The sequence below is a fragment of the Nostoc sp. genome, assembly GCF_036919595.1.
GTDB lineage: Bacteria > Cyanobacteriota > Cyanobacteriia > Cyanobacteriales > Nostocaceae > Nostoc.
In genome coordinates, this window is sequence record NZ_JBALCO010000005.1 from 1 (window position 1) to 115,343 (window position 115,343).

The 115,343-nt window shown below is 41.8% G+C and carries 91 protein-coding genes and 3 pseudogenes (1 of these 94 running past the window's edge); 51 read left to right on the plus strand and 43 right to left on the minus strand.

Annotated features, from left to right (window positions below; translation table 11 throughout):
* Positions 1 to 379 precede the first annotated feature (379 nt).
* A complete protein-coding gene (locus V7K21_RS00135; RefSeq protein WP_335170824.1) occupies positions 380 to 1,975 on the minus strand; it encodes a S8 family serine peptidase in 1,596 nt (531 codons plus the stop codon).
* Positions 1,976 to 2,172: 197 nt separating this feature from the next.
* Between V7K21_RS00135 and rpe the strand changes: the two genes are divergently transcribed.
* Entirely contained in the window at positions 2,173 to 2,880 is a 708-nt protein-coding gene (gene rpe, locus V7K21_RS00140; protein ID WP_273766505.1) for a ribulose-phosphate 3-epimerase, read from the plus strand.
* A gap of 268 nt (positions 2,881 to 3,148) precedes the next feature.
* Here the strand turns inward: rpe and V7K21_RS00145 are convergent, their stop codons facing one another.
* The 4 genes from V7K21_RS00145 to V7K21_RS00160 all read right to left on the minus strand — a co-directional run bounded on the left by V7K21_RS00145 (position 3,149) and on the right by V7K21_RS00160 (position 8,611).
* A complete protein-coding gene (locus V7K21_RS00145) occupies positions 3,149 to 3,334 on the minus strand; it encodes a hypothetical protein (protein WP_335170825.1) in 186 nt (61 codons plus the stop codon).
* Positions 3,335 to 3,738: 404 nt separating this feature from the next.
* Positions 3,739 to 4,128 carry a HetP family heterocyst commitment protein gene (locus V7K21_RS00150; protein WP_335170826.1) on the minus strand — a complete coding sequence of 130 codons (390 nt, stop codon included), beginning with the start codon at positions 4,126 to 4,128 and terminating at the stop codon, positions 3,739 to 3,741.
* Between the two features lie 1,040 nt (positions 4,129 to 5,168).
* A complete protein-coding gene (locus tag V7K21_RS00155) occupies positions 5,169 to 5,939 on the minus strand; it encodes a cysteine peptidase family C39 domain-containing protein (RefSeq protein WP_335170827.1) in 771 nt (256 codons plus the stop codon).
* Between the two features lie 266 nt (positions 5,940 to 6,205).
* Positions 6,206 to 8,611 carry a GH116 family glycosyl hydrolase gene (locus V7K21_RS00160; RefSeq protein WP_335170828.1) on the minus strand — a complete coding sequence of 802 codons (2,406 nt, stop codon included), beginning with the start codon at positions 8,609 to 8,611 and terminating at the stop codon, positions 6,206 to 6,208.
* Between the two features lie 160 nt (positions 8,612 to 8,771).
* Here V7K21_RS00160 and V7K21_RS00165 point away from each other — a divergent pair, with 160 nt between their 5' ends.
* The 3 genes from V7K21_RS00165 (at position 8,772) to V7K21_RS00175 (ending at position 9,953) form a co-directional block, all read left to right on the plus strand.
* Entirely contained in the window at positions 8,772 to 9,062 is a 291-nt protein-coding gene (locus tag V7K21_RS00165; RefSeq protein ID WP_335170829.1) for a type II toxin-antitoxin system Phd/YefM family antitoxin, read from the plus strand.
* Complete coding sequence (locus tag V7K21_RS00170) at positions 9,046 to 9,234, plus strand: type II toxin-antitoxin system RelE/ParE family toxin (RefSeq protein ID WP_335170830.1); 189 nt, start codon at positions 9,046 to 9,048, stop codon at positions 9,232 to 9,234. Before V7K21_RS00165 ends, V7K21_RS00170 begins: the two co-directional genes overlap by 17 nt.
* Before the next feature lie 245 nt (positions 9,235 to 9,479).
* Entirely contained in the window at positions 9,480 to 9,953 is a 474-nt protein-coding gene (locus V7K21_RS00175) for a hypothetical protein (RefSeq protein ID WP_298910981.1), read from the plus strand.
* Between the two features lie 674 nt (positions 9,954 to 10,627).
* On the opposite strand, the gene V7K21_RS00180 is transcribed toward V7K21_RS00175, so the two are convergent.
* Positions 10,628 to 10,963, minus strand: a complete 336-nt coding sequence (locus V7K21_RS00180) for a CU044_2847 family protein (protein ID WP_334726421.1) — start codon at positions 10,961 to 10,963, stop codon at positions 10,628 to 10,630.
* Positions 10,964 to 11,032: 69 nt separating this feature from the next.
* Between V7K21_RS00180 and V7K21_RS00185 the strand changes: the two genes are divergently transcribed.
* Positions 11,033 to 15,241 carry an nSTAND1 domain-containing NTPase gene (locus tag V7K21_RS00185; protein ID WP_335170831.1) on the plus strand — a complete coding sequence of 1,403 codons (4,209 nt, stop codon included), beginning with the start codon at positions 11,033 to 11,035 and terminating at the stop codon, positions 15,239 to 15,241.
* Positions 15,242 to 15,640: 399 nt separating this feature from the next.
* Here the strand turns inward: V7K21_RS00185 and V7K21_RS00190 are convergent, their stop codons facing one another.
* From V7K21_RS00190 to V7K21_RS00200, 3 genes are all read right to left on the minus strand, one after another.
* The gene (locus tag V7K21_RS00190) at positions 15,641 to 15,793 is read right to left on the minus strand and encodes a hypothetical protein (protein ID WP_335170832.1); all 153 of its coding nucleotides are present in this window, start codon (positions 15,791 to 15,793) and stop codon (positions 15,641 to 15,643) included.
* A gap of 19 nt (positions 15,794 to 15,812) precedes the next feature.
* Positions 15,813 to 16,562, minus strand: coding sequence for a Uma2 family endonuclease (locus V7K21_RS00195; protein ID WP_335170833.1), 750 nt, complete (start codon positions 16,560 to 16,562; stop codon positions 15,813 to 15,815).
* An 81-nt stretch (positions 16,563 to 16,643) separates the two neighbouring features.
* Positions 16,644 to 17,372, minus strand: a complete 729-nt coding sequence (locus tag V7K21_RS00200) for a Uma2 family endonuclease (RefSeq protein WP_335170834.1) — start codon at positions 17,370 to 17,372, stop codon at positions 16,644 to 16,646.
* 181 nt (positions 17,373 to 17,553) lie between these two features.
* On the opposite strand from V7K21_RS00200, the gene uvrA reads away from it, so the two are divergent.
* The gene (gene uvrA / locus V7K21_RS00205) at positions 17,554 to 20,442 is read left to right on the plus strand and encodes an excinuclease ABC subunit UvrA (protein ID WP_335170835.1); all 2,889 of its coding nucleotides are present in this window, start codon (positions 17,554 to 17,556) and stop codon (positions 20,440 to 20,442) included.
* A gap of 102 nt (positions 20,443 to 20,544) precedes the next feature.
* Here the strand turns inward: uvrA and V7K21_RS00210 are convergent, their stop codons facing one another.
* The 5 genes from V7K21_RS00210 to V7K21_RS30515 form a co-directional block, all read right to left on the minus strand.
* Positions 20,545 to 21,306, minus strand: a complete 762-nt coding sequence (locus V7K21_RS00210) for an HNH endonuclease (protein ID WP_335170836.1) — start codon at positions 21,304 to 21,306, stop codon at positions 20,545 to 20,547.
* A gap of 57 nt (positions 21,307 to 21,363) precedes the next feature.
* A complete protein-coding gene (locus tag V7K21_RS00215) occupies positions 21,364 to 22,113 on the minus strand; it encodes a DUF262 domain-containing protein (protein ID WP_335170837.1) in 750 nt (249 codons plus the stop codon).
* 188 nt (positions 22,114 to 22,301) lie between these two features.
* Entirely contained in the window at positions 22,302 to 22,733 is a 432-nt protein-coding gene (locus tag V7K21_RS00220; protein WP_335170838.1) for a DUF2358 domain-containing protein, read from the minus strand.
* Between the two features lie 12 nt (positions 22,734 to 22,745).
* Positions 22,746 to 23,891: a glycoside hydrolase family 10 protein gene (locus tag V7K21_RS00225; protein ID WP_335170839.1), complete on the minus strand. Its 1,146-nt coding sequence runs from the start codon at positions 23,889 to 23,891 to the stop codon at positions 22,746 to 22,748.
* A gap of 33 nt (positions 23,892 to 23,924) precedes the next feature.
* Positions 23,925 to 24,035 carry a DUF1206 domain-containing protein gene (locus tag V7K21_RS30515; RefSeq protein ID WP_442948833.1) on the minus strand — a complete coding sequence of 37 codons (111 nt, stop codon included), beginning with the start codon at positions 24,033 to 24,035 and terminating at the stop codon, positions 23,925 to 23,927.
* Positions 24,036 to 24,172: 137 nt separating this feature from the next.
* Between V7K21_RS30515 and uvsE the strand changes: the two genes are divergently transcribed.
* From uvsE to V7K21_RS00240, 3 genes are all read left to right on the plus strand, one after another.
* Entirely contained in the window at positions 24,173 to 25,129 is a 957-nt protein-coding gene (gene uvsE / locus V7K21_RS00230; protein WP_335170840.1) for a UV DNA damage repair endonuclease UvsE, read from the plus strand.
* A gap of 211 nt (positions 25,130 to 25,340) precedes the next feature.
* Positions 25,341 to 26,204, plus strand: coding sequence for an alpha/beta fold hydrolase (locus tag V7K21_RS00235; protein ID WP_335170841.1), 864 nt, complete (start codon positions 25,341 to 25,343; stop codon positions 26,202 to 26,204).
* Between the two features lie 290 nt (positions 26,205 to 26,494).
* Positions 26,495 to 26,950 carry a pentapeptide repeat-containing protein gene (locus tag V7K21_RS00240; protein WP_273766479.1) on the plus strand — a complete coding sequence of 152 codons (456 nt, stop codon included), beginning with the start codon at positions 26,495 to 26,497 and terminating at the stop codon, positions 26,948 to 26,950.
* 380 nt (positions 26,951 to 27,330) lie between these two features.
* Here the strand turns inward: V7K21_RS00240 and V7K21_RS00245 are convergent, their stop codons facing one another.
* Positions 27,331 to 29,442 carry a M3 family metallopeptidase gene (locus V7K21_RS00245; protein WP_335170842.1) on the minus strand — a complete coding sequence of 704 codons (2,112 nt, stop codon included), beginning with the start codon at positions 29,440 to 29,442 and terminating at the stop codon, positions 27,331 to 27,333.
* A 263-nt stretch (positions 29,443 to 29,705) separates the two neighbouring features.
* On the opposite strand from V7K21_RS00245, the gene V7K21_RS00250 reads away from it, so the two are divergent.
* Positions 29,706 to 30,380, plus strand: coding sequence for a Uma2 family endonuclease (locus V7K21_RS00250; protein ID WP_335170843.1), 675 nt, complete (start codon positions 29,706 to 29,708; stop codon positions 30,378 to 30,380).
* Positions 30,381 to 30,763: 383 nt separating this feature from the next.
* Positions 30,764 to 31,669, plus strand: coding sequence for a hypothetical protein (locus V7K21_RS00255; protein ID WP_335170844.1), 906 nt, complete (start codon positions 30,764 to 30,766; stop codon positions 31,667 to 31,669).
* A 616-nt stretch (positions 31,670 to 32,285) separates the two neighbouring features.
* Here V7K21_RS00255 and V7K21_RS00260 read toward each other — a convergent pair.
* Together V7K21_RS00260 and V7K21_RS00265 are read right to left on the minus strand one after the other, a co-directional pair.
* Positions 32,286 to 34,106, minus strand: a complete 1,821-nt coding sequence (locus V7K21_RS00260) for an ABC transporter ATP-binding protein (protein WP_335170845.1) — start codon at positions 34,104 to 34,106, stop codon at positions 32,286 to 32,288.
* Between the two features lie 69 nt (positions 34,107 to 34,175).
* Entirely contained in the window at positions 34,176 to 34,997 is an 822-nt protein-coding gene (locus tag V7K21_RS00265; RefSeq protein ID WP_335170846.1) for a DUF6816 family protein, read from the minus strand.
* Between the two features lie 299 nt (positions 34,998 to 35,296).
* Between V7K21_RS00265 and V7K21_RS00270 the strand changes: the two genes are divergently transcribed.
* Positions 35,297 to 35,635, plus strand: coding sequence for a carbon dioxide-concentrating mechanism protein CcmK (locus V7K21_RS00270; RefSeq protein WP_335020333.1), 339 nt, complete (start codon positions 35,297 to 35,299; stop codon positions 35,633 to 35,635).
* Between the two features lie 5 nt (positions 35,636 to 35,640).
* On the opposite strand, the gene V7K21_RS00275 is transcribed toward V7K21_RS00270, so the two are convergent.
* The 5 genes from V7K21_RS00275 to ffh all read right to left on the minus strand — a co-directional run bounded on the left by V7K21_RS00275 (position 35,641) and on the right by ffh (position 39,745).
* Positions 35,641 to 36,045, minus strand: coding sequence for a ChuX/HutX family heme-like substrate-binding protein (locus V7K21_RS00275; RefSeq protein ID WP_335170847.1), 405 nt, complete (start codon positions 36,043 to 36,045; stop codon positions 35,641 to 35,643).
* A gap of 37 nt (positions 36,046 to 36,082) precedes the next feature.
* On the minus strand, positions 36,083 to 37,036 hold the full coding sequence (locus V7K21_RS00280; protein WP_335170848.1) for a PhoH family protein: 954 nt from the start codon (positions 37,034 to 37,036) through the stop codon (positions 36,083 to 36,085).
* Positions 37,037 to 37,310: 274 nt separating this feature from the next.
* On the minus strand, positions 37,311 to 37,745 hold the full coding sequence (locus V7K21_RS00285; protein ID WP_335170849.1) for a KH domain-containing protein: 435 nt from the start codon (positions 37,743 to 37,745) through the stop codon (positions 37,311 to 37,313).
* Complete coding sequence (gene rpsP / locus V7K21_RS00290; RefSeq protein WP_012409382.1) at positions 37,708 to 37,968, minus strand: 30S ribosomal protein S16; 261 nt, start codon at positions 37,966 to 37,968, stop codon at positions 37,708 to 37,710. The genes V7K21_RS00285 and rpsP overlap by 38 nt, the downstream gene beginning before the upstream one ends.
* 310 nt (positions 37,969 to 38,278) lie before the next feature.
* The gene (ffh, locus tag V7K21_RS00295; protein ID WP_335170850.1) at positions 38,279 to 39,745 is read right to left on the minus strand and encodes a signal recognition particle protein; all 1,467 of its coding nucleotides are present in this window, start codon (positions 39,743 to 39,745) and stop codon (positions 38,279 to 38,281) included.
* 388 nt (positions 39,746 to 40,133) lie between these two features.
* Between ffh and V7K21_RS00300 the strand changes: the two genes are divergently transcribed.
* Entirely contained in the window at positions 40,134 to 40,430 is a 297-nt protein-coding gene (locus tag V7K21_RS00300) for a hypothetical protein (RefSeq protein ID WP_335170851.1), read from the plus strand.
* 551 nt (positions 40,431 to 40,981) lie between these two features.
* Positions 40,982 to 42,040, plus strand: a complete 1,059-nt coding sequence (gene argC / locus V7K21_RS00305; protein WP_335170852.1) for an N-acetyl-gamma-glutamyl-phosphate reductase — start codon at positions 40,982 to 40,984, stop codon at positions 42,038 to 42,040.
* Between the two features lie 74 nt (positions 42,041 to 42,114).
* Here argC and eno read toward each other — a convergent pair whose 3' ends face one another.
* The gene (eno, locus tag V7K21_RS00310; protein WP_335170853.1) at positions 42,115 to 43,404 is read right to left on the minus strand and encodes a phosphopyruvate hydratase; all 1,290 of its coding nucleotides are present in this window, start codon (positions 43,402 to 43,404) and stop codon (positions 42,115 to 42,117) included.
* Between the two features lie 266 nt (positions 43,405 to 43,670).
* Between eno and gloA the strand changes: the two genes are divergently transcribed.
* From gloA to rpmB, 4 genes are all read left to right on the plus strand, one after another.
* Positions 43,671 to 44,105, plus strand: a complete 435-nt coding sequence (gene gloA, locus V7K21_RS00315; RefSeq protein WP_335170854.1) for a lactoylglutathione lyase — start codon at positions 43,671 to 43,673, stop codon at positions 44,103 to 44,105.
* A gap of 585 nt (positions 44,106 to 44,690) precedes the next feature.
* A complete protein-coding gene (gene clpB / locus V7K21_RS00320) occupies positions 44,691 to 47,333 on the plus strand; it encodes an ATP-dependent chaperone ClpB (RefSeq protein WP_335170855.1) in 2,643 nt (880 codons plus the stop codon).
* 571 nt (positions 47,334 to 47,904) lie between these two features.
* Positions 47,905 to 49,896 (plus strand): molecular chaperone HtpG, encoded by a 1,992-nt coding sequence (gene htpG / locus V7K21_RS00325; RefSeq protein WP_335170856.1) that lies wholly within the window; start codon positions 47,905 to 47,907, stop codon positions 49,894 to 49,896.
* A gap of 160 nt (positions 49,897 to 50,056) precedes the next feature.
* Positions 50,057 to 50,293, plus strand: coding sequence for a 50S ribosomal protein L28 (gene rpmB / locus V7K21_RS00330; protein ID WP_335134374.1), 237 nt, complete (start codon positions 50,057 to 50,059; stop codon positions 50,291 to 50,293).
* 147 nt (positions 50,294 to 50,440) lie between these two features.
* Here the strand turns inward: rpmB and V7K21_RS00335 are convergent, their stop codons facing one another.
* The 3 genes from V7K21_RS00335 to V7K21_RS00345 form a co-directional block, all read right to left on the minus strand.
* A complete protein-coding gene (locus V7K21_RS00335) occupies positions 50,441 to 51,088 on the minus strand; it encodes a Uma2 family endonuclease (RefSeq protein ID WP_335170931.1) in 648 nt (215 codons plus the stop codon).
* 579 nt (positions 51,089 to 51,667) lie between these two features.
* Entirely contained in the window at positions 51,668 to 53,185 is a 1,518-nt protein-coding gene (locus tag V7K21_RS00340) for a M16 family metallopeptidase (protein ID WP_335170857.1), read from the minus strand.
* A gap of 35 nt (positions 53,186 to 53,220) precedes the next feature.
* Positions 53,221 to 54,969 carry a M16 family metallopeptidase gene (locus V7K21_RS00345; RefSeq protein WP_335170858.1) on the minus strand — a complete coding sequence of 583 codons (1,749 nt, stop codon included), beginning with the start codon at positions 54,967 to 54,969 and terminating at the stop codon, positions 53,221 to 53,223.
* Positions 54,970 to 55,119: 150 nt separating this feature from the next.
* On the opposite strand from V7K21_RS00345, the gene V7K21_RS00350 reads away from it, so the two are divergent.
* Positions 55,120 to 55,734 carry a TetR/AcrR family transcriptional regulator gene (locus tag V7K21_RS00350; RefSeq protein WP_334794678.1) on the plus strand — a complete coding sequence of 205 codons (615 nt, stop codon included), beginning with the start codon at positions 55,120 to 55,122 and terminating at the stop codon, positions 55,732 to 55,734.
* Positions 55,735 to 55,774: 40 nt separating this feature from the next.
* Here the strand turns inward: V7K21_RS00350 and V7K21_RS00355 are convergent.
* Both V7K21_RS00355 and V7K21_RS00360 read right to left on the minus strand, forming a co-directional pair.
* Positions 55,775 to 56,214, minus strand: a pseudogene (locus V7K21_RS00355) (DUF4332 domain-containing protein).
* Between the two features lie 200 nt (positions 56,215 to 56,414).
* Entirely contained in the window at positions 56,415 to 56,549 is a 135-nt protein-coding gene (locus V7K21_RS00360; protein WP_335170859.1) for a hypothetical protein, read from the minus strand.
* Between the two features lie 89 nt (positions 56,550 to 56,638).
* Between V7K21_RS00360 and V7K21_RS00365 the strand changes: the two genes are divergently transcribed.
* Positions 56,639 to 56,788 carry a hypothetical protein gene (locus tag V7K21_RS00365; protein ID WP_335170860.1) on the plus strand — a complete coding sequence of 50 codons (150 nt, stop codon included), beginning with the start codon at positions 56,639 to 56,641 and terminating at the stop codon, positions 56,786 to 56,788.
* An 8-nt stretch (positions 56,789 to 56,796) separates the two neighbouring features.
* Here the strand turns inward: V7K21_RS00365 and V7K21_RS00370 are convergent, their stop codons facing one another.
* Complete coding sequence (locus tag V7K21_RS00370; RefSeq protein WP_335170861.1) at positions 56,797 to 57,597, minus strand: PhzF family phenazine biosynthesis protein; 801 nt, start codon at positions 57,595 to 57,597, stop codon at positions 56,797 to 56,799.
* 221 nt (positions 57,598 to 57,818) lie between these two features.
* On the opposite strand from V7K21_RS00370, the gene V7K21_RS00375 reads away from it, so the two are divergent.
* The 4 genes from V7K21_RS00375 (at position 57,819) to ribBA (ending at position 62,494) form a co-directional block, all read left to right on the plus strand.
* On the plus strand, positions 57,819 to 58,058 hold the full coding sequence (locus V7K21_RS00375) for a hypothetical protein (RefSeq protein WP_335170862.1): 240 nt from the start codon (positions 57,819 to 57,821) through the stop codon (positions 58,056 to 58,058).
* A 34-nt stretch (positions 58,059 to 58,092) separates the two neighbouring features.
* Complete coding sequence (locus V7K21_RS00380; RefSeq protein ID WP_335170863.1) at positions 58,093 to 59,475, plus strand: aminopeptidase P family protein; 1,383 nt, start codon at positions 58,093 to 58,095, stop codon at positions 59,473 to 59,475.
* Positions 59,476 to 59,824: 349 nt separating this feature from the next.
* Positions 59,825 to 60,310 carry a hypothetical protein gene (locus V7K21_RS00385; RefSeq protein WP_335170864.1) on the plus strand — a complete coding sequence of 162 codons (486 nt, stop codon included), beginning with the start codon at positions 59,825 to 59,827 and terminating at the stop codon, positions 60,308 to 60,310.
* 510 nt (positions 60,311 to 60,820) lie between these two features.
* Positions 60,821 to 62,494 (plus strand): bifunctional 3,4-dihydroxy-2-butanone-4-phosphate synthase/GTP cyclohydrolase II, encoded by a 1,674-nt coding sequence (ribBA, locus tag V7K21_RS00390; RefSeq protein ID WP_335170865.1) that lies wholly within the window; start codon positions 60,821 to 60,823, stop codon positions 62,492 to 62,494.
* A 61-nt stretch (positions 62,495 to 62,555) separates the two neighbouring features.
* On the opposite strand, the gene V7K21_RS00395 is transcribed toward ribBA, so the two are convergent.
* The 3 genes from V7K21_RS00395 to V7K21_RS00405 form a co-directional block, all read right to left on the minus strand.
* Positions 62,556 to 63,437: a peptidoglycan recognition protein family protein gene (locus tag V7K21_RS00395; RefSeq protein WP_335170866.1), complete on the minus strand. Its 882-nt coding sequence runs from the start codon at positions 63,435 to 63,437 to the stop codon at positions 62,556 to 62,558.
* Positions 63,438 to 64,097: 660 nt separating this feature from the next.
* Entirely contained in the window at positions 64,098 to 65,138 is a 1,041-nt protein-coding gene (locus V7K21_RS00400; RefSeq protein ID WP_335170867.1) for a fatty acid desaturase family protein, read from the minus strand.
* A gap of 173 nt (positions 65,139 to 65,311) precedes the next feature.
* Positions 65,312 to 66,550, minus strand: a complete 1,239-nt coding sequence (locus V7K21_RS00405; RefSeq protein ID WP_335170868.1) for a diaminopimelate decarboxylase family protein — start codon at positions 66,548 to 66,550, stop codon at positions 65,312 to 65,314.
* 93 nt (positions 66,551 to 66,643) lie between these two features.
* Between V7K21_RS00405 and V7K21_RS00410 the strand changes: the two are divergent.
* Positions 66,644 to 66,898, plus strand: a pseudogene (locus V7K21_RS00410) (DDE-type integrase/transposase/recombinase); the annotation flags it as partial.
* A 652-nt stretch (positions 66,899 to 67,550) separates the two neighbouring features.
* Here the strand turns inward: V7K21_RS00410 and V7K21_RS00415 are convergent.
* The 3 genes from V7K21_RS00415 to V7K21_RS00425 all read right to left on the minus strand — a co-directional run bounded on the left by V7K21_RS00415 (position 67,551) and on the right by V7K21_RS00425 (position 69,727).
* Positions 67,551 to 68,180, minus strand: a complete 630-nt coding sequence (locus tag V7K21_RS00415; RefSeq protein ID WP_335170869.1) for a DUF4126 domain-containing protein — start codon at positions 68,178 to 68,180, stop codon at positions 67,551 to 67,553.
* Between the two features lie 312 nt (positions 68,181 to 68,492).
* Positions 68,493 to 68,915, minus strand: coding sequence for a DUF488 domain-containing protein (locus tag V7K21_RS00420; protein ID WP_335170870.1), 423 nt, complete (start codon positions 68,913 to 68,915; stop codon positions 68,493 to 68,495).
* Between the two features lie 32 nt (positions 68,916 to 68,947).
* Entirely contained in the window at positions 68,948 to 69,727 is a 780-nt protein-coding gene (locus V7K21_RS00425; protein WP_335170871.1) for a hypothetical protein, read from the minus strand.
* 179 nt (positions 69,728 to 69,906) lie between these two features.
* Between V7K21_RS00425 and metH the strand changes: the two genes are divergently transcribed.
* From metH to V7K21_RS00505, 16 genes and pseudogenes are all read left to right on the plus strand, one after another.
* Positions 69,907 to 73,437: a methionine synthase gene (gene metH / locus V7K21_RS00430; RefSeq protein WP_335170872.1), complete on the plus strand. Its 3,531-nt coding sequence runs from the start codon at positions 69,907 to 69,909 to the stop codon at positions 73,435 to 73,437.
* Between the two features lie 482 nt (positions 73,438 to 73,919).
* Positions 73,920 to 78,527: a hormogonium polysaccharide biosynthesis protein HpsA gene (gene hpsA / locus V7K21_RS00435; protein ID WP_335170873.1), complete on the plus strand. Its 4,608-nt coding sequence runs from the start codon at positions 73,920 to 73,922 to the stop codon at positions 78,525 to 78,527.
* 30 nt (positions 78,528 to 78,557) lie between these two features.
* On the plus strand, positions 78,558 to 79,295 hold the full coding sequence (hpsB, locus tag V7K21_RS00440) for a hormogonium polysaccharide secretion pseudopilin HpsB (protein ID WP_335170874.1): 738 nt from the start codon (positions 78,558 to 78,560) through the stop codon (positions 79,293 to 79,295).
* Between the two features lie 286 nt (positions 79,296 to 79,581).
* Positions 79,582 to 80,592 (plus strand): hormogonium polysaccharide secretion pseudopilin HpsC, encoded by a 1,011-nt coding sequence (gene hpsC, locus V7K21_RS00445; protein WP_335170875.1) that lies wholly within the window; start codon positions 79,582 to 79,584, stop codon positions 80,590 to 80,592.
* A 37-nt stretch (positions 80,593 to 80,629) separates the two neighbouring features.
* Entirely contained in the window at positions 80,630 to 81,313 is a 684-nt protein-coding gene (locus V7K21_RS00450) for a type II secretion system protein (protein ID WP_335170876.1), read from the plus strand.
* A 194-nt stretch (positions 81,314 to 81,507) separates the two neighbouring features.
* Positions 81,508 to 82,482 carry a hormogonium polysaccharide biosynthesis glycosyltransferase HpsE gene (gene hpsE / locus V7K21_RS00455; RefSeq protein WP_335170877.1) on the plus strand — a complete coding sequence of 325 codons (975 nt, stop codon included), beginning with the start codon at positions 81,508 to 81,510 and terminating at the stop codon, positions 82,480 to 82,482.
* A 22-nt stretch (positions 82,483 to 82,504) separates the two neighbouring features.
* Positions 82,505 to 83,491, plus strand: a complete 987-nt coding sequence (gene hpsE, locus V7K21_RS00460) for a hormogonium polysaccharide biosynthesis glycosyltransferase HpsE (protein ID WP_335170878.1) — start codon at positions 82,505 to 82,507, stop codon at positions 83,489 to 83,491.
* Positions 83,484 to 84,560 (plus strand): glycosyltransferase, encoded by a 1,077-nt coding sequence (locus V7K21_RS00465; protein ID WP_335134328.1) that lies wholly within the window; start codon positions 83,484 to 83,486, stop codon positions 84,558 to 84,560. Before hpsE (V7K21_RS00460) ends, V7K21_RS00465 begins: the two co-directional genes overlap by 8 nt.
* Positions 84,538 to 85,095, plus strand: a complete 558-nt coding sequence (locus V7K21_RS00470) for a pilus assembly FimT family protein (protein WP_335134326.1) — start codon at positions 84,538 to 84,540, stop codon at positions 85,093 to 85,095. The genes V7K21_RS00465 and V7K21_RS00470 overlap by 23 nt, the downstream gene beginning before the upstream one ends.
* Before the next feature lie 31 nt (positions 85,096 to 85,126).
* A pseudogene (locus V7K21_RS00475) lies at positions 85,127 to 85,739 on the plus strand (TIGR04282 family arsenosugar biosynthesis glycosyltransferase).
* Positions 85,740 to 86,125: 386 nt separating this feature from the next.
* Positions 86,126 to 86,968 (plus strand): hormogonium polysaccharide biosynthesis protein HpsJ, encoded by an 843-nt coding sequence (gene hpsJ-B, locus V7K21_RS00480; RefSeq protein ID WP_335170879.1) that lies wholly within the window; start codon positions 86,126 to 86,128, stop codon positions 86,966 to 86,968.
* A 126-nt stretch (positions 86,969 to 87,094) separates the two neighbouring features.
* A complete protein-coding gene (locus V7K21_RS00485) occupies positions 87,095 to 88,003 on the plus strand; it encodes a glycosyltransferase family 2 protein (RefSeq protein ID WP_335170880.1) in 909 nt (302 codons plus the stop codon).
* 625 nt (positions 88,004 to 88,628) lie between these two features.
* The gene (locus V7K21_RS00490; protein ID WP_335170881.1) at positions 88,629 to 89,393 is read left to right on the plus strand and encodes a DUF502 domain-containing protein; all 765 of its coding nucleotides are present in this window, start codon (positions 88,629 to 88,631) and stop codon (positions 89,391 to 89,393) included.
* A gap of 119 nt (positions 89,394 to 89,512) precedes the next feature.
* Positions 89,513 to 90,154, plus strand: a complete 642-nt coding sequence (gene nusB / locus V7K21_RS00495; RefSeq protein ID WP_335170882.1) for a transcription antitermination factor NusB — start codon at positions 89,513 to 89,515, stop codon at positions 90,152 to 90,154.
* A 325-nt stretch (positions 90,155 to 90,479) separates the two neighbouring features.
* On the plus strand, positions 90,480 to 92,132 hold the full coding sequence (gene ftsY, locus V7K21_RS00500) for a signal recognition particle-docking protein FtsY (protein WP_335170883.1): 1,653 nt from the start codon (positions 90,480 to 90,482) through the stop codon (positions 92,130 to 92,132).
* Positions 92,133 to 93,587: 1,455 nt separating this feature from the next.
* Positions 93,588 to 94,979, plus strand: coding sequence for a PP2C family protein-serine/threonine phosphatase (locus V7K21_RS00505; protein WP_335170884.1), 1,392 nt, complete (start codon positions 93,588 to 93,590; stop codon positions 94,977 to 94,979).
* A 793-nt stretch (positions 94,980 to 95,772) separates the two neighbouring features.
* Here the strand turns inward: V7K21_RS00505 and V7K21_RS00510 are convergent.
* On the minus strand, positions 95,773 to 97,056 hold the full coding sequence (locus V7K21_RS00510; RefSeq protein WP_335170885.1) for an ankyrin repeat domain-containing protein: 1,284 nt from the start codon (positions 97,054 to 97,056) through the stop codon (positions 95,773 to 95,775).
* Between the two features lie 211 nt (positions 97,057 to 97,267).
* On the opposite strand from V7K21_RS00510, the gene V7K21_RS00515 reads away from it, so the two are divergent.
* Complete coding sequence (locus V7K21_RS00515) at positions 97,268 to 97,738, plus strand: DUF4079 domain-containing protein (protein WP_273766424.1); 471 nt, start codon at positions 97,268 to 97,270, stop codon at positions 97,736 to 97,738.
* Positions 97,739 to 97,800: 62 nt separating this feature from the next.
* Here V7K21_RS00515 and V7K21_RS00520 read toward each other — a convergent pair whose 3' ends face one another.
* Complete coding sequence (locus V7K21_RS00520) at positions 97,801 to 98,475, minus strand: DUF1997 domain-containing protein (protein WP_335170886.1); 675 nt, start codon at positions 98,473 to 98,475, stop codon at positions 97,801 to 97,803.
* A 178-nt stretch (positions 98,476 to 98,653) separates the two neighbouring features.
* Here V7K21_RS00520 and V7K21_RS00525 point away from each other — a divergent pair, with 178 nt between their 5' ends.
* The gene (locus V7K21_RS00525) at positions 98,654 to 99,310 is read left to right on the plus strand and encodes an NAD(P)H-binding protein (RefSeq protein WP_335170887.1); all 657 of its coding nucleotides are present in this window, start codon (positions 98,654 to 98,656) and stop codon (positions 99,308 to 99,310) included.
* Positions 99,311 to 100,920: 1,610 nt separating this feature from the next.
* On the plus strand, positions 100,921 to 101,589 hold the full coding sequence (locus V7K21_RS00530) for a glycoside hydrolase family 24 protein (protein WP_335170888.1): 669 nt from the start codon (positions 100,921 to 100,923) through the stop codon (positions 101,587 to 101,589).
* Here the strand turns inward: V7K21_RS00530 and menH are convergent.
* The 5 genes from menH to metG all read right to left on the minus strand — a co-directional run bounded on the left by menH (position 101,586) and on the right by metG (position 106,745).
* A complete protein-coding gene (gene menH, locus V7K21_RS00535) occupies positions 101,586 to 102,404 on the minus strand; it encodes a 2-succinyl-6-hydroxy-2,4-cyclohexadiene-1-carboxylate synthase (RefSeq protein ID WP_335170889.1) in 819 nt (272 codons plus the stop codon). The genes V7K21_RS00530 and menH overlap by 4 nt on opposite strands.
* A gap of 236 nt (positions 102,405 to 102,640) precedes the next feature.
* A complete protein-coding gene (locus V7K21_RS00540) occupies positions 102,641 to 103,042 on the minus strand; it encodes a metal-sensitive transcriptional regulator (RefSeq protein ID WP_335170890.1) in 402 nt (133 codons plus the stop codon).
* A 99-nt stretch (positions 103,043 to 103,141) separates the two neighbouring features.
* Complete coding sequence (gene lptC, locus V7K21_RS00545) at positions 103,142 to 104,347, minus strand: LPS export ABC transporter periplasmic protein LptC (protein WP_335170891.1); 1,206 nt, start codon at positions 104,345 to 104,347, stop codon at positions 103,142 to 103,144.
* Complete coding sequence (locus V7K21_RS00550) at positions 104,347 to 104,976, minus strand: LabA-like NYN domain-containing protein (protein WP_335113829.1); 630 nt, start codon at positions 104,974 to 104,976, stop codon at positions 104,347 to 104,349. Before V7K21_RS00550 ends, lptC begins: the two co-directional genes overlap by 1 nt.
* Before the next feature lie 164 nt (positions 104,977 to 105,140).
* Positions 105,141 to 106,745, minus strand: coding sequence for a methionine--tRNA ligase (gene metG, locus V7K21_RS00555; protein WP_335170892.1), 1,605 nt, complete (start codon positions 106,743 to 106,745; stop codon positions 105,141 to 105,143).
* A 377-nt stretch (positions 106,746 to 107,122) separates the two neighbouring features.
* Between metG and V7K21_RS00560 the strand changes: the two genes are divergently transcribed.
* From V7K21_RS00560 to V7K21_RS00570, 3 genes are all read left to right on the plus strand, one after another.
* Complete coding sequence (locus tag V7K21_RS00560; protein WP_335170893.1) at positions 107,123 to 107,848, plus strand: lysophospholipid acyltransferase family protein; 726 nt, start codon at positions 107,123 to 107,125, stop codon at positions 107,846 to 107,848.
* 58 nt (positions 107,849 to 107,906) lie between these two features.
* Entirely contained in the window at positions 107,907 to 108,722 is an 816-nt protein-coding gene (locus V7K21_RS00565) for an alpha/beta fold hydrolase (protein WP_335170894.1), read from the plus strand.
* A 447-nt stretch (positions 108,723 to 109,169) separates the two neighbouring features.
* Positions 109,170 to 110,336, plus strand: coding sequence for an EcsC family protein (locus tag V7K21_RS00570; protein WP_335170895.1), 1,167 nt, complete (start codon positions 109,170 to 109,172; stop codon positions 110,334 to 110,336).
* Between the two features lie 39 nt (positions 110,337 to 110,375).
* Here V7K21_RS00570 and V7K21_RS00575 read toward each other — a convergent pair whose 3' ends face one another.
* Positions 110,376 to 110,561 (minus strand): hypothetical protein, encoded by a 186-nt coding sequence (locus V7K21_RS00575; protein WP_335170896.1) that lies wholly within the window; start codon positions 110,559 to 110,561, stop codon positions 110,376 to 110,378.
* 192 nt (positions 110,562 to 110,753) lie between these two features.
* On the opposite strand from V7K21_RS00575, the gene V7K21_RS00580 reads away from it, so the two are divergent.
* From V7K21_RS00580 to fabD, 4 genes are all read left to right on the plus strand, one after another.
* Complete coding sequence (locus V7K21_RS00580; protein WP_335170897.1) at positions 110,754 to 112,235, plus strand: leucyl aminopeptidase; 1,482 nt, start codon at positions 110,754 to 110,756, stop codon at positions 112,233 to 112,235.
* 230 nt (positions 112,236 to 112,465) lie between these two features.
* On the plus strand, positions 112,466 to 113,488 hold the full coding sequence (gene plsX / locus V7K21_RS00585) for a phosphate acyltransferase PlsX (RefSeq protein ID WP_335170898.1): 1,023 nt from the start codon (positions 112,466 to 112,468) through the stop codon (positions 113,486 to 113,488).
* A 116-nt stretch (positions 113,489 to 113,604) separates the two neighbouring features.
* Complete coding sequence (locus tag V7K21_RS00590) at positions 113,605 to 114,597, plus strand: beta-ketoacyl-ACP synthase 3 (protein WP_335170899.1); 993 nt, start codon at positions 113,605 to 113,607, stop codon at positions 114,595 to 114,597.
* A 156-nt stretch (positions 114,598 to 114,753) separates the two neighbouring features.
* A protein-coding gene (gene fabD / locus V7K21_RS00595; RefSeq protein WP_335170900.1) for an ACP S-malonyltransferase crosses the window boundary here: on the plus strand, positions 114,754 to 115,343 show its 5' portion. 292 nt of this gene lie beyond the right edge of the window; 590 of the gene's 882 nt are visible here — the first part of the coding sequence; its start codon is at positions 114,754 to 114,756; the stop codon falls past the right edge of the window.

Sequence of the window (115,343 nt, forward strand, 5' to 3'; positions counted from 1 at the left end):
CGCAGCAATTTACAACTACGAGTTAAGTTTAGCTGTCTCAAAATTCCAAACCCCCACCATAACATAAAACTTATTTTGCAAGAGGTCTATTAAACACAACGTATTAAAGCTGCTAATTCCTAATTTAGGCGGCTATGCAGACGATTTAGAAAAAATCTCGATTTTTAGAAATTTTTATATTTATCAATAAAAGTATTGTAGATTACCTAATCACAAAATAACCACCTTTTTTTGTTTTTAAAGATAAAATCACCTTTCTCAGTTCACGAAATACCAATTTTTTTAGGGACGCACAACTATGCGCCCCAATAGGGGAGTGTTGTTCAAATAGATGAAAAAGACTATAAGTTGACACAAATAAAAGTTGTGCGCCCCTATTTCAATTGATAGGTACACTCCACCAAGCTAAACTATAGGGTTGAGTCGCTTCATTGAGCTTTTGCCGAAACTGGACGCGGATTTTGTAATTGCCAGTAGCAGCAACCGGGCAGAAAATATGTTCTACACTATCGATTTGGCTGATTGAGGAGCAAACAGCACCAGCATCTGAATTTTGAGTATCAGCTTTTACTAAGTATAGGTCGAGATTATTCAAACCGCGATCGCGAAAATTTTCGCCCACGTCATATTGCTGGTTTTTATTTTTATCGTTGAGTTCTACCAATCGATCCCAACTTAGGGTAATAGCAACAAAACTTGCCTGCTTTAATGGTTTTGCTAACAGATAGTCAACAGAGGCTCCAGCATCGACTGTATGATAATCCCAACCAATAGCTGGCACCGCAGCTGATGGCTGCCATTGACCAGCACTAAATTGCTGATAAGCGCGAAATGCGTTCAAATGACCCGCTCCCATTTGGGCATCTAAGGGAATCTTAGGATCTTTATAAGCATCAGAATCTAGCCAGTTTTGATTTTGTTTATCAATTAGCGTCCGGCTCATTCCCAACCGCAAGCCATCACCGCTATCTTGGATTTTGTCTGCTGAATTCAGCAATACAGCTTTCATCACTTGATGATGCCGAGAATCGATGCTCCAGTGGGGTTGTTTTGTCCGCATCTGTCGGTCAGCAAATTCCTGCAACAGAGCTACAGTAGCTGTAACTTGAGGCGCTGCAAAACTTGTCCCCGTGACCTTATTCAATTTGCCATCTGGATTGAGTAAGGGAATGTTATTACCAGGAGCAACTAAACTGATAGCGCGACGCCCATTAAGATCAAATTCTCTTCCAGCTAGCTTTCCACTCACTCCTTGGTTAGCACCCGCCAGATTAGCCACGTCTACTTTGTTAAAAACTCCCCCTCTACGGGATGAAAAAGCCACGTTCACTCCGTTAAAATTATCTGTAGGAATGGGAATACCGCCCTTGCCTTGATTACCTGCGATCGCATACAAAACATCATGAACGCGACTAGACCAGTCAACACATAAAGTTAGTAAAGCATTGCCGTCTAAAGTCGCCTCTGGTCTAGGATCGCGGCTTAGAGGTTCACCAAAGCTAAAGTTAATCGCACGGACATCGCCACTATTTTGTAGCGCTATGTGCTGGGCCGATAAGCACTCTTCTGGCTGACCCATGTTTTTAGTGGAACCCACCGCAGATGAATACAGTCGCGCTCCCGGAGCAACTCCCGGCAAAGCTTTGTCATGACTCACCATCACACCAGCGACATTGTAAGCGTGGGGGTCAACACCAGTATTGGATTTAGCTGGGCCATCGCGTAAAAATACTGCCGCTAAAGATATGGCACGATTTTTAGACACCGCCTTATCCCAACCAAACATTCCAGGTCGGCCAATTTCCACTTGACCAATAGCAATCTTACGACCAATTAAATTATAAGGAGATTGGTGTAGCTTCAGAGCATCAATACCGTTAGTTCCCAGAGTAGATTCTAAAGCTGAAGCAATTACCGGCGCACTCAGACAAGAAGCACTTAATCCCCAAATTATCCAGGTTAGTTTTTTAGTCATTTGTCAGTTGTTAAAAGTTATAAGTTAAGAGCGCAGCCGGAGGCTTCCGAAGTTCCGGTTAGGAGATAGGAGTTGAGTTAGGAATTTTATTCTCCCCTATTCCCCATCTCCCCAAAAAAGCCGGGATCAAAGTTATGAGTCTTGCTCAATGTTTTGTTACAATGCGTACAGACGAGGACGCTTAAAACCCACTAGCCATGACCCAAAACCGATCTCAAAAGCCCATTGTAATTGCTCCATCTATCCTATCAGCCGATTTTAGTCGTCTGGGTGACGAAATTCGCGCCATAGACGCGGCTGGAGCAGATTGGATTCATGTTGATGTAATGGACGGTCGTTTTGTACCCAATATTACGATAGGTCCTCTGATTGTGGAGGCTATTCGTCCGATTACGACCAAGCCACTAGACGTCCACTTGATGATTGTGGAGCCAGAAAAGTATGTAGAGGATTTTGCCAAGGCCGGTGCCGATCATATCACCGTACACTGCGAGCATAATGCTTCCCCACACCTGCACCGCACGTTAGGGCAAATTAAAGAACTTGGTAAGAAAGCTGGAGTTGTACTTAATCCTGGTAGCCCTCTAGAACTGATTGAATACGTTTTAGATTTGTGCGATTTAGTACTGATTATGAGCGTCAATCCTGGTTTTGGTGGTCAAAGCTTTATCCCTGGTGTATTACCCAAAATCCGCAAGCTGCGTCAAATGTGTGATGAACGTGGTCTTGACCCTTGGATTGAAGTGGATGGAGGACTGAAGGCAAATAATACTTGGCAAGTTTTAGAAGCGGGAGCTAATGCAGTTGTCGCCGGTTCAGCTGTATTTAACGCTAAGGATTATGCTGAGGCTATTACATCAATTCGCAACAGCAAGCGTCCTACGCCAGAATTAGCCAAGGTTTAATTCATTTTTAGATTAACTGTACTTCAGAAAAAATAAGGTGGGTAAATTGCCCACCTTATTTTTATTTACACATAAAAAAACTGGAAGCTATTCAAGTTTTGAACTTCCAGTAGTTGCTATATAAATTGAAAGTTTAGAAAGCAGAGATAATCCAGGTTGGGAGGACTAGGATTACAATAGTCGAAAGAGAAGCGTATGAGCTACTAGTTCTACCAGCCATGACAACGATTTCACCGAAACTTTTCTATTTCCGTTTCTGGTATTGGTGTTAAGCGTTTGCTTTATTAACTAAAGCAACACCAACCACAGTATAGAAAGCTTTATAAGCATTACTTCCACCGTCTGCAGTCAGTGAAAGCTCTGTGAAGTTTGGATTGGGAGAAGCTACCGCTCCAAATTCTCTTTGCTCAGATTTCCTCGAAAATAAAACCACCAGTAGCAACGGTTGCATCATCAGTCTTGGTGTAGGAGTTATTTACTCCATCAAATGCTGACTACTTTTGTAATCAGTTTGATTTCTTTCATAGTTAGAACTAATCATTGATTTTATTTTTTAAAATTAACTTGCTTGCCAATCACCTCTATTTTTGTTGAAGTTGTAGTTTTTATTAGTTTACCGATCTTATCAGTATATATTTGCCATTTTGGCAGATTTTTGAACAAAAATATTAAATTAATCACTGCTATAGAAAACCTGCTATGCTAAAAATTTTAAATTAGCATAGCAGGCTCTCAATCAACTTTAGAGGAGAATCTCTTGATTCCAAATAGTTTTTAATTAGATCCACAACGTTTCAAGGAAATATCTTGAGTGATTTCTGATTTTAATTGCGATTTCATTGATTGATAATCGTTAATTTACTGTGCTAACCTGTGATCTAAACTACCACCACGAATTTCTGTTTGTTGCTTTCCAACTACTTCTAGATAAGCTCGGTCTTTGATTTTGCTTAAGCAGCTTGATGAGCCATTACTATCAGAAATTGAATCATTAGCATGTTTCAGCATTTTGATATTTTCACTTTGCTGTTGATTTGTCCTACTGGCTTTAGAGTTTTCTTTTAGCAATCGATTATAGGTACGATATGGAATGTAATGGAGAGGATTATAGCCAGCAAATCGCAGCATTAAAACACATGCCCAGGAATATTTTCCAGCAAGAATTGCTTCAACTACTTTGTCAAATTGTTGAGCTTTCACCGTCTTATCTATGTTACTACTAATGCTCGCAATGTCTTGGTTCATCATAGTTTTTAGGTATCTGGGATGAAGTAAAGAGGAAACTATAGCTTTTGCTTGTCAGTGAGTGAAAGGTAAATAATTTACCTTTGGTCTTGTTATATAACTGGTAGGACAAAATTCTCGTGTGGCTCTTGTTAAATACAATTTTGTCCTTTTAAACTTTTTTAACTCCTAATTCAAGAAATTTTATCTGTTTACCTGCTTGTATTTCTTACTACTGTTTAATTAAGCATTTTCCGGGAATTTTACATATTTTTTTGGGCTAGTAGAGAAAATTTATCTTTGGGCATTAACAACACTATTTGTATATATACTATTTTTTGCTGTTAATGTCATTTCCAAGATTAACAGATTTATAGGTTAAATTTACTGAATATATTTCGATATCTATTTGTGGATTGTGCAACTTTTAATTTTGTCCTTCTTTGCTAATTAATGAGGGGTCTGACCCCCCACACAATATCAATTTAAAACCTTTATTATTGTCGAGTCACTAAAAAATATTACCATTAACCAGAAAATAAAACAAATTATAAAAATAGTAATATATAGAGGCTGGAAAAATTTGAGTAGTTAGAAACATTGAAAGGGTTTTAAAATTTTTTAATGGAATTACAATTTAATTTATTACCTTTGGATGTATTGATTTATAAAAATTACAGCTTTAGCTTGTATAAATGAAATCGCTAAATCATGCTCATGAAATATTCATGAGCATAATCTAATAGTCATAAATAGCCTAGTTTTGAAAAATAATTAGCATCTAATTATCAGAAAATAAGTTAGAAAAACACTCGTAATGGACTGTTTTCAACAATTTAGCCTGCTAAATCTGTATAACTTTAAATATTTTTTTAATAGAGTGAAAGTTAATTAAAAGTGAATAGTGCTAAGTTTATTCAGTAAGAATTTGTATGTGTATTAACATCTAACAGATTTATATAAATGAGATTAAAGATGTAGTTGCAGTTGGGCTAAGTGGTAATAAAAACCACCAATTGCCATAAGTCATGGATGAGTGCCTTGCTTAACGAGGATACCTCGGTCTAGAACAAGGATATAGTTGACATGATGAAGGTGATACAAGCTTGATTAATCTGGGTTAAGTTCTGTTGAAATTGACGTTCCGACTCGATATCGAGGGCGCTAGTTGCTTCATCCCGTATGAAGCCGATCGCAAAGATGTTCAGGGTAAAGAAGCTTTTTACATTCATTACTTGGTCGATAATGACCTGAGTAGATGGGAGAGTCGCCAATCTAAAAACTTTTACTAATAATGAAGTAAGAATAATTTCTCTGAGTAATTTTTGGTAATGCCACAATGTTTGCCAATAGCAACCTAAGAAGAGTTTCTCACCTTTGGGGGCATTAAAGTTTTCCGTAGGGTATAAAAGTAGGACATATCCTGTCCAGCTAGCTTCATCTGGACGCAAAAGCCAGTCCTTGCCTATGGCTGGATCACTAATCAATATGTGATCGCCTTTAACTCGCCAGACAACTATATAATCAATTCCTTGCCAATGAGTTACCCACGGGTTATAATACGAGTCCAGCTTGCTAAGACTCGCCCTCACTAATAGCACTTCATATCCCGAAGTTTGGGCTGTTTCTGCTAAACCCTGGAGAGATCCACCTCTACAATCTCCCCGTGCTAAGTTACGCAAATTGTAGCGGTTTAAGCGTATGTCCCAGTATTGGCTAATCATTGCCAAATACGCAGCGCCACAATCCGATGAACTTTGCTGTTGTAGTATAAAAGGATAGGCACGCCATAGCCTAGTTTTTGATTGTGAACGTAGTCTGGGAAATATTAGCAAGATTTATGACTAAAGCTAGTAATATTTGCATTTTTTGAAACAGTAGTCTTGAATTCTCAATCCTTCAACTATTACGATTACTGAAATTTTCCTTGACTTCCGGAAATACTCGGAAAATAAAATCACAAATCTAGACTCTGCTTTCTCAGATGAAGATGGGCTAAATTTGGCAACCCACACACCATACGTGGAATATGACCGTTAGTAGGGGTAGCTGTGCACCCCTACGTGTGTTGCATCAAAACGAGAAGCGCTTTGATAGCCAATCAACTAATAACTAAGTAAATTCCCCAAATCGCCATTGCCCGTAAGTAAGTGCTAGCGCGGAAAGTACCAGCTGCGGTGATAGCTTCAGGCGTGCGAAATTGCAGACCATTGTCATAAATTTGCTGCACCACAGCTTGCGTCAACCGAAACGCTTCATCTTTCATTCCCATTTGCACAAGAAAAGCTGCCAGCCCAAAGTTTATCCCCGTCCAGACTTCCAGGGGATGAGTAGCTTTGGGGTTTTCTGGTGAACCGTCAGGACGAACACCATTAGCAGCACCAAATTCACCATTGCAGAATTTCAAAAAGCACGCATCATAAACAGTTTTTAGGGCAGAGAGGGCGCGATCGCTCGGTACAATATCAGGTAAGTCCAGTAGTCGCGCGTAGAATTGTCCGCATAATTGATCTGCCATGACCACATCGGAACCACTTTCACTATCGAGTTTGTAATATTGCCCATTCCAAAGTTTTTCTTGGTAAATAGGAAGAGATTGTTCCAACCAAGCTTCATAGATGGATTTTTGCACCTCTGTGTTCTCTGTGCCTCTGCGGTTCGTTAACAAAACATCACTGATTGCGATCGCAGCCTCTAGCGCCGCCAACCACAACCCACCACAATAGGCGCTGACACCCTGCAACCGCCAATCATCAAAAGTTTGATCAGGCGCACCAGAATTTTCCGGAATCCCATCGCCATCAATGTCAAAAGTTTTCAAGTAGTCGAGGGTTTGAACGATCGCATTCCAGCAATCTGCTAAAAATTCTACATCGTCAGCACCCGTGAGCAAAAAATCGCGGTATACTTGCAAGACAAAATCGCTACCCAAATCTTTCCATAAATTGCAGTCTTGATAGCTGGTGTAATTGGTTTTCTCCCAAACATGTTCATTCGGTGCGCCTAAATCGTGGGGTGTTGCACCTAGAACTTTACGAACGGCGATCGGACTTTCTGCCTTAATTGTCATGTAATAGCCGATTATTCGGGGTGTGTCATCACCTTCAGGAATCGCCCGTGCAAATGCCCGAATCACCGACTTTTCTATTTCTGGAAACAGCATCAGCAGGGCAAAAGAACCATACAGCCGCACATCTAGACTTTCATACCAACGGTAATCTAAGCACTCTAGCACTGCAAACTGACCGATGGGGTCAAGTTCCGATGCTGCACTCCAGAGAGTACCGCCACTGGTAAGGTCGTAAAGCTCATTAAATAGAGCCATCTTAAACCAATTGGGTAAATCTTCCCGGTCGAGAATGGGTTTTTGCCAAATTTGAATTTGCGATCGCCAGGTTTGGTATTCTTGTAGCGCAGTGGATGCGATCGCCCAAGCATTATTTCCACTTTTATCAAAAAAGTCTGTGTATCTGCGATAATAGTTGACTCCAGCGGCAAATTCTGTAATGGGCAAATCCCAAGCGAGGACAAAGGGGATTTCCAGAGTTTCCCCTGGTTGGAGAGTGAAACGGAGTGTGATCGCAGCCCCTAATTGTTCACCTTCTGCTACTGGATTTACATCTATATTATTGGGCAAAGAACCATCTTTAGCAAAGCTTTGCCACACCTGATCACCCGTACCATCAGGATTCCAATGGGTGTGGTGAAATACTTCCACCTGGGGATGCTTCAGCGTTGCAATACACCAGCTTCCATCTCCTTCCTTCAAAGGTTGATCACTACCAACCCGACCTAAAAGACAGCCAAACTGTTGTGTATTTTCAACTATTTGGTTATAGTTTCCTTGACTTTCGCTCCAGCGCGGTTGGTATTCGTAAACCGGACTCCCATCATCGCGCACTCGCACTTGGGGAGATTTAAGGGCATTTGTAAACCAGCCCACCATATTTTGCCAAGTGAGCATGATGCTGAGAGTAATCGGTGCATCTGTAGGGTTGTGAGCATTCCAGAGGAATATTGCCACAGGGTAACTAGTTTCTTGGTAATTACCTGCCCAGATTGGGGAAAATTGCTCACATGTCAACTGTGCTTGAAAGATATTTTCATACACAAACCAGCTACGTGGGTAGAGCGCGTGATAATTGCCCGTCCCTTTTGTAGCGGTAAGTGTCGGATACCATTGCCAAGCCTTGAGAGTGCCATCTTCGGGCGCTTGCGTAGATAAAGCGTAGGCTTGGGAAGATGTGCTATTGGATTCAAACACACTGAATTGACAAGCGGGAACATTTTTGAAGGTATGCTCACCACCGTCGATGTGCCACAGGTTAAAGTTTCCTCGTGAAGAACGACCGATGCAACCTGCACCAAAGCCACCTAAAGGCATACCATGCCAAGGGCCATCATCGATATTACTTGCGTAGCGGACGGTATAAGGTTTATCCCAGCCTAAACCGATGGGACGGCTCCAAGTGCAAGAGGGAATTTCTGGAGAGAGTTGATTTGTCATCGCCTAATGTTACAGCGTGCAGTTACGTCAATGAAGACTAGCGCGATGTGCGATTTTTCTCAAGTAAAACGCGGTGACAGCATAATAATTAACTTTGTACTGGACGGAACCTTTTGAGATAGGGTTAAATGAAGTGCAAGTTTAATGCATAATCAACTATATGCTAAACATTAGTCGAGGCATCCATTCGCTCTCTAGCTTTAAACGCAATACGTTGGAATTCCTACAGCAAATGAAGCAGACAGGAAAACCTGTAGTGCTGACGGTTAATGGCAAAGCCGAACTTGTGGTTCAGGATGCAGAGTCTTACCAAAAACTGCTGGATGCATTGGAAAGATTGGAAGCGATTGCCTCAATTAAGCAGGGACTTGAAGATGTAGAGGCTGGTAGAACCATTACCCTTAGCGAATTTGAGCAAGAAATGCAGCAAAAGTATGGCATTTCAAGTTAGGGTGACTCAGACTGCAAAAGCTGAAATTGATAATGCTTACTCTTGGTTGAGACAGCGTAACCCAGTTTATGCAGATAAATGGTTTCGGGAGTTGATGGATACTATTGCTACTCTGCAAGAAAAGCCTCTACGTTGCGCTCTAGCTCCAGAAAATGATGCACTTTCTGAATAAATCCGTCAACTTATTTACGGTAAGTCAAGAAATAAGCACCGAATTTTGTTCGTTATTCGAGAATATACTGTTTTTGTGCTTCATGTACGTCATAGTTCGCAAGCTCCACTGATAGGCGAGGAAGTTGACGAGGAAGAAGAATTTTGATTGTTGAAAGCGTGGCGATCGCTCACCCTTTGAAGTTGGTACTTTTGTTGTATATGTGGGCACTCTAAAATTAAGCAACCTACTGGAGACTAATTTCTATGTCCACAGCCCCAATTAGTGCAGCACTAGCACAATCAGAGAGAGATGCTGTGTTACAAGCGATCGCCACAATTAAAGAAAAGTTACCATTTTTGATTGATTTAAGTAACGAGGAGCGGAAAGCTTTACCCAAAATGGGAGATAAAAGCCGCGCCTTTGTAAGCAAAGCATTGGAGGTGGCGACACAGAATCCAGAGTTTTTACCGCGATCGTTTGACCTTAATGAGATGCGGAAAGACGTTCAATTATTTGAAGCTTTGTATCCAGTATTGCTGTCTTTGTCACAATTACAAGAGTTGCTAGATGATACTTCGCTAGCAGTGGGTAGTGAAGCTTATGCAGCCGCCTTGCAGGTGTATAATTATGCCAAAGCTAGTGGACAAGGCGCTGGTTTAGATGGAGTAGTTGAGGAAATGGGGCAAAGGTTCGCCCGTAAATCTCGGAAATCCAAGCCTCAAGCAGCAGCGTTGTAGAAAATAGCTTGGTGATTGCACTTCTAAGGTGCAATGTTGAGGCTCAGAACTCGGATGTTGAAGTAAATTGCTCGGCGTTCCGAGTTCTGAACTCGAAGCTTCACTCTCAGAACATGAAATTTCGAGATTAGAACTCGGAACTTTAGGCTCAGAACAGCAACGTCCGAGATCCAAGGGGGAATGATCGTGAGTAAAAGGCGTAGGCGTAGCCCGTCGTTCGCGTAGCGTCTCGTAGAGAAGACATCGCTCACCCTTTGAACTCGGAAGTTCGTGTTCTATGAGTGAATGATGATGAATCAAAAGCGATCGCTTCTGTAATAATTAGGCTAGCCGACACTATAAAGATGTCCCAAATCATCAGCTTTGTTGTCATCCCGCAGGGGAATTAAATTCCTCTGCTAATAGCTAAAGTCCTCTTCAGAAGACTAAGGAGAGATTTCAGTCCACTTGAGTGGACTTGCGCTATGAGCCCGGAAATAAATTTCCAGGCGGGATATGGGTAAGCACGATAATCCAACTATTGCGCTTCTGGGTTGAGTCCAATACAGACCTAACCCCCAGCCCCTTCCCTACAAGGGAAGGGGAGTAAATTCAAAGCCTCTCTCCTAAAAGGAGAGAGGCTTGGAGAGAGGTCAAAGTGTATTGCATACAAACGAAAAGCCCTATATCGCTATTTATTGCTTCTTCTCAGGAAACTTATACTTAACCTCAATTTCAAAATTACTTTCCGCCGACCCTTCAGTTAAAAACGGAATGCCAGTTTTTCCACCCAGCTTGATGCCAAACTTAACTGTTACCTCCTCAGCATCAGGTAAATTCTTGAATGCACCAACAGCTAACTTGGCATAGTTACGAATTCTGCCCTGAAATTCTTGAATGTTTAGCGTGGGTAAACCATCACGGTATCCCGGTTCCTCTTCCTCTGGAACTTCAGAAGCGGTATTTGATTCTACGTAGATTTCGTACTCTTGATCGTCTTCTTTAATAATTAAACGTTGCACTTCTGACATAATAGCCTCAGTTACTCTTGAAGTTATTCTTAGTAAGATTAGGCTAAAACGGATGCCAGGTTAGATTATATGGCTAGATATGCACTGGTGTTGGGAATTGCTAAATATGACAATTTCACCAACCTACCAAAAGCTGTCAATGATGCTGAACAAATCGCCCAACTGCTGCGCGAACAAGGTAGATTTGATGTTCAGCCTTTACCTGGCAAGTTAATCGAGAGTGAGAATCGCTGGGAAATCACACCTGATAAAAAGTTAACTGGTAAAGAACTCGGACTAGCACTGAGAATATTTTTGTTAGAAAAAGCCAAAGGTGCGGAGGCATTAATTTATTTTGCCGGACATGGATTTGAAGCACCCAGCCTGACAGGTATAAAGAAGGGATATTTGGCTACTTCAGATTGCAATAAAGAGGGGCAAAATGCGATCACCTTTGATGAACTCAACACGTTAATCAGTGAATCTCAACTCAGCAGTTTGGTAGTACTGCTGGATTGCTGCTATGCTGGCTCTTTATTAGAGAGAAGTTTTATCAGGTCTGGTTTCTCCGTTTTCAATAGCAAACAAGACTACTGCTTAATTACAGCCTCCCGCGCTTTTGAAAGAGCGCGGGAAGATGCAGAAGGTGGGATTTTCACCAAAGCCGTCATCAAAGGACTTGCTGAGGATAAAGCTGATGAGACTACAGGAGAAATCAATGCCAACGACTTGATGAGCTTCGTATCGCGGGAACTCAAGGGAAGTGGACAAGAAGCAATTTACATGGGTGGCGGTAGGTCAATTTCTTTGGTTTGGTATCCACCGAAGAATCCGGTAGCGCTTAGTGTGGTGAGTGAAGAATCTCCCTATCGGGGATTACAAGCTTTTGACAAAGAACACGCCAAATTCTTTTTTGGTCGGCAAAAAGTAGTTAGCTTAATTCAACAAAAACTCACTCAAGCTAACTTTCTTCCCATCATTGGCGCTTCGGGGAGTGGTAAATCTTCCGTAGTACGGGCAGGTTTGATTCCAGTGTTAGAAAAAAATGGTTGGCGAATCTTAGAACCAATTTTGCCTGGAGTTCAACCTTTAGCAGAGTTAAAACGAGCCTTTACGCAGTTATTTGAACGTACGGAAATTAGGGAAATCTCGGCTTTCATTGACACAGAAGGTTTATCTACCGTAATTTATAGGCTGACTGGTTCTGAGCGTTGCTTATTGGTGGTAGATCAATTTGAAGAAATTTTTACCCTTGGTTCTCAGGAAGAAGAAAGACAGCGATTTATTGAGTTGTTAACCCAAGTTTCTCAAGGGCAGTTAGCAATTGTCACCACGATGCGAGCTGATTTTCTAGAATACTGCTTAAACTATAAATCGCTGACGCAACTAATTCAGGAACAAGCTGTGTATATGCCGCCATTAGTAGGGGCAGAATTAGAAGAAGCGATCGCATCCCCAGCCAACTTACAAGGTTATCAGTTAGAAAGAGGTTTACTCGGAACCATCCAGCAAGAAGTGGTGGGACAAGAGAAAGGCTGCTTACCATTATTACAGTTTGCGCTGACTGAACTTTGGGAACAGCGCGATCGGCAAGCACATCAGTTGACAGTGGCTAAGTTTAAGGAACTTGGTGGAGTCATTGGGGCATTGGAGCGTCATGCAGAAAAGCTGTATGTAAGTTTCACAGAGCAGCCGCAAGCGTGGGTAAAGCGAATTTTCTTAAAATTGGTGCGTACTGGTGCAGAAGGTAAGGATACCCGACAGCGACAACCAAAACAGGAATTGTTAAGTCTTGCTCGTGAAAAACCAGATGAGGAGCAAGTCATAAAACAAGTTATAGAAAAGCTAATCCAAGGACGCTTAATAGTAACTTACACAGAAGCCAAAGAAGAAGTTTGGATTGATTTAGCCCATGAAGCCTTAATTGATGGTTGGCGGAGGTTACGAGAATGGCGACAACAAGACCGAGACTTGCGGCAGTTGAGTGATAGATTAGCAGATGCTTTGCAAGAATGGTTGCACAAGGAAGAAGATGAAAAATACCTCATGCCAAGAGGATTGTTAGCAGAGGTGCAAAAAAATTGGGAAAAGTTAAAGCCTGATTTATCATCTCCAGCCCAGAAATTTTATCAGCGCAGTGTTGCTTATGAACAGCACCAGATTGCCACATTAGAAAAGGCACTGACTGAATCACGATTGCGAGAGAAAGCCGCAAGAGTACTAAATTTACTAACAGTAAAACCGCTAGATAGTCTATTGCTAGCTATTCAATCAATGGGTGAAAATCGAGAACAAATGCCTGACAAGGTTCTCAACACAGTTCTGACTTGCTTGCATAGAGTAATTGAAATAGTCAGAGTACCAATTCCTCTCGAAGGACATAAAAAATCTGTAACTTCAGTAGCTTTTAGCCCAGATGGCAAGATGATTGCTAGTGGCAGTTTAGACAACAAAGTACGGCTATGGAATATACAGGGTAACTCTATAAGTAACCCTTTTTGCGGACACAAGAATTCTGTATGGTCAGTAGCTTTTAGCCCAGATGGCAAGATGATCGCTAGTGGTAGCTATGATGAGACAGTACGTTTGTGGAACTTGCAAGGCAAGCCCATTGGACAACCCTTCATAGGACATAAGAATGCTGTGTGGTCAGTAGCTTTCAGCCTAGATGGACAGATGATTGTTAGTGCCAGTAGCGACAGAACAGTAAGGTTGTGGAACTTGCACGGTGAACCGATTGGTCAACCCCTCCAGGGACATGAGGATAATGTTTGTGCAGTAGCCTTTAGTCCAGATGGCAAGATGATTGTCAGTGGTAGTAACGACAAAACAGTAAGGTTGTGGAACTTGCATGGTGAACCGATTGGTCAACCCTTTCAGGGGCATGAGGATAATGTTTGTGCAGTAGCCTTTAGTCCAGATGGCAAGATGATTGTCAGTGGTAGTAACGACAAAACATTGCGGTTGTGGAATTTAGAGAACATCTTGTCGTGGGAAATCCAGGGACACCCCACTGGTCAACCATTTTGGGGTCACGAGGATACTGTCTACTCGGTAGCTTTTAGCCCAGATGGGCAGCAGATTGTTAGTAGCAGTAATGACAACACGATCCGATTGTGGAACCTCCAAGGACAGCTGAACAGCGAAGCTTTGAGCGGGCAAAATAATTCAATTTTCAAAGAAAATAGTTTTTGGTCGGTAGCCTTTAGCCCAGATGGGCAGCAGATTGTCAGTAGCGGTGATCACAACAAAGTACTGTTGTGGGACATCAAAAGCTACTCTGTTGGTCAACCCTTCCGGGGACATCAGAATTATGTAACCTCTGTTGCCGTTAGTCCTAACGGGCAAATGATAGTTACTGCTAGTGACGACAGCACAGTAAGATTATGGGACATCCAAGGAAACCCTATTGGTGATTCATTCTTTGGACATGAACATTATGTTTTGACAGTTGCCTTTAGTCCTAACGGACAGATTATTGCCAGTAGTGGTTGCGATGGCACAGTACGGTTATGGAATCTCCAAGGTAACTTAATTGCTCCACCTTTCCAGGGAGATGTAAACTCTGTTGGTGCAGTTGCCTTTAGCCTAGATGGAAAAATGATTGTCACTGGCAATAATAATGGAACAATAAGGTTATGGGACTTAGAAGGCAATCCCATTGCTCAACCTTTCCGAGGTCATGAATGTCTAGTTAATTCAGTAGCTTTTAGCCCAGATGGACAAATGATTGTCAGTGGTAGTTGGGACGATACAGTACGATTGTGGGACTTGCAAGGCAACCTTATCGGTCAACCTTTACAAGGTCATGAGAATTATGTTAATTCAGTAGCTTTTAGCCCAGACGGCCAAATGATTGTCAGTGGTAGTTGGGACAAGACAGTACGATTGTGGGACTTGCAAGGCAACCCTATCTGTCAACCTTTCCAAGGTCATGAGGATTATGTTAATTCAGTAGCTTTTAGCCCAGATGGACAGATGATTGTTAGTGGTAGCAGAGACAATACAGTACGCTTATGGGATATTGAGGGTCGCCTCATTGGCCAACCTTTGCGAGGACATACAAATTGTGTTCGTGCAGTCACCTTTAGCCCAGATGGACAGACAATTATTAGTGGTAGCCATGACAAAACAGTACGATTATGGCGAGTTGGTTGGCGTATCTGTCTGGAAGTTTGCTGTAACCGCCTCCGCTATCATCCCATCTTCACCAATCCGCAAACAGAGGAAGCAAAAGCCGCCTGTGAAGTCTGCCGCAAATATGTTTGGAGTGAAGAAGAAGTTAAAAGCGGGGATTAATGAGAAGAAAACAGGAAAAATAAACCCCTAATCTTCAATGTTGAGGCTTAGAACTCCACTTTTCACTTTCAGAACTCGGAACTCCGATTTCTGAACTCGGAACTCCGACCTTTGAACTCGGAACTCCGACCTTTGAACTTGAAACTTCAACCTCTGAACTTGAAACTTCAACCTTTGAACTTGAAACTTCGACCTTTGAACTTGAAACTCCGACCTCTGAACTGCAACAACCGAGATCCAAGGGTAAATGATGGTGATTAAAAGGCAAATACTTACCTTACTATCCCATTTTCACAAACCTGCAAACTAAAGCTACCACAAATATCTTGCGTAGGGACACGATAATATCCATTGGTGTCAACTTAATAAGATTTTGCCCAAATTTGTTGGGTGTAAGCGTCAATCTAAAGGGTGATGCTGACGCCTGGTTTTGACTAATCCAAACAGCTTTTGCCGTTCCAGCGATGTAATGTTGTACCGCATTTGAATAGGAACCGCTATATTACTACTTTTTTTAGTTGCAAATGCGTAGGCGTAGCCCGTCGTAGACATTGCTTTGGCTAAGAATATCTTAAACTTCCGGTTCGACTCCCAAGGCTCTTAACTGGGCTGCTAATTGCTCTGCACGCTGGCGTTCTTGTTCTACACGCTCTTGAGCAGCATTTTTCTCTTGCTGTTCTTTTACTACTAACTCCGAACCCCACAACAATAACTCTCCATTTTCATCCCACCAACGCAACCAATAACCTGTACGATTTTCTCGCCCTCCCTCCCAGATGCCTAAAAACAGGTTCATTTCAGCAATCCAGTAACGGTTATTTACGTCTGCGGATTTTAGTTGATAATGTCCTGAATCATCCAACCGATAAACTTCTAAAACTCCGCCCTCTAGTTCAAAAATGGCATAGTTTGGTACTTGTAAAATCTGCTCATAATAAAACCATTTTCCAGGAGGATAGGTTGGTTTAATAGAATACTCACTACCTTCAGTGTCTGAGAGAAATTCCATCACAATTACAGGAATATCACCCTGGAGTTTAGGAGTATAACTGCGATTAATTTCCTTTCTTGACACCCGAATTGAGGGCACATATCCCCAATCTGGTGCTTTGACCACAAATTGGCGATTCAAGGTGGCACAAATACCATAGTTAGTCATGGTTAAGGCGTTGACTGGCAATCTTCCAGCTAGTTCTAAGCTTTCTGTTAAAGCTGCGGCCAAGGCTGGCTGATTAATGTTATCCACTGGCTCGTCGTCTAAAACAAAATCACCAGGTAACTTTTCCCAAGTAACTTCATAGGTGGCTGCATTGGCTAGCATAATCAGAATATCTCAATTACAACTTCAATTTTTAATAGCCCGATCAAAAAATTGCACAGGGCGTTACTCCTGAGCAAGCGATCACACTTCTTCCACTGACAATCCCAAAGCTTGGGCAATCTGTTCGATGCTCAAATTCATTTGTAATAATCGGGGTATAGCATCTCTTCTGGCTTGTTCTGCAAGTTCCGCCCGTTGTCGTTCTTGCTCGGCGTTGCGGGAAATTTCTGTATAAGTTAAAAACCGTTCTCCGTCAGGGCGATATAGCTGCAAACCCTCTGATGATGGAGCAAAGCGAATTTTTAACCAAGGACTCACCCAATCTTCCATTAGGGGGATGACATCTAAACCGTCTTCACCACGCAACCATCCACGCAAATTATTCCGATCAGGATCGTAAATGTAGTATTCTTCTACCCCATAGCGATCGTAGAAAAGTAATTTTTTGTCCATTTCAGTTTGGGTGTTGCTGGGAGAAAGAATTTCAAACACTACTTGTGGTGCAACTCCCTCCTCCTTCCATTGTTGGTAGCACAAGCGATGTCTACGACGGGCTACGCCTACGCCTTTTGGTCTACCCAATACCACCATCACATCTGGGACGTTAACAATTTTGTTGCGTCCCTCTACCGGATACCAAAACAAATCCCCAGCGACAAATAAATTTGGATCGTTAGCAAATAAGCACTCTATGTTCTGCTTAATTTCTACAATCCAGCCAAACTGTATGGTATTATTGGCCACTGGTTGTCCGTCACTATCGGGGTAGATGACCTCTAGCTGGGTCGGCGGTTGGATTTGCAATACCATAGCTTCGCCCTCAGAAGGATTTAAATCGGGATGCTTCCAAATTAGCAGACTCTTAAGGATGTCTGCGGGATGAATCTGGAGGAAGAACTAACTAAAACAGTACGATTGTTCTACTATAAACTGATTAAAGATAGTATTATTAAGGACTGTTTCATAGGAAACTCCCTCTTCGCCGCCCAATATGTCAGACAAACAGCTAGCAGCATCCTTGAATGGACATCTTGCCTACCCCAGCCACAACAGCCAGAATACCATTCGGATTCGGGGTGCTAGGCAGCATAATCTGAAAAATATTGACTTGGAATTGCCACGCGATCGCCTGATTGTCTTCACTGGCGTTTCAGGTTCTGGTAAGTCTTCCCTGGCGTTTGATACCATTTTCGCTGAAGGGCAACGTCGCTACGTGGAATCCCTCAGCGCCTACGCACGGCAATTTTTAGGACAACTGGATAAGCCGGATGTGGAAGCGATTGAAGGCTTAAGTCCAGCAATTTCCATTGACCAAAAGTCAACCTCTCATAACCCCCGTTCCACTGTCGGTACAGTGACGGAGATTTACGACTATTTGCGGCTATTGTTTGGTCGGGCTGGTGAACCCCATTGTCCGATATGCGATCGCTGTATTGCACCCCAGACAATCGATGAGATGTGCGATCGGATTATGGAATTACCAGATCGTACCCGCTTCCAAATTCTTGCACCCGTTGTCCGAGGAAAAAAAGGCACACACCGTAAGCTTTTGTCAAGTCTGGCTTCTCAAGGTTTTGTCCGCGTGCGGATCAATGGCGAGATCCGTGAACTGTCAGATTCCATTGAATTGGATAAAAATTTTACCCACACCATCGAAGTAGTAATTGACCGCTTGGTGAAAAAGGCTGATATTCAGGAGCGTTTGGTTGATTCCCTGTCTACGTGTCTCAAGCAATCGGGTGGTATTGCGGCGATTCTGGTGAGTTTACTTGGTGACGATGGACAAGAAAAAGAAGAAGAATTAGTATTTTCGGAAAACTTTGCTTGTCCAGAACATGGGGCGGTAATGGAGGAACTATCGCCGCGATTATTCTCCTTTAACTCACCTTATGGTGCTTGTCCGCACTGTCATGGAATCGGGACTTTAAGAAGATTTGCGCCAGATTTGATTATACCTGACCCAGAAGCGCCAGTTTATGCTGCGATCGCGCCTTGGTCAGAAAAAGATAATTCTTATTACTTGGAATTACTCTATAGCGTGGGACAGATTTATGGGTTTGAGTTACAGACAAATTGGAGCAAGCTGACAGGAGAACAACAGCAAATTGTTCTGTATGGAGAGAAAGATGAACGAACCGCAGAGGCACAGAGGAAACAGAGTTTTAAAGGCGCTATTCCAATTTTGCAACGGCAGTATGAGGGTGGTTCTGAATTAATTAAGCAAAAATTAGAGCAGTTTTTAATTGATCAGCCGTGTGAAGTTTGTCAGGGAAAACGGTTAAAACCGGAAGCCTTAGCGGTGAAGTTGGGACAATATGGAATTTTAGAATTAACTGGGGTATCAATTCGGGATTGTCGAGAGAGAATTGAGCAATTCAAGTTGAGCGATCGCCAGTTACAAATTGCTGATTTAGTCCTGAGAGAAATCAAAGCTAGATTGCAGTTTTTGTTAGATGTAGGTTTAGATTACCTCACCCTTGACCGTCCAGCCATGACCCTTTCTGGTGGCGAAGCCCAACGAATTCGTCTAGCAACGCAAATTGGTTCTGGTTTAACAGGAGTTCTCTACGTTTTAGATGAACCGAGTATTGGTTTGCATCAACGAGATAATGGCAGGTTGCTTAAAACCTTAACAAAATTGCGCGATTTGGGTAATACATTAATTGTCGTTGAACACGATGAAGAAACAATTCGCGCAGCTAATTATATAGTTGATATTGGCCCTGGTGCAGGAATTCACGGTGGAAATATCATTGCCCAAGGTGATTTTCAGGCATTATTAGCAGCAGAAGATTCCTTGACGGGTGCATATTTATCAGGAAGACGGGTAATTACCACACCAGCAGAACGCCGAGAAGGAAATGGGCGCAGTTTGGGAATTAAAAATGCCCATCGCAACAATTTACAAAATATAGATGTAGAAATTCCATTAGGTAAACTTGTCTCTATTACTGGTGTGTCTGGTTCTGGCAAATCTACCCTGATTAACGAATTACTGTATCCATCTCTGCAACATCATTTAACTAAGAAAGTTCCTTTACCGAGACATTTGGATAAGATTCAGGGATTGAACGCGATTGATAAAGCGATCGTTATCGATCAATCCCCAATTGGACGCACACCACGTTCTAACCCTGCAACTTACACAGGAATTTTTGATGCCATTCGTGATGTATTTTCCCAAACAGTAGAAGCTAAAGCTAGGGGCTACAAACCTGGACAATTTTCCTTCAATGTTAAAGGTGGACGTTGCGAAGCTTGTAGTGGACAGGGTGTGAATGTTATTGAAATGAACTTTCTCCCAGATGTTTACGTGCAATGCGAAATTTGTAAAGGTGCAAGATACAACCGTGAAACTTTGCAAGTTAAGTACAAAGATAAGTCTATTTCTGATGTTCTGAGAATGACAGTTGAGGAAAGTTTAGACTTTTTCCAAAATATTCCGAAAGCGATCGCCCGCTTGCAAACATTATTTGATGTCGGGTTGGGTTATGTCCAACTAGGACAACCTGCGACTACCTTATCTGGTGGTGAAGCGCAACGGGTGAAATTGGCAACAGAACTATCTCGACGCGCCACAGGAAAGACACTTTATTTAATAGATGAACCCACAACAGGGTTATCTTTTTACGATGTCCATAAATTATTAGATGTACTGCAAAGGTTGGTAGATAAAGGTAATTCAATATTAGTAATTGAACACAACTTAGATGTAATTCGTTGTTCTGACTGGGTGATAGACTTGGGGCCAGAAGGTGGCGACAAAGGGGGAGAATTGATTGCTGTGGGTACACCGGAGGAAGTTGCAAAAAATCCCAGGTCTTATACTGGGCAATATTTGCAGCAGGTTTTGAAACAGTATCCGGCGGTGAAGAAGTAGCACGGTGCTTAAGTGAAAGGTAAAGCATCTGACAAAGCTTGTTGAGAATGCCAAGTTTAGGCTTTGCGGTAAAGCGCCATCAATCTAGACTTTATGTCTGGTTTAAAAATATTTAATTTTGACTGTTGTATTGCAATATGGATGAGTCAACTGTGCATTATCTAAAGAACCTAAGCCACCATCTGCTTTTCTTGTTTTGTGGTCAATAGATATAGAATGATTGTGGAGATAGCCACCACAAATTTTACATCGTTGAACTTTAGGTAAAGTATCTCTGATAAAAGCTGCCGCTTTTGTCTCCCGTGAAAAATTTTTACCTTGGATTTCACTGATATTAGCTCTAGTTTTCATCTTTAATGATCCAAAAGATTTTTCGGCTACTATCTCTTTTATGATATTTTTCTTATCTATTTCTTGTGATAATTTTTCAATGCTTTTTAGATAAAAATCTTTAACTTTGTCTCTTGCCTTGACTGCACTGCTCTTACTTACTATCTGCGGCACTATGTCGTCGTACCAAATTACCCATTCAAAATCTTTTCTAACATCTATAAATGTAGAAAATGATTTAGTTTTTTCTAAGTTTAAGATTAAGGTAATCACACCATAAAATGAACTAACTTTATATCTACCATCATGAGTATAAAAATATACTAATAGGTGTAAACCAAGAGATGAAGGATGATTACTGTTTATCCTTTGGGCTACTTTTCTACAATTTCTTAAGAAATCTACAGTTTTTTCTCCTGTAAGATCGTCTTCGATTTCCAATTCGTTAACTACTTCTATACCGTTAACTATATTGACAAATTCTAATATAAATTCATGCTTTTGTGAATTTGATAGATTTCCTACTATTGGCACATCTGTAGTTTTTATAGGATTTTTTAGTTTAGGTTCAAAAATAATTTGATGTATTTCTTAGGCTAATTTTTCAATTTCATCCTGTTTTTCTTGCGAAAACTCAGACCAATACTTGTGACCATTACCACTTCTCATAATGGCACGAGCAGCCACACCATTAGGCTTCTTTCGAGCCTGTAGCAAACGCATCTCTGTTTCTCCGATTGGAGCTGCTTTTTGGTTAATTTTAAAAAATGAAGCCTCTGCTTTAGATGAATTACCTTCAACCCACTGAAGCTGAATAGCCAAAGCACCCAAGTTTCTTGCTCTTTCAAGAATTTTTGGATTTACTTGCCCTTGATGTTGTGTTAAGAATTGGTAATCCTTGTAATAACCTATCTTTTCGTTTATTAGTTTTCTTACCTCCTGATCAGCGGTTTTCTGCTCATCTATATCTCCATTATACAATTTTTTGGAAATTTTACCATCACCATAGTCATTATTTATCCAGGCTATTAAAGAGCTAAGTCGATGCGAACCATCAATTACAAAATAATAACTACTAGAACTTCTCCAAAGAATAACGGCTGGTATTAAATCTCCATCTAAAAAACTTTCTATAAACTCACATATTTTCTGAGCATCCCATTCATTAGTTTCTCGTTGAAAATCAGGTTTACGTAAAAATGGATAGAAAAAATAACTTTCCTCTAAATCACGAATCGATATAGTCATTCTTGCTATATTTTGGCCTTGCTGTCCTTGTACTTCAAATGCTTCTCTTGGTACAAGTGCATCTAAACTGACCTTTAGATTGTCCTTTGCCATTTTTGTTACTCTTCAAGTATAAAATTGCTCTAGTAATTTATTATATATTACAGATATTACAATTTTTATTAGGCAAATCGTTGAGATGTAAATAAACGTGAGTTTGAGGAGACTAAAAAACGCCAGGAGGCAGTGCAGGCAAAGATTTTGGGAATAATTGTCAATGGAGGTTTTTTTGGGAAAAACAGCTAATTAACCATATCTCCCCTTTGCCAAAACTGCTTTAAAATCTCCCCTGGTTTGCGATCCCATGTATCGATATGCTCATATATAAAATTATCTTGGTTTAATTTATACGTTGAATAACCATTAAAAAGCAACCTTGCTTTCCAAGGAACGCGCAACACTCCCCGCACTGTCCACTTTGCTAAAATTGTATCTTCGGCTGACTGATAAACCTCATGCACATCAAAGTAAATTTGGGTAAAAAATAGCCGAGCATGAAATCGCAAAGTCCAAAATATAATGCGATAGTTAAATTTGTATTTGAATGTATTTACCGGGTCTTTAAAGTAGATATCATCTGTATAAATGTGATATGTAATATCTTTTTCAAAAAGTGTTGGTAAATCCTCTTTTAAAGTCTTAATTACCTGTTCCACTGATAATTGAGATTCCACGCGCCTTTTCCATTAAAAAGTATTTTTTAACAACTTTTGCCAAATAGAATATGTCTTCTTGTTGCTCACACCACCTTTATTCAAATCTGACAGAGTAGGAAATGATGCAGACTTAGCATAAGGACCATTTCGCAAAACTTTAGCTAGGGTATTATTATTTTCGCGCAAACCTTCGTGAAAAAAGAATACCTCTCCTTGAATACCAAGTTGGCGATTGTATTCAATTGCCTGCACTAAATATTCTGGACTAATACAATAACTACCAAGCTTCATCAATATTCCCGGTGCTAACTTTGGCAATGTTGCATCTGTGAACTGCTGGTTTATTAGTTTATCAGCGATCGCCTGATAACTCCTAAAGTCACGGCGATAAATCTGCGGCTGAATCATATCAACTATTCCCCGCTTCAGCCAGGTGGGTGAGTCTTGCAGATATTCCTGGAATGCCCAATCATAAATATTAGGTGCGATCGCTACCAGTAAATTAGGATTAACTGCTTTCACCTCCCGGTACAGACGCGCCAAGAATTCAGTGAGAATATCTGCCCGCCACTGTAACCATTGTCTGTCTTTAGGGTTCTGTGGCGGATTGCGATCAAATTCCTGGCGATAGCGGGTGAGAGTTCCCACGTCATAGCCACCTTCACAGGGTAATGCTGGAAAGCGATCGTCACCTTGAACACCATCCACATCATAATTTTTCACAACTTCCAGCACCAAATCCAACAAGAATTCCTGTACCTGTGGGTCGAGTGCATTCAACCACTCAAAGCCGTTTTTCTTTAGTAAGTTGCTGTTACAATCATAGGCGGCCCATTCCGGTTTTTTCTGTAGAAGTACACCACCATTCAAATTGTAGGAACTGGCAAAACCGTATTCAAACCAAGGGATGACTTTTAACCCAACTCGCCGCGCCTCAACCACCACTTCTTCTAAAGGGTCGCGACCTACAGACATAGGATCAATTTCGATTCCAAAGGTCTGCTGCATTGTTTGACTGGGATACAAAGTTACTGCCTTGTTCCAAACAACGGGGAATACCACATTAAATCCTGTCTCGGCAAGCAAATCCATCGCCTCAGCAATGCGTTGTTTTGACCTGAGAACTTTACTATCAGTAGTGGTCAGCCAGATACCACGTGTTTCTATTATTGCCATTTCTATAAATTTAAATTCTCGGCGCTGCACTATCTAAACATTGATTAGCCAACGATACCGCGCCTGTATTATTGTGTAAATCCCATAGGCAACCAAACCTAGTGTCACAATACCCAAAAGCCATGCTTGTCCCAATGATAGCACTGGACTTTATTTACCAAAGTGAAATCAGTGGAGTGCCGTGACTTAAGAGTTCATTCTTTAGGTAGTCGTAAGTCAGTGGCAGAACTTGTTTAAATTAAAAAATCTTCAAAATAAACAACAGTTAGTAAATATAGTTAATGACTATAATTGAGTTCCAAAATTTACCGAATCCACAGCAGTGTCAAAAAACTACACTGTCTAACTTAGGGCTAGTTTGCATCACCTCTGACAAACAAGTGCGCTTTCGGACAATGACGCGCACACGCTACTTAAAACTTTCCCATAGTGAACGTGAAAGCGCTCTGAGTGAACTGTATCAGCATAACTTACAACGCTTGCATGACGCTCTCTCGTTTTGTCAGCAGAATCAAATTCAGCTGTATCGGATGTCTTCTAATTTATTTCCTCTAAGTGACTTAGAAGACGAAATCGGTGCAAATATATTAGAGGCAATGAGCGCTAATTTAGCAACAATCGGTCAACGAGCAAATGCATTGAGTATAAGAATGGTGTTGCATCCAGATCAATTTGTAGTGTTGAGTTCTGATTCTTCCTCAGTGGTACAAGCAAGTATCAATAATCTAGCAGGACATTCCCGCACACTTGACTTACTGGGCTTATCGCAATCGCCTTGGTCATTGATGAATATTCATGGTGGCAAATCTCAACGTGCTGAACAACTAGTAAAAGTAATTTCCTCACTACCAGAAAATATCAAAAGCCGTTTGACTCTAGAAAATGATGAATATGCCTATAGCGCCGATGAAATTTTAGCAGTATGTCAGCAAACTGGCGTGCCGATGGTATTTGATGCCCATCACCATATTTGCCACGAAAATTTAGATAGCTACGATCATCCGAGTGTAACATCCATGTTTTATGCAGCGCAAGAAACTTGGACAAATCCAGATTGGCAATTAGTCCATATTTCCAATGGTGAGCAAGCTTTCAATGACAGAAAACACAGCGACTTGATTACCGATATGCCCAACGTCTACCACCAAGCACCGTGGATTGAAGTCGAAGCCAAACAAAAAGAAAAAGCGATCGCATATTTGCGCTCTTGGTGGCTGATGAAAAATAATTGTATTTAAATTAACACAAAAGTTTTTAACTGACGAAAGTCTGTAGAGGTTACCCATGCAACACTATAAATGTAGTGCGTAAGGTTTCACAGGGTTTGTTACTGTACATCACTATCTTAATAGTGTCTTTCAATAGATGTGAGTTTGCTCCAAATAATATTACACTTATTAAGTGCAGTATGATTATCTAGTATTTGATAATGTTGATATTTGATTAATTATGTCTTTAATAGAAAGTTATTGGAAACACGATTATATAACTACTAATGGGGTGACACTACACTACGTTACCCAAGGTGAAGGCCCCTTAATGTTGATGTTGCATGGGTTTCCTGAGTTTTGGTACTCTTGGCGGCATCAAATACCAGAATTTGCCCAAGATTTTAAAGTAGTTGCCCTTGACTTGCGTGGCTACAACGATAGTGATAAACCAACAGAGCAATCAGCTTATGTAATGGATGAATTTATCCAAGATGTTGAAGGAGTAATTAAAGCATTAGGATACCAAAAATGTGTATTAGTTGGACATGATTGGGGTGGTGCGATCGCTTGGAATTTTGTCTATGCTCACCCGGAAATGGTAGAACAATTAATTATCCTTAACTTGCCTCATCCTGCCAAATTTGCCCAAGGCTTACGCACTCCCCAACAGTTGCTGCGTAGTTACTACATGTTTATTTTTCAACTACCGTGGTTACCAGAATTACTCTTACAATCTTCAGACTACCAAGCTATCGAAACAGCTTTTAAAGGTACAGCAGCTAACAAGAGTGCTTTCACCAAAGCGGATATTGACGCTTATAAAGATGCTGCTGCAAAACGCGGTGCCCTTACAGCAATGTTGAACTACTACCGCAATATTTTTCAACAGAGAATGCTAAATCCAAATTGGGGCATTTTAAAAGTGCCAACACTGATGATTTGGGGAGAAAATGATACTGCACTCGGCAAGGAACTAACTTACGATACCGCAGCCTATGTCAAGGACTTTCAAATCAAGTATATTCCCAATTGTGGCCATTGGGTGCAGCAAGAACAACCTGAATTGGTTAATCAGTATATGCGAGAATTTTTGAGGATTTAAGCTAATAGTATTTGATAAAAGTATAAATACTTATCAAATTAGCCAAATTATGGCGAGTAGTGCAAGCTTTTAAAAAGATTTAACAGTGATTTAACACTGGCAGTTTTTTAGGGTTTATCGAGTAAAAATCGCCAAAAATCAGAATCAATGGCATTTGTGATCTCACTTTTATCCCTGTTTCATATCACAACCAACTTGTGAAGGCATAGATTGACCTCACAAAGTTTAATGAGATAATAGAGTTGTGAGGGACAGAACGGACGCAACTTGATTATTAAAGGGGGAAAATTATGAAACTCCAGCTATTAGCGGCCATGGCCTTAGCAACTCCCCTATTTTTCGCTAGCTCGGTTAGAGCCGAGAATCCGCAGGACTTACAAAAACTGCTTTCAACTGGGGAATGTGTCCAGTGTAATCTATCGGGAGCTAACCTCAGTGGCGCTCATTTAATTGGTGCTGACTTGAGAGGCTCAAAGCTGCAAGGAGCTAACCTTGTAGGGGCTAACCTTGAAGGTGCTGACTTAACTGGTGCAAACTTAGCAGGTGCTAACCTAACATCAGCTTACGTAACCAATGTGAATTTGAAGCAAACCAATCTCAACGGAGTAAATTTTACTCGCGCGACGATTCACGATTCTAATGTGTATAAAGCATCAATGAATGATCTCAATCTCACTGATGCCGAAATATTTAACACTGGAATCGGGATTGGTGGAGAAGATGCCGAGATTCCCGATTGGAAATAGGCCCAACTGAGTAGGCAGGTTAAAATAAACAGAACATCAGAGAAACTGGTTTTTTGCCAGGATTATCCTTAAAATCTGCCTGTACAAAAATAAAAAATGAAACCCCTCTGCCTTGTAATCACTTTACTCTGATCAAAGCAGAGGGGGTTTCTTATTGAGATTAAGCCAACATCCACGCAAGAAAGTGCAATATAAGTCAATACGCTTGGGCTAGCACCAAAAACCTTAAACTGTGTAGGTTGGGGAGCCACTGCGCCCTTCTCCCCTTGAGAGAAGACCGCAGTGGCTCCCCTTATTACATTGCCAGAGGCTAAGGATTGTTTGCAAAGATTTGATCTGAGTAAGGACGTTGCATTGCAACGTCCCTACAGAGGTGTTGTTTAGTTTACAGCAGCACTGACTAAACCATTGTGCCTGAGCAAAGCGATCGTACTTGGTTCACGACCTCGGAAAGTTTTAAACACCTCCATTGGATGCTGACCACCACCGAGTGCCAGCACCGTATCCCGATAACGCTGACCTGTAGCTTTTATAGCTTCTTCATCTTCTAGCCCAGCTTCTTCAAAAGCCGCAAAAGCATCAGCACTCAGTACCTCGGCCCACTTATAGCTGTAGTAACCTGCTGCATAACCACCCTCAAAAATATGTCCAAAAGCACATAAAATTGAATCTTCTGGAAGTGGTGGTAAAACCATAGTAGTCTTAGCTATGCGATAACGCACATCTGACGGAGTTTCATTACTACCAGGGCGATAGCGGTAGTGTAATTCTAAATCAAGACTGCTCAGGTGGATCTGCCGCAACATGGCAGTACCACTCATATAATTACGCGCCGCTAGCAGCTTTTGATAGTAATGCTCCGGTAGGGCTTCACCAGTTTCGTAATGCTTCGCCATTCCAAACAAAGTGGGTCGCTCATAACACCAGTTTTCCATAAACTGACTAGGTAGTTCCACTGCATCCCACTCCACGTTATTGATGCCTGCGGCTCCAGGATAGTCAACCTTAGTGAGCAGATGGTGCAATCCATGACCAAACTCGTGGAACAAAGTCTCTACTTCATAGAAAGTCATCAAACTAGGTTTACCATCTACGGGAGGACTTTGATTACACACCAAATAAGCTACAGGTAAGCGGATGGCAGTGACACCATTTTCAGTGATTTTGCCCCGATTGATGCATACATCCATCCAAGCACCACCGCGTTTCTCTGCTGGACGGCTGTAGGGGTCTAAGTAGAAGTAGGCTATGGCAGAACCAGTTTCATCAGCAATTTGGAAATAATGGACATCCTCATGCCATACTGGCGCTTGACCATCAGCAGAGGTGACAGTGACGCCAAACAGCCGCTTGACTAGTCCAAATAAGCCGTCTAACACTTGGGGAAGGGGGAAGTAGGGACGCAATTCTTCAGCGGTAAAGGCAAATTTTGCTTCTCGTTGGCGTTCTGCCCAAAAGCTGATATCCCAGTGTTTTAAATCCGTAGCTTCTGCTGCTCCCTGTGCCGCTGCAAAAGCTTTGAGTTCTGCCAAGTCTTCGACAGCAGCATCATAACTAGCGCGGCGTAGTTCTTCTAACAGGGCGTTGACTGCCTCAACGTTGGGAGCCATTTTACTAGCCAGGCTTAATTGAGCAAAACTTTTAAAGCCTAGTATATCTGCGAGTTCTTGGCGCAACTTCAAAATGCGCTCAATTAAGGGGTTGTTATCTAAATCGCCACCAGAAGCGCGGGTTATATAAGCTTTGTAGAGCTTTTGGCGCAAATCTCGACGGGTGCTGTGCTGCATGAAAGGGCCGTAGCTGGGGAAGTCTAAAGTAATCCGCCACGGGCCATTTTCAAGTGTGGCGTTGCTTTCGCCAGCTGCACGAGCACCTTGGGCTGCTAAACTCACTAAGCTTGGTGGTAAACCGTCAATTTCCGCTTGTGTTGTTAGGGTTAGGTTGAAGGCTTTAGTGGCATCAAGTACATGGTTAGAGAATTTGGTAGAAAGTTCTGCTAACTCCATCTGTATGGCGTTGAAACGCTCTCTTGCCTCTCCTTCTAAGCCAACACCAGAAAGTTCAGCATCTCGAATCGCGGCTTCTACAATGCGCTGTTGGGCTAATTCTAAATTTGCCCAACTATGAGTGGTACGGAGTGCCTTAAAAGCATTGTAGATGGGTTGGCTTTGACCGAGCTTATTGATAAACTGTACGACTAGTGGCTGTACGATTTCATGAGCTTCGCGCAGTTCGGGGCTATTTTTAACACCCATTAAATGATTCACCACCCCCCAACTCCAGGTAAGCTGTTCAGTTAGCTTTTCTAAAGGTTCTACTAAACCACTCCAAGTAGGCTCTACATTAGCCTCTAAGGTGGCAAGCTGCTGGTCAAGTTCTGCCAGCAACTGATTGAAGGCTGGTACTACTCGTTCTGGTTTAATCTCTGCAAAGGGAGGTAAACCAACGCCTTGGAGTAGGGGATTGTCGGAAATAATAGTACTTGCACTCATGGTTTTGTGTGAACTGCGGATGAATAAAAATCAACAATGATTTTTATTTATATATCTTCTAATGTAGCGATCGCTGTGCTAAATAGTCTTGTCATTCTGGGAATATAGCAAAAAAAACAAGAGTTACTCAGAAAGTTATCTTGATACAGCTATTTTGTTTGGTTTGTGAACGATACCTGACAGGCAACAGTTCCAGAAATATCAGCGAAAGTTCTCTGAGATAATATAATCATGCACTCATCCTCTTAACTAGTTGGCTAATTATGACTAGCCTCTTACCCAGTTCTCAACCAACAGAAGTTTTTTACCCAAGCTCGGATGGTGAACCTTTGGCAGAAAGTTATGTTCACTTATATGCTCTATTGGCAACTTTAGAAGTATTGAGACAATATTTGCTGGGTAGGCAAGCAACGGTTTTGAGTAACCAGTTTCTCTACTATGCTCAGGGTTTTCCGAAGTTACGAGTAGCTCCAGATGTAATGGTGATTTTTAATGTTGCTCCCGGAGGTAGGGATAATTATAAGATATGGGAAGAAGGACAAGTGCCTGTAGTAATCTTTGAAATGACCTCGGAGGGGACTAAAAACCAGGACACGGGTTTCAAGAAGACGCTGTATGAGCAGTTAGGGGTACTGGAATACTGGTTATTTGACCCTAAGGGAGAGTGGATTAAGGAGCAATTGCAAGGGTATCGGCTGCAAGGCGAGGTGTATGAGCCAATTACAGATAGTCGATGTGAACCTTTGCAGCTGCGTTTGCAAATAGAGGGACAATTGATTGGTTTTTATCGAGAAGACACTGGGGAAAAGTTGCTGATTCCAGAGGAGTTGGTAGAGGCGCTAAAACAGGAAAGATTTGCCAAGGAACAAGCACAGTCGCAAGTGGAAAGGTTGAAGGAACACTTGCGAGCGCTTGGTGTTGACCCTGATACTATCTAGCCATTTGCGATCGCTCTTAACGGGTGCCTCGGATGATCGCAGAGTCCATTTACCTACCTCAACCTGAGCAAAGGCGATCGCTAAAAAAGATCATAACGTATTATGTCAAACAGGTAGCTCATTCGCCAGCATGGGCGTTACCCTAAAAGCACAGTTTCAGCCCAAGAATCCCACGCTTTCAAGGCGTGAGAGTGTCCAATTAACTTAGTGTGATCAACCGTCTTTGCCGAACCGAGAAGGGAGGCTCTACTTTTATGATTTTATTTGGCAACTCATCTTTTTACTCGTAAAATCGAAGACAAGATCAAGGTCAGTAGAAAAGAGTCTCTAAATTAATGAGTACGTTAATCAGTCACGGTGGAAGATCTATCATTAAATTTCAGATGGTAGATCGGATAAATGATATCGTTTGGCAGGCTCATCAAGGTAGCGTTGCTGCGATTATTCAGCTATTGAATGAAAAGCTAGCCAAGTCTGGTGTCAGAACTAGAGCCATTTTTTCTGATGGTGTCCTACAACTTCTGTGCGAGGCGGCTAGGGTAGAGCAACTTGAGCAATCTCCCCTAGTAGAACAAATCCAGCAAATTCTTGAGTCCATCGCCCCGCGTCACATTCGCCTAGTCAATATCAACAGTCGGATTGTTCGGGAACAACAATTACTTTGGTTAAAGGAAATAGATAGCGATCGCGATAACCAACTGCTTTGGTCACAGGAAATTACATTAATTCAGCCCAATATTCTAAAGCAACTAATTAAAGATTTCACAGAAGCTCAAGCTGAACTAGGAAAACCAAATTTCCCTAAAGCTCCAGTCTCTCGTCCTTTAGTACTTATCAATAAAGAAAAACACGAAAATAAACCGAAAAAAAAGATATTAGCAGCGGCTGGTTTATGCTCACTTTTGTTGCTTGGTTGGGTTGTTTATGCCCAATTAGGTAATAACCTGAAAAACCTAATGCAACTAGAAACTTCCAAATTAACTACAGAAAATATTAACGATAATAAAGCCCAGACACCATCCCGTGCTGCTAACAATAGCCTTTCTGAGCCATCTGATGACCCATTTGCAATATCTGTGCGAATTGCCAACCTTGCTTCTGCATCCGGTAAAACAGCCACAACCTCAACTCAGTGGTTAGAGATAGCTGCTAAGTGGCAACGAGCTTCAGATTTAATGGGTACGGTACCACAAAACAACAGCCGTTATCAGGAAGCTAAGATTCGGACTCAACTATATAAGAAATACAGTGAGGCGGCGCAGAAAGAAGCAGATAAGAGTAAATCTTAGTTTTTTCTTATTGGAAGACTTCGATTACTGATTAGTATTTTAGCAGTAGTGAATGGATTATTTATTTTATTTACTTCTCGCACTTCACCTCAGCGCTTAAAACGAATTTCAATATGTTACCGCTTCGATTCTAGCTGACGCTTTTCTTGGGGAATGCGAGCAAATTCCCCATTTAGTAATATTAATTGTGCCGCATAATAGGTGCGAAATTGAACTCCTGGCATCTTATTTGGTTGCTGGATTTCAGCAGTTCTTTAACGCTATTTGCAAGTCCTTTAACTTACACCAATTCTGTATGAAGATGCGCCAAACTACATGAGGAACGAACCGCAAAGGACGCATAGACACGAAGTGGCTTCCCGCAGGGTAGGACACAAAGAAAAAAAGAAATAAGAAGCCAAGAAAATTTGGCGCAGCCTCACAAAGAAATGGTATTGGATATTGCAACAGGATCAAAAACTGCCATAGCTTTCTAACCTATGGCTGATAACTTGCATTTCTCTAAAAAGGACTTTAACCCTTTGATAGCATGGATTTCAGTCCACTAAAGTCTACTAAGGCTATCAGCCAAGAAATAAATTTCTTGGCTGGAGATTGAGCAGGTGCAAGATATAAGTTAACTCAGAAGTTCTCCTGTTTCTTGCAGGGAGTGCAAGCGGCGGTAAATACCCTCGTGACCCAAGAGTTCATTGTGGCTACCTACTTCTACAATCTTTCCTTGCTCAAGAACCACAATTTTATCTGCTTCTCGCACTGTGCTTAGACGATGGGCAATCACAATGGTGGTACAAGTGCCCTGAATTGATCGCATCGCTAGCTGAATCGAACGCTCAGACTCATAATCTAAGCTAGAGGTGGCTTCGTCAAAAACTAGTACGTCTGGTTTCATTAGCAACGCCCTGGCAATTCCCAAGCGTTGCCTTTGTCCTCCAGATAACCTGACACCTCGTTCTCCTACGATGGTGTAATAACCTTGGGGTAAGTGCTGGATTACTTCATCGACTCTGGCAATTTTACAGGCTTCCTGAACCTGCTCCAAGCTGGCATCTGGTCTACCGTAGGTGAGATTATCCAATATAGTACCGTTAAAAACGTCTACTTCTTGGTGAACGATCGCTAATCTCCGTCTATATTTACCCACATCCAAAGTGCAAATATCTTGACCATCAATCAGAATTTGACCTTCTTGAGGTTCAAAATATCGCAATAGCAATTTCATTAAAGTAGACTTCCCAGAACCGGAACGCCCCACTAATGCCACTGTTTGATATGGCTCAATCAACAAGTTAATATCTTGCAAAACTTGACGGTTGGCATCATATCCAAAACTGAGGTGTGACAACTCAACTTTTCCAGTAAATTTATAAGGTGATTCTGCCTGCTTGCTCTCTTCTAAAAGACTAGCTGAATCAGATACAGTTGGCTCTTGGAGAAATTCGTGAAACCGCAGCATGGAAGAGTAACGACGGGCGAAAACTTCTGCCAAGTTAGTAATAGGTTCTAATTCGGCATATGCCATGCTGGAAAGAGTTAAGGTCATCACAAAGTGACCAAGAGAAATTCTCCCATCTATTGTTGCTGCTAAAGTCAAACTTAGGATAATAAACACGCATAACTGAATTATGGTTCTTTGCCAAGTAGCCAGTTTCACATAACCTTTGTGGATGCGATAATCAAGGATCATTAATTCACGATCTAAACGTTGCTTTTGCCGTTTCAGTTCCCTAGCTTCTGTAGCAAATGCTTTTACCGTTTTGATATTGGTGATCAGTTCAGAATTGCGGCTTTCGGTATTCTCTGCATATTTATTCAGACGACTTTCGTAGCTAATCAATTGCTGTAAATCCTTCAAGCTGAAGCTGAGAATAATTACAAAGGAAATTAGATATAAAATCGCAATTCGCCACTCAATCACCAAAATGAACACAAAAATTCCCAGTAAACGAACCAGTTTAGGAATCAATTGTCCGGCGATTTCGGGATACGCCCAAGTGAAGTTCTCAACACCTCTAGCTACTCTTCCAGCGATGCGTCCGGGATTATTTTCGTCATAAAATTCCAGTGGGAGAGTAAGAATTTTGGCGATGGCTGCTTCAGTTTTATTTCGACGCGACCTAAAAGTTATATCCCAGTGAAACCAAACAGTCAACCAGGGCTGTGTTGGCGCTCTCACTACGGTGACAACGAAAATTAAACCCAGTAATACACCCAAAGATAGAAGTTTATTAACAGGGTAATTGGTTATGTCTGAAACAATTGCGATCGTACTTTCAAGTGGTTTATCCAAAGGTTGACCAGACAAAACATTTAAAATCTGTCCGATCGCATAAGGGACAACCAAATCAATGATTTCGTAAATGCCGGATGTCGCAACACTAAAAAGACCTAGCTTCCAGTCAGAGCGAAAGTAATTGATAATATCTTGAAATTTGGCCATGATGCACACCGTCCAAGAGCGCGATCGTGAGCTTGGAATTTTATATACTACGAATGTAATACAAACAAGTCAAGGGCTGATAGGTTTAAATGACTCCTTTGAAGTAGTAGGCATTTGCGCTGGAACAAATTCTAGGCGATAGCGATAGAGGGCAACAGGTCGAAAACCAGCCTTAAAGTAATCTGGATCTTGGGGTGAAAGATAGACAGCAGTAACTTGATCTGCCTCAATCGCCAGATTAGCTGTTGGAAGTTTATGATAAGCGGTGGTAGATTCTACAGAGTTTAAATAGGGGTGTGAACCGCCTTTAAATAGTTGTTGAAACACTTCTGTAGTGATGAACTTGCCATTAGGGGCAGTTTCTGTGGCCCGTGCAGTCACAATGGAAACTAGTTGGTGACTGTTACGCAAAAATGTAATCTGACGATTAGGTGAATCTGGATCTATTTTAACTAATAACACTGCTTCATCCCCTAAATAAGCCCGTGCCAAATTCAAGCTATTAAACGCTCTATCCGCGATTAAAATTGGGGATTTGTAATCTGTCTGAGGAAATATTTTTAACCCAGGAAAATGTGGTTGCTCTTTCACAAATCTTACTACAAAACTCACAGGCTGATTTAATTGTCGGCGATTACCTTCAAACCCTGGTGTTACGATATCTGGTGCTAAAGGCGCAACTAAATCTACCAACGTACTTGTAACCTGCCAATAACCAGCCATCCATTCAGGGTAAACCAAATCACCCGAAGCCGGTTGCACTGAAGTTAATTTTTCCCATTGGGGAAAATTTGCTAATCGGTTAGACAAATCTCCTGCAAGAGCTTCGCCACCCCACAAGAGGAATAACATCAGCAAGCAAAAACTCCAAATTACCTTCATTGTCCGCATTAGCTGTTTTGTATTTATCGATTAAAAATTAAGTAAGTTTTTGTAAAAATTAAAAGTTTGTAGTAACTGGTTTAACGCTCAAGTGCTGACTAAAAACTAATCACAGAGTTTTATTTTTTCTATTTCAGTTTATTTGCGCCAATTTACTTAATCTATGAGATAATAATGCACTTAAGCTATTATGTATTATTCTGATAGCTATTCACCCACAGAATATCGTTTATTCACTAATTTATCATCACAAAGAGCCAACATAGTTAAAGATACTTAACCCCAGAATCCCAAATTATGGTAATAGCATGACATTGGCATTAGGCATGATTGAAGTATATGGCGTTCCCACAGCAGTGGAAGCGGGAGATGCTATGTGTAAAGCTGCCCGGATCACCCTTGTTGGTTATGAAAATACTGATTTGGGGCGAATTACCGTGTTAATTCGGGGGGTTGTAGGCGAGGTAAATGTGGCGATAACAGCAGCACTAAAGGCGGTTCTGCGAGTTAACGGCGGCGAGGTGATTTCTTATCATATTATTCCCCGCCCCCACGAAAATTTAGAATATGTTTTACCGATTCATCGCAGCGTTAATGTGGAGCAGTTCAGTGCAGATATCCGATTTCCTCCACCCCTATCAGTTTAGCTATATTAAATTTCTGCTGGTAAAGGTTGCCAAATATCTCCATATTGCTTCTGTAAAGCTTGCCAAGTTTCTACCTGACCTGGTTCATATTCTCCCGGTTTCCCCCATTGCAAAAATAGGCTTAAAGCAGGCTCCTGTTTCTCATCTAAAAACCGAATGGCATAGGTTGTAAAATTACCCCTTTTCGCTTCACCTATTTCAAATTTCACTTGAGTAATTTTGTCCATATTCAAGTGAAACTCAAAGCCTTCGGTATGCATATTCGCATACTTCCCCTTTGGTAATTCTGCATAAAATAACTTTTCTAGCTTACCTCTTGCTTCTAATACAGCAGCGCTGCTAGTGACAATTAGACGCAATGTTCCAAGAGTCTCACAAGCTGCTAAAAATTCTTTCAAAGTAGTAGTCATAAATTGTTATCCATTGTTATTTGTTGATGCCCTATGTCTATTTTTCGTATTGTTCATAAGCAGCGACAATGCGCTGAACTAGAGGATGGCGCACGACATCTTTTTGGGAAAATTCGCAAAAGGCAATGCCTTCAACCTGTTTTAAAACTTGTAAAGCCACTCCTAAACCCGATTGTTGATGAAGTGGTAAATCAGTTTGTGTCATGTCGCCTGTAATCACCATCCGAGAACGGAAGCCCAAACGAGTCAAAACCATTTTCATCTGAGCAGGTGTAGTATTTTGAGCTTCATCCACAATTACAAAGGCGTTATTCAGGGTGCGTCCCCGCATATAGGCGAGTGGTGCGACTTCAATCACACCACGTTCCATTAAACTGGGTACTTTTTCTGGGTCGATGAATTCATAAATAGCATCGTAAAGTGGGCGAAGATAGGGATTAACTTTCTGCTGCAAGTCTCCAGGCAAAAAGCCAAGTTTTTCACCGGCTTCGACGGCAGGACGAGTTAAAATTAGCTTTTCAACCTGGTTAGCAAGGAGTGCTTGCACAGCAACAACAACGGCGAGATAGGTCTTGCCGGTACCAGCAGGCCCAATCCCAAAGGTGAGGTCACGCCTACGGAGTGCGTCGATATACTGACGCTGGCGAAAGGTTTTAGCACGGACTTCTTCACCCCGACGAGTTTTAGCAAGGACATCTCGCTGTAAATCTTGCAGTTCTCCTTGACGATCGCTATCTATGGCTTGACGGGCTGTTGAAATATCGGCACTGGAAATGGTATTGCCTTTAATCCAGAGGTCTTCAAGCGATCGCACTAATCGAGAAGCCAGATCAATTTGCCCTTGGGTACCACAAATCAGTAATTCCTGTCCGCGTAGCACTAAACTGGCTCCTGTTTGCTGAGATAGGGTTTTGAGATTTTCTTCTCCTTCTCCTGCAAGGGCGATCGCACTGGGAATATTCGGCAGCTGAATTGTTAAGGCACCTGCCATAGTATTTTTTAATTGGTGAGGATCTGTGTTTGACAAAGGTTAATGTTTTCTCGCCAAGGGCGAAATTAGGCTTTTATTACTTACATTTTGGAAAAATATTGGCAACAAATGAATCGGCTGTAGGGGCGTACAACTGTACGCCCCTACTATCAGCAGTATGGTACTGGTGAAGAGTTCAAAAAAAGATCCAAAAATCTTTTTGCTACTTTCCATCTTTACAAAAATTCTGAGCGGAGGTGATCACAACCGCTCAGACTTGCTCTGTAGTTTTAACCTAGCGGAGACGGGGTTTAACAATGGGTTTCGGCCCATCATTTGTCCGCGGTTCTCTTCTAGTCGGCGGTGGCGATCGCTCTTCTGTGTCTTCATCAAAAGACATACCCTCGCGGCCCGGCGTGGTGCTGCCGTAGATATCCAGGTATACTGATTGCCCAGCAGTAGCAGCTGCTGCGGCAATTACTGTACGAATCGCCTGAATATTGCGTCCCCCTCGACCAAACACTTTTCCTTTATCTGTGCTATCAAAGGCGATGCGAACCCAAACCCGATTGAGGGTTTGAGAAATTTCACAATCGACGCTTAAAGTCTCTAGAGATTCTAAAAACGGCTCCACCAAAAACTGAACCAGCCCAAGATAGTTGGGACTAGCTGTTGGGGATATTGTTCCGGAATTATGATGCGGCTGTGGCACTGACCTGTTCAAAAACATTGGCTTTTACTAAAATGCGACGGACGGTGTCAGTGGGTTGAGCGCCTTGTTGTAGTCGCTTGACGATGCCGGGAACGTCTAGTCGCACTTCATCGGTTCTGGGGTTGTAGAATCCCAACTCTTCTAGGGGACGGCCATCGCGGCGAGCGAGGTTGTTAATAGCGACAATGCGGTAACTTGCTTCCCGCTTTTTACCGAATCGCTTCAAGCGCAGTTTGATCATGGTTGAAGAATCATTCTCCTGTTGGTTGTTAGATATTAGTTAGTAACTAGTTGCTGAGGAAGTAGCCTAAATCTGGCTGTTGCCGAGAAATTGAGGGTTAGTTTCCTCTGCTGATAAATTATGAGGTCGAAATGCTAATTTTAGCACTGCCTAGCATTTGCTGCTATTAGTCACTAACTAAACGTGAGTTCGATGGGTTATGTGGTGTCCACCTAGTTAATCGAATCAAAAGACCTCTAAGAAGTTTTACTACGTAAAAACTGTCCATCTGGGAGTGGGAGAGATTTGTCAAACTCACGTTAACTAATGCTTAAAGATTCCCAAAACCTTTTTTCTTTTTATCTTTGGTTTTTTTCTTTTTCGTGCCTGTGGCGTCACCACCATAACCGCGCCATCCTGGGGCGGCAGGACGATTACCTGCACCTGCGAAGGCGTTGCCCATACCGCCACCGCCGAACATTCCCGGCATTCCAGGGAAGCCACCTTGACTCATTTGCTGCATGAGCGATCGCATTTTTTGGAAATCGCCCACCAGTTTAGTTACATCTGATTCTCTATAGCCTGAGCCAGAAGCAATCCGCCGCCGCCGACTGGGTGAACTGGCTAATAAATCGGGGTCGTGGCGTTCTTGGCGAGTCATGGAGTTAATCATCGCCTCACAGCGCTTGAGCTGGGTTTCTCCCTGCTTGAGTTGATCGTCTGAGAGCTTGTTCATCCCTGGAATCATCTTGATGAAGCCTCCCAGAGATCCCATGTTCTTCAACATCCGCAACTGCTTGAGAAAGTCAGTAAAGTCAAACTTCGCTGACAGGATTTTCTCCTGCATTTTCTCAGCATCTGCTAAATCAAACTCTTCCTGGGCTTTTTCTACCAGGGTGAGAACGTCGCCCATTCCCAAAATCCGCGATGCCATGCGATCGGGATAAAACGGTTGTAGTGCCTCGACTTTCTCACCCACACCCACAAACTTAATCGGCGCTCCGGAAATCTTTCGCACAGACAGCGCTGCACCGCCACGGCTATCACCATCCAGCTTGGTGAGAATCGCCCCAGTAATTCCTATCTGCTCATGGAAGGTGCGGGTAAGATTAGCTGCCTCTTGACCAGTCATCGCGTCCACCACCAACAGAGTTTCATGGGGTTGGACAGTTGCTTTGATGCGGGCTAATTCCGCCATCATATCTTCGTCAATTTGCAGGCGTCCAGCAGTATCAATAATTACTGTATTTACACCTTCTGCCCTGCCACGTTCTACACCTTGCCTTGCAATTTCTACTGGGTCTGCGTTGCTTCCTAGTTCAAATACTGGTACGTCAATTTGCTTACCCAACGTCACCAACTGGTCGATCGCTGCTGGGCGATATACGTCTGTCGCTACCAACAAACAGCTACGCTCTAATTTACGGAGATGTAAGGCTAACTTAGCCGTAGCTGTGGTTTTACCAGTACCTTGCAACCCAGCCATTAGCACGATGGTAGGCTGTTCCTGGGCTTCTGCTATGGGAACATTTTCTTCTCCCATCACCTGCACCAGCTCATCGTGAACAATTTTGATAAACTGTTGGTCAGGTCGCACACCGGTAATCACCTCGGCTCCCTGTGCCTTGGCTTCGACTTCGCTAATAAAATCTTTGACTACCTGGAGATTGACATCTGCCTCCAACAAGGCGCGGCGCACTTCGCGCAATGCATCTTGAATGTTGGATTGAGAAATTTTGTCCTGTCCCCGCAATTTTTTCCAGGCGGATTCTAAACGGTCAGATAATGCATCAAACATAATGTAATTACAGGTAGTTCGCCAATAAGGAAGTTTGAACCGCCGATGAATGCGATTCTGAATTTCCGCTAAAGTTTAAATGTGCTATTTACCAGCTTAGTAGTTTTCACCGCGACTGTAGCAACCAGATACCTACCTTTATTAAATATGAAAAAAGATTGAGCTTATACCAATTCTTTATCGAACTGCAAAAAATCAAGCTTGGTAGGACTTGGGGCTTAAGCTTGAAGTTTTGGAGCAACCTCAGATGTAATCGGTATTAAAGTACAGTGAAGGTAAGAATGGCTATTGTACAGCGAGAACCTACATTACATATCGCTATGACTAGCAATACACTGCTTTAACCCACCACCGGGTTTATTGGGAGTGCAACTGGTCAGGCAAAGAATTGCCAGCCCCTTTATTCTTTGCCTTTTGGCTGCAACGCATTAAGCCTTATTTCGCTGGTTTTCAATCACGATGGTTCGGCGCATCTTTGCTTTCGCTATTCATCGGTTCATCCTCGAAGGGAACCAGTTTAGGCTACCAGTTTTACCTCCTTTTCATCCCGCTTTACGGATTGCTCGCTAGTCGCTACCGTAGGGATGATGCTGTTACCGTTGCACCTACGGAGAGGGACTTTTCCTCGGAGCGTTTCCTTGGAATCACCCTCATGGTTATTCAGTTATCATCTGAGAGAGATTAAAGTGCAAACTCCACCCATTGAGGGTTATCTCTCAAATGTCACTCATCCCTGAATATTTCTATTCATTTCGAGTGAACCAATCGCACCCCCACACTGAAGGGACTGAGTTTCCCACTTACCGAGTTATTTTATGATTTGATAACATGGCAAAAATTTCTGCCCTTAAAATCGGCGTTTAGTAATAGAGTGCAGCGTCAAGGATGAACAGGACAAGGGGGACAAGGCAGACAAATAGAATATTTGATAATTTCGCCGCCTCACCCTTCGGGTTGGGAAGTGACGCTCCTGCGGACGCTCGTTCCGACGCTCCTACGTCGCTAACGCTGCGCTATCGCTAGCGCTAAGGGACTCGACGGGAACCCCTTCTCACAGCGTCTTGTACACAAGACTCCGACTTGCTCACTACCTCACCCCTTCGCCACGTACTCTTCCCTGTTTGCGTCCGAAAAAAGTAGAGGGGTTTCAGATGTTTTGTACGCTGTGAGTCTAGTCGCTGATATTGTTGATAGCTGAGAACGAATTAATCATTCATGGGATAAGGATTTCAGATCATGGGCAAATTTAGACGCGTACCCGTTGGGATTGTTGGCGCGTCGGGCTATGGCGGAGTACAGTTAGTACGACTACTGATGGATCATCCAGAAGTCGAACTGGTTTATTTAGGTGGTGAGAGCAGTATCGGGAAATGCTTTGGAGATATCTACCCGCATCTGGCTCATGCAGCTAACCTGCCAATAGAGGCAGTAGAACCAGAAATAATTGCTCACCGCTGTGAAGTAGTTTTCCTGTCTTTACCAAATGGTCTGGCTTGCCAAATCGCGCCTAAACTATTAGAAAAAGGATGTAAAATACTGGATTTGAGTGCAGACTATCGGTTTAGTGATTTGGCAACTTATACAAGTTGGTATGGGACACAGAGAAACGATCGCTCAACTGCTGCTACAGCGGTTTATGGATTGCCAGAACTGTATCGCGATCGCATTGCCGAAGCTCAACTCGTTGGTTGTCCTGGTTCCTATCCCACTGCTAGTCTCCTTGCACTTTCGCCACTCTTAAAGCAAGGTTTAATCGTACCAGAAACAGCTATTATCGATGCTAAGTCCGGCACATCTAGCAGTGGACGGCAAGCTCAAACCAACTTATTACTAGCTGAAGCGGACAACTCGATAACAGCTTTCAATGTCGGCCGTCACCGTCATACCCCAGAAATTGAGCAAATTTGCAGTGACTTAGCTGGTCACGAACTCATGATCCAATTTACACCCCACCTTATCCCAATGGTGCGCGGTATTTTGGCAACGGTATATGCCACGCTGCGCGATCCTGGTCTAGTGCGAGATGACTTAATTACAATTTTCTCAGCCTTCTACCGCAACTCTCCTTGGGTGAGAATCTGCGGTAGCGGCGTTTACCCCCAAACGAAGTGGGCTAACGGCAGCAATCTTTGTTATATCGGTGTAGAAGTTGACCCGCGTACAGGTCGCGTGATTGTCATGTCAGCAATTGACAATCTAATTAAAGGACAGGCGGGGCAAGCGATTCAGTGTCTAAACCTGATGATGGGCTGGGATGAAACCTTGGGGTTGCCCAAGTTGGGGTTTTATCCTTAATTGGACATGGGGCATTGGGAAGAATTCTGCGCTCAATCTCCAGTCCCCAGTCCCCAGTCCCCAGCCCCCAGCACCTACTTCGGCCCTAACCCTACAGCACCAGCATAAACGGCGCGATCGCCTAGTTCATCTTCAATTCGCAGCAAGCGATTATATTTTGCTACGCGTTCGCTGCGACAGAGGGAACCTGTTTTGATTTGACCGGCACGGGTTGCTACGGCTAAATCAGCGATCGTTGTGTCTTCTGTTTCACCAGAACGATGGCTAATTACTGAACGAATACCGTTGCGAGTTGCCAAATCAATTGTTTCCAAGGTTTCGGTGAGAGAACCAATTTGATTGAGTTTAATCAAAATTGCATTAGCAGCTTTTTCCTGGATGCCTCTTTGCAAACGTGTGGCGTTAGTAACAAACAAGTCATCTCCTACCAACTGCACCCGCGAACCTAACTTCTGGGTGAGCAATTGCCAACTTTGCCAGTCTTCTTCGTGCAAGCCATCCTCAATTGACACAATTGGGTATTGATCAACCAGTTGTCCTAAATAATCAATAAACTCCGTGGGGGCGTGAGGTTTACCATCGTAAACATACTGCCCATTCTTGTAAAATTCGCTAGCCGCCACATCCAACGCCAAAGCTACTTCTTCCCCTGGCTTATAACCAGCTTTCTTAATGGCAGCAACTAGCAATTCCAAAGCCACCTGATTGGATTCTAGGTTAGGGGCAAAGCCGCCTTCATCACCTACACCAGTGAGCAAACCCTTTTCATCCAACACCTGACTGAGAGTGGCAAACACCTCTGCACCCCAGCGCAATGCTTCCCGGAAGGAAGTTGCCCCAATTGGGACAATCATAAACTCTTGAAAATCCACGTTGTTTGATGCGTGTGCCCCACCGTTAATCACATTCATCAACGGCACTGGTAGCAAATTCGCCAAAGGCCCACCCAAATAGCGATATAGAGGAATTTCTAGAGATTCAGCACCAGCTTTAGCTGCTGCTAGGGAAACCCCCAAAATCGCATTAGCCCCCAAATTGGATTTGTTAGCAGAACCATCTATAGCGATCATCGTCCGGTCTAGCAGTTCTTGGTTGAGGGCATCCAAGCCTAACAATTGGGGTGCAAGTGCTTCTTTGACGTTTTGTACTGCCTTGAGTACGCCTTTGCCCCCATAACGGCTTTTATCGCCATCACGCAGTTCGTGGGCCTCAAAAGTGCCAGTAGAGGCACCACTCGGAACCTGCGCTAGTCCGACAACACCGTTGGCTAAATGCACTTCGGCTTCAATTGTTGGTCTACCGCGTGAATCGAGAATTTCACGAGATGCGATCGCCTCAATGGCTGTATCTAGAATGTTACTCATCTGTACTTTATCCTTTATTCGAGTCTGTTACGCATACAGTCCAGTTGCCTAACCCAATCGCTAGCATAGGCGTTTAAGAGACTTTATTGGCTGAGATTAAAGAAGATTTCCATTATATGAATAGGGAGCAATGCCAAAAATGGGTCAGGGAATGTTTATCTTATCCTTTACCTTTTAATTCTTTCCCTGATGGCATTTGTACCTTCAGACTTTCAGCTAGGTAAAATATTGGCAGAGAACACTAAATCAATTACAGAGAAAAGCTCATGCAATTACTACACACAATGCTGCGGGTGGGCAACCTCGAAGAGTCCTTAAAGTTCTACTGTGAAGTTTTGGGAATGAAATTACTGCGCCGAAAAGATTATCCAGGGGGAGAATTTACCTTGGCTTTTGTTGGCTACGGTGACGAAAGCAACAATACGGTAATAGAACTAACTTACAACTGGGGGGTAGAAAAGTACGAATTGGGTAATGCTTATGGTCACATTGCCCTTGGCGTTGATGATATTTACGCTATGTGTGAAGAAATCCGCAATCAAGCCGGTAAAGTCGTGCGTGAACCAGGGCCGATGAAACATGGTTCGACAGTAATTGCTTTTGTGGAAGATCCAGATGGGTATAAAATTGAATTGATTCAACTGGGAACTCAAGGGTCAGCAGTCAAACAGGAATCACAAGAGCAACTTGTGAGTCAGTAATTCTTATAATTAAGAATATAGGTGATGGATCTAAGCTTCAGTAGTGCTGAATTTTGAGTGGGGAGGAAAACCCTGTCAAAGGCAATAAAGGGATAAGAAAATCCACACCGATGTCTGAAAAAGTTGAGCTAGATACGGAGAAAATAATTTTTCCCGCACACTGGCGTCTCGCAGTTTTGTTACCCAGACGCGCGAGACTTTTCGCTTTTTGCCTCCCATTTTTAGGCGGGCTAGGGGATCTCCTCTGCGTAAATCCTATTAGTATTATCCCCATATTGTCATGATGAGCAACACTAATAGCGATGCCGATAGCCCGTCGTCAACATTGCTCCAATACTACCATTTGGCAAAGTCAGCTCAGAACAGTGTTTTCGTTTTAAATTAGAAAATAGGTAATAGAGTAAACTATCACCAAATTACCAATCCTAAATTGCCACCGACGATACACGCGGATATACGCTGAGAATGTTTGGATAATTAGTGACTGGGGAAGAGTTTTTCCAATCCCCATTACTCTTTATCCCCAGAGGGGACTACGAGTTCCCCAATCCCTAAACTAAAAATCAAAATTCCAAAATTTTAAAGATGCAACCTACAGATCCGAATAAATTTACTGATAAAGCCTGGGAAGCGATTGTTAAATCTCAGGATATAGTCCGTGCTTATCAACAACAGCAATTAGATGTTGAACATTTAATTCTTGCCCTGTTAGAAGAACCCACTAGTCTAGCAATACGTATTCTGGCTCGATCTGAGGTCGATCCAATCCGCTTGCAACAGCAGTTAGAAGCCTTTACCCAACGTCAGCCCAAAGTTGGTAAAAGTGATCAGCTTTACCTTAGCCGCAATTTAGATGTTTTACTAGACCGAGCCGAGGAAGCTAGAACCAGGATGAAAGACTCCTACGTTTCTGTGGAACACATCCTCTTGGCATTTGCTGAAGACGATCGCATTGGACGAAAGATACTCAAAGGCTTTAGTGCGGATACAGAAAAACTAGAAGCTACCATCAAAACTATTCGCGGTAGCCAAAAAGTGACAGATCAAACCCCAGAATCCCGCTATGAAGCTTTACAAAAATTTGGCAGAGATTTGACAGAACAGGCAAAATCTGGAAAACTTGACCCGGTAATTGGGCGGGATGACGAAATTCGGCGGGTAATTCAAGTTTTGTCTCGTCGGAGCAAAAATAACCCGGTATTAATTGGTGAACCTGGGGTAGGTAAAACTGCGATCGCCGAAGCTTTGGCACAACGGATGGTAAACGGTGATGTTCCCGAATCTCTGAAAAACCGCAAACTCATTTCTTTAGATATTGGTAGTTTGATTGCTGGGGCCAAATTGCGAGGAGAATTTGAAGAACGCTTGAAAGCAGTCCTCAAGGAAGTTACAGAATCTAACGGTGACATCGTACTGTTTATTGACGAATTGCATACTGTAGTCGGTGCCGGTTCCACTCAACAAGGGGCAATGGATGCCGGAAATCTGCTCAAACCAATGCTGGCGCGGGGAGAACTGCGTTGCATTGGCGCGACTACCCTCGACGAGTTCCGCAAACACATTGAGAAAGACGCTGCCTTGGAACGCCGCTTTCAGCAAGTATTTGTGGATCAGCCAAGTGTGGAAAATACTATTTCCATTCTCCGGGGATTGAAAGAACGCTATGAAGTCCATCACAACGTCAAAATTTCTGATTCGGCTTTGGTAGCAGCAGCAACTCTGTCAGCACGTTACATTAGTGATCGCTTTTTGCCAGATAAAGCTATTGATTTAGTGGATGAGGCAGCAGCACAGTTGAAAATGGAAATTACCTCCAAACCAGCAGAATTGGAAACCATTGATCGCCGCCTCATGCAGTTAGAAATGGAAAAGCTGTCATTAGCTGGCGAAGAAAAGGGTACTCCCCAAACTAAAGAACGTTTGCAGCGAATTGAGCAAGAAATCGCCAGTTTAACCGGAAAACAGAAAATATTTAATGAGCAATGGCAAGGTGAAAAGCAGATATTGGAGGCGATAAGCGCCTTAAAGAAAGAAGAAGATGCGCTGCGAGTGCAAATTGAACAGGCGGAACGTGCTTATGATCTAAATAAAGCTGCCCAATTGAAATATGGCAAATTGGAGGGAGTACAGCACGATCGCGAAGCCAAAGAAGCGAGCCTTTTAGAAATTCAAAACCAAGGTTCCACGTTGCTGCGAGAACAAGTCACTGAAGCCGATATTGCCGAAATTGTCGCTAAATGGACAGGAATTCCCGTAAATCGCCTGTTGGAATCAGAACGCCAAAAATTACTGCAACTAGAAAGTCATTTACATCAACGAGTCATTGGGCAAGAAGAAGCTGTAGAAGCAGTAGCAGCAGCGATTCGTCGCGCCCGTGCGGGGATGAAAGACCCCTCTCGTCCCATTGGTTCATTTTTGTTCATGGGCCCCACTGGTGTGGGTAAAACCGAACTCGCCCGCGCTTTAGCTCAGTTTCTCTTTGATTCTGATGATGCATTGGTGCGCTTGGATATGTCTGAGTATATGGAAAAACACTCAGTTTCTCGCCTTGTGGGAGCGCCTCCAGGATATGTAGGATATGAAGAAGGCGGTCAACTTTCCGAGGCGGTTCGCCGCCGTCCCTACTCAGTGGTGCTGTTGGATGAAGTGGAAAAGGCGCATCCCGATGTGTTCAATATTTTATTGCAGGTGCTAGACGATGGGAGAATTACTGACTCTCAGGGGAGAACAGTAGATTTTCGCAACAGCGTTATTGTGATGACCAGTAACATTGGTAGCGAACATATCTTGGATGTAGCTGGTGATGATTCCAAGTATGAAAAAATGCGCGTCAGGGTAATGGAAGCTTTGCGATCGCATTTCCGCCCGGAATTTCTAAACCGCGTTGATGATATTATTCTCTTCCATACCTTAAATCGCACGGAAATGCGGCATATCATCCGCATTCAACTCAAACGGGTAGAAAATCTCCTCCGAGAGCAAAAAATCTTCTTTGAGATATCCCAATCTGCTTGTGATTACCTTGTCGAATCAGGCTATGACCCAGTTTACGGTGCCCGTCCACTGAAACGGGCAATTCAGCGAGAAGTAGAAAATCCTTTGGCTACCAAGTTATTGGAAAATACTTTTATCTCTGGAGACACGATTATGATTGACAAAAATGAAAACGGTCTGTCTTTTAGCAAAAAAGTGCCAGTAAAGGTGTCAGTATCACAAATTGCTACATAGTCTAAGAAGGCGATTATAAATGGCGGCTACCCAGACGAAATCCACCTCCGTAGGTTCATTTTTCTTATTCTCTACGAGACGCTGTGCGATCGCAGAAGCCGTAAAGTGAGAAGGCGATCATCATATCAGTTTCCTGCTTCTACATGAATTATGTTGTGATTTTCACTTTCTCAGTCTTCACCATCCAAAATCGAGAATTCTGTTAATTTAAACTAGTATTTTAAGTGGAAGTGAGAAGGTGATATATCTCCAAAAGTTGCTTAGAATAATGTTTCTGTCAGCGCTGATATTAAAGACATTAAGTCAGCGTCTAATCCCAGTCTAATTTTTACAGCTTGGTCGGAGGATGAGGGCTAATAAACCTGCGTTGAAAATCGGGAGTAGGGAAATCCGAATCAGAAAATGGGGGCAAACAATGCTCAAAAAAGGAGCGATCGCCTAAGTTATGGTTTTAAAATCCTAATTGGTATCATGCCTTTCTGTGTTATCCGGGTTTATCCTGGAAAACAGAGGGTTAGGCTGTATTAGCCACTATCATCATTTCAGATACTAACGTCGAAGATTACCAATTATGCTAGAACAAGGCACCATCAGTATTCATACTGAGAATATTTTCCCGATCATTAAGAAGTCGCTTTACTCAGATCATCAAATCTTCTTGCGGGAACTGGTATCCAACGCCGTAGACGCCATCCAAAAGCTGAAAATGGTATCCCGCGCTGGAGATTACGCTGGAGAAATTGGCGAACCAGAAATTGAAATTGCCATTGACAAAAATAACAAAACCCTATCCATCTCCGATAACGGTATCGGGATGACCGCAGAAGAAGTTAAGAAATATATCAATCAGGTTGCCTTCTCTAGTGCTGAAGAATTTATTCATAAGTATGAAGGCAAATCAGATCAACCGATTATTGGTCACTTCGGTCTTGGTTTCTACTCCTCATTCATGGTGGCGCAAAAGGTAGAAATTGATACTCTATCCTACCAAGAAGGGGCACAAGCAGTTCACTGGACTTGTGATGGTTCCCCAGCATTCACCCTAGAAGAATCGCCCCGGACAACTCGCGGTACTACTATAACTCTCAGCCTGCAAGGAGAAGAAGAGGAATTTCTAGAAGAAGCACGAATTAAGAATCTTGTCAAGACATACTGCGATTTCTTACCAGTACCGATAAAACTAGAAGGTGAAGTACTAAATAAGCAAATAGCACCGTGGCGAGAGTCTCCGAGTAATCTCAGTCAAGAAGAATATTTAGAGTTTTACCGCTACCTGTATCCTTTTCAGGAAGAACCGCTGTTATGGGTACATCTAAATACTGACTATCCCTTCATCATCAACGGGATTCTGTATTTTCCCAAAATGAGGCCGGATGTAGATGTTACTAAAGGGCAGATCAAGCTATTTAGTAATCAAGTTTTTGTTAGCGACAACTGCGAAGAAATTATTCCGCAATTTCTAACTCCAATGCGGGGTGTGATTGATAGCACCGATATTCCTCTGAACGTATCGCGCAGCGCTTTGCAAGGCGATCGCACCGTGCGGCGAATTGGTGATTACATTGCTAAGAAAGTAGGCGATCGCCTCAAAGAACTTTTCCGTGACAACCGTGAACAATACATTAGCGCCTGGAAAGACCTCGGTACTTTTGTAAAATTTGGCGTTCTCAACGACGAGAAATTCAAAAAACAAATTGAAGATATCATCGTCTTCCGCACTACCGCCAAGCTGACAGAAAAGCCTGCTGCTGAAACTCCAGTAGTCGAAGTACAGTCTTCAGACGGAGATGCTTGGCAAGATGTCACTCCTGCTTCAGCCAGTTCTGAGAACTCAGAACCCAGCGCTCCCTATACTACGCTCAAAGAGTATCTAGAACGTAACAAAGAACGTCACGAAAACCGGGTTTTCTACAGTACCGATGCCGCAACCCAAGCTACCTATATAGAACTACACAAAAATCAAGGCTTGGAAGTCCTGTTTATGGACTCCTTCATCGACACCCACTTTATCAACTTCCTAGAGCGGGAATATCAGGATGTCAAATTTACGCGGGTGGACTCAGATTTGGATAATACCCTGCTGGAACAAGACAAAGCTACGGAAATTGTTGATCCCAAGACGAACAAAACCCGGAGTGAGAGCATCAAAGAGTTATTTGAGAAATCTCTCAAAAAACCCAAACTCAACATCCGTACCGAAGCTTTGAAATCAGACGATCCCCAAGGGACACCACCTGCGATCGTGCTTTTACCAGAGATTCTCCGCCGGATGCGAGAAATGAACGCCATGATGCAGCAACAAACAGTAGATTTTCCTGAAGATCACGTTTTGCTGGTGAATACTGCTCACCCGCTGATTCAAAATCTGGTAAATCTTAACCAAGGTAGTATTATTCAAGGTGACGGTCAATCGCCTACAGATCAGTTAGTAAACTTGATTTGCCAACATGTCTACGATTTAGCGCTGATGTCTCAGAAAGGATTTGACGCTGAGGGGATGAAATCTTTTGTCGAGCGCTCGAATGAGGTACTCACTAAGCTGACGGAACAAGCTAGTAAATAGTGCTGAGTTAAGAGTAGAGAGGCGATTAATCGCCTCTCTACATGGAGTTAGGAGTTATTTCTCTCCCTGTCCCTTATCCCTCTCCTCCCTTTCCTACTTCTGTTGCCTAAGACCTAAAATGGAAAGGCTGTATTAAAATAACAATCTGGAGATACTTGCTATGTCCCGTCGCTGTGAACTAACTGGTAAGAAGGCAAATAACGCCTTTGCTGTTTCTCACTCCCACCGCCGTACTAAACGCCTTCAGCACGCCAATCTGCAAAGCAAGCGTGTTTGGTGGGCAGGAGGAAATCGCTGGGTAAAATTAAAGCTGTCTACCAAAGCAATTAAAACCCTAGATAGTAAAGGGTTAGAAGCGATGGCAAAAGAAGCTGGTATCAACCTGAATCATTACTAAGTAAGGTGGATTTATAACCTAAAACTATGTAGCAGAAACAGGATAAGCGGCCAAAGCCGCTGCTTATCCTGCTTCCCTACCAAAATAGGACTGAAATTAGGCGATTCAGTACCCAAAATTAATTAATTATTAATTACGAATTATGAATTATTTCTCTTGTATCTGCTTTTGTACCCAAAGACGAAAAGCTTTGAGTGTTGCATTTCTACCTGCTATTCTACTTTGCTCCAGATATTGGGTAATCGTTTTAATTAGTGGGAATAGAGGAAAATTTAGGCTTTGCGGAGACTCTATATAATGCCCATCTCGCAGAACATTAATTTGGAAATTTCCTTTATTAAAACGCCAAAGCTCAGGTACTTTTAAAGCTTCATAAATATTAGGATGAGTGCGAGAAGTAATATCAATTTCTAGAGCTAAATCTGGAGGAGGGTCTACTGTTAAATCTAGTCGCTTCTTCTTGCGAATCTTAGATTCATTTTTTATATAGAAACACTGGTCATGTTCTATACCTTGAACCATTGCTTGGTTTTTGAAAGTTGTAGAACCAAGGCTGATGAACTCAGTATTTAGTTCTTCTAAAAGCGCTTTGATTAAATCACTAATAATTTCTTTGTCATATTCATGTTCTGGCAGTGGTGCCATAATCTCCAGTATTCCCCTGTCATAAGCAATTCGTGCAGCACGATGTTCCCCTAAATCTTCTAAAATTGTTTCCAATTCCTGCCAGGTTACATCTCGCAGTAGCACTCTTTGTCCTGGTGGAACATGGATGCGCTTTAATTCCAACAACATCATCTCCACTCCCAGTAGCTCAAACCTAAATTTAGCTTACTCCAGTTGACTAATGCGCTACGACAATTTTTGCTGCTTCATCACTAAAATTGTTAGATGCTTGTACACACAGCAGCTTGTCCTCGAACATCAGTTGCTTAAAAAACCCCTTATAGAAGTGTATACAGGGGCGATCGCTCCTACATAGAAAAGCGTAGTTTAAAGAAAAACCTCTGGAAACTCCAGAGGTTTTGGTTCCTGATTTAGTTTCTACTTGTTACTCCAACTTGTCCTTAGTCATTTCCCGATAATGAAGGAAATTATTTGATTTGAGTAGTTATAGGACTTACGCACGAGTTACGGAATAACGAACCGCAGAGGCGCAGAGGACACGGAGAAATCAGAGTTTGAGAGAGCAGCTAAAGTCATAAATTGTCAGTTGCATTTAGATTAGCTTGTTGATATCAAAGCTGTTGCAGTTTTACAATACAAAGGACGTGGTAGACCTAGTAAGGATGCTCAAGTAACGAAACACTATCAAATTCATCATCCGCATTCGCCATCTAAAAGCAGGCTGAATTTCTTGTTCGCAATTTTTGATTAATTCTTCGCCTGTGGTCGCAAACCAGGAATCGTTACATCTATTGGTGTCACCTGTGCTGCTAGCTGCGTCAATGGCGGTTGAATGGCGGTTTGATTCCCCACGACTAGAGTCACAATCCTTTCTGGCTTGAGGTATTCTCGTGCTACCCGTTGCACATCAGCGGCGGTGGTGGCGGCGACGGCCTTTTGATAGCGAAAGAGAAAATCAGCAGGATAGCCGTAATATTCGTATCGCATCAACCGTGATAAGGTCTGGTTGGGGTTTTGAAAGTTGAACACAAAAGAGTTGAGTGTAGACTCTTTGGCAAAAACCAGTTCTTTTGCTGTTACTCTTTGAGTTTGGATGCGCTTGATTTCAGCTTGTAAAGCTTTGACAAACTGCACCGTAGCATCCGATCGCGTTTGTCCACCAGCAATAAACATGCCAGGATAATCGTAGCGGGGACTCCACTGGCCATAGACAGAGTAAGCTAAACCTTGACGCGATCGCACTTCATTAAATAAGCGTCCACCAAACCCATTTAACACCCCATTTAATACATCCAGCGCCGCATAATCGGGATTGTCGAACCGTCCGCCTAAATGCCCGATAAGCACACTACTTTGTGTTAGTTGTGGCTGATTTACAAAAAATACTCCACCTGTATTAGCTGGCGAAACCTTTGGTAATTTGGGTTTAGCAATACCTGGGTTGCGGTTCCAGTCGCCAAACTTTGCTTGAACGAGCGATCGCATTTTTTTGGCATTAAAATCCCCCACAATCCCTAAAATCATATTATTGGGGTGGAAATATTGCTGATAGAACTTCAGCAAATCCTCACGGGAAACCTGATCTACCGTTGCATACTCTATCGTGCGAGCATAGGGACTATCTTTCCCATAAATCAATTTCTTAAATTCTCGACTAGCAATACTATCTGGATCGTCATTGCGACGGGCAATGCCACCCTTAGCTTGTGTTTTAGCTAAGTCTAGCTTTCCTTGAGCAAATACTGGCGATCGCATCACCTCGGCAAACAGCCCAAACACTGTTTCTAAATCTTCACTAAGTGCGTCAAAGCTAGCACTACCAGAAGTTTCACCAATACCAACTTCTACAGATGCCGCCCGTTGTTCCAATATCTCGTTGAGTTCATCAGCCGAATGCTTCTTAGTTCCCCCAGTTCGCATTACTGCGCCTGTAAAACCAGCTAAACCGACTTTTTCCAGTGGTTCTAAGCGATTACCTGTCCGCACAAACGCCGTCCCATTCACCAACGGTAACTCGTGATCCTCCATTAAATAGACAACCAAGCCGTTTTGGAGAACAAACCGTTCATACTTGGGTAACTTAATCTCAGGTAGCGGTGGCAACTGCAATTCACTATAATGCTTTGCTTGCGCCGTCGCCGCCAGAGAAAAATTACAAGTTAAAACTAGACACGCAAAAACTGCAACCAAAGCATAAATAAACCCCTTGCCATTTTGAATCTTGAACACCATCCGCCTTTTACCCTTCACCTTGTACCTCTGCATATCTCTCTTCCTTTGCGCCCTTTGCGGTTCGTTTTTCATCCTTCTTTCGACAACAACTTACCAATCGAGCGATTTTCAGCCGTAAACGTCTCTTTCGCCACCCGTTGAATATCAGCCGTCTTTACCGCTGCAATGTCATCCAACTGCTTAAACAAATTCCGCCAAGAGCCAGTTTTCACCTCATATTCCAACAATTGTTGAGCCATCCCCATATTTGAGTCGAGGGTACGTAACAAACCCGCCCGTGCTTGGGTTTTCACCCGTTCCAAATCAGCCGCTTCTACAGGCTCAGTTTTTAATTTGTCAATTTCTTGACGCAAAGCCACCGCCAACTCATCAACTGTATGACCAGGAGCTGTGAGAGCATAGAAAAATATCAGGTTTGGGTACTTATCTCCAGGAAATCCACTGTAACCTTGGGCATTTAGCGCCAAACGCTGCTTTTCTACCAAAGACTTATACAACCGCGACGTGCGCCCATCACTTAATAAACTGCCAATGATTTCATAGACTGCATTATCTGGATGGGTAATTGCCGGACGATGATAACCTTCTAAATACCAGGGTTGAGAAGGTAGCTGTAAAGTAACTTCCCGTGTTTGTTGTTGTGGCGGTTCCGCCGGGATTTGTTCAACAGCTTTGGTTTTTGCTTGATAGCGGCCAAAATAAGTTTGCGCCAGTTTTTTCACCTCAGCCGACTTAACATCTCCGACAATAGCGATCGCTAAATTACTTGGTACATAGTGAGTATCAAAAAAATTCTGGACATCTTCTGGTGTCAGATTGCGGATATCTTCGTCATAACCAATCACTGGACGCCTGTATGGATGAACTTTGTAGGCAGTATCAATAAACTTTTCCACCATCAGTCCAATGGGTGAATTCTCCACCCGCATCCGGCGTTCTTCTAAAATTACATCTTTCTCTTTATAAAACTCACGACGAATTACAGGATCGAGAAATCGTTCCGACTCCAGCGACATCCAAAGTTCCAGCTTATTGGCAGGAAAACTGTAAAAATAACGGGTGGCTTCAGTAGAAGTATTGGCATTTAAACCCACGCCTCCCGCTTGTTCCACAATTTGCCCCAGTTCGTTTTGCTTGACTAGCTTACCTGCTTGTGATTCTACTTGCTTAAACTCAGTTTCTAACCGAGCAACTTCATCTTTTTTGCCATCGGCTTTGGCTGTTTTAATTTGAGTATCTAACTGCTGCAAGCGCTCTAGTAAAGGTTTTTCTGCCTTGTAGTCTTGTGTGCCAATGCGCGTTGTCCCTTTGAACGCCAAATGCTCAAGAAAATGAGCTACGCCAGTTTTACCATCTGACTCATCCACACCACCGACATTGGCATAGGTAAGAAAGGAAACCACGGGCGCTTGATGTCGTTCCAAGACAATGAATTTTAGACCATTGTCGAGGCGAAACTCTGTTAACTGCTTAATCACTCGATCCAGATAAGGTTGGATCGAACTTTGAACCGGTGGGGTTTGAGTTTTGGCTGCTTGAGGAAGTGCCGTTTGAGTTTTAGCCAGAGCAATTTCTGGCAGTAATCCCCACCAAAGAACAATCAAAGCCAACAAAGTGACAAACAACCGCCGCAATCTGACAGATACTTTATCTAAGCAATCCAAAATCGTTCGACTGAGCGTCCCTTGCGCGTCTGGTAGAGAAGTCGTACTCCTTTCCTGCGGAACGCTACGCGAACAAAGAAGCAAGCTACGCGTAACGTTTTGCAGGAAAGTCCCCAATCTAAAATCTAAAATTGACCGACTGATCTGGTTCATAAGCGAAAATTAAGATAAAGTTACACTACCTAAGAAACAGGATACTTAGCAAAAGGACGTTAATCTTGTATTAAGCTTTCACTGGCTTTTTAACTTGATGTTAGACAATAATGCTACAAATCGTGTTCTGCAAATTTCACCATAACTGTTATGCGAGTTTTTAATTCTTCCCCACCCTCAGAGACTCAGACGCGCACCCGGATTTTACAGGCAGCACAACGATTGTTCGCCGCTCAGGGATTTGACGGCACTACCACGCGTGATTTAGCAGAGGCGGCAGGTGTAGCTGAAGGCACTCTATTTCGTCATTTTCCCAATAAGAAGGCAATTTTGGTGGAAGTAGCTACGAGTGGCTGGGTAGAGATTCTTACAGATTTGCTGACAGAATTGAGTGAAATGGGCAGCTATAAAGCCGTAGCTCAAGTGATGCGTCGCCGGATGTGGAATTTCCAAAAAAATGCCGATTTAATGCGTGTTTGTTTTATGGAGGTGCAGTTTCACCCCGATTTGCGCGATCGCATCCAATTAGAAGTGATTACTAAAATGACCGATGTGGGTGAAGCGTTCTTTCAAACAGCGATGGACAAAGGCATTTATCGCCAAATGGATGCCAAGCTGGTTGCTAAAGTTTTCTTGGGAATGTTTGCGATCGCAGGTTTTTCTAACAACACCCTTATAGAACCTGACGCTTCCCCCCAACAAATGCAGCAAATGGCTGAAGGACTCGCTGATATCTTCCTTAATGGAGTCTTAGCCAAAGAGTAAAGAATTATAAATTATGAATTATGAATTTTACTCCTTATTCTTAACTAATAATTGCTTTGGCTTGCTGACTCCACTGTTGTACTAGCTCAATCGCTGGACACAAATCTCGTCGCTGATTGTTGCTACTTGCAAACGCATAATTTGTTGGTGCAATCTATGAGTCGGAGTCTGAGCCAACTGTGCTACAGAACCAATACCTGCATGGAGCAATAAACCACAATATTGGACGCCTACACTGGGAATACGCGCCAAGTCAGCTAAAGCCATCCATTTATTTACATACTGAAGATGAATCTGTAGTTTATTTGCTAACGCCAGCCGTGCCTCAAGAGTCTTGCCTTGTTTGACTAACGCTACTGTGCTAGTAATCCTACAATTTTGTAGTTGAGATTGTTCTTCGTGGCTCAGTCCAGGTAATTGCTCGATTGGCCAGTCACCAGATATGAGCAGATTTCGACTCTTTGTATTTTTAGCAGACATTTTTAAAACTAAATATAGGCTTCTTTTAATATTCTGACAAATAAAAAAAACTTAATCACATATATAGCAATCTTAAATCAAAGGCGTAGAAACAAGATCCCCGACTTCTCTAAGAAGTCGGGGATCTGAGCCTTTCAATTTTGGCATTGTTTTACTGCTACCCTGTGGGAATGTTTCATGAACATACATCTAAATGCAATCTACTGCAATGCAATTGTATTGACTGACAATGCGATTGGATCGACCGACAATGCAATTGTATTGACTGACAAAGCAATTGGATCAATTAACAATGCGATTGTATCGACTGACAATGCGATTGGATCAACTGACAATGCAATTGTATCGATTAACAATAACATTTCACCATGTTAGCTTATTAAAATGAAGCGGTAATGAACTCATCTCGCATAACAGTTACGGCTTGTGCGGCGAGAAAGACGCGATCGCTTCGCCCCCTAACGTTAAGATGGGTGTAAAAGATTTCAAATCTAGCTCGTTCATAGTGGAATGTCCTTATCCCATTGCCCAAGTTCTCGATGCTGAGTTTTTGCCGGATGCGATTGATTTGTAATATTAGGTTTATGCAGTAATTAACTCACCTCGCATAACAGTTACAGCTTGTCCGGCGAGAAAGACGCGATCGCCTCCTGTATAGCGTACTTTCACTACCCCACCGCGACTGGATGCCTGATAAGCCAATAACTCATCTTTGTACAAGTGATCGCGCCAAAAGGGAGCGAGACAACAATGAGCAGCCCCAGTAACGGGGTCTTCATTAATACCTACTCCTGGTGCAAAGAAGCGAGAGACGAAATCATAATTTAAATCTAAAGAAGCAACGCTGGTGACTATAACATCAGAAACAGGCAACGTTTTTAGTAATTGAAAATTAGGCTGTATTTGCTGCACCAAGTCTTCCGATTCCAATTCCACTAAATAACCTAGTGAATTCTGCAAGACAGATTTGTATGGTACACCCAAAGCCTTGCTCAGTTCTGGAGGAGCGATCGTTTCTTGTGAGTGATTCACAGGAAAATCTAACTCGATCCACTCACCTTGCAACTTAGCAATCAGCACTCCGCTTTTGGTGTAGAAACGCGCAGCCTCATTCGGTGACAAATGTCCCTCTGACCAAAGTACATGGGCACTAGCTAAAGTTGCGTGACCACAAAGCGGTACTTCCACCGTGGGCGTAAACCAACGCAGATTGAAGCCATCATCCCGTCTAACTAAAAAAGCCGTCTCAGATAAATTCATCTCCTGCGCTACGTTCTGCATCCAGCGTTCGTCTTGGAAAGTAGGCAAAACACAGACAGCAGCAGGATTCCCTGCGAAAGGTATATTGGTGAAAGCATCAACCTGAGTAATGATTTGTCTCATTAGAGTCGCTTTAAAAGTTAGACAGCATTATATTTCTCAGGAGTGCGTTAAAGATTTATGCCGACCGTTACGATTATTCTCAGACGGCTAATCGTTGGTAGGTTAGCACAGCCGTGTTAAAGCGCGTGTTACATCAAAATGAGAACCCCCATATACAGTACCTTATAAATTAGGAATACAATCTCCCAAAACTGGGGTCAATGTTCAAGCAAAACGAAAACATGAGGATAAAAATCTTCAGAAGCATCTTTGCAGCTGTCAACTTAGCGCTAATTTCTGGAGGATTAGTTAGTTGTGTTGTTAAGGTACCACAGCGCTCTGCTCCAACAGAGCAACAAAAACCAGTCCTACAACCTACCCAACAGCCTAACCAGACTAACAACAAAGACAAAAATGGCGACGACAAACATCGCGATCACAAGGATGATAAAGACGATGACGATAAAGAAGATAACGACTAAATAAAGGCAAAACTATAACCTTGAGTTTCCATTTATGCTTATCCAACAAACTTCTACTTCCCTCGTGGATACTTTACGTTTCCGACGACAACAACTAGCCAACCTCATTGATTTTCCAGTAATTCTGTGGTCAGGTAGCAACAATCCGCGCAACTTTCTGGCAAATCTTCTTCCGTTTCGCGCTAGCAGTCATTTCCTCTATTTTGCCGGACTGCCATTATCAAAGGCGGCAATTCGTCTAGAAGCGGGTAGGCTAGAACTATTCATCGACGATCCATCACCCAGCAGCGCCCTTTGGCATGGAGAAACGCCAACGCGCGAGGAAATAGCCCAGAAGATTGGGGCAGATGTGGCAGGGCCGATGGCAGAACTAGAATCTTGGGTAGAAGATGCCGCCACAGTTGCTGTACAAGATGCAGCTACTTGGACGCAACAATCGCAGCTATTAAATAGATGGGTTTTACCACAAAGTCCTCCCCAAGGAATTGATTTGGAGTTAGCTAAGGCGATCGTTTCTCTGCGCCTCACTCATGATGATGCTGCAATAACCCAGTTGCGAAAAGCGGCGGCTGTCACTGTAGAAGCGCACAAAGTTGGTATGGCAGCAACACCAAAAGCGAAGCTGGAAGCAGAAGTTCGGGCAGCGATGGAAGGGGTAATTATTGCCCATAACATGACCACCTCATACAACAGTATTGTTACAGTTCACGGCGAAGTTTTGCATAACGAACACTATCACAATCCCTTACAACCAGGTGACTTATTGCTTGCCGATGTTGGCGCTGAAACTGAGATGGGTTGGGCAGGTGATGTCACTCGCACGTGGCCAGTTTCCGGTAAGTTTTCATCCACCCAGAGAGATATTTATAATGTCGTATTAGCAGCCCATGATGCTTGCATTGCCAAAATACACCCTGGTGTAGAGTATGGAGATATTCATTTGCTAGCTGCCACGGTGATGGCTGAAGGTTTAGTAGAGTTAGGAATTCTACAAGGAAATCCCCAAGATTTAGTAGAAATGGATGCCCACGCGCTGTTTTTCCCTCATGGTATTGGTCATCTACTGGGTTTAGATGTTCATGATATGGAAGATTTGGGCGATTTAGCAGGGTATGAAGAGGGGCGGGAAAGGAGCGATCGCTTTGGCTTAAGCTACCTGCGTTTAAATCGTCCTTTGCGTCCAGGAATGTTAGTCACAATTGAACCTGGTTTTTATCAAGTACCAGCAATTTTGAATGATACCAATGTTCGCTCAAAATATCATAATGTGCTGAATTGGCAGCGTTTATCCGAATTTGCTGATGTCCGCGGAATCCGCATTGAAGATGATGTATTAGTTACTAAAGTAGGTAGCGAAGTTTTAACAGCCGCATTACCAAATAGTGCTAGTGCTGTGGAAAATTTAGTGAGTTGTTAAAAAATAAGTAAACAAACATAATTAATTACACAATGGCATTGCGAATGCAGCGTTTGCCCTTGATGTTCCCGTTCGCTACTTGTATACGTCAGGAGACGGGTAGCGAAATGAAGCAATTCGCTTGCGGCTGGGATTGCAACTTTTGGAGACCCTACCGCGTAGCTTGCTTCTTTGTTCGCGTAGCATCCCGTAGGGTAAAAATATACTCTGCCGGCAATGACTGTAATTAATTATGTTTAATTACCATTTAATCAGGGAATATCTATGATGTTACTATTTTAAGCCTTGGTAATTGGTATCCTAAAGACATAGTATTCTACCTCGTGATATCTAAAATAATTCCAAATTCATGATCAAAAACCCCATAGGATTACTACTCAATGGAGTTATTGTCACCTTCGGACTATTGCCATTATTAGCTCAAGCACAACAATCGGTTTCTGATACCCAAGTTGCGGCGATGGTAGAGGCGTTGCGACAGGCTGCACCGCAGACAAAAAATCCCAATGATGGACTTTACAGTGAATGGCAAGTTAAACCAGAAACTCTCAAAGGCTGGTCAAAAACTTGTCTCAAACGAGAACTAACACCGACGCAGTTTGAAAACAGCCCTGCGATCGCCCACCAAGTTGTATCCTGTATTACGCGCCGGGAGTTAAGCAATCAATTAGGCGCCACCAATAATAATGAAATTGCATCTGTGCGTGGCGCAGCTTGTTGGTGGATGACTGGTAACTATACAGGTTGCAACAAAGGTTTCACTGCTGACTATGTGCAAAAAGTTGTCCGCTTTTACCAACAACAGCTCTCAAAACCGGCAGCAACTCAATCATAAAAGAGCAACTCTTACGGCAGTTTTCAAATCAATCAGTCTGTGTTAAAATTCAATTGTGAATAGAAGAAACTATTTACGTTTTGAAGTATCTTAGTACGGAGAAATCCCGGCTCTCATCAAACAACGGTTAGTAATAAGAGCTAACGGCACTATGACTTGAAAGAGCAAATAATGGTGAGTCCAGTCCTGTTCACGTAGCATCTCCCTTAGGAGAAGGGTTTTCCGTTAAGCAGGTTGTGTATATTACCACGTTTTGGCAAGGGTAATGGACTCTGAAAGCTTTAAGAAAAACAATAATTAAGCGCAATTGCAATACCTTTAGTAATAGTAGTTTTTTTGAGCATCTAGGGGTATATTTGACTATCCCTTCCATGCTTTGCTTGGAGAAAGGAGCGTATCTTTAGACCTGAGAGTGTCAATGCTAGTCTACTTCTCTAGTCTTATAAAGGAGCTACAATCTAAAAGAAGAAATTGTTAAAAAAATTTACGTTGGGAACTGGAAATCTTTCTGTGTCACAGCCTAATACTAGTCAAGCTTTTAAATTTGATTCGATTGATGCCGCCTTAGCAGACCTAAAAGGTGGTCGCGTGATTGTAGTGGTAGATGATGAAAATAGAGAAAATGAAGGCGACTTAATCTGTGCTGCTCAATTTGCCACACCTGACATGATTAATTTCATGGCGGTGGAAGCTAGAGGGCTGATTTGTTTGGCAATGACAGGCGATCGCTTAGACGAACTAGACTTACCCTTGATGGTAAGCAACATTACAGATACTAACCAAACTGCCTTCACTGTTAGTATTGATGCTAGCCCAGAATTGGGTGTAACCACTGGCATTTCAGCGGAAGACCGCGCCCGCACTATCCAAGTTAGTCTCAACCCGACCACAAAACCTACTGATTTACGTCGTCCTGGTCATATTTTTCCCATTCGGGCTAAAGCTGGAGGCGTACTCAAACGTGCCGGACATACAGAAGCTGCTGTGGATTTAGCTAGACTAGCAGGGCTATACCCATCTGGGGTAATTTGTGAAATTCAAAACTCCGATGGTTCAATGGCGCGGTTACAACAATTATTTGAATACGCTAGACGTCACAATTTAAAAATTATTAGTATTGCTGATTTAATTAGTTATCGCCTACAGCACGATCGCCTAGTGTATCGTGAGGTGATTACCAAGCTGCCTAGTCAATTTGGTCAGTTTGAAATTTACGCCTACCGCCATACTCTGGATAATACAGAACACGTTGCAATTGTCAAGGGAGATCCAGCTAACTTCAGAGATGAACCAGTGATGGTGCGGATGCACTCAGAATGCTTAACTGGCGACGCTTTGGGTTCTCTGCGCTGCGACTGTCGGATGCAGTTAGAAGCTGCACTGAAAATGATTGAGTCTGCTGGTCAAGGTGTAGTTGTATACCTGCGGCAAGAAGGACGGGGAATCGGCTTGATTAACAAGCTGAAAGCCTACTCATTGCAGGATATGGGACTGGATACAGTAGAGGCCAATGAGCGTTTAGGATTTCCAGCTGACTTACGAGACTACGGGATGGGGGCACAAATGCTCATGGATTTGGGCATCAAAAAGATTCGTCTGATTACCAATAATCCCCGTAAAATTGCTGGAGTCAAGGGCTATGGCATGGAAGTAGTTGATCGCGTGCCATTATTAATTGAAGCCAATGACTACAATTCCTATTACCTGGCGACAAAAGCGAAAAAGCTGGGTCATATGCTGTTACAGACTTATCTGGTAACAGTAGCAATTCATTGGCAAGATGACCCGGAAGCTGTGACGGAACGTTATGAACGCTTAGAAAAACTACGACACTTAGCGAAAAGTAATGATTTATTGTTACAGGAAGAAGCGCGTCCCTTAGCGATCGCTTTATTTGACGAGCCATCTTTAACAGTACACTTGGGTTTTGATCAGGCAAAAGTCGCTAGCTGTGATTGGTATCAGCAAAATGGTCATCCTTATATCCAGGCTATCTTCCAAATTCTGGACAACCTAGCAACTTTACCTTACATCCAGAAACTAGAATTTCTGATTTCTTCTGGTTGCGATCCTTTGAGTAATTTACAAGTCCAACTAGATCGACAGACATTCCCGGATAGTACACTGCCTTCATCGATTAGCGATCGCCTGGAGACACAGCAAATTTATAGCTTTAGCAAATAACTTCGATAATTTTCTTTCAATATGCAAGGGGGTGTTATCGCCGAGAGTACGGCACCACTTTTTATTTACTTACTCTATAGATTGGTCTGACCTGACGATAAGTATTAAGTAAGTTCAGAAATTTATTCCCATCAAAATTTATCGGGTCAACTTTTTTACCGGAACGGTCTACCAGATGGTGGGTAGTAATGCGATCGTCTGGCACTTGACTTTGAGCAATTAACCAAGCAAGAGAATTGTATTGAGCTTCCGTGTAGCCGCTATGGGTTTGTTGGCTGCTACTGTCATAACTATCTGGCGGTGTTTCCAAAGAAGCGTGATAAGCAAAATTATTCACAGACGCAGGCAAATTCGGATTAGTCTGCACAGTTTCCACTCCCTCTGGACTCTCAAATACTGAGTTAGCTGCACCAAAAGCTCGCTTTTCTGGCGGTACTAGATAAATCACCGTTCCGTCTAGCTTGATTAAGGCGTGGTAACTTGCTTGCACAGTTTCATCGGTATGGGCTACTTGAAAAAAATTAATCGCGCTGGAAGCAGAATAACCAGTTTCATGGAGGACGATAATCGGTTGGTTGTTGAGAGTTACGCCGTTAACATCTTGGGCGTACCGTTCTCCATAGTTACTTTGGTCAACCGAAGCGACTTGATAATTAGGTCTGTACTGTGCAAAAGCTTGAGTGGTTACGTACCTTGCTATAGGCTTCTTGTTAATCTTAATTGGGGATTTGAGAACACGTTGAGATTTCTTCTCCGGCTCTTTCGCTGATTGAAATTGCACCTGAGGATATTGACTCCAGGCTGTAACCCGTGGATTGGATGTATGGTATGTTATCGGATTATTGTGTAATTTTGTCGCTCGTCCAATTAGCAGCACTACAATTAGAGCCATGAACATCAGCGAGATTAATAGCACCCTAGTCGCCCAGTCTGTAAACCTCATTTTTCTAATACCCGTAAAACGGTAGATATTAACTTATAGCTAAACTGGCGTGTTTTTCATAGAGGCGTACTTCTGTAAACCCCTACCGCAGATGGTATCCAAATAATAATCGCTATAATACCTTAATTCTAGTTAAATTTACGTTACTAGTATATGTTGCAATGCTAGGTAATTGTTTTAGACGCTTTCTCTATCTATGGAGCTATTTAAATGCTCTCAAAACTATTACTACTGCGGGAATAGTTGATGAATTGTGTCTCTAAAAATTAAGATTGCTATCTCAAATTTAAAATGGTTAGCGTTTATACTGTGCTGCGTGGTCTTCGCATAGCCAGAGGTTATGTCCCTCTCGAGTTAAGACCTTTTTAAGTCCACCCCAGTGTTGCTATGGATCTTTTTCCTCTAAAAGTTGACGCAAGGCACGCAAAGCTTCACCATCAGCGCGTTTTGGATCTAAATCTTCACCTCTAGCAATTTTCTCTGCTAATTCTAAATCTTCAGATTCTTTGAGTTGAGGTAATTTTGCTGCTAATTCTTTGGTAAATTCGAGATCATTTTTAAAGACTTACTGGAATATCTTCCTCGATTTCCAACCCTTTTTTGCGCTGACGTGTACTTAAATAATTTGCTCTACCTTTTCTTCGCAAGGGTTAACATTCTCTAAACATCATAAACAATAAAAGAAATGTTCATAATGATTCCCCAAAACTTATTAATTTGTAGTTTTCCTTCTTTAACAGTTGGAGAGCCTAGACCCTTGTAAATTCGATTTATTCTATTCCGATGATAATAGATAATTAAATCAGGAAACAAAATACAATGTACTTCGGATGAGGGATACATTGCTTTATCTAAATTAGGAAGTTCATGCCAAGGTACGTTAGGTTTGTAATGGTGTGCATTATGATAGCCATAGTTAAGAAATATCCAGTTTGTCCAGTAGTATTTACGGTTGATGAGTGAGGAAAATGTATTTTCTTGTTCATAATCATTAGTTAATCTTGGTACTGGGCTACCTAAAGGAATAATGTCAAAGGTATGATGATAGCAATCATATACTCTTAAAATATTGAGCATTGCTATATGCGCTAAAAAAACATATAAAATACTCCAGGGATTGATTAAATACAAGATACTAAAAAATGTAACGCGGATGAGAAAAACAATAACTATTCGTAAACGCATATATTTGTAATCTGGGCGGAGCAAAGGGACAAGGAGAGTGCGCCACCTTGATATGAAGCTAAGAACAGGAATGTAAAAGAATTCTAATGTAATGAGGACTGCCCTAATACTAGCTGGCAAACTTAGTACCCAGGAGGTAATGGAGAAGCCGTCGTATCCTACTTTATTACAGTGATGTTTTATATGCTGCTGTTTAAGAAGCTTAAAAGAAACATAACAAGCACCACTAATCAGTGTCATGAGTGAACCGAACAGACGATTCATGCTACGTTTCTCAAAAATAGTTTCATGTATAAATTCATGAGTTAGCAGGGCAGACCAAATACTTGTATGAGTAATAAGTATCATTCCTAATAAGTTTTTCTCCGCCTGATTTAATAAAATCAAATACAAGCCCAGAAAGTATCCAAAAATTGTATAAACTACTACATAAGTATTAAGTACAAGCTTATGTTTTCCAAAATTCTGCTTCAATGGCTGAATGTTTTGATGGTATAGTTCATCTTTAGAAAGCATTATTGACAGAACATTTGTCCATTTTGTAAACATATATTTAAAGTTAGTTAAAGTTTTCAGGGAATAAAATAGAGTCAGTAAATCGAAAAGTGTTTCTCAGAAGTGCGATCGTTAGATTTTTCTAATGTCAGATAGAATTTTCTTCTCAATTGTCAATGCTATTAAGTATTGGGCTAAATCATATCATTTTCAAAACCATTGATATAAAAAGCCATTTTTTTATTATTTTCCCGGTCTACAATCTGCTTTATAACTCCTTGTTTATCAAGCCACCAAGCAGAGGGAATATAGTCATAAAAACTCTGAGCCAATGACCAAGTATAAGCTCCTGATAAACCTATCCAAAGCATATCACCTTCGTTTATTGTTGGTAATTTAACACTTTCTACAATCACTCCAGTAGGCGAACAAGTACCATCTACTACAACAAACTCTGATAGATTTTCAGTTTTGCTTTTGTTAAAGTTAGGATGCCAGACACAAAACTTTTCTAACGGTGAAGGAATTAAGACGTTTGTAGATATATCTACTACGATAATGTCTTTTCCCCATATCCTTTTTTTACTAATTACCTTTGTTAATCCTATTGCAGAATTTTGAACTATTGCTCTTCCTGGTTCAAATACAATTATTCTGTTTTTAGTATCTATTTGCTCTTTTAGGTGGCTACAACATTCATGTAAAATTAATTGAAGATCATTTCCAGCTTCTTTAATAATATCTTGAGAATCTAAACCAGATCCAAGATTAATTTTCTGAAACCTAACTGAAAATTTATTTTCAATTAAATTTGCCAATTTACCAAGTTCTTTAGTTACTTTAGATAATAGACAGGAATTAGTTTCTCTGGCTGCTCCATGATGATGAATTTCATCTAGTAATGAAAGCGTTTTTGGGTTAACTTTTTCCAGACCAAATAAAATCTCTGATGTATCCATGCCAAGCTTGCTGTGAAATCTTTTTGTTTCTTCAATAGGCAAAGATACTCTAACTCCATATCGCCAATCTTTAGGAAACTGCAATTTTGATACAAGTTTATCAATTATCTCAATTTGGTTTTTGGAATCGCATATAACTTTTATTTTATTTTGGATAGCCCATGAAATCTCTTCCTCTCTTAATCGAGGACTATTTAAGGTAATTTTTTGAAAATCAATTCCGGCTTTTAGTGATAATTCAGCCTCCATCACTGACTGGCAATCAACACCGCATCCTTCTGCTCTAACAGTTTCTAAAACAAGTTTGAGGGCACAGGCTTTGACTGCATAACGTATTTCAATTTCTTGATTTTCTAAAGCTAATTTATAAAGTCTTATATTATTTATAATTTTTTCTTCAGACCAAATTATTGCAGGTGTTGGTATTTCTCCTATAACTTTTGAATAATTTAAAAAATAGTTCAAAGAATTCATCCTATAAAATAATTCCTACTAGTAAAGTTTTTTATTTTTTTTGCAATACAAATTTTGTGCCAAGCATTAAAAACATCTCATAACAGAATTTAACAAGTGATGAATGTGGATAAAAATGCCGCTTATCCAATCGCGATTGAGCAACTCAAAAAATCAGAGTTTTTGCCCGATGATTGTAAATTACGACAAGTCAAATATCTAAATAATCATGTGGAACAAGTTCATCGATTTATCAAGCGACTGGTAAAATCAGGAACGGGATTTGCTTCGTTCAACACGGTAAAGCGAACCTTGAGTGGATATGAGGCTATGAACATGATTCGTAAAGGACAAGTTAAGAGAGTTTAAAAAACAGACATTGTTGCTCAAGTGAAATCTATTGCTCAAATTTTTGGAGTAGTCGCATAACTAGTTCTAATTTATACAGAACTTTTATCTTTTACAAGTTTTTGTAACACAACTACAAATCGTAGTTTTTCCATTTTATTGATGAATAATAGGTGATTTAACACTATAGACACATTACAATATCAAGTCCAAACAAAGATTATTTTTTAACAAAAGTTTAATATTTTTGAGAAATCAAATAATGAAATTATTAACTTGATTAATTGACTAAAAAAAATTATCTGTTTTATTAAATATAAAATAGTTAGATTATTAACATTATTAATTGACTGAAAACAAATTATATGCATTAAAAAGTATAAGAATATAATTCTCTTACATCTTGCACCAAGCTTATTAGGGTTGTAAGCGCACAAAATCGGCAACCTACTATCGCTTTATAATTGCGATGTCTACGACGGGCTATGCCTACGCACCACCAACGCTACAGGCGATCGTCCATTCTACCTGAGAGCTTGCATCAATCCTAACAACCGCCTGAGAATGAATTAAGTAGAATAGTAGAAGATGCCGTCCTCTCGGCGCTAACACACCCGAAGACTACGACCACCTGATAATAGTGATCGCAGCTCTAAAACAAATGCATGAGTACTTATCCCAATTCTCTTGATGGAGAGACGGTTTCGTTAGTTTGAGAAGATGGTTTATTGAAGAAGAAATTCCAGATTCTTTGAATAGCTATTATTAGAAAACCAATCACGCTCATTCCTGTTACGACTGGTAAAGCTAGCGCCAGCACAGACAGTGCGATTGCCATAACCAACTCAATGGTTGACACAACTGGATTGGTTAATCCACCTGAAACGCCTGTAGAACTTATCCGCAATGTATTCATTAATCCCTTAGTTAATCCTGCGGTTCCACCACCAGCAATTAAAGCTAACGTCCATTGCACAAGTGGATTCATCTCTGGAGCAACAGAAGCAGTTACGATTGTCCCGGCGATAAATGCCGCAGGTGTGGCAACAATATCCAGCAGATGATCCAACCAAGGAATGTAATAACCGGTAATTTCCAGCAAACAAGCGACTGCGAATACAATTACAGCTTGAGGTGTTTCCAGCCAATCAAAGTTAGTCGGCAAATCTAAATGTCCAAAAACTGAAGCCACACTCAATGCTAGCAGTGGTACAAATACTCGAAAGCCAGCCGCCGCGCTCAAACTAATCCCCAGTAATAATTCAATAAATGTATTTAGGTTGAACAAAGAAATTAAATCCATAGTGGGACTCAAGTTATACTTCTGGTGTTTTTTCCATCTTTGAGCTGAACAAAGTGACAACTCTCAGTTATGATCCCAAGATAAGAAACTTGATGAAAATATTTCATCTGACTATGTGTAGACTCAATGAAAGCTCACCTCTGTCAATGGGCAATGCCATACCCCTACAATAAATCTATAATATTGCCCACCTGATAATTGCGATGTCTACGACGGGCGTAGCTGCGTCACCATCAACGCTACAGGCGATCGTCTCTTGTAAAATGAGATTACTGAACACTTTTCCCTAAGTATCGAGAAAATTTTAGTTTACTACTCCAAATGCTCAACAGGCATTGATACTAAGTTTACCAAGCAATCAGCAACTTCTTTCCGATGACAGCGATTCGGGTTCATTTCAGCACACAAGAGTAAAATATTACCCGTTTGAGCAAGTTGTGCAATTTCATGTAGAGCTCTATCTGCTTCTTCTTGATTTACTGGAATCCAATTTTCTTTACCAGATGTGTTGCCTAAAGCGGTTTTAGAAATATACTCAATATTATTTAATTCACAGAATATTTTAATTTTGTCGCCGTACCATTTACGGCTCCAAGCACGAGGAACCATTCTGACATCAACAACACATTCTACATCAAACTTTTGCAGGTATTCCAAGAAGGCATCGTAGTCTTTGCGATTGCCATATCCAAAAGTAAGTATACATCTTGTTTTAGCAATATCTTTAACTGTCATTTTTAATTCCTGGAACCAATCAAGTTTCAATATTACATTTTTAGTAATGGTGGGTAAAATATCCCAATAATCATAAAGCTATTTTTGTGAGTTTTTAAATTCCCCATGATAAAGTATAAATCTTTTTTGCTTAAAAACTCGTCTTCTAGTTTTTGGCCTACTTTTTCTAAAGCCTCCTTTTCTTTATTGTCCATACTTGTTTCATCTGATCTATCTCTACAATTTCTATAAAGTTGTTGAATTTCCCAATCGCTTATTGTACAACGATGCTTATCTCCATCTTGAGAAATAAACTCGTAACCAAAATTGTAAGGAATTTTATCTAACTGCACTGAAGGCTCAAACAAGTCTAGTTGATCCAAGATTGCTTGCTGTTTTGGGTTCCATTCTCGTTCTGTATCCTTACAGAAGTATTTTTTTATAGTTTGTGGTTTAATGATACCGAGAGACTTACCTTGCTCTTTAATTTCCCGAATAGATTTGAATTCTAGTGGCAGAACCAAGGCTTTTCGCTCTTCCCAGTTTTTACGAGGATCAATTTTTCGTATTACTTCTATCGAAGAATCATCTATACGAAAACTTTCTTCTCTATAATCTTTGTCATTTCTTTCTATTTTAGCACTTATAATTGACCATCTTGGATAACGTTTATCAAAATCTAATTGACGAAAACGAATGGGATAAATCCGAATCCAGTGAACTGGTTTATCATCATCACCTAATAAAACTCCTGCTGTACAGACTGTTTCTTGATATTTAGTGCTAATTGAAGGGTATGTTTTAGTTGCAATCAAAATTTTCCTTCTTTCCATAGAACGACCTCTGTATAAACTAGTCCACCGCGTATATTGACAATATAAGCACATTAAATGCTTCAGTATATAAGAATTTTTCTATTAAATACTGCCGAAACTCCCAAAATTTTGGAAAATAATAAAGTAAGTGGAGTATCACAAAACTCACTTAATTTGCTCATTTCTTCTAGGAAAATATGACTCATCCTTTCCTTGAACGCTTGCGTAGTCCAGATAGCCCAGTCCTCGTCTTCGACGGGGCGATGGGAACCAACCTGCAAACCCAAAACCTGACTGCTGAGGACTTCGGCGGCCCACAGTATGAAGGTTGTAACGAATACTTAGTCCACACGAAACCCGAAGCAGTTGCTAAGGTTCACCGTGACTTTCTCGCTGCTGGTGCAGACGTAATTGAAACCGATACCTTTGGCAGTACCTCCCTAGTGCTGGCAGAATATGACTTGGCAGACCAAGCCTATTACCTCAGCAAGACAGCCGCAGAATTGGCGAAGCGTGTGGCTGCGGAATTTTCCACTGCTGAAAAACCCCGGTTTGTGGCAGGTTCTATCGGCCCGACAACTAAACTCCCTACCTTGGGACACATTGACTTTGACACAATGAAAGCGTCTTTCGCTGAACAAGCAGAGGCGCTGTGGGATGGTGGTGTCGATTTATTCATTGTGGAAACTTGCCAAGATGTACTGCAAATTAAAGCGGCGCTGAATGGGATTGAAGAAGTGTTTGCCAAAAAAGGCGATCGCCGTCCGTTGATGGTGTCTGTGACAATGGAAAGCATGGGCACAATGTTGGTAGGTTCAGAAATCAGCGCGGTGCTGACAATTCTGGAACATTACCCAATTGACATTCTCGGTCTAAACTGTGCCACAGGCCCAGACTTGATGAAACCACATATCAAGTATCTGTCAGAACATTCGCCTTTCATCGTTTCCTGTATTCCCAACGCGGGTTTACCTGAAAACGTCGGCGGTCAAGCACACTACCGCCTGACACCGTTAGAATTACGGATGTCGTTGATGCATTTTGTTGAAGATTTGGGTGTCCAAGTGATTGGGGGTTGCTGTGGGACGCGTCCAGAACACATTCAACAATTGGCAGAAGTTGCTAAAGACCTGAAGCCAAAAGTTAGACATCCTAGCTTAGAACCAGCGGCAGCATCAATTTACACCACTCAACCTTACGACCAAGATAATTCTTTCTTGATTGTTGGCGAACGTCTTAACGCCAGTGGTTCCAAGAAGTGCCGCGATTTGTTAAATGCCGAAGATTGGGATGGACTCGTTTCAATGGCGAGGGCGCAAGTAAAAGAAGGCGCACATATCCTTGATGTCAACGTCGATTATGTAGGACGCGACGGCGTGCGCGATATGCACGAATTAGTTTCACGCATTGTCAATAATGTGACATTACCTTTAATGCTTGACTCCACCGAATGGGAAAAGATGGAGGCGGGTTTAAAGATTGCTGGTGGGAAGTGTTTGCTGAACTCCACCAACTACGAAGACGGGGAACCGCGCTTTTTGAAGGTGCTGGAGTTAGCGAAAAAGTACGGTGCTGGCGTAGTCATTGGTACTATCGATGAAGACGGGATGGCACGGACAGCAGACAAAAAGTTTGCAATCGCCGGGCGTGCTTACCGTCAAGCTGTAGAATTTGGTATACCACCCACAGAAATATTCTTTGATACGCTAGCGTTACCAATTTCCACCGGGATTGAAGAAGACCGAGAAAACGGTAAAGCCACAATTGAATCTATCCGGCGGATTCGTCAAGAATTGCCTGGATGTCATGTAATTTTGGGTGTTTCCAATATTTCCTTTGGTTTAAATCCAGCGTCGCGGATGGTGCTGAACTCGGTGTTTTTGCACGAGGCGACAACGGCGGGAATGGATGCAGCCATTGTCAGTGCAAACAAGATTTTACCGCTTTCCAAGATTGAAGAACGCCATCAAGAAATCTGTCGCCAGTTGATTTATGACGAACGGAAATTTGAGGGTAATGTTTGCGTTTACGATCCCTTGGGAGAGCTTACCACAGTATTTGCTGGGGTAACGACAAAACGCGATCGCTCCTTAGATGAAAGTCTCCCCATCCCCGAACGACTCAAGCGTCACATCATTGACGGCGAACGCATTGGCTTAGAAGAACATCTCACAAAAGCCCTAGAAGAATATCCCCCCTTAGAAATTATCAATACCTTCCTGCTAAATGGCATGAAAGTTGTCGGCGAATTGTTCGGTTCAGGACAAATGCAGTTACCCTTCGTCTTGCAATCTGCGGAAACCATGAAGGCGGCGGTAGCCTATCTAGAACCGTTCATGGAAAAGTCAGAATCTGGCAACAATGGGAAGGGAAGCTTTATTATTGCGACGGTGAAAGGTGATGTCCACGATATTGGTAAAAACTTAGTAGATATCATCTTGTCCAACAATGGCTACAAGGTAATTAACCTAGGAATTAAGCAGCCAGTGGAAAACATCATCAACGCTTACGAACAGCACAAAGCTGATTGTATTGCCATGAGTGGTTTGCTGGTAAAATCCACCGCCTTCATGAAAGAGAATTTGGAAATATTCAACGAAAAAGGAATTACCGTCCCCGTGATTTTAGGCGGTGCGGCGCTGACTCCTAAATTTGTGCATGAAGATTGCCAAAAAACCTACAAAGGTAAGGTTGTTTATGGCAAAGATGCCTTTTCTGACTTGCACTTCATGGATAAATTAATGCCAGCTAAAGCTGCTGGTAATTGGGAAGATTTGCAGGGATTTTTGAACGAAGTTGAAATTGCTGAAGTTTCGACAAATGGTCACAAAGAATCAGTAACTACGACTGCTAAGGAAATAGCATCTGCTGAACCAAAAGAGGTGGATACGCGGCATTCAGAAGCAGTAGCGATAGATATTGAACGCCCGACACCACCTTTCTGGGGAACGCAGTTATTGCAGCCTAATGATATTCCTATTGAGGAAATATTCTGGCATTTAGATTTACAAGCTTTGATTGCTGGACAGTGGCAATTCCGCAAATCAAAGGAGCAATCTAAGGAAGAATATCAGGCTTTTTTAGCTGAGAAAGTATACCCAGTTTTGGAAAATTGGAAACAGCGGATTCTTGAGGAAAATCTGTTGCATCCCCAGGTGATTTATGGGTATTTCCCTTGTCAAGCTGAGGGGAATTCTTTACATATATATGACTCACAAAACCAATCACAACAAGTTGCAACTTTCGAGTTTCCCAGACAAAAGTCTTTAAGGCGGCTGTGCATAGCAGATTTCTTTGCACCAAAGGAGTCGGGAATTATTGATGTGTTCCCAATGCAGGCGGTAACTGTGGGGGATATTGCAACAGAGTTTGCCCAAAAGCTATTTGCTGCTAATCAATACACAGATTACCTGTATTTCCACGGAATGGCGGTGCAGGTGGCGGAGGCTGTAGCTGAGTGGACACACGCCAGAATTCGCCGAGAGTTAGGCTTTACTGCTGAAGAACCCGACAATATTCGTGATATATTAGCACAACGCTATCGTGGTTCACGATATAGCTTTGGGTATCCAGCTTGCCCAAATATCCAAGATCAGTACAAGCAGCTGGAGTTATTGAAGACTGACAGGATTAATTTGTATATGGATGAAAGTGAACAACTTTATCCAGAACAGTCTACCACTGCGATTATTGCTTACCACCCAGTAGCAAAATACTTTAGCGCTTAATCCATATCCCCTCTCCTTGATAAGGAGAGGGATTAAAGTCAGGACAGGGTGAGGTTACAACAGTATTGCACCGAAGTGAGAACAGTTGTATCTAATTATTTTGCACCCAACTGATATCTTTCCTTTAACAGATGGGTATTATAAGCTTATTCTGTTAACAAAATATTTATAAACTTGTCTTTATATAAAATACATTTCCGCAATTTTACTGTAAAGTTATGCTCTTATTCTTTATCAGAATTAAATTAAATAATTTTGAAAAAATCAGTGTTTCACGGATAAAATAAACCATTCATCAATGATATAACTTGAAGTAAATTATCTTTTCTTGTAGCCACTTTCTTTAGAAGTTAGCAAAACCAGATCCAGTAGTTACATTAAACATAATCTCATATTTTGCCTGTAAAAATACTTTGCAGGTACAAATTAAGATGTATAAAAAATAGTAAATCCACTATAAATCAATTGACAGGGAAGCAACTATGTCTCGAAAACGTCAGCTATTCAAGGCAATTCCAAAAAATTTTAGACAAATTAGTAAGCAATTTTTATCTGCAATTAACAAGCAAATCATTTGGCTACTGCGGAATATTTCTGGCACTAGAAGAAGAGGTGGCTCAGAGAATGCTGGGTTTTTATTGCCGACAGTATCAATGGTATTAATAGTAGTTGTCTTATTGACCACTGCCATTTTATTTCGGTCTTTTGAACGCTCAAAAAATGCCAGTAATGTCCGGGTGAATCAGGCTGTACTTAACGCCGCAGTACCAGCCCTTGACAGAGCTAGAGCCAAATTAGACAAGCTATTTAGTGACAGCCGACTACCACGAGCCGTACCTTCAGATAAAGTTTTAGAGGATACCTTAAGTAGTACTGCTAATTTGCCTGAATTTACTTTTGGAGACGAAACTCCACTTAAGCTACATTATGCTTATACAACTGCACCAACAGGAGAAAGTCAGCCACAAGATCTAACAACTGCATGGATGTTCCCTACTGATACAAATAACAATGGGAAGTTTGACTCCTATACTCTTTATGGAATTTACTTCCGAACTCCGCCTATAACTAGTGGCACATACAGCCGTCCTAGAAATCCTCTAGAGGCAAGAACTCCGCCCATGACTTCTGGTAGTCTAAGCAACAGTTGTAAAAATAGTGTAGCAACAAGTGCTGCTTTGGTGGGGAGTACGGGCTGGGTTAGTATTGCTGGTCAGCTCCAAAAAAGCTTTTTCGTCTACACTGCTAATGTTCCCATCACTAACCCACCAACGACTGGTAGTAATGCAGGTAATTACGAAGCTTTTAAAGGGAATAAAGGTTTTTCAAGTTTAGAATATCAACAAGACCGTGTACAACTACCGCTAGTTAACAACGCGGTGGTTTATAACGATGATATAGAACTTACCCCTGGACCCACATTTAACCTAAATGGACGGATCTTGACTAATAGTAACTTCCTGACTGGTGGCAATAATGTGAGACTTTATCAGGTTAGTAGTGTAAATTCCTGTTTCTATAGTGAGGACAATGCCAAAATTTTTGTAGGTGGCAATTTAGGAGCTGGTGGTTTCACTGGTAATGCAAGTAGCGGTACTCTAGTGGATTTATTCCAAGGACAAGGAGTTAATCCTACTCAAAATGGTAATACTAGCGCTAACATATCAGTCACTGACGGAACGAGTAATATTGCCTACAATAGCCTAGCTTATGCACAGCGGATCAATCTTTTGGTGCTAGCACAGATGGGTAACGCTGCATCTACTGACCCACAGGAAGTTCAAGATGCCATTACACAGCAACTACAACTATTAAATCTAACTACAGCTACTGCCAGTGCAGCGCAACTATCCACTGTCCGTAATAACCAGTTAGTACTTTACTTTCAACAACGTACCCGCCGTGTACCCTATGGTGAAGTTGGTTTTGGTGGAAATGCAATAATAAATCCTGCTACTAGTACAGATTATACCACTACTACTGTCTTACAAGGAAGTGGTAAGTCACTGCGTCCACAAGACACTTGGGTTTATCCGTTTCTTGCTAGTGATGGTCAAACTAAAACTAATTATTCCAATTTAGCACTTAATATTAGTAGTTCTAAGCTGTTACCTAAAGCTACACTACCAACTACGCAACAAGCATTAGGTAAAGAACAATACGTTGGCGATCGCATTTTGCTTGGCAATAACCTACCTGCATTGTGGTGGAACGGAACGGCATTTGTTGGTCAAGATGTTATCAAAGATACTCAAGATATTAAAAATGTTAACTGGGATAGCGGAAGTGGAACTCGCACTCGCAGCAGTCGTGTACAGCAACTGGCTGATTTAGGAACTGTTGACCGAGATGGAGATTGGGAATCAGCAGCAGCGACAGTACCAACTACTGTCGCTGCTCCTGTGGGTGGCTTACGGGTAGTCACTGGTGCAGGGATTTATTTACCTCCACTTTTAACCGTTAGTAGTACCCAAACTGTTTTGAACACAGCGGCAGCAGCTACAAATAGAATTTGGTCAGATATGATGCCCGTGCCTAATACTATTGGCATTAATCTAGATACTTACAAGACTAATATAGTATTACCTGATCCTGTTAACACGCCGTATTTACGGATGCGGGCTACAGCAGTTTATCACTACCAAGCGAGTGGCTACAGTGCGACAAGCCCTAAACCTATTGCTTGTATAAGTAGCTTCTACGACCCGACAAATAGCACTACAGCTAAGAACCTTGTAGCTCTTCCATATAACGGGAATACGGGTGGTAACTCCCATAATGGTATTGTCTACGCAGCTCCAACAAAGGGTGTTTCTGACTATTTAGCTTTACTAAAATACCAAGCTAATTTAATGTATCCCAATGGGCGGTTAGTAAATCCAACACTGAACACCGCTATGGGGCTAGTCGCTGCCTCTGGGACACTCACAATCTCAGAGCAGTCTGCTATTGATGCTTCTATTTGTGCCATCCAAATATTAGATGGTAGTATCGGCGCTCCAAGTATTAGCGTCATCCCTCACGGCGCAATTTACGAAACTGCTTTTTTAGATGCCAGACAGATTAAGGCAATTCATAAAGATGTATCAACAGCTGGTGTAGAAACATTTACCAACGCTGATGGTGTAAATGGAAATGGAACTGGGACATCAACGCTTTGTTACTTTCAATATACCTGTACTATTAATGCAACTGGGACAGTAGCAAGCCCGTCTACAGACTATGAACTCGCTAAAGAAACCCGCCAACCTTTAGAAATTCGCGCCACTGTATTAGACATTAATAAGTTGCGGATAACTACTTATGGCACAGCAACACCACAAGAATACTTAATTCCTAATAGCGGTATTATTTACGCTACTCGTGATGATGCATTGCCGGATTTGAGTTATCCTGCTGGCATTACAGCAACAGATACAGCGACACAAAGACAAACAAAACAAGATACTCAAAAATCACAAAGCCCTGTAGATTATAAACTTGACCCAACTCGCCGTCCCAACGCCATTATGTTAATCAATGGCAACCCAATCTTGCGTGTTCAGGCTTACAGAGATGCAGAAAAAGGCTTGGTTCTAGCTTCTAACTTGCCTGTATTTATTAAAGGCGACTTTAATAAACATAGCCAAGAAGAGTTTAATACAGCTCTAGCTAGTGATTTGAGCAATTTTTACTCTCGCGCTGGATCAGACCTTAATCCAAACTTTGCTTGTCGTACTGGTGACCCTAGACTACCAAATTGTACCACTGGGGACACATGGCGACCTGCCAGCGTATTGTCAGATGCGATCACACTTCTTTCTAATAACTTTCAGTTGGGCTACCGCAGCGATGGAGACTATGACCTGAATAATAATTTAGGAGATAACGCTTCTATTACCACATTTCAGAACAATGGGTTTGCTACCAACAACGCCAATGTCATCAATGCTGCTTGGTATGGTAGTAACGGCTTGCCCCTTAGCAGTAAAAGCAGTTCTTATCTCAACAACTTTGTTACACCCATCCAGCGAAGGAAAACTGCCCCAGAGTATTTAATGGAAGTATGTCTGACACTACCTGTTTCAACTTGCGATCCGGGTACTGGTACTCCGGGTAGTGGTTGGTACGTAACACTACCCGGTGATATTGCTCTATATCCAGCAGGTCTAAGAGCCTCGGATGCTACTGGTAGTATTGGACAGACTTTTTCTCTGACTACCCATTTAGCAGGTACAACAGCACAATCACCGACTAATTCTAAATATCTAGGCTATCCTCGTCGTGTTGCCTTTCTCCGTAATGCATCTGGACAACTCACACTTGATGCTAGTAATAAACCAATCATTATAGGTATCAAGAGCGGCAAAATAACTTCATTTCCATTCAGTACTTTCAGTTCTAGCCACCCAGATAACACAGCTAATTCTCTATGGTTCTATTCAAACAACAGTGATAATAATCCTCCAACAGTACTTTCACCAACAACATTTACTGCTACTACAACCCAACCAGCTTTATCGCCAGTGTTACAAATTAGAGTTGCTTTCAGCACTAGTGATGAAAATGCATTTAACGTACTGGGTCCTGGCAGCCAACAGAATTCTTATTGGCTTCAATGGGCAACATCTACCACCTTTAACTTAGCCGCAGCAGGGGCAGACACCCCAGCTCGTCCTACAGAAGACAATGGTGGTTTACACAACTTTGTCCGCCTCTTGGAAAATTGGAACCCAAGTGACTCAAGCGCAGCTAGTATAGCTACAATTAACGGCTCTTTTATCCAAAGAACTCGTAGTGCCTACGCTACTGCACCATATCTAGCATACTTAAATGGCTCATCTCTCACAGCATATCCGATAAATAATTCTAATGGTCAATTACCTTTTTACCAGCCTCCCAATCGGCAGTGGGGTTATGATGTCGCCTTGCTCTCACAATCACCAGATGCATTTTCGCAAAAGTTAGCGATAACGCCAAATAACAAACCCAATGAGTACTTCCGGGAAGTTGGTCGAGATGATACATGGGTGCAAACGTTGTTGTGTGCCAAAAAAGCCTCAGACAGTAGTTATGCCGTCGATGCCGATCAACGTCCTAGCTGTAGTTAATCTTTAATTCCTAGAAACTGGTGAGTAACTATGATTAAGCGCAAACAACAGCAAGTAAGTCAACCATTTGGTGAGTCTGGTTTTACGATCATCGAGTCACTGGTAGCAATAATCGTAGTTACTGTTTTACTGGCAGCGATCGCACCTACCATCGTCATTGCAACAGCAACTCGCGTCCAATCAAAACGCGTAGAACTAGCCACACAAGCTGCCAGAACTTTCATTGATGGTGTGAAAACCGGAGCAGTGACAACCCCTGATCCCACTAACACTGATACCAGTATCACTATTACATTGCCTCAATCAACCAATGCAACCAGGAGTTTAGCTGACAATTTACTTACCACTACAAATATGGCAGTTCCTACAGCATCAACATCGTTATATTGCGTGACAAAAGACGGAAACAACAACCTAACTATTAGTGCCCCAAGCTGTACAAGTAACCTATTTTACATTCAGGCTGTAAAAATTATAGGAACAGGAAGTACCCCAATTAATACCACAACAGGTCTACCAATCGATGGTTACGGTTTGGGAATTCGAGTTTATCGGTCAGATATTGACTTTACTAAAACTGTCAATGCTAGCGACAGTAGTAACAATAAAAGACAAAATACTTTTACTGGGACTTTGGGCAATACCCAATCCCCATTAGTGGAAATGACCACTGTAATTGGTTCTAAAAATACTTCCTTCAATGCTCTGTGTCAGCGTCTTGCTATTCCTGCCACCACTCCTGTTACTACTAACAACACTTGTAATTAATCCTGTGTAGTGAAGTTGAAAGCTGACTTTTCAGGTTATGTGGAAAAACTAACGCGAAACCTAACCCCCTAGACCCCTTCCCTTGTAGGGAAGGGGAAAAATTCAAAACCTCTCTTCTAAGAGGAGAAAGGTTTTCGAGATATCGTGAAAAGTCAGGGTTGAAAGATATAACTTTTAAGATGGTGGTGATTCAACAACCCTAATGGTTAACCTTATGAATACATAGTATAACTGTAGACCACTATTGGCTAGATGTGTTTATATCAATAAGGGGCAAACCGTAGTTATGAAGAATGTACTCAAATTTCTTCTCAGCATTCAGCTGAAACACTCTAAATTTGTTCAGCAAGTAAATGGTTTTACCCTGATAGAACTTTTGGTAGCCTTAGTACTGGCATTCCTCGTGCTTACGCCACTGCTAGGATTCATGGTTAATATTCTCAGTACAGATCAGAAGGAGCAAGCCAAGGCAAATTCTGAACAAGAAATCCAGACAGCAGTTGATTACATTGCCAATGATTTACAACAAGCTGTCTACATATATGATAATACTGCACTGACTACCAATTCTAACACTGTCCCAGCAAGCTCAGGAATTAAAGACCAAATACCGCCTTCTAACATCGCTCCTGGATGTAATTCTTCTACTTGTCAACCAATTCTGGTGTTTTGGAAACGCAAGTTTGTCTCAGGTGCGATTACACTTTCCAACAGCACTACAACAAACACAACAGATGACACTTTTGTTTACTCACTAGTTGCCTACTATTTAATCAAAGATAGTAATTCTACTTGGTCAAACGCGGCTCGTATTGCCAGATTTGAAATTAGTGATGGAGTTCTGGCTGCTAGTGGTACTACTACTGGTACTACTGGGAATTGTACTGGCTATCCCAATGATATATATATTGACACCAGCCACTGCCCCAATGCAGGTTTTCAGCGTTTTAACCTGAATCTAGCAAGTGCCGCAGGTCTAACTCAAAAAATGAATTCATGGATAGCTACAGCCTCAACAGCTTACACTCAACAAGCTTCTGTACTAATTGATTATATCGATCAAACCTCTATTGGTTCAACACTTCCTACTTGCCCCATTGGAACACTTAGCTATGGTAGTTATATGGGCTTTTATACTTGCGTTGATGTTGCTAACACCACAGCACAGGTGTTTTTACGAGGTAATGCATTAGCTCGGTTGCAAACTAGCAATTTCGATTACTCTTCAAATAACCAAAGTTACTTTCCGACAGCAAGCGTCCGCGTACAGGGACGTGGATATTTATTTAGTAAATAAACTTGATAATATACAGCACAACTAATGATGGGGCATTATGGGCAATCTAACTTTAAAGTTATTCCACACTATGATGTGTAATAAAGACACCAAGGAGCGATTTCATCCTCAACAGGATGCTGGTTTTACTTTAATAGAAATGCTTGTAGTGGTGCTAATGATCGGAATTTTAGCAGCGATCGCAGCTCCTGGTTGGCTTGGCTTTGTAAATCGACAGGGGGTAAATAAGGCTAATGACGCTGTTTTAGCTGCACTACAAGCAGCACAGCGCGAAGCTAAAAACAAAAAACTTAGCTACAGTGTCAGTTTTCGGAAAAATAGCACAACTCAAAATGTAGAGGTTGCTATTTATAGTACCACTGCTGGAATCAGCACATGGAAACCTTTAGGGGCGGATGTAGGCGTTAGCTCTGATAAATTACTGCTAGGTGCAAATCTCAGTAGTGAAAACGCTGCAAATTCTACCACTAATTCTCCTGTATCCTACCCTCCTCCAAGTACGCCAACAAAAATTACCTTTGACTATATGGGGGCTTTACCAACTTTACCAACTCCAAACTTTGGAACAGTGGCAGCAGGTACAGAGCCACCTGGGTTAAAAATAGTGGTAGCTGTACCAAGCTCTGCAAATTCTACATCGGCTAGTAGCGTCAAGCGATGCGTCATTGTGAAAACTCTCTTAGGCTCAATACTCACAGCAAAAGACAATAAATGCGGTTAAGTAATTTTTGTAGCAATATTTATCCAAAAATACGCAATAATACTGTACAGAAAACTGCATATTGATAGCAAAATTGAAACATCATGTGCAGTTTTAATGTTTGATAAATTTATTTAAGAGGCATTGAGAAATCAGCCATTAGCTGAAATCTAAAAAGCGTCATAATCAAAATATCAAAATGTAACTTTTGTCAAATGACTGAGAACCTTGATATTACTGTAGCTATCCCAACTTACAACGGTGAAAGTCGTTTGCCTGAACTACTAGAACGACTACAAAACCAGCTTCACACAGAAAATTTATCTTGGGAAATTATAGTTGTAGACAATAACAGCACTGATAACACAGCTAAAGTTGTTCAAACCTATCAACAAAATTGGCGGTGTCCTTACCCTTTAAAGTATCGCTTTGAAGCACGACAGGGAGCAGCTTATGCCCGAAAAAGGGCAGTTGCGGAAGCTAAAGGTAGATTCATAGGTTTTCTAGATGATGACAACTACCCAGTATCAAATTGGGTATCCCAAGCTGTTGCTTTTGGTGAAAAATATCCTAATGTGGGAGCTTATGGTAGCCAAATTCACCCTGACTGGGAAGTAAAACCACCAGAAAACTTTCAGCGAATTGCTCCATTCTTGGCAATTACAGAGCGAGGTAATTTCCCACTATTATATGAAGCAGCCAAAAAATTACTACCTCCTTCTGCCGGACTTGTTGTTCGTAAAAAAGCCTGGTTAGAAAGTGTACCAGATAAGTCTATTTTAACTGGTAGAGTTAAAGGCAATATGCTGACCAGTGAAGACTTAGAAATGTTATCTTACATCCAAAAAGTAGGATGGGAAATTTGGTATAACCCAGAAATGGAAATTTATCACAAAATCCCCAGTTTCCGGTTGCAAAAGGACTATTTAATTCCCTTTTTTAGAGGTATTGGACTTAGCCGTTATGTTACTAGAATGGTAAATGTAAAATATGTATATAGACCAGTTGCTCTTTTAGCTTATATGATAAATGATCTGCGTAAAATAACTTTTCACTTAATTAAATACAGGGCTATATTGAAAACTGATTTAGTTGCAGCTTGTGAAATGCAACTATTTTTAAGTAGTTTAATTAGTCCTTTTTATATTTTGAAAAACGGCTATTTAACTAGAGATAAAATTAAAAATTAAATTAAATAAATACATGAATTCAATGAGTGACAAAGTAGATTTTACCGTAGCTATTCCTACATATAATGGCGCAAAACGTTTACCTAAAGTTTTAGATTTACTACTCAAGCAGACGGGAATAGAAAAGCTAAATTGGGAAATAATTATTATTGATAATAATAGCCACGATAATACAAATCAGGTAATTGAACATTATCAAAAAAATTATAGCCAAAATATTTGTTTGAGGTATTTTTTCGAGAAGAAACAAGGAATAACCTTTGCTAGAATGCGGGCTATAAGTGAAGCTAGAGGCGAGTTTATTGCATTCGTAGATGATGATAATTTATTAGTATCTAATTGGATTTTAGAATCTTATAATTTTGGCAAAGAGCATCCTCAAGCAGGTGCTTGGAGTGGACAGATTCATGGAGATTTTGAAGTAAAGCCACCAGAAAACTTTGAAAGAATTCAAGCTTTTTTAGCTATCAGAGAACATGGTTCAAATCCACATTTGTTTGATGCAGCTAATTTAAGACTTCCTCCTGGCGCAGCGCTTGTTGTTCGGAAACAAGTATGGTGTGAAAATGTACCACAACGATCTACTTTAAGCGGGAAGCTACCTGGTATTTTTGTGCAGGGTGATGACTATGAAGCATTGCTTTATATACATTATGGAGGCTGGCAAATTTGGTATAACCCTAGTATGCATACTTATCATCAAATACCACATTGGCGACTTGAGAAAAATTACCTTTTAACTTTGGCACGCGGCTGTGGCTTGTGTATTTTCCAGCTACGTTTAATAAATGCTAAAAATTGGCAAAAACCAATAATTTTGGTTAAAACTATCTTGGGCAATTTACACAGGATATTACAGCATCTTATTAAATATAGAGGTCAATTAAAAAGTAATTTAATCGTAATTTTTGAAATTAATTTTTACTTGGCTAGTATGATAAGTCCCTTTTATTCCCTAAAATTGAAGTTAGACAGAATATTAGAAAATACGACTATAGAAAATGAGTAATTCAACTTTATATGTAACAGCAATTTCTGTAATTATACCAGCCTACAATAGTGAAAAAACCATTAAAGAAACAATTGAATCTGTTTTAAACCAAACTTTTGCTAACTTTGAATTAATTATAATAAATGATGGTTCACAAGACTCAACTGTAGATGTTATTACACAAATTCAAGACTCCCGAATAAGATTATTTTCTTATCCCAACGCTGGCGGCAACGTCAGCCGTAACCGAGGACTACATCTTGCAGTTGGAGAATTTGTTAGTTTCTTAGATGCAGATGATCTTTGGACACCTGATAAACTTCAGTCTCAGTTCAAGGCTTTACAAGAAGACGTTACTGCAAAAGTTGCTTACAGTTGGGCTGATTATATTAATCCAAATGGTAAATTCCTACTTTCAGGCAAGCGCATTAATGTTAATGGAAATGTTTATGAAAATTTGTTAGTAAATAACTTTTTAGAGAATGGTTCCAATCCCTTAATTTGTAGAAAAGCTTTAATTACATTAGGTGGCTTTAACGAATCTCTAAGTGCGGCTCAGGATTGGGATATGTGGCTGCGATTAGCCTCTAAATTTGATTTTATATGTGTACCATCTGTACAAATCTTATATCGCATAAGTGCTAATTCACTTTCTTCCAATCTTGTCAGGCAGGAAAAAGCCTGCTTACAAGTGCTTAAGATAGCGTACAAGGTAAGACCTTCTTTACGAGACGCTACGCGAACGACACTTAATCATAGTTGGAATATAAGCCTAGCAAATTTATATAAATACTTGACCTGCAAAGCCCTACAAGAGCCGTTTAATCAACAAAAAGCTTTAACTGCTGCTAGATTTCTGTGGAAGTATTTTCTTAACGACCCTTCAAGACTTCAGAATATAAATTTCACCTTAAAATTGTTATTGAAAATTATCATAATTTTTACCTTACCCACCTTACTCTACAGTATTACTAATCGGCGCGAAGTAAGAAGCCAAGAAACTGAAACATTGCTCAACATCTGGGTAGCGAAAAACCGACTAGAAAACAAAAATGGATACTTAGATGCATTTACGATCTTTAGTTAACGCAAAAAATCTCTTGAATAAGCACTATAACAGTGGTTTTACCTTACCAGAGATGTTAGTAGTTGTTGTATTAATTGGTATATTAGCTACGCTGGAAATACCCAACTGGCTAGCTTTTGTGGACACTCAAAGCCTCAACACTGCCCAAAACAAAGTTCACTTTGCTATGCACCAAGCCCAAAGGCAAGCTACTAAGGAAAAATTGACTTGGCAAGCCAGCTTTCGTGAACAAAACGGTATCGTTCAATGGGCGGTTCATCCTGCTACAGTGAACCCATCTGCTGCTAACTGGAATAACCTAGATTCCAATGTGCACTTAGATGATGAGGAAACAACCCTACCAGAGTCAAATGGCATCAAGCAAATCCTATTTGATTACAGAGGTAATGTCAGTAAGCCACCGTTAGGACGGATAACACTATCCAGTAAACATGGTGGTAAAGTTAAGCGTTGTGTGATTGTTTCTACGATTTTAGGAGCAAAGCGAATGGGCAAAGATCATGCTACAGCTAAAGACAACAAGTATTGCTATTAAGATATTTTTAATTTATTAAAATAAATATTGTGTGCTGAACTTTCCAGCAAACCCAAAAGAACACCTGATTATTTTCACCTGCTATTCAGAACCAGGTAAGACAAAAACCTGATTGATACCTGCTTTAGGATATATTAGTGCTGCCAATCTTCAACGTCAGCTGAGTGAACATACAATATCTCAGGTTAAAGAATTGCAAAAATCCATTGCCATATCTGTAAAAGTGTGGTTTGCAGGTGGCGATTCGCAACTCACGCAAGACTAACTGCGGTTAGATTTAGTTTACCAGTCTCAAGGTGAAGGGGATCGACAGTTTGCGGATGGCGCGATCGCTTAGAAATGCTTTTCTATCTGAAGCAGAAAAAGTAATTCTCATCGGCACAGATTGTCCTGGAGTGAATGCCCAGATTCTAATAACATTCGATAAATTACACGCCTTTTACCTCGTATTTAGTCCTGTAATCAATGGTGGATAATACTTAATTTGTTTACGTAAACCCATCCCGGAGTTATTCGTTAACATCAAGTAGGGAACTGCTCAAGTATTCCAGAAAACTGTGGACGTTGCCCAGAAACTTAATTTATCACATGTGAATTTGTCGCCTTTAGCTGATGTTGACCGACCGGAGGATCTGCCGATTTGAGAACAAGCCCATGCAGGGGAAATGAGGGTGATGAGGAAGATAAGGTAATAAATGAGTCGGACTCTAGAACTGAATGGTACTTACTTAAGCAAAAGTTGCTGCTCACATCCCCGACTTCTTCAAGAAGTCGGGGATCTAAATCTAGCTTCAGTGAGATTCTGCTCCCCAGCCCCGCATTAAATTTGTATTTTAAAACACCAGGTATTTCCTGAGGACACTGTACATAACAAATGTTACTCTGGTCTAGTTGAAAACCAAGAGGCAGATAGCCTTGACCAGTATTGAATCTGCTTTATATTTCTACACAATAGTCACAGTCATGGGCACAATATTTAAGTAGCTTGAAATATGAAAATCACTCGTATTCACCACAAGTTTGAAAAATTATGGTTAACCGTTTTGCTTCCGTAAGCACTGCTCTCACAGTTAAGGTAGTTGGAATAATCTGCATTTTGTCCTTTTTCGTTGACTTTTTGATTCTATTGTTACCTTTTCAACCTACTGATCGGGTATGGCAAATCAACTTGGCAACAGCGCTAGTTGATCGCGGAATTGTTCCTTTAGTAGGTTTGGGACTTCTGTTTGCTGCCTATTGGATTGATAGTGCTGATACCACAACCGATCGCCCCCAAGGTATCGATTTAAGATTTCCCGCCCTGATCCTATCAAGTATTTTGGGGTTGATGTTCTTGCTGATTTTTCCCCTGCACCTCAATAACGTCAATCAAGCTAAGACTCAAACACTCAACCGCATCACCCAAGAAGCAGATCAGGCAGAAAATCAACTGAACAATCGATTATCGCAATTGCAAGCACAACTGAATACTGACCAAGGAAAAGCTCAACTAGAGCAGCTGCGAAACCAAACCAAAGCTCAGTTTAGTGAAATCCTCAAAGATGAGCAAAAATATAAGCAAGCACTTGAAAGCTCTCAAATTCCCGCAAATATAAAAGAGTTACTCAAGAAGGCTAAAACAGATCCTCAAGTACTTGACAAAGCTATCGAACAACAAACAGATCTTCAGACGCTGCGAAATCAACAACTGAGCCAAGTTCGCCAGCGCAGAGACGAAGCAGAGCAACAAGCTAAAGATACTGCTTGGAAGTCTGGACTGCGAATTGGGATTAGCAGTTTGCTGTTGTCCATTGGTTACATTATCATCGGCTGGACAGGCTTAAGAGGTAGAGGTGCTTTACAAGGTGCTAAACCTAGAGCTACCGCCCGCTAATCCACTATCAGTATGGCAGTAGGATCTATCGAATAATTGTTGACAGCCCATACTGCCATGCGCCTAATAGCTAATAACAATAAAAAGGCAATTATCAATTAGTAAAATCGCTATAAAACCTGGGTAATGTTCTCAATTTACATACTGACATATAACGAAGAGCTAGATATTGCTGCTTGTATCGAATCGGCGATGCTATCGGATGACATCATTGTTGTAGATTCATGCAGTAGCGATCGCACTGTGGAAATCGCTAGTTGCTATCCCATCCGGGTCATTCAACACGCTTTTGAAAGCCACGGACGTCAACGCACCTGGATGTTAGAGTCTATCCCCCCAAAGCACGAATGGGTTTACATTCTCGAAGCTGATGAGCGCATGACACCAGAGCTTTTCGCGGAATGCGAAAAGGTAAGTCAGAATCCAGACTACATCGGTTACTACGTAGCTGAACGTGTCATGTTCATGAATCGTTGGATTCGCTACAGTACACAGTATCCCCGTTACCAAATGCGCCTCTTCCGCTACGGTAAAGTGTGGTTTACAGACTATGGTCATACTGAACGGGAAGTTTGTGAGGGTGCAACTAGCTTTTTAAAAGAAACATACCCTCATTACACTTGTAGCAAAGGCTTGAGCCGTTGGATTGAAAAACATAACCGTTATTCTACAGACGAAGCTCAAGAAACATTGTATCAACTAGAACAAGGAGAGGTAAACTGGCAAGATTTATTTTTTGGCAAATCGGAAATCGAAAAACGCCGTGCCCTAAAAGATTTGTCTTTGCGTTTACCCGCCAGACCGTTGCTACGCTTTGTATATATGTATTTTATCTTAGGCGGATGTTTAGATGGAGGCGCTGGACTAGCTTGGTGTACATTACAGGCATTCTACGAATACCTGATTTTGCTCAAAGTTTGGGAAATGAAGTATTTACCAAAACCTAATTTAGAGGCAACAGCAATTCTGGCACAAGAGAGTACACAACAAGTGCAGTGCGCGGATTCTGAAACTACACAGGCTGATGCGGTGTAAAGAAGATTGGAGATTACAAAGCAGGACTTACGCATTGAAAACCTGAAACCTAGATCCCTCATAACGCACGCCACTTGACGCCAGTCTGCTCAAGTCGAGCCAGCCGCGGCAGTTCCTCCGCTAAAGGACTGGCGTGGGACCGCCGCCCACGCAGCTGGCTCTCCTTAAAAACAGAAAACCTTAAGAGCTAACTTTTATAAGGGGGTTGGAGGATCTCCTCTGTGTAAATTTTAGAAGGATTAAGCACTGCAATTTAAAGCAGCGATCGCCTACGGTAAGCGGGTACGCGATCGCAAAATCAGAATTTAGAAGTAGGAGCCTATCTGTGCGCTCCTATCGCGTGTTTCACCTAAACGAGAACCACCATAATAAATTAATATTTTTAACAGAATATTTTTATAAAAGCCACTCCGGCTCAAATGTGACTGACCAGATAAAATAATTCCTCAGCTTACCTAGTGATCCTTTCACAATCATGAGCAGCTTTTGATTGAGCGCGGTAGATTAGTAATACTTAAGGACTAAAAATAAATTATCCAAAATTATTTGTACATTTGTAGAGGCACAAGGCCTTGTGCCCCTGCGATGGGATGTTTTTTTAACTGGAAGTCCCTAATATGCTGGTATGGATACCAATAAAAAAAGTTCCTCTAGCTTAAAACAGGAGAATCGGGGCTTGGTAATCGATCGCCTAAAACAGGACTTAAAAAACGACCTGATTGCTGGTTTGTTGGTAGTAATTCCACTAGCAACCACTATCTGGCTGACAATTACCATTGCTACTTGGGTAATCAACTTCCTCATCCAAATTCCCAAGCAGCTGAATCCCTTTGATGGCTTAAACCCAATTTTAGTAAATTTACTGAATTTATTAGTAGGATTGGCTGTACCCCTACTGAGTATCTTATTGATGGGCTTGATGGCTCGCAATATTGCTGGACGGTGGTTGCTAGATTTTGGTGAGCGGTTATTACAGGCAATTCCTTTAGCGGGACAGGTATATAAAACCCTGAAGCAGCTTTTAGAAACAATACTCAAAGATTCCAATGGCAAGTTTCGCCGAGTAATTTTGATAGAGTATCCCCGCCGAGGAATTTGGGCGATCGCCTTTGTTACTAGTGCAATCAGCAGTGATATCCAAGCCCAGATGTCTCGCCCCGTGCTAAGTGTTTTTATCCCCACCACCCCGAATCCGACTACCGGATGGTACGCAGTCGTTCCTGAAGACGAGGTGGTGAACCTCTCCATGTCGATTGAAGACGCCTTTAAAATAGTTATATCAGGTGGCATTGTCGCCCCCAATACGTCCTTGGTTTTCCCCAATGAGTCCACACTGGAAGTCAAACACGACCAAATCAAGCAGCAGGTTATTCCTGTTGAAGAAACTTAAAATCAATCTGGCAAAGTCACAAGCAAATGCCTAATGTTGTTGGACTGTGCCAAAATTGATAGGCTTGTAAGTTTGTCCTGCCTAGTTCATCAGTTCTCGCACAATCACGTCTCATTTTTATGCAACCTCGTAAACCCCAGCAAATTGCTCGTGAATTAGCGCTTTTAAGCCTTAGCCAATTGCCAGTTAACCCAAAGAAATTAGATAAATTGGCAGACGATCAACTAGTATCCAAGTTAGTGCTAGGAGCAGTACGCACCCTGACCTCAGAAGTGCAAGATACCCTTGATAATGCCGCAGGTGAACTGCAACGCAGTAATGATCGCATCTTAAGTAGCCAAACTCGGGCCTCCGACCTCAATAGTGCTAGAACAATGCTTCAAGAGGCGATCGCCTGCACGCAGACAGCAATTAATCAGTTGGGTACAGCAGTTGATTTCCCAGAATTGATTCAGTTAGCTAATCAGGATAAGGGAGTCCGGAATTACGCTAAAGAGCTTGTGATTACCGTCAATGAAAATCGACACATTATAGATGAACTCCTTTCTAGTGCCTTAGTAGATTGGCAAGTAACTCGCCTCGCCCAAATTGACCGGGATATCCTACAAATCGCTGTGGCAGAAATGAAGTTCTTAGCAGTTCCAGATAGTATTGCCATCAACGAAGCTGTGGAGCTAGCCAAACGCTACAGTGGAGACGACGGTCATCGGTTTATTAACGGTGTTTTGCGCCGAGTTACTGAGCAGAAAAAAACAGCATAGTACCGCTACGTAATTCGTAATTCCTATACTGTTGTAGAGAAAAGTCTGTAGCCGCAGAAGCGGCTTCCTCTAAGATCCTCCCTAAAGCCCTTCTCAAGACAGGAGATGCTCTTGCGTTCGGGCATCCTACGGCAGGCGCTAGCCTCTGACAATGTGAGAAGGGGAGACGCTGCACGAACGGAAGGAATCCTCTGTTGTACCGATTCTCCTCAAACTGGCGTTGAAAGGTGAGGATAACCCGGAAGTTTTCACCCCAAGAAAAAGTGCAAAGTTAAATTAAACTCATAACTTATAACTTATAACTCATATAACTAATACTGCTGCAATGGTTTTTAATTGGTTCCGTCGTCAATATAACGATTCCTCTAACACTCCCTCTGATCAGAAACAGGAAGAAACTCCTGCTGTACAAGAACCCCAACCAGAGCCAGCCGAAACGTCAACACCAACTGCTGAAACTGCACTAGACACAACGGCAGATTTGTTGGCGTTTGCTAAAGCTGCTTACAAAAATATTCAGCAAAAACAACAAACTGAGGTAGTAGAAACCTCACCTGATTCAGCACAACCTGAAACCGCAGAAACGGCAATTGCGGAAATCACTGAACCAGAAACAACTGAGGAACCTGTTAGTACAACTGTAGACACTACACAGCCAGAAGTTATCCAAGCAGCTACTGAGGAAGAAAGTACAGAAGATTTTTCAGTAGCAGCAATTCCTGAAGAGCCAGATGTCAAATGCCCAGGAATAAAGGCAAGTGAAGTTGAACCAACGCCCATCGAACCACTAGCTACGCCAGAGGCAACACAGCCAACAGCACCAGCTACCTTATCCTTCTTAGAACGCGCGGCGGCAGAACGGCAAGCCAAACTGGAACAACTAATAGCCACCGCCATTGAAATCTCAGAACCGGAGGTAGTACAGCCAGTAGCTGCAACCTCAGAGACAAAAGAGGAAATTCCTGGACTGGTGTTTGATGATGGGTTTGTCTGGTCAGCGAAAGTCCTAGCAGCTCAAGGTAGAAGTCCAGAAGACGTTTCTATTGAAGAAATTACCTGGCTAAAAAAGCTCCGGCAAGGCTTAGACAAAACTCGTCGTAGCATCCTCAACCAACTAAAGGCGATCGTTGGTCAAGGACCGCTAAACCTTGCTGCCGTGACAGAAATTGAGGCATTGCTTCTGCAAGCTGATGTGGGTGTCGAGGCGACAGATTTTATTATCAATGCCCTACAGAAAAAACTTCGAGAAGAAGTTACCGCACCTGAAGAAGCGATCGCTTACCTGAAAAAAATCCTCCGGGATATGCTGGATGCACCGAGCAAAACATCTCAGAAAACTACCTTTACCCTAGAAAAAGAAACCTTAAATATTTGGTTAATCACTGGAGTAAATGGTGCCGGTAAAACCACTACCATCGGCAAAATTGCCCACCTGGGACAAAAATCTGGTTATAAATGCTTGATTGGGGCAGCAGACACCTTCCGCGCTGCCGCCGTGGAACAGGTCAAGGTTTGGGGTAGTAGAAGTGGTGTAGAAGTAATTGCTAATCCTGGGAAAAATACAGATCCGGCAGCAGTTGTATTTGATGCGATCGCTGCCGCCCAAGCGCGTCAAACAGAATTACTTTTGGTAGATACAGCTGGGCGATTGCAAAACAAGAAAAATTTAATGGACGAACTCAGCAAAATCCGGCGAATTATCGCCAAAAAAGCCCCAAATGCCAAAGTAGAATCTCTATTGGTTTTAGATGCTACTTTAGGTCAAAATGGACTGCGGCAAGCTGAAGTTTTCTCCCAAGCTGCCCAATTAAGTGGCGTTGTCTTAACCAAACTGGACGGCACCGCTAAAGGTGGTGTTGCCCTTGCCGTTGTGCAGCAGCTAGGTTTACCCATTCGCTTTATTGGTGCTGGCGAAGGAATTGAAGACCTGCGCCCCTTTTCTAGCTATGAGTTTGTCGAAGCTCTCTTGAGTGGCTAGTTGAAAAATTTATGGTTAAAAATTTTTCTTGACAAACTGATAAATTTAGGGATGACTGATCTGGTATTATCACTTGAACTAATTAGAAACAAAATACTGGAAACAGCTCAAGTCCTAAAATCATGAGTTTGTCACAATAGATGGGTGACTTTTGCTACAATTTCAAGCTACTGCCCTTTTTTCATGCCCTGAATGGGCTTTTTAAATGTAGCAGCGGGCATTTATTTGCGACACATAAAAGCCCGTAATATTTGCATGTTGCAGCAATTTAAAGGGCAGTCGAGACGCTTACCCCCACAAATACAACTATTGTGGGATGGACAGCAGTGTGAGCGATGAGTAGTGCGTTGGAGAGCCAGCGCGGGTGAGTCCAGCACTGAGGGAGGGTTTTCCTCCGCAAGTGACTGGTATTGGCTATGGCGACTTAAAGCAACCGCATTAGCGAGTCGAAACAGGTGCATGCTGCACGTAACTTACTTAAGAGTAGGAGTACGAGTGTCAGCTGTTTGCCCAGCGCTGACCTCAGGAAAAGTACGGCTTCCGACCATCAGAACTTCGGAGAATCGTCCACTGTGGACTCAAAAAGCGAATTGGTGTAAGTAAGCTGGTTCAACACTCCCAGGTACATTCTCAGATATTATTTGCGAAAGTATCCACAAATATTTTTTGTAGTAAATCGAGAGGTTTAAACTCTGATAGTTAAATGACAACACTCTTTCTAGCTTTTGACTTAAAGTTTTTGGAGGAGATTTTTATAGATTTAGTGTCATCTCTTGTATTCATATCTTACACTTACCAAATGACTCCCACCTAAAATCAATTACAGGCTAATGCTTTAAGTCTGTTACCGCTGACTCGAAAGATTAAGTTATCTCACTTTTATCCCGTTTCAATGGGTTTAATTTTTGTTGTAAAACGATAAATTGAAAGTTAAAAAGCTCAATATTGGCGATTATTCCGGCAATTATGGGATACAAATTTTGAAGACTTATTTACATATTTTCAGGTTTGGGAATGACTGTAAGTCTGTTTTTCCCAAACCAAGCTCGATTTTAGCGCTTATAAAGGTTTTCACTAAAAAGACTTTTAGTCTCCTAGTTGTCTGTGCCCAAATAGTGACTCTGAAAACGTTATAAATTATTCTTTGAATAAAGTATTTTTATTACTTTAGAGATATGCTTTGGGAATTAAGTTATGAAAAAATGAAAAACTTTCTTAATTCTCACCAAACTAGTAATTTTTACGGGTTGGGTTTTGACTAAAAATACATGATTTTAAATTATTAATTTTCCATCAAAAATCTAATAAGCAAATAAAATACTCATAAAAGTTGCCTGTTACGTCTTTATACTCTTGCTAAAGTGACAAGTCTTGTCTAAATATGGTTTAGCAATGCCAAAGCCAAAAGATTTATAAGTAATCTAAAATCTGCCAATATAAAGTGCAATAGTACCTGTGCCTGTGTCTCAACTGCCCTCTCAACCCACTGACAACAATAGTAGTACCGCGACGGATGTCACACCAGTCGTGGCACTCAAAGAACTCGTGGCAAGGTTGCACCGGGAACAGAACAAAATTCAAGATTTGCTAAGTTCTTTAGGATTTGCCCTGAGAAGTTTCAATAATTTGAATCAGTTTTTGGAACTGATCCCGCTGATGGCAACAAGAGTTACAGATGCAGATGGTAGCGCCCTGTTTCTCTACAAACCTAATGGTCAAGTCAGGTTAGAGCAGTTACATTGGCAAGATAGTCGCCAGCGAAAGAATATCCGCAAAGCGCTAGAAATAGCCAGTAGTCAAATCACGCTTATACCCAATACTACCCCTCTAGCAAATGCGACGGGGATAATGGAAGACCAGATGCATCGCTATTTGGGGCCAGATGTACAAATCTTTGGTACAGCGATTCTGGTGAAGCATACAGAACGGGGATGGCTCTATGTCTTGAGCCGCGATCCAGAATATAGTTGGACAGAAACTAGGCAAAAGTTAGTTAGGTTAGTAGCAGACCAAACAGCAGTAGCGATCGAAAACGATGAACTAGCTGTAGAACTAAGAAAAAAAGAACGCCTAGACCAAGAATTAGAAATTGGCGCAGAAATTCAACGGCGACTTCTGCCACGTCAATGCCCCATAATCCCTGGTGCTGTCCTGGCGGCACGTTGTAAACCTGCCAATCGCGTTGGCGGAGACTACTACGACTTTATTGCTACCAATCACAATAAGATTCAGCCCAAGACCAAAGGCAGCACGGAAACTAGTCGCTGGGGTTTGGTTATTGGAGATGTTATGGGCAAAGGTGTCCCCGCTGGGCTGATTATGACGATGATGCGGGGAATGCTACGGGGAGAAGTGCTACATGGTAATTCCCCAGCAAGAATTCTGCAAAACTTAAATAGAGTTATGTATGCAGATTTGGACAATTCCCAGCGTTTTGTAACGCTATTTTACTCAGAATATAATCCCCATACCCGAATTTTATCTTATAGTAATGCGGCACATAATCCTCCCTTGTGGTGGCACGCAGCCACGAAAACTGTCAGCCGTCTAGATACTTTAGGAATGTTAATCGGTTTGGATGCTAACAGCCAATATGAAGATGCCCAGGCACAGTTGGAGCCTGGGGATACAATTATTTACTATACAGATGGCTTGACCGATGCCGCTGCCGCTGGTGGCGATCGCTTCGATGAAGACAACTTTGTCACTGGCTTCAATACGGCTTGCAAGTACTGCAACGGCCCACAGGAGATTGTAGATTACCTATTTGACCAAGTTCAGCAATTCATTGGTGCTGATAAGCAAAACACTGATGATATGACACTAGTTGTTCTGCAAATTTTATAGTCATTTACCCATAATAAAACTATCCCACGCGCACTAGGGCGCACCCTGACGCCACTTGCTTCTCCCTACAGCCCTTTTCAAGACAGGAGACCTCTTGCGTTCGGGCATCTTACGGCAGGCGCTAGCCTCTGACAATGTGAGAAGGGCATTGCCCCGCCCAACGCAGTGGCTACTCTTGCCACCCCCACCAAATCTATGATTTGGTAGCCAACTTTCGTAGTTGCGTGTCTGAATCCCTCACTGATAGCCAGCGGTAGCAAGTCCCTTGGCGTCTTGATTCTGATTCCTAGATTCTAAATAGGTAAATTCTTCTTCAATTATTTTTTCTTTGACTTTCTGTAGTGATCGCCCAAATGGCCCCACATCAACCTTTTTTAGTGAATCGTTTGTGTCTAGCCTTTAGAATAATACATAAAAAATGATCCTTAGAATACTTTTTTGTTCAAGTAAAAACTATATATTTTGCACATCTAGCACAGTAGGAAACGCCGAGGGGGAGACCAGGTAAAAGGTAAAATGTACAAGGTAAAAAGTAAAAGGTAAATTTACTTCTTCATTTTTGCTTTCTTTCTATCCTTGTGACGCAAGCATTTGGCCTGCTCCGTTTTGGCGTTTTTATTATTCCTTTCTCCGCCGTAGCAAGTTCACAACAGCAACGACGGAGTTTTGCTTTGTTTATTTCTCAGGTCTAGACTTGTTTGTTTTCAAGTTCCTTGGTATTTAAGTTAATAACCTTCATTTAATAATTTGTCAAGATATTTATAAAAATATTTTAAATTCAGAATTCAGATGGCTATTCTTGCGCCCCAGCTTTTTGTAGACTCCACACCACATTCTTATAACCATTAAATTCTGCAATCATCAAAGCAGTATAACCACCACTGTTTTTCAAATTCACATCTGCCCCAGCTTGGAGTAATACCTGCACGATTTCGTCATAACCTGCTGAGGCAGCCCACATCAAAGATGTTGCCCTTGCTGAGTCTTGAAAATTCACATCTGCCCCCTTTGCCAACAGCAAATGTATAATCTCTGTATGCTTGCCTTCGGTTGCCTTGATCAAAGCAGTTTTGCCATCATCTCCCGGTGTCTTGGCATCAGCACCATAGTCTAGCAACACTTTCACTGTTTGGGTGTGTCCTTGTGATCCAGCCAACGTCAAAGGTAGTTCACCAAGATTTTTATCATTAATATCTCCCCCAGAACGCAGCAGTGCCTCGACAATTTGGCTATGTCCCTGCAATGCTGCTACAAGCAGTGGTGTATCACCCAGGTGGTTCCTAATTTGGGCATCTGCACCCCTGTTAAGTAACACTTGTACGACATCAATGTAGCCTTCCACAACGGCAAGGTGTAGGGCGGTTTCACCATCTTGATCTTGGAGATTAATCTCGGCACCTCGATCTAATAAAGCTGCTGCTACCGCACTGTGTCCCGCTGCTGCTGCTGCCGATAGGGCAATTCCACCATTAGCGTTTTTCACCTTCACATCAGCCCCTGCTGCTAACAGTGCTTCCACAATCTCCAGATGTCCTAAGTCTGCTGTTAATGTTAAGAGTGTCTCACCCTCCTCATCTCGGATATTGACATCGGCACCAGTTTGGAGAATTGCTTCTATAACTTCTATTTGTCCCTGCTTAACGGCGAGTTTCAAGGCAGTATCATCATCTTTATCTGTGATATTCACCTTTGCACCAGCAGCCAACAAGACTCGCACTATATCTACATGGCCTTTGAGTACTGCTGCCATTAAAGCTGTGCTGCCATCTTCATTAGTGGCATTTACATCAGCACCTTTGGATAGTAAAAGCTGCACAATGTCAAACTGTTTAGCACTAGCTGCCAACATCAAAGCTGTCAAACCATAGAGTTTTCTTTTCAAGTTGATATTTGCCTTAGCATACAGCAGCGATCGCACAATTTCGGTGTAGCCTAAATTGGCAGCAAACATTAACGCCGTCGTGCCTTGGCGATCGCACGTGTCCACTAAGGCACCAGCACCTAGTAGCGCACATAGCCTCTTAATATCACCACTTTTAGCAGCTTTCAGCAGCAAAGTATCGTTGTTTTCAGTCATGGATGAGATCCCACACAGGGGGTTTTGTTCGTCTACCCTTAACAATTCAGTCTGAGATTGTTTATCCACTTTGGCAAGAGGGCGAAGCAAAATAGTAGGGGAGATGGGAGAACAGAATTTTTCTTATTCTCTTTTACTCTGTGCAGCTTTAACCACAGAAACTAGAGTTATGCTAATTTTTATGAAGATTTAATAATTAGGCGAGAACACGATGAGTCTGCAACTTACTCCATCAATTAAATATTGGCTGAACTTCATTCATCCGGTGCTCATGTGGGCACTATTAGCACTCTCAATTTATGCTGCCTACTTGGGGCTGCAAGTACAGCATACCAGAAATGCTAAAGGGGAAGAAAAGAAAGAACTGATTAAAGGTAGATATAACGTCAGACACTACCAAATCGGGTCTATACTCCTAGCTTTGATGGTGGCGGGTGCGATCGCTGCAATGGCTGTCACTTATATCAATAATGGTAAGTTATTTTTCGGATCTCACCTACTAGCAGGGCTGGGTATGATGAGTTTGATTGCATTTTCTGCTGCTTTGTCTCCTTATATGCAGAAAGGGGCAAATTGGGCGCGTGCAACTCATATTTTGTTGAATTCTATCCTTTTGGGACTTTTTGCTTGGCAGGCTGTTACTGGCGTGCAAATTGTCCAAAGAATTCTGACTCAAGCATAGATTAAGTAGTAGTTTGTCATTTGTCACTAATTTTTGACAAATGACAAAAAATAAATGTTGAATCACTGCTTTTGCTTAGAATTAGCAGCAAAGGGTATTTCCAAAAATTTATGAAAATCTTCCTGAACTTTGCGAGTTAAGCCGCGGGAGACTTGGCGGACGATTTGGTTAAGTAAGCGATCGCCTGTAGATTGAATTATAGACTTGGGTAATCGCTGAATAAACCTGGGAAAGTGCAAATCAACCATTAAATCCAATTCCCATTCAACTCTGGTAACCTCACCGATGTTAGTGGAAGCATCGTTTTCTATTAATTGTAGAGATGCCCGATAGTCTACGTCATAACCAGGCGGTTGGTAGTCAGGAATGGGGATTGTACGGATGCGGTAAATACTTTCGTGTGGGGGCAACAATTCCAAACCAATTTTCGGTTCTACTTCATAACCAAAAGCACCAAAACGACCAATTACTAAAGCATAGCCATTTTTCCCAAGTGATTCCACCTTCATGGGTTCAGCGCAACGACAAAACCATGAGGCATGAGCATTGAGATACTCAGCAACCTTCTCTACTGGGGCAGGCATTTCCATAAAATCTTGATAATGACCGGAAAATTTTGTGAGCGTCGCTACATTTGCTTCTGTTAATGTGTCCTCGGCTTCTTGTTGGCTGGACGCTACAGGTAAAACTGTTTCTGTTATTTCCCAGGATTTATATTCGCCTTTTGTTGAAAGCATAAATGCATTACTGTATATTTTAGCGTTGATCTATATTAATAATTCCCCATGCGCCTGGGTCATTTCGCATTCAGATCCTATTTTGACCGAAACCTCATTAATCTGCCATTACCTCCATAGAATTACTAAAATAAAGAACTGAACAAGCACACAATAGTTTCCCAGGATAGCATTTCTCATGAAAGCATTTGTAGCAGGGGCAACGGGTGAAACAGGTCGTCGGATTGTGCAAGAATTAATAGCGCGGAATATTCCCGTCCGAGCCTTGGTGCGGGATGTAGAGAAAGCCAGGGGTATTCTGTCTCCTGAAGTCGAATTAGTGGTAGGCGACGTGTTACAACCAGAAAGTCTGACTGCTGGGTTGGGAGATAGCACAGTTCTGTTGGTTGCTACTGGGGCAAAACCTAGCTTTGATCCCACTGGGCCCTATAAGGTAGATTTTGAAGGGAGTAAAAATTTAGTAGATGCTGCTAAGGTAAAGGGAATTGAGCATTTTGTCTTCGTTTCTTCGTTGTGTACTTCCCAGCTTTTCCATCCGCTAAACTTGTTTTGGCTGATTTTGGTGTGGAAAAAACAAGCTGAAGAGTATATCCAGAAAAGTGGTCTTACTTATACGATTGTGCGACCTGGTGGGTTGAAGAATGAAGATAACCTCGACGCGATTGTGATGCAGAGCGTTGATACACTGTTCGACGGTAGCATCCCCAGGCAAAAAGTCGCCCAAGTTGCAGTTGAGGCACTGTTTGAAGCAGATGCACGCAATAAAATTGTCGAAATTGTTGCCAAACCTGAAGCAGCCTCAAAAAGCTTTAAGGAGCTATTTCAACAGTGCTGATATTCGATTGGATTCTATTTCCCAAAATGATCGGCTCACATCTTCATGGAAAAGCGATGTCTACGACGGGTGTAGCTGCGGCACTTTGTCAAGTAGCTGACCTCATCTAAATCGACCGCCCTTGATTCCACTCCCGAAAGCGATCGCTCGATTCCACACCCAAAACGTAGGAGTTTAGCATTGCTAAACCCCTACTTATTCACGATAGACGAGCGATCGCTCCAGCGCAGGTATTGCTCTTTCTGCTTAATCAGCAAAAAGCGATCACCTTAAGTTTCAGCCTCATCATCAATAATAACTCGTGTGATTTTGAGGGGGATGATTTTATTGGCTCAGTTTTTTGCCATAAGTTAAAAAAGCGTGTATAAAGCAGGTTTTTCTACGCTAATACTCATAAATTGGCGAAGGTATAGCGTTTCTCGTTCACGTGAAATACATCCGTAGGGGCACGGCACTGCCGTGTCCTTACACTTAGCGATCTAATATTGTACCGCATGTGAATGGAAACCGCTAGATTATTGGTGGCAAATAATATTAATGTTGAGTTGGGTTTTGCTTCGTTGCACCTAACCTACAATAAATTGCGATTCCACTGCCTTTGTCACAATATCAAAATATACGAGTTCGTTATCCCAATTAAGAAGAAAATTTTCGGTGATTAGGATGATCTTTAATTATAAGTTATATTTTCGATATATCTCTTTTTCAAGTTTTAGCTTTTCTTCATTTATCCGTATTCTAAAATCTTCTTCACCATATTCATCTGAAAAAGTTGATATAAACCCAACTCATAACATTCTGCAATCACAGATATCATGCTTGCAAGAGTTTTATAAACTCTTAATGGATTATCAATAAAAATATAATCGACAAGATAAATTTGAGATGGATCGAAATCGCCAATTACATATAGAATTCTTTTATTCTCGAATCAGGCAATAGGAAACCATTTTTTATATTTATCATAATTGATTGTTCAAGTTGCCATAAATCATGATAATTTTAAATTTAGTCCTGCAAAGGATAGAATGAAATAGATGAATAATTTAGAAATTGTTCTGAAAATAAGAATTCGACCAGTGGATAATAATTGTTATCGGCTATTCCATTTCGCCATTGATAAAGTTCATAGATTTTATCAGATAATTGGAATGGCAAATCCTTGAGAATCTGATCAATTGATGAGTCAAGCCCGGATTGTAGCAGTCAACATCAAGGTTGGTAGATTGTAACCAACCCCAAATATAATCGAGTTCATCTGTGAGTTCAGACATATAATCCACCTAATTTAATCGTTATATAATCGTCAAATTCCTCAATAAGTTTTGATATATTTCTTTTTTATGTTCAACTTTTTTTCATTTATCTGTATTATCATTGCATCTTCTGCTTCATACTCATAGGGCATGAGTTGATATAGTTCTAATTTACAGCACTCAGGAATAACGGATACCATGTAACTAACAATCAGGTGTGAACTTTACTGGAATAAGTTCGTCGATGATTTTTGTTAGCAAAGAGAGCGAATTTGAAGGAGTCGGACTCTGAAAGGCTTTGAATTCAAAGGTGTTGAAAAACTTATTGGGCCAATAGCTGCGCTTCTTGGCTTTGTGTATTTGTTGCAATGGTATATTGGAGACTTGCGATCGCCTTCTGATCCCATCTTTGCAGTTAAACAGCCGCCTTTGGTCATGAAACAGGGCGATCCGTATATCCGCGCTTTAATGCGAACCATCTCAGCGAGTGAAGCCAGCGGCAATCGTCCCTATTCGCTGTTGTATGGTGGACAACAAGTCAACGACCTTAGCCGACATCCTGAAATATGCGTCACAATTGTCACAGGCCCTAACACAGGTAATTGTTCTACGGCTGCTGGCAGATATCAAATTATCAACATTACTTGGTATCGTTTAGCCCCCCGTTATCACCCAAAGCCGATGCAGATGATGTTTTGGACTACTTATAGTTTTGAAGCAGAATATCAAGATATAGTAGTTTACCGTTGGTTAAGTGATTCTAAAGTTTGGGGAACTGATATTTCTCAACTGTTGCGTCAGGGAAAGTTAAATGATGTTTTGCGGCGACTTTCTCCCACTTGGACAAGTCTAGGATATGGTATAGAAACTAATTTTGTTAGTAGCTCTTTGCCTAAGATTTATCAGAAAATGTTGCAAGAGGAATTAACCATAGCTAATCAACGAACAGCCCCGAAATTGACACCATCTCCAACTCCTTTTAGCAAGGCAGTAAAGAAACAGTCAAGTTATCCTAATTTTTAACTTGCTGCTGATAAAAAATATTTGATATTTTCTACAAATGCCAAGGTATTTTCAAAGTGAATATTATGTCCAGCATTACTAATTATTTTTAGCTGGGCAATTTCACATAGTTTAGCCATTTCTGTATTAATAGATATAAATTTTTCATCATATTCACCGACTAGCAAAAGCATAGATATTTTATTATCTTGTAGCTTTTCCCATAAAGATGGTTGGCAGCCAGTCCCCATAAAGCACAGTGATTTATCTAATTTATGTGGATTGTTCTGCAACCGACTTTCTACCATGCGATCATATTCTGGATGATTTTTTAGATTACCAAAAATCGTCTGATTATACCAATTTGATAGAAAAGCAACAAAATCGATTATAGCAACACTTCTTGCTAATTTTCTACCTATTTGTGTATCAAGTTTAATGCGTTCTAATCGTTCTACTTCTGCTGATAAACCTGGGGAAGCTGACTCTAGTATAACTTTTAAGAAACGTTCGGGAAAATGTAGGGTGAGGTATAAAGCCAATCTTCCACCCATTGAATAACCAACTAAGAAACATTTGGCAATCTTTAACTCATCCAGCAAGTTGATTAAGGCATGGGCAGTGTTTGTCATTGTATAGTAATCATCCCCACCCATAACTTGAGTTTTTCCGTGTCCAGGAAGGTCAATTGTTAAATAGGAAAATTCATCTAATAGTAATTTTATAGTTTCATCAAATTCATCAATGTTACCCAGAAAGCCATGTAAAAAAAGAATTAGTGGTTTATCTAAAGTGCCAATTAAAGAATAATGAAATTGATAATTTTTGAGAATCATATTTTAGGAAGTTGGGCATAAATTATGTTAGCGCGATCGCTCATCTCCAGTATAAATTAAATGTGATCGCACACCGGATTATTTTATGGCTTATGCACAAGGTTCCTAGTAAGCGCTTACTACAAATTTGAGGGTCTATTTGCCGCCCTGTAACTGCTTTGGAACCGCCCAAAGTGTCATTTTAAAACGTACTTTACCAGGATAAAAACCTTTATAATTTTTTATTTTTATCATTTTTAAGGTAAAAATCGATCTAAAGCAGCTTTTAACTGTTTAATTTCAACGTCAATATTACCCTCTTGTGCGGCTCTACCAATACACTCAGTTAAATGTTCATCCAAAACAATTCGCGCTACCCGATCCAATGCGCCGCGCACTGCGGCAATTTGCAGTAGAACATCAGGACAAGGGCTACTTTGCTGCACCATTGTCTTAATACCGCGAACATGTCCTTCTATCCGCGATAATCGATTGACAATTCGCCGTAAAGACTCTTCGCTATGGACATGAGAATGAGCCGACTCTCCAGTCCCATGAGCATGATCTGTATGTTCGTGGTCTGTATTGTGATCGTGAGAATGTTCTGCTTGCTGGGATGTTGGCAAGGATTCCTTACCTAATCGGTTTGATCCATTCATGAGTTATTAAAAGACTTGTAGTACTAAGATCCTAGCCTAGTACTCGACAAACCCAAAATTTATAGGTCAGGGTAGCCCCCATTCCCCCTAACTTTACTACTAACGATTCGCTCTTTCCTGAGGAATAATCTCCGTTACTACTCTACCGCTAGAACTCCCACCTTTGACAACAATATTTTCTGTTTGCAGATTACCAACGGCTGTTTCACCCGCAAAATTTAACGGGGGGTCAACTTGCCGATAAATCACATTTCCCTGAGCTTCAACTAACTTATTGTCTAGATACCAAGTTAGTGTATTGGATCTTAAAGACTGGCGACGCTGACCAACGGCGTTGACCTTACCTGTTAAATAAACGGTTTTTTGCGGTATTTTCATTTCACCTTGATTAGCTGTCACTGTAACATTTTCGGCACGCTGGAACATTCGCGTGGGCGAGTTTGTGGTGACAGTTTCTGCATTCATGTTCCAGGTCATAGAGTTACTAGCTATTTGCATTGGTGGGTCTAGTAATTCTAATTGAGCATTCTGTTGAATAGTGGCAATTTTTGTTTTTAAGTTGACTTCGGCAGAATTTCCCTTGCCGCGATCGCTAATTTTATTATCTTTGTAGTGGTCAATTTGTAACGGGCGATCGCCAATCAATTTTTCTTCTTTAATATTCCAGATCAAATGCTCAGTTCTTACTTGCATCTGGGGATCAGTGGAATTTGCCACTACTCCTCCAGAAAATTCCATGCGCTGTTCGCGGGTTTTAACTCGCGCTTCCTGCGCCACTGCTTGTAGTTGTTTATGATTACCAATAATCTGCTTGCGGACAATCAACAAATCTTCTTTGGGACGCCATTCTAATTCATTACCTTGCAATACAATCCCATTACTAGGATCTATGGCAAATATCTTACCCTTAAGAAACAACTGCTTCCCATCTTGTTCAATATCTGCTACATCTGCCTTAATTTGGTAAACTACTTTGCCATCTTGATATAGTTCACCATAAGGACTTTCAGCCTGACCAATTTGTTTTTCTTTGGTGTATTTTGCGGTTTTAGCCTTAACTTTCCAAATCGGTCTTCCCACTTCATCTGCTTGTTCTAGGGTGACATCAAAGAAAGTTAAATTGCTATCTTGGTTAGATGAAGCCGCAGTATTTTGTTGAGAAGCTAGGGGGGATTTACCCCCGCAGGCAACTAAACCAAATACCAAGAAAAAAGTCAAAGGAAAAAGCAGCAAGAAGGGATTGGAGGAGTAATTTTGAATTTTTCTTACCCCCTCTCTCCCCCTTTTATGAAATTGATGCGCCATTATTCTTGGATTTCTAGGTGTCCTTCACTAGTTCTGGGGTCTTCCAAAAAGCCTATACCAGATAACGGCCGATATGGATAGCTTTGGCGAGGGGTTTTTTGAATATCCTCTTTGATGGCTTCTAAATCAATGTAGCGATCGCTTACATTAATTAAGCTGTCACTGGTCATTGAACGCAAGCTTACCACTTCTACCCGCACGCCGCGATAGCTGACTGAATTTACCGCATATGCTAAATCCCCATCACCGCTGACTAAAACTGCGGTATCATAAGAATCTACTAACGCCATCATGTCTACTGCTATTTCTACATCCAGGTTAGCTTTTTTAGAGCCATCTGGTAGCTGTACCAAATCCTTAGCAATGACTCGATAGCCGTTGCGACGCATCCACAGCAGAAACCCCTGTTGCTTCTCGTTTGTTCGGTCTACACCAGTGTAGAAAAAAGAACGCAGGAGTCTAGAACCTCCTGTTAATCGACACAATAGCTTCGTATAATCGATTTCAATCCCTAGTTGCAGTGCAGCGTAAAATAGATTTGAGCCATCAATAAATATGGCGACCCTGCCCCGATTCTCCAAAACTTGTTCTGGGGTAAATATTGAATCGTTTTCCAAATTATTCAACATCGTTCTCATACCTCGATTTTTATCCTTGTTATTTTTGATACTTACGAACTTTTAGATGCTAGTCACAGTGGCTTATGATAATGTTCCGGGGCTAATTTAAGTTAAGCCCCGATAAATTTTTACAAGAGAATAAGAAATTGAACAAAATCAGAGTTTGATAAAGGCTAATCGTTTTTCAGAGGTTCTATTCGTTTAAAAACTGGTTGGTGTGTACCCAACTGTTGTTTACTCGATAGTATTCCCCATGTCGCATGAGTGGCAAAAGGAGCGGTAACTGAACTTTGTATTTGATCGTTAAAGTTTATTCCAAAGCCCAGTTGCTGATAAATATCGCTACTGATGTTCGGAATAATTGGGGATAGGAGATAAGCTACGAGTCTAACTGATTCTAGAACTGCGTACAGAACTTTTTCCACAGACTCCTGCTGTCCCTGTTTATATAATGTCCAAGGAGCTTGTTCATCAATAAACTTATTACTAGCTTGCGCCAGTGAAAGGATGGCCTCGCAGGCTTGACTGAAAGTTAGCTCTTTATATGCATGTTTTACATGTTCCCCTAGACGTAAACCAATTTTTTTCAAAGGATTTTCGTCAGGAATTCCTTCATTGCCGATTGATGGGACATTATTCTCAGCGCAGTATTTCTTCACCATGCTCAAGGTGCGATTGAGCAAATTACCTAAATCATTCGCCAAATCTGCATTCAGAACATTAATGAACCTTACTTCATTAAAATCTCCATCCTTGCCAAATTCGATTTCCTTAAGGAAGTAATAACGAACGGCATCACTACCATAGCGCTGAACTAACGCCACAGGATCAAGGGTGTTACCCAGACTTTTGCCCATTTTTTGACCATCTTTAGTCAAAAAGCCATGCCCAAATACTCGCTCCGGCAAGGGTAAGCCAGCCGACAACAACATTGCGGGCCAATAAATTGCATGGAAGCGCAGAATATCCTTACCAATTAGGTGCAGGTTGATTGGCCACCATGTTTCTAAAGCATTTGCTAAAGTCGGTTCTGCATCTGGTTCTAGTAATGCTGTGACATAACCTAGTAGCGCGTCAAACCAGACATAAAGGGTGTGCTTAGGATCAACTGGTACGGGAAAACCCCAATCTAGATTTACCCGTGAAATGGAAAAGTCTTGCAGCCCTTGATTTACAAAGCTGAGGACTTCATTGCGCCGACTTTCTGGTTGAATAAAATCCGGTCTAGATTGATAAAGTTCTGTCAGCTTAGTTTGATATTTGGATAAGCGAAAAAAATAGTTTTGCTCGTCTCGCCACTCGACTTCTTTGTTAGTATGAATCGCGCAACGGTGTCCTTCTAGCAGATCCCGTTCTTCTTTGAATTCTTCGCAGGATACGCAGTACCAGCCTTTTTGTTGTCCCTGGTAGATATCACCAGATTCCCATACTCGCTTAAAGAATTCTTCAACGATCGCTTCATGACGAGGCGCAGTAGTCCGACTAAAGCGATCATATTGAATGTCTAGTAACTGCCATAAAGTAATGAAACTAGGGACAATTTCATCGCAAAACTCTTGTGGTGCTTTGCCTAAACTCTCTGCTGATCGCTGGATTTTTTGCCCATGTTCATCTGTGCCTGTAATTAGTAATACCTTATACCCCAGCAGCCTCTGAAATCGCGCGACTACATCTGCTGCGATCGTTGTATAAGCACTGCCTATATGAGGAATATCGTTTACATAATATAGGGGTGTTGTAAGTGCAAATGTCTTTTCTGTCTTATCCACTAGATTCATGCAAAATAAAAATCAACTTATTAAAAGGCTTTACATTTTACTTCTATCGGCAAAAAATGAAATTATACAATATTATTTCTATTTTTTCCCACACTTTTTTTAGTGTAGCAAATTTCTCCGGTCAATAATTGTTTTGTAATATCCATCAATTCAGCTAATTTGTGCCTAAAATCTGGAAATTAACTAATCATAATTTTTTTAAATACTTTCTATTAGATATTATTGTGTTCAGGAATACAGAATCCCAAGCGCAGAAAATCTAGCTGCGTTTGTGGATTAGACATTTCTATCTTAAGACAGTCATGGCAATAGTAAAGAAATGTAAAAATAAAATTAAGATAAACTGCCATCTTTACCGGAAAATACATTGATTAGGTATGAGTCTAAATAGTCCCCTGGAAATTTCTCGCGCTTTGATGGCAGCACTCTCAACGCAAATGTTTCGTTATTACGAGGATCGGATTCCCCAGGATGCCAGTGTATTGGTAGTCAGCAATCACCGCAGCTTTATGGATGCACTGATTTTAATGGCGGCGTTATCGAGTCCGATTCGCTTTGCTTGCCATCACTACATGGGACAAGTGCCAGTAATGCGGGAGATTGTCATCGGACAATTCGGGTGTTTTCCTTTGGAGGAAACTCAAAACCGCCAGCAAAGCTTTTTTTCGCAATCACAGACGCTGTTGCAGTCCAGGCAGATGGTGGGAGTCTTTCCAGAAGGAACTGAACCAATGGTGAAATTTACTGTGCCAAACCAAATGGGTGAATTTCAGCGGGGATTTGCCCATTTGGCATTGCGAGCTGATGTGCAGGATCTAGCTATTTTACCGATCGCGATCGCCTCCTTGGAAGAGGTAAACACTTCTGGTTTTCCCTTAAGGCTTTTGAGTGTATTTGACCCTTCAGAACCTTTATTTAACCAACCTGGTTGGCATCCTCTGGTAATTTATCGTCGGGTTGCTGTGTTAATCGGTCGCCCTTATTGGATTACGCCCCAACACCAGAAAAAATATCATGGGAAACAAGCCAGAACTGTTGTGGCTGAATTGACAGAACACTGTCACGGCGAAATTAGCAATTTACTGCGTCAAGGTTGCTATTAGAATCAAAAGCACCGAAACTTTTATAACTAACAATTACCAGTCCAAAATTCATCTACCAATGACTACAACAGAAGTTGAGCTAAACCCTTGTTTCCTGACTCCTAAACGAGTACAGCCAGAGTATCCGCTGTTAGTATATTTGCCAGGAATGGATGGAACTGGTCAATTATTGCGATCGCAAACCGCTGGATTAGAAGCTGGCTTTGATGTCCGTTGTTTGGCGCTCCCACGGAAAGACCTGAACACTTGGGATGTGCTAACTAAGAGTGTATTGGACTTGATCGATGCCGAATTAGAAAAAAGCTCTCAAAGGCCAGTTTACTTGTGTGGTGAGTCCTTTGGTGGTTGCTTGGCAATGAAAGTTGCAATCCAAGCACCAGAGTTATTTAAGCGAATTATCCTAATTAACCCAGCTTCGTCCTTTCATCTTCGCCCTTGGTTAAGTTGGGCATCCCAACTTACTTCCTTAGTGCCATCAGGGTTGTATGATGTTGCCGCACTGGTGTTATTGCCGTTTTTATCATCTTTGCCACGCATTTCCCGAAGCGATCGCCATGAGCTGCTGAAAACTATGCGTTCTATCCCCTTAGAAACCGTTCTTTGGCGGTTGTCCTTACTGCGAGAGTTTGATGTTGATGACGAGCAGTTAAGTCGCTTAACTCAACCAGTTTTGTTGATTGCCGGTGCTAGCGATCGCCTTTTACCTTCTGTAACTGAAGTGAAGCGGATCGCGAATATCTTACCAAATACCAAAATTGTGGTGTTGCCCAATTGCGGACACGCTTGTTTGTTAGAGCAAGATATTAATCTCTATGACATTCTTAAGGATAATGACTTTTTAGAAACTAATGCTGATCTAGGTATTAAAAGGTAAAAAGTTTGCTAAACATAAATTCAAGCAGTTCACAACCCTTGTTTCTTTTATCTTGTTCGGTAAGAAGAGAGGCTAAAAAAATCTAATATCTTGTTACCTTAAAATAATATTTGTGCAAACCTGTTTATTAATTCAAATTACTGAAGGTGGATTAGAACGAGATTCTGTTGCTCTTTGCCACTAATTGCGGGTAATTAACAAAACAAGATTGCTAAGAAAGGTGGGCGTTCTGACTCCAGAAATACTCACTATTTTTGAAGGTAGAGTTTTGTTGGCATTAGGTTATCAGTTTTAAAATCATAACCCCTGTCACTCTTGGCACATCTATAGTTAAGTCTCAAAATAATTCCTATTGGCTTTGGCAACTTGTACTTATTGGGAGATGTCAAGCCGCTCATACTTCGCTACAAATTTAAAGAGAGAGGCTTTACAGGATGGTATCAAGCAATGGCAGACAAACCCCAAGAAACAGAGGTGAATAAATTAGTTAATTCACCCAGAGAAACTTCAGAAGTAAAAATCCAGGCTCAATCATCAGTAGAAAATGAAGCGTCTATATTAGAGTCTTTTGTTAAAACTGTTGCTGAGACTGGCAAAGCAGTTTTAAACACAGCAGTAGGGGTGGGAGAAGCGACGGCAAAAGAAACACACAAGTTAATTGAGCAAACAACTCAAACCAGCGGTGAAGTTGTGAATCGTCTCAGTGAAAATTGGCTGATTAGAAAACTATCTGGAGTGTTAAATCTAAATTGGCTAATTAGTGATACTAATCTTGTTGATTTGGAAAAAGCAGAAGTTGCGGTAAACAAGCTGAAGAAACAGTATCCAAACGAATCACCCAGCCAGATTGCTCACCGAATCATGGTGGAAAAAGCAACTCAAGCAGGCACAGTTGGACTAGCCACTAGTATTTTGCCAGGAATAGCAGTGGCATTGTTGGCAATTGATTTAACAGCGACAACAAAATTGCAGTCAGAAATGCTTTATCAGATTGCATCTGTCTACGGGCTAGATTTAAAAAATCCTGCCCGTAAAGGTGAAATCTTGGCAATTTTTGGTTTAGCTTTGGGTGGAAGTCGTCTGTTGAAAGCTGCGGGATTAGGCTTGCTGCGAAATGTACCCTTGGCGGGTGCAGCGATCGCAGCTAGTTCAAATGCGACGATGATCTATTCATTGGGCTATGCTGCTTGTCGATTTTACGAAGCCAAGCTGGATGAATCAACTTCCCTGGAATCGCCACAGACATTGGCAACATTAAAAGCAGAGAGTGAAAAGTATCTGGAAAGTGCGATCGCTCAGGAAGCCGTCATGGATCAAATCTTAGTTCACATGATCCTAGCTAGCCATCCAGAAAAGACTTGGAAAGAAATTTTGCCAGAATTACAAGCAATAAACCTCAGTCATAACTCGTTGGATACCATTGCTCAAAATATCAAATCACTTAAGTCTTTAGATATACTGCTCAATCAGCTAAATCGTGATTTTGCCATACCCTTGTTGGCTCAGTGTTACAAAATTGCCCAGCTTGACAATCAGATTACACCAATTGAGCAACATATAATCACAGCGATCGCTAAGAAATTTGACATTGACACAAATGGAATTGGGGCATAGGGCATTGGGCAGAGGAGGTAAAAGAGTAGAGTTCCTAGCTTAATTAACGAGTATCAAAGACTCGTTAACGGAGTTCTGAAGTGGATTAACGAGTATCAAAGACTTGTTAACGGAGTTCTGAGGTGGATTGACGAGTATCAAAGCCTCGTTAACGGAGTTATAAGGTGGATTAACGAGTATCAAAGACTTGTTAACGGAGTTATAAGGTGGATTAACGAGTATCAAAGCCTCGTTAACGAAGTTCTAAGGTGGATTGACGAGTATTAAAGACTCGTTCACGATTGCTATTTATACTAACTCGCTAAATTATAGCTACTGACCCCTGCTCTCCCATGTCAAGTGCCCAATCCCCTCATCCTGAAACAAGAATTTTGAGCAATACTGGTACAAGAAGGAATATTTACACAAAATCCCAAAATGACAATTCAACTTAGTGATAAGCCTTTGCTAGAGTGGACAGGCGATAGTTTGGCAATTGGATTATTTGAAGATGCAGTAGAGTTAACCGGAGAACTGGCTACTTTGGATCAAAAGTTTTCCGGCGTCTTAAAAGAACTGATTGCTGAAGAAGAATTTAAAGGTAAAGCCAACAGTACCATCTTTAGCCGTGTGAATCCTGGTAGCCCAGTGCGGAAATTGATTTTGGTAGGTTTAGGAAAACCAGATGCACTACAACTAGATACTCTGCGCCGCGCTGCTGCTGCTGTAGCCAGGGTAGGAAAAAAGCAAAAAAGCAAAATTCTGGGATTTAGTTTTCCATTGTGGAATAACGATCCAGCAGCCAGCGCCCAAGCGATCGCAGAAGGTATTGAATTGGCGCTTTACCAAGATATTCGCTTTAAATCAGAACCAGAAGAAAAAGGATCACAAATAGAAACCGTAGATTTACTAGGTTTCGGTGGACAAGAAGCAGCCATCAGCCGCGCCAATAAAATCGTTTCCGGGGTAAATTTGGCACGGCAGTTAGTAGCAGCGCCAGCCAATGCAGTAACACCGCTTACTTTGGCAGAAACAGCTCAAGCGATCGCTAACGATCACGGTTTACAAGTGGAAATTCTGGAACGAGAAGACTGTGAAAAGTTAGGCATGGGTGCATTTTTGGGAGTATCGCAAGGTTCCGAGTTGCCACCTAAATTCATTCACCTGACTTATAAGCCAGAAGGTACACCCAAAAAGAAGCTAGCAATTATTGGCAAAGGCGTAACCTTCGATTCCGGGGGACTCAACATTAAAGGTGCTGGTAGCGGCATCGAAACCATGAAAATGGATATGGGCGGTGCAGCTGCTACCTTGGGCGCGGCAAAAGCAATTGCTCAAATTAAGCCAGATGTTGAGGTTCACTTTATCTCGGCGGTGGCTGAAAACATGATTAGCGGTCACGCCATGCACCCTGGAGACATTCTCACAGCATCAAATGGCAAAACAATCGAAGTGAACAACACCGACGCTGAAGGACGTTTGACCCTAGCAGATGCTTTGGTGTATGCCGACAAATTGGGATTAGATGCGATCGTGGATTTAGCCACCCTGACTGGTGCCAACGTCATTGCCTTGGGTGACGATATTGCTGGTTTGTACACTCCCGATGATGCTGTCGCTTCCCAGATCGAGAAAGCTGCCGAAACATCAGGGGAAAAGATTTGGCGGATGCCAATGGAAGAAAAATATTTTGAAGGGTTAAAGTCTGGTATTGCGGACATGAAGAATACAGGTCCGCGTCCGGGTGGTGCAATTACCGCTGCCCTTTTCCTCAAGCAATTCGTCAAAGAAACCCCTTGGGCGCACTTAGATATTGCCGGCCCAGTGTGGACAGATAAAGAAAATGGCTACAACGGCGCGGGGGCAACTGGCTACGGCGTTCGGACACTAGTTGACTGGGTAGTAGGGAGTGGGGAGTAAGAATTTTGATTTTAGATTTTGGACTTGAGATTAAATTTCAATCTAAAATCTAAAATCAAAAATTGAATTGCCTAATGCCCAATGCCCAGTCACAAACAATTCGTGCTATCTTGAGCTTGCCAGCAAAAATTGTTGCAATAGTAACAGAAATAATTTGGCGGTCAGAAAGTTAAACTTTTTCGGGCATTGCCATCTGGTAAAATTTATAAGGTTTCTAAAAGCTCTGAGCAATGGGATCGACTCGTGTAAGGATCGCAATTGACGCAATGGGAGGGGATCACGCACCCGGTGAAATTGTTGCTGGCGCACTGCGAGCACGGGAAGAATTGGGTGTAAATATATTGTTGGTAGGTGATCCCCAACAAATAGAAGCTGCCTTGCCGCCAAAAACGAATTTAGGGCAGGTAGAGATCGTGACTGCTGAAGAAGCGATCGCTATGGATGAGGAGCCTTTAAATGCAGTTAGACGCAAACGCAAGGCTTCGATCAATGTGGCGATGGATTTAGTCAAGCAGCAGCAGGCAGATGCCGTATTTTCTGCCGGTCACTCTGGGGCAGCTATGGCATCAGCTTTACTCCGTTTAGGACGATTGCCGGGAATTGACCGCCCAGCCATAGGGACAGTTTTTCCCACGATTATTGCTGGGAAGCCAGTGTTGGTACTTGATGTCGGCGCGAATGTAGATTGCCGTCCGAAGTTTTTAGAGCAGTTTGGCGTCATGGGTTCGGCTTATAGTCAGTATGTCTTAGGTACAACCGAACCGAAGGTGGGTTTATTGAATATCGGTGAAGAAGACTCTAAAGGCAATGATACAGCCGTCCGCGCCCACCAAATGCTCCGCGAAAATTCCCAAATTAATTTTATTGGCAATGCCGAAGGGCGCGATGTGCTTTCTGGTCGCTTTGATGTGATTGTCTGTGATGGCTTTGTCGGTAATGTATTATTAAAATTTGCCGAAGCAGTTGGAGAAGTGATTTTGCAAATTCTGCGGGAAGAATTACCCCAAGGATTGCACGGTCAAATCGGTTCAGCACTCTTAAAACCCAACCTGAAGCGGGTAAAGCAGCGGATGGATCACGCAGAACATGGCGGCGCTTTGCTGTTAGGCGTGGCAGGAGTCTGTTTTATCGGTCACGGTAGCTCACAAGCTCCTTCAATTTTTAATGCAATTCGCATGGCCAAAGAAGCTGTTGACAATCAGGTGCTACAACGAATTCAGTCCCAATATATCCTAGAGCGCGAAAGCGGTTAGTCATTAGTCATTAGTTATTAGTCCTTAGTCATTAGTTACGAGTAATAAAGGATAAAGGACAAAAGACAAAGGACAAAGGAAAAAAGGCAAAAAGCTGATAGCTCGGGAGATTAGGAGTGCAGAATTTAGGCGTAGCAATTACCGGAAGTGGCTCGGCAGTACCAGCAACTTCCTTACATAACCAGACATTGAGTGAAGTAGTTGAAACATCAGACGAATGGATTACCACAAGAACGGGAATTCGTCAACGGCGATTAGCGCAGCCATGTGAGTCCTTGAGTATACTCGCTACTGCCGCCAGCAGTCAGGCGATCGCAGCTTCAGGAATTAAACCAGAAGACCTAGACCTGATTTTACTAGCCACTTCCACCCCTGATGATTTGTTTGGTAGTGCTTGTCAAGTACAGGCTCAATTGGGAGCCACGAACGCAGTAGCCTTTGACTTGACCGCTGCCTGTTCCGGCTTTGTGTTTGGTCTAGTTACAGCAGCCCAATATATTAGAACAGGCGTTTACCGAAATGTACTTTTGATCGGGGCAGATATCCTCTCTCGCTGGGTAGATTGGCAAGATCGGCGCACTTGTGTATTGTTCGGTGATGGTGCAGGGGCAGTAGTTTTGCAGGCTGACAAAAGCGATCGCTTGTTGGGATTTGCACTTAAAAGTGATGGCACTCAAAACCATCACCTCAATCTTGCATATACAGGCGCTTCCCAAGAATTGCTCTCAGGTGTAAATGTCACTAAAGGCACTTACCAACCCATTACTATGAATGGCAAAGAAGTCTACCGCTTTGCTGTCCAAAAAGTGCCAGAAATCATTGACAAAGCCTTGTTTCAAGCCAACCTCAGTGTTGACCAAATAGATTGGCTGCTGTTGCATCAAGCCAATCAGCGGATTATCGATGCCGTTGCCCAACGCCTAAATGTCCCAGAACATAAAGTTATAAGTAATCTCGCCGACTACGGCAATACCTCTGCTGCTTCCATTCCCTTAGCTTTGGATGAAGCAGTGCGGCAAGGTAAAATTAAACCCAATGACATCGTTGCTGCATCCGGCTTTGGTGCCGGTCTTACCTGGGGTGCGGCAATTTTTAAATGGGGAAGATGAAGAGTCATGAGTGAGGAGTTATGAGTTTTAATTTCTAACTCCTCACTCCTGTACAGACGCGATTAATCACGTTTCTACTCCTCACTCCTGTACAGACGCGATTAATCGTGTCTCTGCTCCTCACTTCTAACTCCTCACTTTTCTGACTAATGACCAATGACAAAAACTGCATGGGTGTTTCCCGGACAAGGTTCCCAAACGCTGGGAATGGGAATAGACTTATTAGATATACCCGTCGCTAAAGATAAATTTGCCCAGGCTGAGGCAATTTTAGGCTGGTCTGTAACAGAAATCTGTCAAACTCAAGAAGAGAAGTTATCACAGACGCTGTATACTCAGCCAAGTCTTTATGTGGTCGAAAGCATTCTCGCTGACCTTCTCCGAGAACTAGGACACCACCCAGATTTAGTTGCTGGACACAGTTTGGGAGAATATACTGCCCTTTACATAGCGGGTGTCTTTGAGTGGTCGACTGGTTTATATCTAGTAAAGCGTCGTGCAGAACTTATGGATAATGCCGTCGGTGGTATGATGGCAGCTTTGATGAACTTTGACCGCGAACAGTTAGAAAAAGTCATTGCCCAAACGCCTGATGTAGTGCTGGCAAATGATAATAGTTCGGCTCAGGTGGTAATTTCAGGCACAACTGAGGCTGTACAAGCGGTGATGACTCAAGTAAAAGCAAAGCGTGCTATTCCCCTAAAAGTTTCTGGAGCATTTCACTCACATTTAATAGCAGCAGCAGC

Coding starts and splice junctions, on each gene's coding strand:
- V7K21_RS00135 (WP_335170824.1), bottom strand. CDS start 1,975: ATGACTAAAAAACTAACCTGGATAATTTGGGGATTAAGTGCTTCTTGT.
- rpe (WP_273766505.1), top strand. CDS start 2,173: ATGACCCAAAACCGATCTCAAAAGCCCATTGTAATTGCTCCATCTATC.
- V7K21_RS00145 (WP_335170825.1), bottom strand. CDS start 3,334: ATGATGCAACCGTTGCTACTGGTGGTTTTATTTTCGAGGAAATCTGAG.
- V7K21_RS00150 (WP_335170826.1), bottom strand. CDS start 4,128: ATGATGAACCAAGACATTGCGAGCATTAGTAGTAACATAGATAAGACG.
- V7K21_RS00160 (WP_335170828.1), bottom strand. CDS start 8,611: ATGACAAATCAACTCTCTCCAGAAATTCCCTCTTGCACTTGGAGCCGT.
- V7K21_RS00165 (WP_335170829.1), top strand. CDS start 8,772: ATGCTAAACATTAGTCGAGGCATCCATTCGCTCTCTAGCTTTAAACGC.
- V7K21_RS00170 (WP_335170830.1), top strand. CDS start 9,046: ATGGCATTTCAAGTTAGGGTGACTCAGACTGCAAAAGCTGAAATTGAT.
- V7K21_RS00175 (WP_298910981.1), top strand. CDS start 9,480: ATGTCCACAGCCCCAATTAGTGCAGCACTAGCACAATCAGAGAGAGAT.
- V7K21_RS00180 (WP_334726421.1), bottom strand. CDS start 10,963: ATGTCAGAAGTGCAACGTTTAATTATTAAAGAAGACGATCAAGAGTAC.
- V7K21_RS00185 (WP_335170831.1), top strand. CDS start 11,033: ATGGCTAGATATGCACTGGTGTTGGGAATTGCTAAATATGACAATTTC.
- V7K21_RS00190 (WP_335170832.1), bottom strand. CDS start 15,793: ATGTCTACGACGGGCTACGCCTACGCATTTGCAACTAAAAAAAGTAGT.
- V7K21_RS00195 (WP_335170833.1), bottom strand. CDS start 16,562: ATGCTAGCCAATGCAGCCACCTATGAAGTTACTTGGGAAAAGTTACCT.
- V7K21_RS00200 (WP_335170834.1), bottom strand. CDS start 17,372: ATGGTATTGCAAATCCAACCGCCGACCCAGCTAGAGGTCATCTACCCC.
- uvrA (WP_335170835.1), top strand. CDS start 17,554: ATGTCAGACAAACAGCTAGCAGCATCCTTGAATGGACATCTTGCCTAC.
- V7K21_RS00215 (WP_335170837.1), bottom strand. CDS start 22,113: ATGGCAAAGGACAATCTAAAGGTCAGTTTAGATGCACTTGTACCAAGA.
- V7K21_RS00225 (WP_335170839.1), bottom strand. CDS start 23,891: ATGGCAATAATAGAAACACGTGGTATCTGGCTGACCACTACTGATAGT.
- uvsE (WP_335170840.1), top strand. CDS start 24,173: ATGACTATAATTGAGTTCCAAAATTTACCGAATCCACAGCAGTGTCAA.
- V7K21_RS00235 (WP_335170841.1), top strand. CDS start 25,341: ATGTCTTTAATAGAAAGTTATTGGAAACACGATTATATAACTACTAAT.
- V7K21_RS00240 (WP_273766479.1), top strand. CDS start 26,495: ATGAAACTCCAGCTATTAGCGGCCATGGCCTTAGCAACTCCCCTATTT.
- V7K21_RS00245 (WP_335170842.1), bottom strand. CDS start 29,442: ATGAGTGCAAGTACTATTATTTCCGACAATCCCCTACTCCAAGGCGTT.
- V7K21_RS00250 (WP_335170843.1), top strand. CDS start 29,706: ATGACTAGCCTCTTACCCAGTTCTCAACCAACAGAAGTTTTTTACCCA.
- V7K21_RS00255 (WP_335170844.1), top strand. CDS start 30,764: ATGGTAGATCGGATAAATGATATCGTTTGGCAGGCTCATCAAGGTAGC.
- V7K21_RS00260 (WP_335170845.1), bottom strand. CDS start 34,106: ATGGCCAAATTTCAAGATATTATCAATTACTTTCGCTCTGACTGGAAG.
- V7K21_RS00265 (WP_335170846.1), bottom strand. CDS start 34,997: ATGCGGACAATGAAGGTAATTTGGAGTTTTTGCTTGCTGATGTTATTC.
- V7K21_RS00270 (WP_335020333.1), top strand. CDS start 35,297: ATGACATTGGCATTAGGCATGATTGAAGTATATGGCGTTCCCACAGCA.
- V7K21_RS00275 (WP_335170847.1), bottom strand. CDS start 36,045: ATGACTACTACTTTGAAAGAATTTTTAGCAGCTTGTGAGACTCTTGGA.
- V7K21_RS00280 (WP_335170848.1), bottom strand. CDS start 37,036: ATGGCAGGTGCCTTAACAATTCAGCTGCCGAATATTCCCAGTGCGATC.
- V7K21_RS00285 (WP_335170849.1), bottom strand. CDS start 37,745: ATGTTTTTGAACAGGTCAGTGCCACAGCCGCATCATAATTCCGGAACA.
- rpsP (WP_012409382.1), bottom strand. CDS start 37,968: ATGATCAAACTGCGCTTGAAGCGATTCGGTAAAAAGCGGGAAGCAAGT.
- ffh (WP_335170850.1), bottom strand. CDS start 39,745: ATGTTTGATGCATTATCTGACCGTTTAGAATCCGCCTGGAAAAAATTG.
- argC (WP_335170852.1), top strand. CDS start 40,982: ATGGGCAAATTTAGACGCGTACCCGTTGGGATTGTTGGCGCGTCGGGC.
- eno (WP_335170853.1), bottom strand. CDS start 43,404: ATGAGTAACATTCTAGATACAGCCATTGAGGCGATCGCATCTCGTGAA.
- gloA (WP_335170854.1), top strand. CDS start 43,671: ATGCAATTACTACACACAATGCTGCGGGTGGGCAACCTCGAAGAGTCC.
- clpB (WP_335170855.1), top strand. CDS start 44,691: ATGCAACCTACAGATCCGAATAAATTTACTGATAAAGCCTGGGAAGCG.
- htpG (WP_335170856.1), top strand. CDS start 47,905: ATGCTAGAACAAGGCACCATCAGTATTCATACTGAGAATATTTTCCCG.
- rpmB (WP_335134374.1), top strand. CDS start 50,057: ATGTCCCGTCGCTGTGAACTAACTGGTAAGAAGGCAAATAACGCCTTT.
- V7K21_RS00335 (WP_335170931.1), bottom strand. CDS start 51,088: ATGTTGTTGGAATTAAAGCGCATCCATGTTCCACCAGGACAAAGAGTG.
- V7K21_RS00340 (WP_335170857.1), bottom strand. CDS start 53,185: ATGCAGAGGTACAAGGTGAAGGGTAAAAGGCGGATGGTGTTCAAGATT.
- V7K21_RS00345 (WP_335170858.1), bottom strand. CDS start 54,969: ATGAACCAGATCAGTCGGTCAATTTTAGATTTTAGATTGGGGACTTTC.
- V7K21_RS00350 (WP_334794678.1), top strand. CDS start 55,120: ATGCGAGTTTTTAATTCTTCCCCACCCTCAGAGACTCAGACGCGCACC.
- V7K21_RS00370 (WP_335170861.1), bottom strand. CDS start 57,597: ATGAGACAAATCATTACTCAGGTTGATGCTTTCACCAATATACCTTTC.
- V7K21_RS00375 (WP_335170862.1), top strand. CDS start 57,819: ATGAGGATAAAAATCTTCAGAAGCATCTTTGCAGCTGTCAACTTAGCG.
- V7K21_RS00380 (WP_335170863.1), top strand. CDS start 58,093: ATGCTTATCCAACAAACTTCTACTTCCCTCGTGGATACTTTACGTTTC.
- V7K21_RS00385 (WP_335170864.1), top strand. CDS start 59,825: ATGATCAAAAACCCCATAGGATTACTACTCAATGGAGTTATTGTCACC.
- V7K21_RS00395 (WP_335170866.1), bottom strand. CDS start 63,437: ATGAGGTTTACAGACTGGGCGACTAGGGTGCTATTAATCTCGCTGATG.
- V7K21_RS00400 (WP_335170867.1), bottom strand. CDS start 65,138: ATGCTTTCTAAAGATGAACTATACCATCAAAACATTCAGCCATTGAAG.
- V7K21_RS00405 (WP_335170868.1), bottom strand. CDS start 66,550: ATGAATTCTTTGAACTATTTTTTAAATTATTCAAAAGTTATAGGAGAA.
- V7K21_RS00415 (WP_335170869.1), bottom strand. CDS start 68,180: ATGGATTTAATTTCTTTGTTCAACCTAAATACATTTATTGAATTATTA.
- V7K21_RS00420 (WP_335170870.1), bottom strand. CDS start 68,915: ATGACAGTTAAAGATATTGCTAAAACAAGATGTATACTTACTTTTGGA.
- V7K21_RS00425 (WP_335170871.1), bottom strand. CDS start 69,727: ATGGAAAGAAGGAAAATTTTGATTGCAACTAAAACATACCCTTCAATT.
- metH (WP_335170872.1), top strand. CDS start 69,907: ATGACTCATCCTTTCCTTGAACGCTTGCGTAGTCCAGATAGCCCAGTC.
- hpsA (WP_335170873.1), top strand. CDS start 73,920: ATGTCTCGAAAACGTCAGCTATTCAAGGCAATTCCAAAAAATTTTAGA.
- hpsB (WP_335170874.1), top strand. CDS start 78,558: ATGATTAAGCGCAAACAACAGCAAGTAAGTCAACCATTTGGTGAGTCT.
- hpsC (WP_335170875.1), top strand. CDS start 79,582: ATGAAGAATGTACTCAAATTTCTTCTCAGCATTCAGCTGAAACACTCT.
- V7K21_RS00450 (WP_335170876.1), top strand. CDS start 80,630: ATGGGCAATCTAACTTTAAAGTTATTCCACACTATGATGTGTAATAAA.
- hpsE (WP_335170877.1), top strand. CDS start 81,508: ATGACTGAGAACCTTGATATTACTGTAGCTATCCCAACTTACAACGGT.
- hpsE (WP_335170878.1), top strand. CDS start 82,505: ATGAGTGACAAAGTAGATTTTACCGTAGCTATTCCTACATATAATGGC.
- V7K21_RS00465 (WP_335134328.1), top strand. CDS start 83,484: ATGAGTAATTCAACTTTATATGTAACAGCAATTTCTGTAATTATACCA.
- V7K21_RS00470 (WP_335134326.1), top strand. CDS start 84,538: ATGCATTTACGATCTTTAGTTAACGCAAAAAATCTCTTGAATAAGCAC.
- hpsJ-B (WP_335170879.1), top strand. CDS start 86,126: ATGGTTAACCGTTTTGCTTCCGTAAGCACTGCTCTCACAGTTAAGGTA.
- V7K21_RS00485 (WP_335170880.1), top strand. CDS start 87,095: ATGTTCTCAATTTACATACTGACATATAACGAAGAGCTAGATATTGCT.
- V7K21_RS00490 (WP_335170881.1), top strand. CDS start 88,629: ATGGATACCAATAAAAAAAGTTCCTCTAGCTTAAAACAGGAGAATCGG.
- nusB (WP_335170882.1), top strand. CDS start 89,513: ATGCAACCTCGTAAACCCCAGCAAATTGCTCGTGAATTAGCGCTTTTA.
- ftsY (WP_335170883.1), top strand. CDS start 90,480: ATGGTTTTTAATTGGTTCCGTCGTCAATATAACGATTCCTCTAACACT.
- V7K21_RS00510 (WP_335170885.1), bottom strand. CDS start 97,056: ATGACTGAAAACAACGATACTTTGCTGCTGAAAGCTGCTAAAAGTGGT.
- V7K21_RS00515 (WP_273766424.1), top strand. CDS start 97,268: ATGAGTCTGCAACTTACTCCATCAATTAAATATTGGCTGAACTTCATT.
- V7K21_RS00520 (WP_335170886.1), bottom strand. CDS start 98,475: ATGCTTTCAACAAAAGGCGAATATAAATCCTGGGAAATAACAGAAACA.
- V7K21_RS00525 (WP_335170887.1), top strand. CDS start 98,654: ATGAAAGCATTTGTAGCAGGGGCAACGGGTGAAACAGGTCGTCGGATT.
- menH (WP_335170889.1), bottom strand. CDS start 102,404: ATGATTCTCAAAAATTATCAATTTCATTATTCTTTAATTGGCACTTTA.
- V7K21_RS00540 (WP_335170890.1), bottom strand. CDS start 103,042: ATGAATGGATCAAACCGATTAGGTAAGGAATCCTTGCCAACATCCCAG.
- lptC (WP_335170891.1), bottom strand. CDS start 104,347: ATGGCGCATCAATTTCATAAAAGGGGGAGAGAGGGGGTAAGAAAAATT.
- V7K21_RS00550 (WP_335113829.1), bottom strand. CDS start 104,976: ATGTTGAATAATTTGGAAAACGATTCAATATTTACCCCAGAACAAGTT.
- metG (WP_335170892.1), bottom strand. CDS start 106,745: ATGAATCTAGTGGATAAGACAGAAAAGACATTTGCACTTACAACACCC.
- V7K21_RS00560 (WP_335170893.1), top strand. CDS start 107,123: ATGAGTCTAAATAGTCCCCTGGAAATTTCTCGCGCTTTGATGGCAGCA.
- V7K21_RS00565 (WP_335170894.1), top strand. CDS start 107,907: ATGACTACAACAGAAGTTGAGCTAAACCCTTGTTTCCTGACTCCTAAA.
- V7K21_RS00570 (WP_335170895.1), top strand. CDS start 109,170: ATGGCAGACAAACCCCAAGAAACAGAGGTGAATAAATTAGTTAATTCA.
- V7K21_RS00580 (WP_335170897.1), top strand. CDS start 110,754: ATGACAATTCAACTTAGTGATAAGCCTTTGCTAGAGTGGACAGGCGAT.
- plsX (WP_335170898.1), top strand. CDS start 112,466: ATGGGATCGACTCGTGTAAGGATCGCAATTGACGCAATGGGAGGGGAT.